The organism is Kitasatospora sp. NPDC004614 (assembly GCF_042873675.1).
Classification (GTDB): Bacteria; Actinomycetota; Actinomycetes; order Streptomycetales; family Streptomycetaceae; genus Kitasatospora.
The window spans coordinates 55,122-138,757 of the sequence record NZ_JBIALR010000008.1 but is presented as its reverse complement, the minus strand read 5'-3'; the positions used below and the strand labels follow the sequence as shown (position 1 = coordinate 138,757).

Sequence of the window (83,636 nt, the reverse complement as noted above, 5' to 3'; positions counted from 1 at the left end):
GGGGCCCAGCCGGAGGCGGTGGGTCTGTCCCCGCCGGTGCCCGTTGCCGGGCCGCTGCGGGTGTCCGTCGGCGCTTCCGGTTCCGTGCCGGATCGGGTCGGCCGGGTGCCCGGGTGGCCTGTGGGTGGTGAGCGGCGGCTTCGCCGGGAGGGGCGGTGGTTGCCCGGTGCGGCGCGGCATCCGATCGTGAACGCCCTGCCGCTTGCGTTCGTCGGCGGCCCGGTGCCCAACGGCCGGTGGCCGGTTGCCCGTGGCACGCCGCCGGTGGCCGGGCCTGTGTCGGTCGCGTTCCCTCGGCCCGTGCCGAAGCCGTGGCGCCCGTCCGACCGCTGCTCCGCTACTTCGCCGCCTTCGCCGGGACGCCCAGCAGGGCGTGGGCGGCGGAGGTGGCGTGGGCGGTGGCCTGGGGGCGGGTGGTGGCGGGGAGGCCGATGGCGAGGGGGATGGCGAGGCCGTCGAGGAGGGCGCGGAGCTGGGTGGCGCGAGCGGGAGCGGGGGTGTCGGCGACGGGTGTGAGGACGCCGGTCGTGAGGCCCTCGGTGATGAGTGCGGTGAGGTCGTTCTGCCAGGGGGTCTCGATGTCGGGCTGGCCCTGGCGGAGTTCCGCGGTGCCGGGGGAGCGGCTCCACACCTCGATCCACAGGATCCAGCGGGGGTCGCCGGGGCCTTCGGGCAGGTAGAGGTCGATGTAGCGGGCGAGCCGTTCGAGTACCGGCAGGTCGTGGCGGGCGAGTTCGCGGGTGCGGCGTTCGCCGAGCTGGGCCTCGCTCCAGCGGAGGGTTTCCAGCAGGAGCTGGTCCTTGCTGCCGAAGTAGTAGAGCAGGTGTCCGGCGCTCATGCCGAGCTGCTGGCCGAGGCCGGCCATGGTGAGGCGGGCGAGGCCGTGTTCGGCGATGGCGGCGCGGGCGGCCGCGTACACCTCTTCCCGCGGGCGGGCCGGGCGGCGGGTGCGTGGCGGGGCCATCCGCTCTCCTCGTTGCTGGCTGTCCGGCGTCCAGTTTCCCGTACGGCGCGGGGCGGGGGTGTGGCCGGGGGTCACCAGCCGCTGTGTTCGCGTCCTTCGGCGGTCTCCTGCCGGCCGTGGTCGAGGCCGGCCCGGTAGGCCTTGCGGAGGACGGCGATGGCCTGTTCGCGGTCCAGTCCGGGGGCGAGGCGCAGCAGTTCGTCGGTGAGTTCGTCGAGCGTGGGGGGTGTCATGCCTCCATGACACCCCTGCGGGGCCGGGCCCGCCCCTCCTGCCGACGAAGGGGTGGGCCGGGCCGGGAGGTCAGCCGATGGTGGCGGCGTACGAGGTCTCCGCGCCGAAGCCCCAGGCGGGGGTGGCGTCCCACGGGTTGAGTTCGACGTCGTCGGTGGCGTACGCGTACCCGGCGCCGCGGGTGAACGCGGTGCTGAGGGCGGTCTTCATGGCGGTGGCGTTGGGCGTGGCGTGGATCAGGTGCCAGTAGGAGGTGCCGTCGGGGTCGAACCCGGCGCCGGGGTAGTAGCCGGCGGTCAGGTTGAAGACGTTCCCGCCCAGGTAGTGGTTGATGTAGTTGTCGTAGGTGCCTTCGAAGGTGACGAAGGTGTCGGCGGTGCGCTTGCCGGGCTCCAGGAAGCAGTCCTGGACGGCGGTGCCGGGGTTGTTCACCACCAGTTCCTGCACGGTCGGGTCGATCGAGTGGACGAGCGCCTGGACCTGGTGGCGCAGGTCGAGGTAGAAGTCGCGTTCGACGTTGTTGACGCCGCAGTTGCGGCTGCTGGTGTCGAAGAAGATGCCGTCGACGTGCAGCTTGCCGTCCGGGGTGACCAGGTAGTTGCGGACGTCCTTGAGCACGGCGTCCCGGTCGCGCCCGGTGGCTTCGGTGTGCACGTAGCCGATCACCTTGGTGTGCTCGCCGGTGGCGGTGGTCTTGGCGCGCAGCGCGTCGGCGCGGGCCTGCCAGTCGGCGGCGAACGGGGCTTCGCCGCTGCCCGGGTTGAGGATGACGACGGACGGCGCGGGCGTGGTGGCCTGGACGTTCAGCAACATCGGGTAGTCCGGGAAGCTGTAGGCCGGGATGCCGATCTCCAGGCCGCGGGTCGAGGTGGTGGTGGCGGCCGGGGTGGTGCTGGCGCCGGCCTGCGGTGCGGCGGTGGCGCCGACGGCGAGCAGCGAGCCGAGGAGCAGGGCGGTGAGCCCCTTCGCGCGAATGCGCATGCGTGGATCCCCCAATGCTGGGCGGGCGCCCCCCTGGCGCCGCACGGGCATGCTAACCAGCGACGCGCGTTCCGAGGACGGATATCGGAGATCGTTCGCAGGAGTTCACCGGCGACCGGACGGCCGGTCGGTGACGGAGCGTCGGCTCCACCACTGACCGGCCGTTCGATGCGTGAGGCGGCGTCAGGCCTTCGGCTGCTGCTGGGTGATGCAGTGGATGCCGCCGCCGTTGGCGAAGATCTCGCGGGCGTCGACCAGTTCGACGGTCCGGCCGGGGTACGCCTTCTCCAGGATGGCCTTGGCCTGCTCGTCGCGCGGGTCGTCGAAGGCGCACAGGACGACGACGCCGTTGGCCACATAGTGGTTGATGTAGGAGTAGTCGACGGGCTCGCCGTCCTCGTCGAACAGGACGGTGGGGGCCGGGAGTTCGATGACCTCCAGGCTGCGGCCCCGGGCGTCGGTGGCGGAGTGGAGGATCCCGGCGAGCTCCTGGCAGACCGCGTGGTCGGGGTGCGCCGGGTTGGGCTGGGAGTGCACGACGACGGTGCCGGGGCGGACGAACGAGGCGACGATGTCGATGTGGCCGCGGGTGCCGAACTCGTCGTAGTCGCGGGTCAGTCCGCGCGGCAGCCAGATCGCCTTGGTGGTGCCGAGGTGCGCGTGCAGTTCGGCCTCGACCTGCTCGCGGGTCCAGTCGGCGTTGCGGCCCTCGCCGAGCTGGACGGTGTCGGTGACCAGGACGGTGCCCTCGCCGTCGACGTGGATGCCGCCGCCCTCATTGATCAGACGGGAGGCGAAGCGCCGCACGCCGGCCAGCTCGGTGATGTGTTCGGCGATGTGCTGGTCGTTGTCCCAGCGGGCCCAGGACTGGGCGCCCCAGCCGTTGAACACCCAGTCGGCTGCTGCCAGTTGGCCTTCGCCGTCGATCAGGAAGGACGGGCCGATGTCGCGCATCCAGGCGTCGTCCAGCGGGCGCTCGACGATCTCCACGTCGGGGGAGAGATAGGGGCGGGCAGCCTCGGTCTCGCCGGTGTTGACGACCAGGGTGACCGGCTCGTGGCGGACGATCGTGTTGGCGACCTCGGCCCAGGCGCGGCGGGCCGCGTCCAGCTGCTCCGCTCCGTCGAAGGTCGGGTTCGGGGTCGGGAAGGCCATCCAGGTGCGCTCGTGCGGGTGCCATTCGGCGGGCATCCGGAAGCCGAGCGAGGCGGGGGTGGGGGAGGTCATGAGGAATCAAGTCCTAGGAAAGTGAGGGGAGTTCACAGGAAGTACAGGCGGCTGAGGGAGACCGAGTCGGCGGGCGCGGAGCGCAGCGGCTCGCCGTCCAGCGAGACCAGGCCGGTCGCCGAGACGTCGACCTGTCCGAGCCGGCCGTTGCGCAGCATCGAGCGCGGGCCGATGCCCCGGGTGCCGCGCACTCCCACCCGCCGCCTGCGGGTGGGCAGTTGGTCGCCCGCGACGTCCAAGTAGGCGGAATCGGCGGCGGCTTGGGCGACGAACGCCACCGAGAGGTCCGCGGCGGTGGCGCCGTGCGCGCCGAACTGCGGCCCCAGCACCAGGGGTTCGCACCGGTCGGTGGAGGCGTTCGGGTCGCCGACCACGCCGTACGCGGGGAAACCGGCCTTCAGCACCAGCTGCGGCTTGGCGCCGAAGTGGTCCGGCCGCCACAGCACGATGTCGGCCAGCTTGTCGACCTCGATCGAGCCGACCTCGTGGGAGAGGCCGTGGGCGATGGCCGGGTTGATGGTCAGCTTGGCGATGTAGCGCAGCACCCGCTCGTTGTCGTCGCCGCCCTCGGCGGTGCCGTACGAGCCGGTGCCGTCCAGCGGGCCGAGTTCGGCCTTCATCTTGCCGGCCATCGCGAAGGTGCGGCGCACCGTCTCGCCGGCCCGGCCCATGCCCTGGGCGTCGGAGGAGGTGATGCCGATGACCCCGAGGTCGTGCAGCACGTCCTCGGCGCCCATCGTGCCGGCCCGGATCCGGTCGCGGGCCATCGCGGCGTCGCCCGGCAGGTCGGGCTTGAGGTCGTGGGCGGAGACGATCATGTCGTAGTGCTCGCCCAGCGCGTCCCGGCCGAACGGCAGGGTCGGGTTGGTGGAGGAGCCGATCACGTTCGGCACGCCCGCCATCTTCAGCACGTTCGGCACGTGGCCGCCGCCGCAGCCCTCGATGTGGAAGGCGTGGATGGTGCGGCCCTCCAGCACCGCGAGGGTGTCCTCCACCGACAGGCATTCGTTCAACCCGTCGGTGTGCAGGGCCACTTGGACGTCGTACTCCTCGGCGACCCGCAGCGCGGTGTCCAGCGCCCGGGTGTGCGCGCCCATGTCCTCGTGCACCTTGAAGCCGGACGCGCCGCCCTCGGCGAGCGCCTCCACCAGCGGAGCCGGGTCGGAGGACGAACCGCGGCCCAGGAAGCCGATGTTGACCGGCCAGGCGTCGAAGGAGTTGAACGCGTGCCGCAGCGCCCACGGCGAGTTGACGCCGACGCCCCAGACCGGGCCGAACTCCTGGCCGATGATGGTGGTCACGCCGGAGGCCAGCGAGGCCTCCATGATCCGCGGCGACAGCAGGTGGACGTGGGTGTCGATGGCGCCCGCGGTGGCGATCAGGCCCTCGCCGGAGACGATCGTGGTGCCTGTGCCGACCACCACCTCCACGCCGTCCAGGGTGTCGGGGTTGCCGGCCCGGCCGATCGCCGAGATCCGGCCGCCCCGGATGCCGATCGAGGTCTTCCGGATGCCCTGCACCGCGTCGATCACCAGCACGTTGGAGATCACCACGTCGCAGGTCTCGCGGACCGCGGCCGGCTTCAGGTGCAGCCCGTCGCGGGCGGTCTTGCCGAATCCGGCGAGGAACTCGTCGCCCGGGGCCTGCGAGTCCGACTCGACCCGGACGATCAGCCCCGAGTCGCCGAGCCGGACCCGGTCGCCGGCCCGCGGGCCGTGCACCGAGATGTAGTCGTGCGGGGTGATAGCACTCATGCGTGGTGATCCTTCCTGGTGCGGCGGGCGTTGGCGGTCACTGCGCGGGCTCCGTGTCGTCGAACTCGGTCAGGTAGCCGGTCGCCCGGGCCTTGGCCAGCGCCGCGTCCTTCGCGCCCGGCGCGTCCAGCGGCCCGTCCACCAGCCCGGCGAATCCGATCGCCACCCGCTCGCCGCCGATCGGCACCAGGCCGACCTCGACGGTGCTGCCCGGGTCGAAGCGCACCGAGGAACCGGCCGGCACCGCCAGGTGCATCCCGTACGCGGCGGCGCGGTCGAAGGCCAGGCGCGGGTTGGACTCGAAGAAGTGGAAGTGCGAGGTCACCGAGATCGGCACCGAGGCGGTGTTGTGCACCGGCAGCAGCAGCGCCTCCTCCACCGGGTCGTAGCCCGCGCCGGCGCCCGGCAGCGCCGCGCCCGGCGCCCCGTCGCCCAGCGAACCCGCGCCGCGGAACGGGTCGTTGACCACGGCCAGGCGCGTCCCGTCCTCGAACACCGCCTCCACCTGGACGACCGTCACCACGTCCGGCACGCCCGGCAGCACGTCGGCGGCGCTCAGCACGGTGCGGCCGGCCTCGATCGCCTCGGCCAGGCGGCGGCCGTCGCGGGCCGCCTCGCAGACGGTGTCGGCGATCAGCGCCGTCGCCTCCGGCACGTTCAATCGCACGCCGCGCGCCCGTCGGGCGCGGGCCAACTCGGCCGCGGTGAAGATCAGCAGCCGGTCCCGTTCGGTGGGAGTCAGTCGCACGGTGCCTCGCTCGTCGAGGGTGGACGGAGGGTGGTCGGTGAAGAGTTTAGAACGACGTTCAAACGCGTCGGGCCCCATTGAACCCGCGGCTGCCCGCCATGTCCAGCGTCCGGCCGCGGGCCCGGGACGCCCCGCAGGCGCACGGGAGGGGTGTGGGAGAAGTGGGGAGGAGCTGTGCGGAAGTGGTCGGCAAGGATCGGAATCGATGATCGGGGCGTGCGAGGATCGCGCCGGGGACGAGCTGACGCACCAGCCCGGAGATCGCCGACCGGCGCACCGACAATGCCGCGCCCACCCAGCTGTGGGGCTGCACCAACGGCGCCAACCAGGGCCGGCGGATCTCCTGGCGTCGAACGGGCACGCGGGTGAACCGGGGCACCGGCCCGGGCGAGCGCCCCCGGCTCACCCGCGTGCCCGCGCACGCCCTTGCGCACCGTTCACCACGGGCGTAGAGGCGGATCACTGTTGCAAACGCCGCCGAGTGGGCATGAGGATGACCAGAAGTGGCCGCCGGGCCGGTGGGGGACCGGAGCGGCCGTCCGGAACGAGGGCGGGGGCTGAAGAAGTTGATGGACGGTCAGGCAAGGTTCCCGCGGCAGCGCTCGGCCTCGCGCCGGGAGCAGACGGACCGGCAGGGGCCCGCACAGATTCAGTCACAGCCGGCGGCGAAGCCGCAGTCGCAGGGTCCGGCCCCGGTGCACCAGCCGGAGTGTGCCCTGCACCGCCGGCTGCACGCCTCCCTGGAGGCGGCGGACCTGCCCGCCGTCAGCACCGTCCGGCGCCGGCTGCGGGCCGCGCTCGACCACTGGGGTGTGCCGGAACTTGCCGACACCGCCGAGCTGCTGACCTCCGAACTGGTCACCAACGCGCTGGTGCACACCGGCAAGGGCGCCGAGTTCGACGCCCAGTTCACCGCCGAACAGCGCCTGCGGGTCGAGGTGCACGACCGCACCAGCCACCTCCCCGGCCGCCGCCACCCGAACGAGGACGCCACCTCCGGGCGCGGTCTGCTGCTGGTGGAGGCGCTCGCCGACGACTGGGGAGTGCAGTTGCGCGGGGACGGAAAAGTCACCTGGTTCGAGCTGTCCGTGCTCTGAGCGGGCCCGCCCCGAACCGGTGGGGGGAATTCCGGACCGGCCACCCGGGTGGGCCGTTCGGGTGAGGATTCTCCGGCGGGATCGTGTGCGATCAGTACCGCGCAGGTCACCGGCATTGCCGCCTTGCCGAACATACGAGAGGGTAGTGAGAATGTGTGCCAGTAGGCACACGCAACCATCGCGGTCCGGCCGGCCCAGCAGGGGACACGGAAACCAGCGGCCGCCAGGCAAGGCACCGGCAGGAGAAGCATGGCCACCGAGCCCGAGGCGCCTGGGCCCGCCCGCCGCACCCCGCCCGCCCAGGCCACCCGGAACAGCACTCCCGCGAACCCGCTGCGCACCGCCGCCGGCCGCGCCGTGCCGTCCACCGCCCGGGGCCTGCCCACCCGCACCGGGGACTCCACCCCCGAGTGGCTCGAACCGGCGATGGCCGCCAACGGCATCGGCTCCTTCGACTGGGACATCCGGCGCGACACCCTGGTCGGCGACCGGCGCGCCTGCACCATCCTGGGCCTGGCCGGCCAGCAGTTCGACCGCAGCTCCGGCGCCTTCCTCGCCCTGCTGCACCCCGAGGACGCCCCCGTGGTGCGCCGCCGGGTCGAACGGGCCGTCGCCGAACTCGGCCAGTGCGGCGCCTACTACCGCACCGTCTTCCCCGACGGCGAACTGCACGCCGTGCGCTTCCGCGGCCGGGTCCTCGCCGACGCCTTCGGCCGCCCCTCCCGGATGGTCGGCTTCGTCTGGGACGCCACCGTCGAACTCCACAAACGCGAACGCGCCGACGAACTCGCCGTGCTGCGCGAGGAACGCTCCCGGTTCATCAAGGAAGCCGCCCGCGCCCTCTCCGAAGCCGTCACCGTCCGCGACGTCGCCCGGGTCTTCACCGAACTTCCGCTGCCCGGCCTCGGCCCCGACGGACTCGCCCTCGCCTCGCTCGAAGGCGGCCGGATCGCCGTGCTCGGCTCCAGCGGCTACCGCAGCACCCTCGACGACCGGTTCGACCGCATCCCGCTCGCGCCCACCCACCCCGCCGCCGAGGCGGTCCGGCAGCGCGCCCCGATCTTCGTCTCCAGCCGCGAGGAGTACCGCGAGCGCTACCCCGAGGCCTGGGACTGGGCCGAGAGCAGCGGACGCTCCTCCTGGGCGTTCCTCCCGCTGGTCGCCAGCGGCCGCCCCACCGGCGTCTGCGTGGTCTCCTTCGACGACGACCGCGAACTCGACCCCGACGAACGCACCCTGCTCTCCACCCTCGGCGGACTGGTCGCCCAGTCCCTCGCCCGGGCCCGCCTGCACGACGCCGAACACGAACTCGCCGCCGGCCTCCAGCGCGTCATGCTGCCCCGCACCGTCCCCGCCGTCCCCGGCGTCACCACCGCCGTCCGCTACCTCGCGGCCGGCTCCGGCCTCCAGATCGGCGGCGACTGGTACGACGTCGTCCCGCTGCCCGGAGGCCACGTCGGCCTGGTCATCGGCGACGTCCAGGGCCACGACGTGCACGCCGCCGGCATCATGGGCCAACTCCGCATCGCGCTGCGCGCCTACGCGGCCGAAGGGCACCCGCCGGCCGCCGTGATGGCCCGGGCGTCGCGCTTCCTGGCGGACCTCGACACCGATCACTTCGCGACCTGCACCTACGCCGAGGTCAACGTCGACTACGGCGTGGTCTACGCCGTCCGGGCCGGCCACCTCGACCCCGTGGTGCGCCGCGCCGACGGCAGCACCCACCCCGTTCCGGTGGCGGGCGGGCTGCCGCTCGGCGTCGCGCCCGACGAGGAGTACCGGGTGACCCGGTTCAGCCTCGACCCCGGGGAGACCGTGCTGCTGTTCACCGACGGCCTGGTCGAAGCCCGCGACATGGACCTCGACACCGGGTTCGCCCGTCTCTGCGACACCGTCTCCGAACACCTCGCCCCGATCGACGAATCCCCGCGCGAACCACTGGAGGAACTCGCCGACCGGATCGCCTCGCAGGCCGCCGACACCAGCGAACGCGAGGACGACATCGCGCTGTTGCTGCTGCGCTGGGACGGGCCCGCGGGCGGCCGCGCCGCGCAGCAGTTGCGGCGCAGGATCGGGCAGGCGGACCTGGCGCGGATCTCCGAACTCCGGGCGGAGCTGCGGGACGCGTTGCGGCGCTGGCGGGTGCCCGAACTCATCGACACCGCCGAGCTGTTGTCGTCCGAGCTCGTGACGAACGCGATTAGGCACACGGACCGGGACGCGATGTTCACCGCGCGGCTCTACCAGGAGGACGGGCGGGCGCGGCTGCGGGTCGAGGTCGAGGACGAGAGCGATCTCTGGCCGACACGCCGCACGCCCGGCGAACAGGCGTCGTCCGGGCGTGGGTTGATGCTGGTCGAGGGCTTGGCCGATGCGTGGGGGGTTGAGCCTCGCGGCTCGGGCAAGCGGATGTGGTTCGAGGTGAGCAGTTAGAGGATCGGGGTGCGAATCCAGGGGCTCGGGGAACGGCGAGGCCGAGCTGCGGGTGGTCGGGGGCAGCGAGTGGTCGGGACTGCTTCGGGTTAGAGCGGGGACCAGAAACGGCGGAACCTTTCAGCGCCCTGTTGATCGCCAGCAGACTCGGCCCCGCCGTTCCCCGAGCCCCTGTCGGGGCTCCCATCGTTCTCCTCAGCCGAACTGCTGCTCCAGGTCCTTGAGCTTCTGTTCGAGCGAAGCGAGTCTCGTGGTGTCCTCTTCCGGGATGAGGTCGATGCTGCGGTGGGCGGGGGTGGCGGGGAGGCCGGCGGGGGCTATGGCGGGCTCCGTCGGGGTGGGGGTGGTGGGGGCGGGTTCGAGTTGGCGGGTGTGGCGGGTGCGCCAACTGGTGCCGGGCTGGCGGCCGATGGCGCGGATCTCGGCGCGTTCCCGGCGGGAGGCCATCCTGCGGCGTTCCCGGTTCTCCGCCGAGGTGCGCTTGTCGTCGCGGACCTCCTCGACGGCCTCGTCCAGGGTGCGGACGCCTTCGAGGAGCATCAGCGACCACGCGGCGTAGGTTTCGCGCGGGGCGCGCAGCCAGCGGACCACGCGGATTTGTGGGAGCGGTCGCGGGACCAGCCCCTGCTCGCGCAGGGCGGCGACCCGGGTCTGCTTGAGGGCGCGGTCGAACAGGACGGCGGCCGACAGCGACATGCCGGCGAAGAACTGGGGTGCGCCGTCGTGGCCGAAGCCGCGGGGGGCGTGCACCCAGTTGAACCAGGCGGAGGCCGCGGCGAACAGCCACACCAGGAGGCGGGAGCCGAGTGCCGCATCGCCGTGGCTGGCCTCCCGGACGGCGAGGACGGAGCAGAACATGGCGGCCCCGTCGAGGCCGAACGGGACCAGGTACTCCCAGCCGCCGGAGAGGCCGAGGTTCTGGACGCCGAAGCCGACCAGTCCGTGGAAGGAGAGCGCGGCGGCGACCGCGGCGCAGCAGAAAAGCAGTAAGTAGGAGGCGCCCCCGTAGAGGGATTCGGTGCGGCGGCGGCGTTCCTCGGCGCGTTCCCAGGAGTCCGAATTGCCGGTGTTGGTGGCTGCGGCCGAGCGGCTGCGGGCGAAGGCCAGCAGGGCGACGGCGCCCACGAGGGCGGCTGCGCCGGCGACGACCCAGCCCAGCGGTATGTCCGACAGTCTCATGAGCTGATCAAGCCTCGCTTTCCGCGTCGTGATTGAGGGGAACCATCATGGCGGAGATATGCGGGGAATCATGACCGGATCGCGAGCAAAACACCAATTGGGGGGAATTTCGGAATCAGATCAAAATATTGTCGGAGCTATTTGCTGCGGGGGCAGCTGAAACAGGGTTCGGCCGGCCGGACCGTGTAGAACAGGCAGCAGCCGACCCTGGTCCTGGTGCGGTGTCCGCCCTCCTCGCGGAAGCCGGGCGGGCCGACGAACGGGGCCGAGGAGGCGTCGGCGGTCAGCAGGGCGGTCAGTTCGGCCACGGCCCGGGGCTCCTCGCCGAGCAGGGTGGCGAGGTACCAGAGGCCGTCCACCACGTCGTCGGTGGCGAGCGCCCAGAGGGTGCGCGGGCCGCGTCGCACGCGGGGGCGGAAAGCGTGGAGCACCGGCGCGAGATGGTCGGCGAGCGCGGTGCGCAGTGCGGCGTCGAGGGCCGGGCGGTCCGGGACGACCAGGGCGTTCGGACGGTCGGCCGCCGGGTCGTCCGGCAGGCAGTGGAAGGCGGTCGGGCGGGCGGTGAGTTCGCCGGTGGCGCGGTTGATCGAGACGCGTTCGACCGGGAGCACCGGGACGCGGCGCTCCAGGAACCACGGCAGGGTGAAGGCGAGGGCGGCCGGCCAGGCGTAGCGGTGCAGGCTGAAGCCGGCGGTGACGTCCGGGCGGGTGGGGGTGCCGTACAGCTCGAGGCCGAGGCGTTCGTCGAAGGCGATCGTCGCATCGAGGGCGGCCGGGTCGGTGGCGAGGGCGGCGGCGGTGGTCCAGCCGGCGCCGGTGCGCGGGGCGGCCGGGTGGATCCGCAGGCCCGGGAAGACCTTGGTGAGGCGCCGCCAACTCCCGTGTAATACCTGGGAGTCGGCGGCGGTCGGTGCGGGGAACTGCTCGACCTGGTGCGCGGTCACGCGGGCTCCCTGGGTGGTACCCCGGGAGCGGGGCCCGGGCACGGCGCGGTGGACCTGTCCGGGCCACTGCTCGCCCCGGACAGGTAAGGCTCACCTTAGCTGATGCCGTGCCGCGGGTCGTGCACAGTGCCGTCTTCCGGTTCCGTCGCCCTCGCCGGCGCCCGGCCCAGCCGCCGCGCCAGCCACACCGGCACCCCGCCGAGCGCCTGGACCAGCCGGGACGCCTCGGCGCGCAGCCGCTCCGCCTCGGCCGGTTCCGACACCTCCGCCAGCGAGGCCAGGGCCGGCGCCACCCCCACCGTGAACCCGAGTTGTTCACGCAGCTTCAGTGCCGCCCCGAAACCCTCCCGGGCCCGCTCCGGATCGCCCGCTGCCGCTGCCAGCCCCGCCAGGTGGCACCAGGTCGAGGAGCGCAGCAGGTCGTCGCCGCGCTCCCTGGCCCCCTCGTGCGCCCGGGTGTACGCACTGTGCGCCGCCGCCGGATCGTGCAGCAGGTTCTCCGCGACCAGCCCGCGCCGGAAGTCCAGCAGTGGCCGGCCCGGTGCCTTCGGCGGCAGCAGCGCCGAGGTGCGGCCCAGCGCGGCCTGTGCCTCGTCCAGCCGGTCCCGGCGGCTCAACACGCTGGCCACGTACGCCAGGTAGCCGCGTGCGCAGGAGGCCGCCGCGCGGTGCTCGCTGCCGGCGACCGAGGCTTCCGCCTGGCGCAGGGCGTCCTCCGCGCGCTCCCAGTGGTCCGCGGTGAACAGGCACTGCTCGATCAGCAGTTCGGCCCGCTGGAGCGCCGCCGTCGGATCCCGGCCGGCCTGCGGGCGGAGCAGGTCCGCCGCCTCCTGCCAGCAGCCCCGCGACCGTAGCCGCCAGACGACGTCCGCCATGCCCCCCGGGGCAGTCCCGTGCACCGACAACGCCACCTCCTTGTGCGCGCCATGCAGCGACCAGCCGGCCCTCCCCAATCCCCAAGGGCCCGCGTCGTGGCGGCAATTCAACACGCGTAGGAGCTTGTGCACCAGATCACGAGCGCGAGGAAATCCGGAAGACGCGCTTCCGGGTAACGGTGGCGTGACGGCGTGTCAGGACGTCCAGCCGGTCTCCATCAGCGCCTCGGCCGCGCCGTTCGAAGGCTGCGGGATGCCCGCCGCGTCCAGCGTGAAGAGGGCCACCAGCAGCTGTTCGCCGCGCACCAAGGCCTGCCGGGAGTAGCCGGAGACGGTGAACATCGCCGCCGCGACCTGCTCACTGTGCAGGGTCTCCAGCCACAGGCACTCCACCGCCTTGACGTCGGCCGGCTCCGTCCAGGTGTCCACCCGGGCCACCATCCGGCCGCCCAGCAGACTGGTCGAGTCGCGCTCCTGGCTGGTGGTCAGCTCCAGGTCGTCGAAGCCCAGCCACTGCAAGTAGCGGGCCGCCGTCAGCACCGCGTCCTGCGGGGTGCGCACCGGCTGCGGGCGGAACGGCGGGCGCAGCGCCCGGGCCGGGCCCGAACCGGCCGCGAGCGGGTCCGGCGGGGAGAGCGGCGGCACCGCCGTGGTGTACGGGCGGGCCGCCTCGACCGGACGGGTCGCCCGCGGGCCCGCGCTCTGCAGCTTCGGCGCCCGGTCCACCGGCATCCGCACCGTCGCCCCGCAGTCGCAGGTGAACTCCGGCTGCGGCCACTGGTCGTTGCGCCCGCAGTGCGGGCAGCGCATGCTCACCCAGGAGTCCTCCCAGGAGCGGAACCGCACCTGCACCGGCACCCCGCCGCGCAGCAGCGGCACCCGCAGCTGTGCGCCGCACGGGCAGGGCAGGCTCGGCGGCTCGTAGCGGTGCTCGCGACGGCAGGCCGGGCAGCGCAGTTGGCTGGCCCCCGACGGCGAACCGGGGGAGAACCGGGCCGGATCTGCGGCGTCCTCGGGCAGCGGCATGGTGGGCACCGTCCGTCTGGGTCGAGCTGGCAGGGATGCCATCCATCCTCGCCGATCGGGCTCCGGCCCGGTGCGGAATGAGGTAATCCTGCACCGCAGTTGAGGCGGGGGAAAGGTGCGGATGTGCTGACGAACCGTCAACTGATGTGCCATCGAGCCAGATCCGCCGGGGTGTCCAGGTCGTCGGGGGCGGCCACGCCGGTGCAGTCCACCAGCGCGACCGGATGGGAGGACAGCAGGGCGCGGGCGCCCGCATCGCCGGTCGAAGTGGCCAGCAGCTCGGGAAAGTGCGCCGCGCCGATCAGGACCGGGTGCGCCCGGCGCCCGTGGTAGGCGCACGCCGCCAGATCCGTGCGCCGGGCGTGCGACGCCAGCAGCCTGCGCACCGCCTCCGCCGTGACGCCCGGGGTGTCCACCAGCAGCACCAGCACCGCACTCGCCCCGGCCGGCAGCGCGGCCAGGCCCGCGCGCAGAGAAGAGGAAAGCCCGGTGGGCCAGGCGGGATTGTCGACCAGCACGCAGTCGCCGGTGTCGACCCGCGACCGGACCTCCGCCGCCGACGCGCCCAGCACCGCCACGGTTTCGTCGCACCCGCCGTCCCGCGCCGCCAGCAGCGCGTGCTCCAGCAGCGTGCGCCCCCGGTAGCGCAGCAGCGCCTTGGGCCGCCCGCCCAGACGGGACCCGCCGCCCGCCGCCAGCACCAGGGCCGGCACCCGCAATTCCGTCATACCGCCAGTCTGCGCCCCCGCCCCCCGGCCTCGGCGAATCCTTCGTGCGGACAGGTTTTGCCCGGATTGTGAGGTGTGTCATGCTGCGGCGTGGTCGCCTTGACCCGTGCTTGACCGGCTGGTCTTCTGGTGGGCCGTCAGACTCGCCCACCCGCAGAGGAATACCGTGCGATCCCGCCGCCCCGTCATAGCCGCCGCCCTGTTGCTCGGATCGCTCGCCCTCGGCGCGTGCACCAGTGCCAACAAGGCATCGACAACCGGCAGTTCGAAGCCCCAGTCGGCCAAGTCCGCCTCCAAGGGCACCAACCCGCTGCAGAACCCGGACGGCACCAAGCCCGGCCTGGCGCCCGTCACCAGCGACGAGGACCGCAAGGCGGGGCGGGATCTGATCGGAAAGGTCAAGACCGCCGACGCGGGTCCGAAGACCGGCTACGACCGCGACCAGTTCGGCCCGCCGTGGACGGACAACGTGGACGGCGTCCCGATGGGCCACAACGGCTGCGCCACCCGCGACGACATGCTGGCCCGGGACGGGCAGAAGGTGGAGCACAAGGACGGCTCCGAGTGCGTCGTCACCGGAATGACGATCTGGGACCCGTACACCGGCAAGACGGTGGACTGGAACAAGCAGCAGGCGTCGAAGATACAGATAGACCACGTGATGCCGCTGTCCTACGACTGGCAGCAGGGCGCCTCGCAGTGGGAGAAGCCCAAGCGGGTGCAGATCGCCAACGACCCGCTGAACCTGATCCCGGCGGACGGCTCGCAGAACGCCTCCAAGGGCGACTCCGGCCCGGCCACTTGGCTGCCCGCCAACACCGAGGTGCACTGCTCGTACGCGATCCGCTGGGCGCAGGTCTCGCTGAAGTACCAGCTGCCGGTGACGCCCGCCGACAAGAAGACCATGCTGTCGTTGTGCGGCGGCTGACGCGGCAGTTGTTGACCGGCGTGGAATGACCCGAGGCCGTTCGCGTCCCCCCCCCGGGGGGCGCGGCGTCGGGCCACGGCTCGCTGGTCGGAGGAACGGAACTGGACGTGGTCATGGGAGACACGTTGGGTGGCGTGCCTGAGAACCCGATGAGGCCCGACTACGAGCGGGCTGCAATCTCCGCGCAGCCCACGGTTCGTCAGCTCGCGGCGGCAGTCGGCTGCGGGAGCCGGCTGCCGAGCCAGGTGAGGGCCGGGGGGATCTCCCGGGTCCAGGTGTGGAAGTTGTGGCCGCCGGTGTCCAGGGTGATGGTGGACAGCTGGGTCGGGGCCTTGAACGCGCCGATCATCTGCTGCGTCGCCGGGTAGTTCTCCTCGTTGCGGCTGGTGGCGAGCAGCAGCGAGACCGGCGGTGCGGGCTTGTTCTGGAGCCGCCACAGCAGGTCGTTGTCCTGCTTGACCTCGGCGCTGCCGCCGAACAGGTCGCCGGTGGTCGGGTCGTTGTGGACCTCGTAGTAGCCGGACAGTGCGATCGCCGCCCGGTACGAATCCGGCTTGCGCATCGCGAACTTGACGGCGCAGTAGCCGCCGGTGGAGTCGCCGATCACCGCGCGAGCCTCGGGCCGGTCGTCGATCCGGTAGGCGGCGGACATCGCCTTCGGCAGGTCCTCGGTGAAGAAGGTCTCCGCCTGCGGGCCATTGGGGACATCCATGCACTCGGTGTCGCGGTTGGCGACCAGGGTCGGCCGCATCATCACCAGCACCGTCGGCGGCATCTCCTTGGCCTCGATCGCCTTCAGCGTGGACGCCGGGTACTGGAGCAGCGAGATCAGCTTCTCCGCCGTGCCCGGGTAGCCGGACAGCGCGAGCAGCATCGGGAACTTCGTCCCCGCGTAGGCCGGCTGGAAGTACTGCGGCGGCAGGTACACGTACGCCGGGGTACCGGTCAGCCCGGAGTGCTCGCCGCGGATCTCCACCTTCTGGATCACGCCGGAGCGGTCCTGCGCGGAGCCCTGCGAGGAGTACATCTTCTGCTCGCCGGTCACCGAGACGGCCTTGCCGCCCGGCTCGTGGTTCACCACCGTGCCCGGGCTGCCGTCCAGACCGAGCAGGTCGCTCCAGGTCGAGTAGAAGCCGAAGTACGAGTTGGCGACCAGCCCCATCGCGGCCAGCACCACGATCTGCGTCCCGAAGAACGCCCCCAGCCGCCCGAGCCACGCCCGCCAGCTCCGGCCGCCCAGCCGGGGCCAGAGCCACATGGTGGCGGCGAAGGCGGCGATCGCCAGCAGGCTGGCGATGATCTGGATCGGGACTCCGGTCAGGCTCGGCACCCGATGATCGTAAGGTACGGCTTCATCTGGCTCACAGCCGCCTCCCAGCACCTTCCCGGGTTTGCCAAGCCGTCCCCAAGGGCAAGCCAATTCCTCGGCCTGTCGGATCTCCCGGTTAGCCTCCGGTGCCTGTGAGAACTCCTGAGGAACTGCACCTGGTCGACTGGCCGTCGCTGCACCACGCGTTCGGGGAGGGCACCGACGTCCCCGGCTGGATTCGGGCGCTGTACGACGAGGACGGGGTGGTGGTCGACGAGGCGCTGGACGAGCTGTTCGGACGGGCGCTGCACCAGGGCACGGTGTATCCGGCGAGCGTGGCGGCGGTGCCGTACCTGGCGCACGCCGCCGTGCACGCCGTCCACCGGCGCGACAGCATGCTGGCGTTCCTGGCCAACGCCGGGAGGGCCGACGCGGATCGGTGGTTCGACGACGGGACGCTGGACGGCATCACGGTCTCCGGCGAACTCCCCGGCCTGCTGCACCTGTTGCGGGACGAGGACCCCGAGGTGCGCCGCCGGCTCGTCCGGGTGGCGCGCTGGGCGGCGGGGGACGAACTGCCGCTCGCCCTGGACGCGTTGACGGCCTGCCACCGCGACGACCCGTCCGCCCGGGTGCGGGCCGAGGCGCTGGCCGTCCTCGGCCGGCTGGACCCGGATCCGGCCGGGCGGCTGCGCGCCGCGCTCACCGATTCCGAGCCCGCCGTCCGGGCGATGGCCGCGCTCGGCCTGCTGGAGAGCGGCGAGGTGCCGTACCCGGCCGAGCTGGTGGATGTGCTCGCCGCGGACGGCGGGAGTCCCGTGTTGGCCGTGCCGTGGGCGGAGTTCTTCCACGGCGTCGGCAGCACCGACGATCGGGCGGCCGCGGTGCTGGATTCGGACGCCGAGGCCTGCCGTACCGTCGCCGCCGCCTGGATCGCCGCCGGCGACCACGATGGGCGCGGCAGCCGCCTGGCCGTGCGGCTCTCCGACACCTGGCGGGACCGGGAGGCGGACACCGTCGCGCTGCTCGCCCGCGCCCTGCCGCACCAGCGCGAGTGGCACCCGCACATGCAGGCCCTGCGGGACCTCGCCCGGTGGGTCGACCGCTGCCCCGACCCGGGCCCGGCCGCCGAGGCCGCGCTGCCGTACGTCACCCATCCGGACCGGCGGATCGCCACGGCCGCGCAACTCGTGCTGGGCCGGGCCGGCGACACCCGGCTGCTCACCGCCGTCCCCGAGCCCGACCGGGACGCGCTGGCCGCGCTGGCCGCCCGCACCGACGACCTCCAGCTCCGGCGCAGGGTGCTCACGCCCTATCTGTGCGGAGGCTGCGACCGGCCGCACAGCGGGGCCCGTGAACTCCTGGCGGCGCTCACCCCCGCGGATGCCGGCCCGCTGCTGCCCGAGCTGACCCGGCTGCTGCGTGACTGCCCGAGCGGGCAACTGGTGCGGGTGCTTGGCGGGACGGGCCTGGCGGACCCCGAATTGATCGGCCTGCTGGAGGAGTTGGCCGCCACCGCGAGCCAGGACCCGGTGCTGCACGCCGCGGTCGCGGCCGTCCGGCTCGGCGCGGACCCGGCACCCGCGCTGCGTCTGCTCGCCGAGGACCTCGGCCGCCACGGCCACGCCATGTCGGAGATCGCCCTGCTCGGACCGCTTGCGAGCCCGCTGCTGCCACTGGTCGAGCCCTACCTGACGTACCAGCACGAGTGGTCCCGGGCCCGTGCGGCCGAGGCGCTGTGGTCGATCACCGGCGACGCGGCCCGGGCCGTTCCGGTGCTGACCGAGCTGCTCCAGCCGCTCCCGGTGGGGGCGTTCGCGGTGGCGGCGCTGCGGCGGATGGGTGCGGCGCTCAGCGACGAGCAGCGGGCGACGGTCGAGGAATGGGCGCGCGCCGACCGCCGCGTGCTGGGGCCGTTCGATTCGTGGGAGCACCAGGACGACCGGCTGCGCGAGGATGCCCGGCTGCTGCTCGCTCAGCAGGAATGATGCCTTGTCAGGGCGTTCGGCTAAGGTCCGGCGTTCGTGAGATCACCTGAGGAACTGCACCTGACCGACTGGGCATCGCTGGAGCACTCGTACGGGAGCGGCACCGACGTCCCCGACTGGATTCGCGGGCTGTACGACGAGGACCGGGCGGTGGTCGATCGGGTGCTCGGCGAGCTGTTCGGGCGGGCCCTGCATCAGGGGACGGTCTCCTCGGCGGGGGCCGCCGCCGTCCCGTACCTGGCGCACGCCGCCGTGCACGCCGTCCACCGGCGGGACGACATGCTGGCGTTCATCGCGACCACCGGCGGGGCCGAAGAGGAGTACGAGGGCGAGGCGGACGAGAGCGGGTTCGAGGACAAGGTGACGGGGCGGACCCTGGCGGCCGAGGAACTCCCGGGCCTGCTCCACCTGTTGCGCGACGACCCCGACCCCGAGGTGCGCCGCCGGCTCGTCCGGGTGGCGCGCTGGGCGGCGGCGGGGGAGTGTCTGCCGCTCGCGGTGGCCGCGCTGACCGCGTTTCAGCGCGAGGACCCGGCGCCCGCCGTGCGGGCCGAGGCGCTGACGGTGCTGCGCTTCCTCGACGCCGACCCGGCCGGGCGGTTGCGGGCGGCGCTGGCCGACCCCGAGCCGGCCGTCCGGGCCACCGCCGCGCTCGGGCTGCTGGAGGCGGCCGAACTTCCGTACCCGGCCGAGCTGTTGGACGTCCTGGTCGCGGACGGCGGCGACCCGGCGTTCCGGGTGGTCTCGGGCGAGTGGTTCCCCGGCGTCGGCAACACCGACGACCGGCTGCGGTACCTGCTCGACGAGGACGCGGAGGCGACCCGGGCCGTCGCCGCCGCCTGGATCGCCGCCGGCGACCACGACGGACGCGGGGCCCGCCGCGCGCTGCGACTGGCCGAACGCTGGCGCGGATACGAGGAGGAGGCCGCCGCGCTGCTGGCCGCCGCGCTGCCCCACCAGCACGAGTGGTACTGGCGGATGAAAGTCCTGGACGGCCTGGCCGATCTCGTCGCCCGCTGCGCCGACCCCGCCGCCGTCGCCGAGGCGGTGCTGCCGCACACCACCGACCCCGACTGGCGGATCCACCGGCCCGCCCAACTCGCCCTCGGCCGGGCCGGTGACACCCGCCTGCTCACCACCGTCCCCCAGCCCGAAGCGGCCGCACTCGACGCGCTCGCCGCCCCCACCGACGACCTCGACCTGCGACGCCGGGCCCTCGCCCCGAAGCCCTGCGGCGGGTGCGGCAGCATGCACGGCAGCGCCGACGAACTCCTCGACACCCTCACCCCCGACAGCGCCGCCCCACTGCTGCCCGAACTGACCGCACTGCTGGGCGCCCGCCCGACCGTGAAACTCGTCCGCTTCCTCGGTGGCACCGGCCTCACCGACCCCGAACTCCTCAACCTGCTGGGCGAGTTGGTGACCAGGGGCGACCGGAACCTGGCCCCCGCGGCCGCCGTCGCCGCCGCCCGGCTCGGCGCCGACCCCGAACCCGCGCTGCACCTGCTCACCGAACGCACCGACTGCCTGGCCGACATCGCCCTGCTCGGCCCGCTCGGCGCGCCGCTGCTGCCACTGGTGGAACGCTGCCTGACGGAGGGCCACCCGCGGCAGCAAGTGGAAGCCGCCGAGGCGCACTGGCGAATCACCGGCGACCCCGACCGGACCCTCCCCGTCCTGCTCGCCGCACTGTCCCGCCGCGCGCCGGCCGTCCACGCCCTCACCGTGCTGCGCCGGATCGGCCGGCCGCTGCCGCCCGAGCACCGGGCCCTGGTCGAGGGGTGGTTGGCCACGGACCGGCGCGTACCGGTCGGGAAGGACCACTTCTGGAACATGCGCGAGGAGGACCAACTCCGCGCGGAGGCCCGGCTGCTGCTCGCCCACCGGCCGTGAAATGGCGACGGCCCGCCGCACCCATGGGGAAGATGCGGCGGGCCGTCCGTTCATTGTGCGACGAGGTGTCAGCCCAGGCTGGTGAAGAGGGAGTTCAGCAGGGTGCCGGAGTTGTCGTCGTTCTCCAGGGCGAAGGCGAACATGCCGGCCAGGCCCTTGGACTTGGCGTAGGCCGCGCGGGCCTGGATGGCCTTCGGGTCGTCACCGGTCCAGAAGTTGGTGCCGTCGTAGACCCAGGTGGACTCGGTGATCGGGTCCCAGTGGGTGTTCTGGGCGGTCAGGGTGAGCTCGCGCCAGCTGGCGAGGCCGGCTTCCTGGCTGCCGGGCTTGGCGGGGGTGGCGCCGGTGGCCTTCTGGTAGAGGCCGTAGTTGTTGCCGGCCTGGACGCCGGTCCAGCCGCGGAAGTAGAACGGGACGCCGAGGACGATCTTGTTGGCGGGGAAGCCGCCGCTGATGCCGTACTCGGGGAGGCCGGTGGTGTAGGCGGCCAGCGCGGTGTCCACGTTGTACTTGGCGGTGCCGGGGGCGATCGGCAGGGTCGGGTCGGCGGGGCTGTCGTGCAGCGGGTCCTGGAGGTTGGTGGGGCCGGTGGCGTCCCAGGAGCCGTGCATGTCGTAGGTCATGATGTCGGCGTAGTCGAGGTACGCGCCGATCTTGTCGGTCTCGATGGACGAGATCTTGTCCTGTCCGGACGGCAGGGCCGCGGTGAGCAGGAACTTCTTGCCGAGGCTGGCGCCGTAGGTGTCCAGCTGGCTGCGGAACTCGGCGAGCAGCGCGGTGAAGTTCTGCTTGTCGGCGGCGGAGTAGTGGTTGCCGGTGTGGCCGCCGGCCGAGCCGGGGTACTCCCAGTCGATGTCGATGCCGTCGAAGATGCCCGCGGCGCTGGCGGCGCCGCCGGAGGCGTCACCGGCCACGCCGGTCGGCAGGTTGCCCTTGAGGAACATGTCGATGCAGGACGAGACCAGCTTCTTGCGCGAGGCGTCGGTGGCCGCCGCGTCGGAGAAGTACTTGGAGTAGGTCCAGCCGCCGAGCGACAGGGTGACCCGCAGGTTCGGGTTCTTCGCCTTGAGCTGGCGCAGCTGGTTGAAGTTGCCCTTCAGCGGCTGCTGCCAGTCGTCGCCGGAGCCGTCGACGGAGATGGCACCGCTGTAGTCCATCTGGTAGTCGGCGTACGCGTCGGCCGCGCCGTCGCCCGCGTTCGGGTTGTCCTCGTGGCTGGCGTCGGAGGCCTTGACCGCCTCGAAGCAGTTGAGGTTGGTCGGGTGGATGTTCTCGAACGCGTAGGAGATGACGTCCAGCTTGCCGGCCGCGCCGGAGGTGTCGACGTTCTTCGGGTAGTAGGCGGCGTCGTACACCGACCACTGGTCGAAGTAGGCGGACTTGACCGGCTTGGCGGTGGCGGGCGCGGCGGCGGTGGAGGTGGTCACCGCGGCGGACTGCTGGGAGGCGTGGCCGGCCTTGTCGTACGCCTGGACGGTGAAGGTGTACGAGGTGTTCGGCAGCAGCGAGGAGATCGCGATGGAGGTGCCCATCGAGGTGCCGACCAGCTGGCCCTTCGACCAGACCTTGTAGCCGACGTAGTTGTCGGTGGAGTCGGTCGAGGCGTTCCACTTCAGCACCACGGCGTTGGCGGTGGTGCTGCTGACCGTCACTCCGCCCGGGACGGTGATCTTGCCGTCGCCGGCGGGGCCGTTGCCGGTGCCGGAGCTGGAACTCGCGGACGGCGAGGGCGAGGTGGAGGTGGACGGGCTGGGGGAGGCGCTCTGCGAGGGGCTGGCCGAGGCCGAGGCGCTGGCGCTCGCGGAGGTCGACGGGCTCGGGGAGCCGCCGCCGTCGGGGCCGGTCAGGCTGAGGTCGTCGGCCTGGTAGGCGCCGGCGCCGTACCAGCCGTGGGTGAACACCGTCACCGAGGTGGTGGTCGCGCCGGTGGTGAAGGTGGTGCTCAGCTGGGTCCAGTTGGCCGCGGCCGGAGTCCAGGTGGAGGCGTTGACGCCGGTGCCGGTGGCGCCGAGGTACACGTAGTTGCCCTTGAGCCAGCCCGCCAGGGTGTACTTGGTGTTCGGCTGGACGGTGACGGTCTGCTGGCACTGGCCGGTGTCGCCGGCGGTGGCGTTGGCGTTCAGTGCGTAGGTCCCGCCGTGTGCGCCGGTGTTGACCACCGAGGCGCTGGTACAGGTCCAGCCGCTCGGGCTGCCGGTCTCGAAGTCGCCGTTGGCGAGCAGGTTGACGGCGGCGGCCGAGGCGCTGCCCATGGAGAGCGCGAGCGCGGTGGAGCCGACCGTCATGGCGGCGGCCACCACGAGGGCGCCGGCGCGGCGACGGGAGGGGGCCCGGCGCGTCGACCCGGGTGCGGGCGTGGCCCGTTCAAGCATGGAGGAACCTCCGGAGTCAGTGGGGTTTGTCCGGTAGGTGCGGTGGCCCGACGGGCCCAGGTGGGAGCCTGTGCGCTTTGGGGTGAGCGCGTCACCTAGATTGGACTGGACCAATCGTCCGGGTCAAGGATTTCGGCTCACGAACCGTCAGGAAGCTTTCCGATCGGTTCGGTTGGGGAGGGCCGGGCGGGACCGGGGATCGCGCCGTTGTGCGCCTCTGGCTTTCAGTTGCATATGACTTGCAATTACGAGCTGATCAAAGGAAGGATGATGCGGCTCGCCACCCTCCCGGAAGGACCTCCCCAATGCCCGCGCCCACGCGCCTGCGCGACCGGCTCACCCGCGAGGAGTGGATCCGGCTGGCCGGAATGGCCGCGTTCGTCCTCGCCCTGCACGTGGTCGGCTGGTTCACCCTGCTGGCGGTCATCGCGCCCAAGCACTACGACGTCGGCGGCCAGGTGTTCGGCGCCGGCATGGGCCTGACGGCGTACACCCTGGGCATGCGGCACGCCTTCGACGCCGACCACATCGCCGCCATCGACAACACCACCCGCAAGCTGATGGGCCAGGGCAAGCGCCCGCTCTCGGTGGGCTTCTGGTTCTCGCTCGGGCACTCCTCGATCGTGTTCGGCCTGTGCGCCCTGCTGGCGTTCGGCATCCGCTCGCTGGCCGGGCAGGTCGAGTCCGACGAGTCGGCGCTGCACAAGGCGACCGGCCTGATCGGCGTCACCGTCTCCGGCACGTTCCTGGTGCTGATCGGCCTGATCAACCTGGGCGCCTTCAACGGCATCCTGAAGGTGTTCCGGCGGATGCGGCAGGGCGACTTCGACGAGGCCGAGCTGGAGCGCCAGCTCGACAAGCGCGGTTTCCTGAACCGGATCCTCGGCAAGGTCACCCGGGCGGTCACCAAGCCCTGGCACATGTACCCGGTGGGCCTGCTGTTCGGCCTCGGCTTCGACACCGCCACCGAGGTGTCGCTGCTGGTGCTGGCCGGCGGCGCGGCCGCGTTCTCGCTGCCCTGGTACGCGCTGCTGGTGCTGCCGATCCTGTTCGCGGCGGGCATGAGCCTGCTGGACACCATCGACGGCTCGTTCATGAACTTCGCCTACGAGTGGGCGTTCTCCAAGCCGGTCCGCAAGATCTACTACAACCTCACCGTCACCGGCCTGTCGGTGCTGGTGGCGCTGGTGATCGGCGTGGTCGAGCTGGTCGGCCTGCTGGCCGAGAAGCTGGACATCACCAGCGGCCCGATCGGCTGGATCGGCTCGCTCGACCTCAACCTGGTCGGCTACGTGATCGTCGGCCTGTTCGTGCTCACCTGGGGCGCCGCGATGGCGTTCTGGAAGTTCGGCAAGGTCGAGCAGAAGTGGTCGGCGGGGCTGCGCGAGCAGTCCTGACCGACGCGTCGTCAGCGAACAAGGGGCACCCGGCGGGTGCCCCTTTCGCATGTGCGGGGGCCGGGGTGTACCCGCTCGGCGGCGAGAAGTTCACGTCAAGGCCCTTGTCGGGTCAACTTCTACGCGCGTATCTTTCTGGCTGGATCTACGCGAGTTGCCGTTCGGGGCCCGCCCGGCAGGGCCGGAGAGGCCCCGGCAGTCAGCCTCCTGACGAACCCTCAATGCCACCCGGCGCCCGAGTGACGGCGACCGGGCCATGGTCCTGCCACGAAGGAGCCCCGCCAAGGTGCCCAGCCCCACCCCCGCCCGCCGCTCCCGCCGCACGCTGCTGCGCGTCACCGCGCCGGCCGCGGTCGCCGCGTCCCTGGTCCTCGTCCCGCTGCCGGGCGCGTTCGCCGCGCCGTCCACCGGTGCGGTGATCGCCGAGGTGTACGGCGGCGGCGGCAACTCCGGTGCGACGCTGAAGAACGACTTCATCGAGCTCGGCAACCCGACCGGCGCCGCCTTCGGCCTGTCCGGCTACAGCGTGCAGTACCTGCCCGGCAGCCCCGGCGCCACCACCCAGTGGGGCGTCACCCCGCTGAACGGCTCGGTCCCGGCCGGCGGCCGCTACCTGATCTCCGAGGCGCCCGGCGCCGGCGGCACCGCCGACCTCCCGGCCGCCGACGCCGGCGGCAGCCTGAACATGTCCGCCACCTCCGGCACCGTCGCGCTGGTCAACGGCACCGCGCCGCTGAGCTGCAAGACCGCCGCCGACTGCGCCGCCGACACCCGGATCGTCGACCTGGTCGGCTTCGGCTCCGCCGTGGTCCGCGAGGGCGGTGGCCCGGCCACGGGCGCGTCCAACAGCGCCTCGGTGGCCCGCGGTTCGTCACTCGCCGACACCGACGACAACGCCAAGGACCTCACCGCCGGCGACCCGACCCCGGTCAACTCCAAGGGCCAGACCACCGGCGGCGGCACCACCCCCGGCGGCGGCGGTGGCACGCCCGTCCCCGGCGACGTGCGGATCCACGACATCCAGGGCACCACCCGGATATCGCCGCTGAACACCAAGACCGTCACCAACGTCCCCGGCATCGTCACCGGCGTGCGCGGCTACGGCACCAAGGGCTTCTGGATCCAGGACCCCAACCCGGACAACAACCCCGCCACCAGCGAGGCCGTCTTCGTCTTCACCGGCTCCGCCGCCCCGACCGTCAAGGTCGGCGACTCGGTGCTGGTCACCGCCAAGGTGAGCGAGTACTACCCGAACAGCGCGGGCGGCTCGCAGTCCGTCACCGAGCTGACCGGCCCGAAGGTCGCCGTGCTGTCCTCCGGCAACGCCGTGCCCGCCCCCGTGGTGCTGGACGCCGCCAAGATCCCGGCGGCGTACGCCCCGGACGCCGCCGGCGGCTCGATCGACAACCTGCCGCTGGACCCGTCGAAGTACGCCCTCGACCTGTACGAGTCGCTGGAGGGCATGAACGTCGAGGTCCGCGACGTGCCGGTGGTGCAGGCCACGGACAAGTACCACGAGCTCTGGGTGGACGCTTCGTCGGCCGACCCGCGCACCAACCGCGGCGGCGTGGTCTACCTCGGCTACGACAAGCCGAACAACGGCCGGATCATGATCCAGTCGCTGCCGCCGCTGACCGAGCAGCCCTTCCCGGTCGCCAACGTCGGTGACAAGCTGACCGGTTCCACCGCCGGCCCGCTCGACTACAACCAGTTCGGCGGCTACACCATCGCCGCGAACACCGTCGGCACCGTCCAGGACAACGGCCTGCAGCGCGAGGTCGCCGACCGGGCACTGCCCAGCGAACTCGCCATCGCCACCTACAACGTGGAGAACCTCGCCCCCGGCGACCCCGACGCCAAGTACAGCGAGCTCGCCCAGGCCGTCGTCACCAACCTGCGCTCGCCCGACATCGTCGCCCTGGAGGAGATCCAGGACAACAGCGGCGCCGCCGACGACGGCACCGTGGACGCCTCGGTCACCGTGCAGAAGTTCATCGACGCGGTCAAGGCCGCCGGTGGCCCCGCCTACGACTGGCGCTCCATCGACCCGGTGAACGACAAGGACGGCGGCCAGCCCGGCGGCAACATCCGCCAGGTCTTCCTGTTCAACCCCGACCGGGTCTCCTTCACCGACATCGCCGGCGGCGACTCCACCACCGCCGTCGACGTCACCGGCACCGGCAAGCGCACCTCGCTGACCGCCTCGCCCGGCCGCATCGACCCGAACAACGAGGCCTGGAACAGCAGCCGCAAGCCGCTGGTCGGCCAGTTCAGCTTCCACAACAAGCCGGTCTTCGTGATCGCCAACCACTTCAACAGCAAGGGCGGCGACCAGGGCATCGACAGCCGCTTCCAGGCCCCCACCCGCAGCTCCGAGGTGCAGCGCCAGAAGCAGGCCGAGATCGAGCACGCCTTCATCGCCAAGCTGGAGGCCGCCGACCCGAACGCCCGGATCGTCTCGCTCGGCGACTTCAACGACTACCAGTTCTCGCCCGCGATGCAGACCCTCACCAAGGACGGCGTGCTCCGCGACCTGGTGAACGACCTGCCCGCGAGCGAGCGCTACTCGTACGTCTACCAGGGCAACTCGCAGGTGCTCGACCACATCCTGGTCAGCCCCGCGTTCAAGCAGCAGCACGTCCGCTACGACGTGGTGCACATCAACAGCGAGTTCGCCACGCAGGCCTCCGACCACGACCCGCAGGTGGTCCGCGTCAAGCCGTGACGGCCCTTCGGGAGCCCTCGTTCTGCCTGACTCGGTGGGGCGGGGGCTCCCGCGTTGTTACCGGTGGGTTGACCTCGCGGCCCGGTGGCCGCAGGATCGGGGCTCACTGTCTCTGGGAAGGACCTCGGATGGCCCTCGACGCCGACGTCATCGTGATCGGAGCCGGCCTGGCAGGCCTGGCCGCCACCGCCGAACTCGCCGACGCCGGACGGCGCGTCATCCTGCTCGACCAGGAACCCGCCGGGTCGCTCGGCGGGCAGGCGCACTGGTCCTTCGGCGGACTCTTCCTCGTCGACTCGCCCGAACAGCGCCGGATGCGGATCAAGGACTCCCGCGAACTCGCCTGGCAGGACTGGCTCGGCACCGCCGGCTTCGACCGCCCCGAGGACGCCTGGGCGCGCCGCTGGGCCGAGGCGTACGTCGACTTCGCGGCCGGCGAGAAGCGGGCCTGGCTGCACGCGATGGGCGTCCGGCTGTTCCCGGTGGTCGGCTGGGCCGAACGCGGCGGGCTGCTGGCCACCGGACCGGGCAACTCCGTCCCGCGCTTCCACATCACCTGGGGCACCGGGCCCGGCCTGGTCGAACCGTTCGCCCGCCGGGTCCGCGACGCCGTCCGGGCCGGACGGGTCACGCTGCGCTTCCGGCACCGCGTCACCGGCCTTGCCGCGAGCGGCGGTTCACTCGACACCGTCACCGGCGAGATCCTCGCGCCGTCCGCCGTACCGCGCGGCGAGGCCAGCTCCCGCACCGTCGCCGGGCAGTTCGAACTGCGCGCCCAGGCCGTGATCGTCGCCTCCGGCGGCATCGGCGGCAACCACGACAAGGTCCGCGCCGCCTGGCCCGAACGGCTCGGCACCCCGCCCGCCCGGATGCTCTCCGGCGTCCCCGCGCACGTCGACGGCCTGATGCTCGACGTCGCCGCCGAAGCCGGCGCCGGACTCGTCAACGGCGACCGGATGTGGCACTACACCGAGGGCATCGAGAACTGGAACCCGATCTGGGCCCGGCACGGCATCCGCATCCTGCCCGGCCCGTCCTCGCTCTGGCTCGACGCCACCGGCGCCCGCCTCCCCGTCCCGCTGTTCCCCGGCTTCGACACCCTCGGCACCCTCGACCACATCATGCGCACCGGCCACCAGCACACCTGGTTCGTGCTCACCCAGAAGATCATCGAGAAGGAGTTCGCGCTCTCCGGCTCGGAACAGAACCCGGATCTGACGGGGCGTTCCCTTCGACGGGTGCTCGGGCGGGCGCTGCCTGGCGCGCCCGGGCCGGTCGAGGCCTTCAAGCAGCGGGGCGCGGACTTCGTGGTGGCCTCCACGGTGGACGAGCTGGTGCGCGGCATGAACGAGCGCCAGGATGGCGCCCCTGCGATCGACGCCGACGCGCTGCGCCGCGAGATCGAGGCCCGCGACCGCGAGATCGCCAACCCCTTCGGCAAGGACCTCCAGGTCACCGCGATCCACGGCGCCCGCCGCTACCTCGGCGACAAGCTGATCCGCACCGCCACCCCGCACCGCCTGCTCGACCCCGCCGCCGGACCGCTGATAGCCGTCCGGCTCCACATACTCACCCGCAAGTCCCTCGGCGGCCTGCACACCGACCTCGACTCCCGCGTGCTGCGCTCCGACGGCTCGGTGCTGGACGGCCTCTACGCGGCAGGCGAGGCAGCCGGCTTCGGCGGCGGCGGCATCCACGGCTACCGCTCCCTCGAAGGCACCTTCCTCGGCGGCTGCCTCTTCACCGGCCGCACCGCCGGCCGGGCGGCCGCAGCCGCTACGGCCTGATCCGCGTACTACCGGCCGGTCGCGCCGTCGATCTGCTCCCGCAGAATGTCGGCGTGACCGGCGTGCCGGGCCGTCTCACTCGTCATGTGGGCGACCACCCAACGCACCGACAGCAACTCCTCGCGGACCGGCACCGCCACCGGACGCGACAGGTCGGCGGACGCGCCGATCACCGCGTCACTGGCCTCGATCGCCTCCGCGTACGCGGCCAGCACCTGCTCGGCGCTGGTGTTCGCCGGGACCGCCATGTCGAAGTCCGCGTTCTCGTAAGCCATTTGGCCCGCCACATGGTGCCCGAACCAGTACCGCTCGGCCGCCGTCAGGTGCTGCACCAGACCCAGCAGGTTCGTCCCCGTCCCGACCAGGACGCGGCGCAGCTCCTCCTCCGTCAGCCCCTCGGTCTTCTTGACGACGGACTCCCGGGCGAACCTCAGGAAGGCCAGCGCGGTGTCGAGTTCGCTGCTGTCGTTGAACGGAACGGGGCGGCGCTGGGTCTCGGTCGCAGTCATCCTTCGAACCTATCCGGCCGCCGCGTGGGTCGCACCGGGATTTCCGGGTCGGTCAGCCCTGGCCGGTCAGCTGGGCCAGGACGATCTTGGCCATGGTCTCGGCGCCGAGCGTGGACTCCGGATCGAGAGCCAGCGAACCGAGAACGGCGACCGCCGCAGTGGGGTCGCTGTGCTGGAGCAGCAGGGCCTTGTTGACCAGCAGCATCCCCCGGGTCTCCCCGTCCGGGTCCCCGGCCAGCCCGCGTTCCAGGGCGTCGATCTGCTCGTCCGGGTCGGTCAGCAGGGCGGCCAGCTCCTTCCAGGCCGGCGGGAAATCCGGGAAGCGCTGCACGATGCCCTGGAGCAGCTCACGCTTCTGCGCCGGATCCTCCAGCCACTCCAGCTGCAGGAACGCCTGACTGAAACCGTCGAACAGCTCGCCGCGAAGCTCCCGGCGCAGCGTGTCCAGCGTGGTCTTGCAGGTGAAGAACCCACGCGGCGCGATCCGGTCCACCTCCGCGTACAACTTCTCCGCCCCCACAGCGTCACCCTGCAACAACACCGTGAACGCCGCGTCGTACGACGGATGCGGCCACCCCGGCGCCAGCGCCTGAGCCTGCCCCAACAGCCCGAGCGCCTCCTCGTACTCGCCGCGCTCCCCGGCCTCCCGCCCCCGCTGATGCAACAGCCGCGCCTGCGCCGGTACTTCCTCACCCCCGACGAGCTCCCACCCCACCTCCCCGCTCACCCCGGCCAGGTCGCCCTCGGTGAGCTCCCGCCCCTCCGCGTCCCTGAACACAACCCGTCCGGCCATCGGGCACCCCCACCTGTCGCAGCGAATCCGTCGGGTGAGGCTACCGGGTGCAGGGAGCCGGCGTGGAGGAGAAGTACGCGGGCTCCCTGAGGCTCCATGAGAGTGTCGGAGAAGCCTGCTCTCGACCCGCACTCACGAACCCTCCGGAGCTGCCACAGTGACGAGCAACACCGCACAGCAGGACGCCGCAGTCGCCGACAAGTCCATCCTCGCGAACAGCGCGTACGCTGACGGACGCCACCTGGCCGCCCGTCAGTCCATCTACCGGTGGCAGCAGCCGCAGTACGACCTACCCGGGATCGTCGTCGAAGAGCTGGCCGACACCAGCGGCACGGTCCTCGATGTTGGCTGCGGCAACGGCAAGTTCGTCAGCCGTCTGCACACGGACCGCCCGGATCTCCAGGTCGTCGGGATGGACATCTCATGGGGCATCCTCGCCGATGTCCCGAAGCCGGTCCTGGTGGCCGATGCCCAGGCCCTGCCCTTCGCCGACAACAGCGTCGACGCCGTGCTGGCCCTGCACATGCTGTACCACGTGGGCGACATCCCGGGCGCGGTCGGCGAGTTGGCGCGGGTGCTGCGGCCGGGTGGGGTGCTGATCGCGTCGACCAACAGTGAGAGCGACAAGGCGGAGCTGGACCGGTTGTGGGCGCGGGCGGCCGGGGATGTGCTCGGGGTGGCGGAGGGCCCGGGGCGGGTGTCGTTGAGTGCGCGGTTCTCGTTGGAGCGGGCACCCGGGATTCTCCGCGAGGTGTTCGGGGAGGTGCGAGTACGACGGTTGCCCGGGTTGATCGAACTGACCGATCCGGCACCGGTGGTGGCGCATCTGGCGTCGTACGAGGCATGGGCGGGGCAGTGCGGGGTGCCGTTCCGGGAGACGGTGGCGCGGGCGGCCGAGATCGTGGCGGACGTGATCGAGTCCGAGGGGGCATTCCGGATCGGGTGCCTCGGCGGGGAGCTGGTGTGCCGGTACTGAGTGGGCGGGTGCGGAGAATGGGGAGCGTGAACAGAGCGGAGTTGGACGGGCGGCCGGTGACGGTCGGGGAGTTGCAGGTGCTGGCACTGACGAACTACGGGCACTTCACCACGATGTTGGTGGAGGACGGCCGGGTGCGGGGGCTGGGGTTGCATCTGGCGCGGTTGGAGCGGGACTGTGCGGCGGTGTTCGGGGTGCGGCCGGATCGGGAGTGGGTGCGGGAGTTGGCGCGGCGGCAGGCTCCGGCGCGGGGGGCGGTGGTGGTGCGGGTGACGTTGTTCGATCCGGCGATCGACCTGGGGAGTGTCGGGGGGCCGGCGCATCCCCGGGTGTTGGTGACGGCCCGTTCGGCGGGGAGTGGGGTGCCGGGGGCGACGAGGGTGCGGACGGTGCGGTACCGGCGGGATCTGCCGGAGGTGAAGAGCGTGGCGCTGTTCGGGGCGTTGCGGCAGCGGCGGCTCGCGCAGCAGGCGGGGTTCGACGACGCGCTGTTCGTGGACGAGGCGGGCGGGCTGACGGAGGGCGCGACGTGGAACGTCGGGTTCCTGCGGGGCGGTGAGGTGGTGTGGCCGCAGGGGGAGTACCTGGCGGGTACGGCGATGGCGCTGCTGCGCGAGGCGTGCGGTGGGGAGTTCGCCAGGGTGGGGAAGGAACTGGTGGGCGTGGACGCGGTGTTCGCGACCAATGCGACCACCGGCGTGCGGGCGGTGGCGGCGGTGGACGGCCGGGAGTTCGATGTCGAGGCGGCGGGCCTGGCGCGGTTGCGGGCGGCGTACCTGGAGGTGCCGGGTGACCCGCTGTGAGCTGTGACGACGAGTCATGATCGGGCCGGGCACCTCGCGGCGGAGGTGGCTTTGCCAACACATGGTCTGATCATGTGCTCGGCCAGACCGACACGATGACGCTCGTTCACCGAGCATCCGGATGGCGGCCACCGGCCACTGACAGTCTCCCGCGCATGGATATCCCCAACATGGGCGTGCCCGCCCAGCTGGCCGCTCGCATGAACATGGCCGAGCAGCACGAGTACCTGCGCAGCAAGCTCTCCCGCCGCACCCTGCTGCGCTCCAGCGCGGTGACGGTCGGCGTGCTGGCCGTCGGCGGGGCGCTGGGCTCCGGCACGGCGTTCGCCGACCAGGCCGCGAAGCAGGGCAACGCGACGGACGCGGTGTCCGGTGCGCTGGTCGCCCCGGTCGGTCGTCACCTGCAGTTCGGTGCCGAGGCCGACACCCAGATGCGGGTGTCCTGGCAGGTGCCGGCGCCGGTGAAGAAGCCGTTCCTGCGCTTCGGCCGGCACCCGTGGGAGCTCAGCCACAAGATCGAGGCCGAGGTCCGGGCGCTGCACACCCCCGCGCTGGTCGACGGTGCCACCCCGGTCGACCAGTACTACCTGCACGTGGAGCTGAACCACCTGCAGCCCGGCACCACCTACTACTACGGCGTCGGCCACGAGGGCTTCGACCCGGCGTCGCAGCAGGCGATCTCGACGCTCCAGACCTTCACCACCGCGCCGTCCCGCAACGGCCGGCGGGGCCGCCCGTTCGAGCCGTTCACCTTCACCGCCTTCGGTGACCAGGGCGTCTCCTCGCACGCGGCCGGCAACGACCACGTGATCCTGGCCCAGAAGCCGGTGTTCCACCTGCACGCCGGCGACATCTGCTACGCCGACCCGATGGGCCAGGGCAAGGACAGCGACCGCGTCGCGTTCAACGCGCTGACCTGGGACGCGTTCCTCGCGCAGACCGAGACGGTGGCGGCGAGGATCCCGTGGATGGTCGCCTACGGCAACCACGACATGGAGGCCTGGTACTCGCACAACGGGTACGGCGGCGACGACGCCCGCTTCACCCTGCCGACCAACGGCCCGGACCCGCGCAAGGCGCCCGGCGTCTACGCGTTCAACTACGGCAACGTGGGCGTCATCTCGCTGGACGCCAACGACGTCTCCTACGAGATCCCGGCCAACCTGGGCATCACCGCGGGCCGCCAGACCGAGTGGCTGGAGCGCAAGCTGCGCCAGCTGCGGGCGGACGAGGCGATCGACTTCGTGGTGGTCTTCTTCCACCACTGCGCCTTCTCCACCACCCACCAGCACGCCTCCGACGGCGGCGTCCGGGACGCCTGGGTGCCGCTGTTCGAGAAGTACCGCGTGGACCTGGTCATCAACGGCCACAACCACGTGTACGAGCGCACCGACGCGATCCTCGGCAACAAGGTCAACAAGGCGGTGCCGAGCGGCGCCGGCATCGACCCGGCCAAGGACGGCGTGGTGTACGTGACCGCCGGTGCGGCCGGCCGCAGCCTGTACTCGTTCGACGCCCCCGACACCTACGAGGGCCACGAGAACCACCAGGACGAGGTGGTCACCTACCACTTCGACAAGGGCAGCGTGAAGGTCGCGGAGACCGTGCAGTGGTCGCGGGTCCGCTACACCGGCTACTCGTTCATCAAGGTGGACGTCACCCCGGCGCACCGTGGTGCGACCAGCACCATGAAGGTCACCGCGCTCGCCGAGAACGGCACCCAGATCGACCACTACTCGATCACCCGCCGCGCGGGCCGCAGCGAGCACGGTCACTGACGCCCACGTGCGGCGCCCCCGGCCCCGGTGCTGTCGGGTCCGGGGGCGCCGCCGTCTAGGGTTGTTCGGTGAGTACCGCCCGTTCGATCATGTTGTTCGCCGTGGCCGCGCTGCTGGAGATCGGCGGCTGCTGGCTGGTCTGGCAGTCCGTTCGCGAGTCCCGCCCGTGGTGGCTGGCCGGCCTCGGCGTCCTCGCGCTCGGCCTGTACGGCTTCACCGCCGCCCTCCAGCCCGACGCCAACTTCGGCCGGGTGCTGGCCGCGTACGGTGGGGTCTTCGTGGCGGGCTCCCTGCTGTGGGGCGTCGTCGTGGACGGCTTCCGCCCCACCCGCTGGGACGTGTTCGGCGCGCTGATCTGCCTGGCCGGCGTCGGCGTGATCATGTACGGACCGCGTCGCTGAGCGGGCCTCAGGCCGCGACCCACCGCCAGCCGTTCTTGTCCTCGCACCGGATGGTGCGCCCCGAGGCGTCCGTACCCGACACCCCGTGGTCCGAAGCCCGGCAGTACTGGCCCGCCTTGTAACAGTTCCCCGCGTTCGACAACGGGTGGCACCCCGCCGCCTCCTGCGTGTGCGTCGGCTCCGCCGGCGGCTTGGCGGTGGTGGTCTTCGGCGCGGGCTGCGGCGGCTGGGTGGCCGGCGGGGTCGGCGTCTCGGCGCTCGGGCTCGGCGTGGCGCTCGGCGTCGGGCTCGGTGTCGGCGTGGGCGACGGCGTCTCGGACGCGCTGGGCGATGGCGCGCTGCTGCTGACGGCGGCGGGTGTGGACGGCGCGGCGGGCGCCGTGTCGGCGGGCTCGCAGGCGGTGGCGAACAGTGCGGCGGCCAGCAGCGCACCGGCCGCGGAGGCCCGGCGCAGGCGGAGGGAGAAGGACAAGACGGCTCATCTCGGAAGGGCGGCTCAGGACGGGACGCCATCCTTCCGAGTGTGTGCGAGCCGTGTAGTTCGAGTGATGGGTTCGTTATCGATCGGCAACCGGAGCGCGGTGCGGCAACGTACCTTCGACGCAGGCCCGGACGTGCCGGCTCGGGTCCTCGCGCAGCTGCCGGATCACCGCGAAGGCCTCCGAAGTGCCGATCAGCGCAAGTGACTTGACGGCCTGGGCGCGTACCCGCTGGTCGCCGTCCCGGGTGGCGGCTTCGAGGCGCTTCAGCCGCTCCGGTCCGTCCGGGAGCCGGGGTTCGAGCCAGGTTCGGGAGATCGGTTCGCGGATCCAGGGGATCCGACGCTCGACCAGGGCGGGGTCGGTCTCGGCGATCCGCCGGATGCCGTGGGTGGCGAGTCGCCGGATCTTCCGGTTGGTCGTGGTGTTGACCAACTCGACCAGCACGTCGAACAGTTCGGGGTCGCCGCGCTCGGCCAGCGGGCGGACCAGCTCGGTTCGGACCACGCCGTTCAGCAGGAGGGTGACGACCAGGTCGGTGGCGCGTCGGTCGGTGCAGCGGGCCAGGGCGTTCATGACCAGCGTGCGGTTGCCGTGGAGCGGGTTGCGGGCCTCGGCGAGGAGCAGGTCCACGGCCGGGTCGGGGCCGAGCTGTGTCAGGGCCGTGATCAGCATCGGCTGTGCCCACTTCGCGCGGCGGAAGGCGTCGACGAGGGCGGGCACCGCCTCGGTCGCGCCGAGTCGGGTGAGGGCCACCACGACGTCGTGGACGACCCCGTTGGTGCGGCCGATGGCGGCGATCAACTCGGGGACGGCCTCGGTGAGTTCGAGCCGGTGGGCGACATGCGCGGCCCGGTCGGGTGCGGCGGTCGGGTCGCGCAGCACGGCGAGGGCGGCGCGACGGCGGGCCTCGGTGCCGCCGATCGCCTCGATCGCCTCGTCGGCGGCGCGCTGCAGCACACTGCTCCGGTGGCCGAGGGCGGCCGTCAGCACGGGCAGGGCGGACGCGTCGCCGTGGCGGCCCAGGGCGCGGACGGCGCCGAGGTGTGACGGGTCGGCGGTGACGAGGGCGATCAGCCGGCGGTTGATCTCCTGCGGCCGGCGGGGCGTCGGTTCGTCCTCGGCGAGCCCCAGGACCGGGCGCAGCCGCTGTAGGTCGTACTCGGTGACGGCTGCGCGGGCGGCGGGGTCGTCGAGGCGGCGCAGGACCCGGGCCGCGCTGTCGCGCAGCAGCTCGTCGGGGTAGGTGACCAGGCGCAGGGCGAGCGGCAGTTGGGCGGTGGTCATGCAGCTGGCGGCGACTTGGATCAGGGTGAGCCGTCCGTTGTGTGCCTGGGCCGGGTCCAGCCGGTCGGCGGCGGCGAGCAGCGGTTCGACCGCTTCCGCGGGACGGATCCGATCGCACATCACCCTGGCGTAATGGGCGGTCTCGGGGTCGGCGGATTCCAGGTCGGCGATCAGCTGCCGGATGCCGACGGCATCGGGGGCGCCGTGCCGGACCAGGTCGGCTTCGGCCCGCTGCCAGGCCCAGTATTCGGCCATCGCGGCTCTCGGCCCCGGTACGGTGCGCCGGCAGTCGCGGATCAGGGCGCCCCGCGCAAGGGACTTGGCGGAGAGGCGGAGGCGCGCGGTCGCCTCGGCCCGGACGCCCTCGGCGGCGTCGATCAGCCGGGTGTCGATCCCGGCCTCGACCAGCTGCGGGCGCCGCCACCCGCCGTGTTCCGCCAGGCCGTGCACGTAGACGGCGGCGACGGTGATCGGGTCGGCGGTGCGGGCGGCGACGGCGGTGGCGAGCTGTTCGATGCCGTCCAGTGCCAGGGTCGGGGTGCCGTCGAACATGACGGTGCGGCCGCGGAGTTGACGGTGGGTGAAGGCCCGGACGGCCGAGGTTCGCATGCCGCGCATTGTGGGCGACCGGGTGCCCGCGCCGCCAGCCTCCCTGCTGGGAGCTGCCGGTGCGGGTTCGAACTACTGTGCTAGGTTCGCCTGGTTTCGACAGCGGATGATCACGAGGGTGGGGCATGGCGGAGCAGCCGGTGCAGCGGATCACGAGCCAGTGGGTGTGGGGGATGTCGGCGGTGGGGGCGCTGGTCCTGCTGGGCACGGTGGCCTGGGGCTCCGGGTTGATGCCGTCGGCGGTCGGGCCGGGGGGTGCCGAGCCGGCTGCCTGCAGGCCGCCCACCGCGAGTGACGACCCGGGCTATCCGGCGACCTGCGCCGCGCTGAACCGCCCCGATCTGCCGCAGCTGCTGGACCTGCCGGGTGAGCACGTCTCGATCGCACAGCCCGCGAGCTTCCTGCTGACCGCCCCCAGGTCGGCGGCGGAGGTGCAGATCGGCAGTGTCAAGGTCGCCCTGTCGGTGCATCCCACCCGGCAGTACGACGCGGACAGCGCCCTCCTCGACGTGGTCGCCGGCCTGGACCACGTCGCCGGCCGGCCCACGATGCACTACTCGGACCCGACGATCGCCTTCCGGCTCGGCCCCGGCACGGCCGCCCCTGCCGAGCGGTCCAGCGGCCGGGCCGAACACCTGTCGGTCGCCCAGAACGCGGACGGCAGCGGCGGTTCCCTCGAACTGGTCATCTGGGACGTCCAGGGCGGCGAGGTGAACGGCCTGCGGCTGAACACGCTGGCCGAGAAGCTGATACCCACCCTGGACGGCTGGCCCTCGCCCCCGCTCGCCGCCGAGCCGGGCAAGTCGCCCCGGCCGTCCCCGTCCCAGACCCCGGTCCGGCCGTTCGGCGGGCGCTGAGCCGGGCGCCGAGCCGGGCGCGCTGAGCCGGGCGCCGAGCCGGGCGCGCTGAGCCGGGCGCCGAGCCGGGACCGGATACCCCACCGTCCGGTACGACGCGGCGGGCAGGCCGACCGGCGTCAGCCCGCTCGGCGACCCGGTGGCCGGTCGGCCGGCCATGGGCCACTCGGAGCCCACGTCCTGGATCAGCTTCGACTCCGCGGGCAAGGCCAAGTCCGGTGGCGGCCCCGGCGGCAGGACCGAGACCCTCCTGGCGGCCCGGAACGCGGACGGCTCCGGCGGCTGCGTCGAGTTGGCCGTGTGGCGCGACGACGGTGGCCCGGTGAACCGCGAGATGCTGCTCCGCCTCGCCGAGAAGATCTGCCCACCCTGGACGGCTGGGGCCCGGCCGGAGCGGCGAGCGGCCCCGGCCGTCGGCTGACGCGCCGCTACTGGCGGTAGGTGGCCAGGAAGCGCCCGATCCGGTTGATGGCCGTCTCCAGGTCGTCGGCGCGGGGGAGGGTGACGAAGCGGAAGTGGTCGGGGCGGGGCCAGTTGAAGCCGGTGCCCTGGACGATGTGGATCTTCTCGCGGAGCAGCAGGTCGAGGACGAAGCGCTCGTCGTCGACGATCTTGTGGACGGCGGGGTCGAGCTTGGCGAAGGCGTAGAGCGCGCCGCGCGGCTTGACGCAGGAGACGCCGGGGATCTCGTTCAGCGCCCGCCAGGTGACGTCGCGCTGTTCGGTGAGGCGGCCGTTCGGCAGGACCAGGTCGTTGATGGACTGCCGGCCGCCGAGCGCGGCCTGGACGGCGTACTGGGCGGGCACGTTGGGGCACAGGCGCATGCCGGCCAGCATGGTGAGGCCTTCGAGGTAGTCCTTGGCGCGCTGCTTGGGGCCGGAGACGACCAGCCAGCCGCTGCGGAAGCCGGCCACCCGGTAGGACTTGGAGAGGCCGTTGAAGGTGAGGGTGAGGACGTCGTCGGCAAGGGCGGCCAGGCAGTGGTGCTCGACGCCGTCGTAGAGGATCTTGTCGTAGATCTCGTCGGCGAAGACCATCAGGTTGTGACGGCGTGCCAGGTCGAGCAGGCCTTCGAGGAGTTCCTTCGGGTAGACCGCGCCGGTCGGGTTGTTCGGGTTGATCACCACGATGGCCTTGGTGCGGTCGGTGATCTTCGAGGCGATGTCGTCCAGGTCCGGGTACCAGTCGGACTCCTCGTCGCACAGGTAGTGCACCGCCTTGCCGCCGGCGAAGGTCACCACGGCCGTCCAGAGCGGGTAGTCCGGCATTGGGACGAGCACCTCGTCGCCGGTGTCCACCAGGGCCTGCACGCTCATCTGGATCAGCTCGGAGACGCCGTTGCCGAGGTACACGTCGTCCACGCCGACGTTCGGGACGCCGCGCTGCTGGTAGTACTGCACGACGGCGCGGCGGGCCGGCAGGATGCCGCGGGAGTCGCTGTAGCCGTGCGCGTTGGCGAGGTTGCGGACGATGTCCTGGACGATCTCCTCGGGCGCCTCGAAGCCGAACGGCGCCGGGTTGCCGGTGTTCAGGCGCAGGACGCTGTGGCCGGCCTCCTCCAGGGCGTTGGCGGTGTCGACGACCGGGCCGCGGATCTCGTAGCACACGTCTTTCAGCTTGCTGGACTGGCGAAACTCCATCAGCGGCCTCCCGACCCGTCACCGAGCCCCTGCGGCCGGCTTGCTTCGTTCTACCAAGTGAGCACTTGGAAAGTCCAACTTCTTGGCTATGCTGACGACATGCCACGCCGAAGCTACGACCAGTACTGCGCCGTCGCCCGCGCCCTGGACGCGGTCGGGGAGCGCTGGAGCCTCCTGATCGTCCGTGAACTCCTCGGCGGACCGCGCCGCTACACCGACCTGCACGCCGACCTGCCGGGCGTCTCCACCGACATCCTGGCGACCCGCCTCAAGCAGCTGGAGGCCGAAGGACTGGTCGAGCGCCGCCGCCTGGAGCGCCCCGCCAACGCCACCGTCTACGAACTCACCGACCGCGGCATCGAACTGCGCCCCGTCATCGAGGCGCTCGCCCACTGGGGCACCCCCGAACTCGGCGAGCCGCGCCCGACCGACGCCTTCCGCGGACACTGGTACGCCGCCAAATGAGTTGAGCCGTACCACAGTTGGGTAAAATCACGTCGTCCGGGCACGACCGGTCGCCCGGCGGCGAACGGGGGGTTCCGCTGTGCTGCGTCCAATCGCGATGCTTGTCGATGTCTACCGCTGGTCACGCCGCCGGTTCGGGCGCCGGCGCCCGGCGTACGACCACACCGAGGCCCACCGCGCCGCCGTCGGCCGGGACGTCGCGGCGGCCCAGCACCACCGCTCCGCCAACCACACCTGGACCGGCGGCGGACCGGCCCAATAGCCCGGTGCTGTCGGCGAGTTGTGCTTGGCTGGCGGCCATGGACGACTCCTCGCGCATGTGGATCACCGCCGTACCCCCGTTCGGGCCGGACGAGATCGGGGTGCTGCTCTCGCTGGACGGCGAGTCCGCCGACCCCGGTGAACAGGCCGCCTTCCGCCTGCTGGACCGCGGCCACGAGGGCGAGGAGGGCGTCTTCTACCTGCTGCCCTTCGACCTCTCCGCCCGCTACACCCGCACCGGCGACCGGCTGGCCGTCACGCTGGTCGCCCAGCGGGCCGTGCTCGACGAGGAACTCGCCGCACCAGAGCGACAGTTGGACGAGGGCGGCTGGGTGATGCTGCTGCGCCGCGAACTCGTTACCGACTTTGAGCCGGCCGAGCAGGACGGCGAGAAGCAGGCCGTCCTGCTGATCGACCACCTCGGGCCGGTGCATACCCTGGACGAACTGCTCGCCGGGTTCGAGGCCGGGGATTCGGGGATCGCGGTGCTCAACGCCCAGTAGGAGGAGGGGACATGCCGGAGACCGACCGTTCGCGCGCGCTGGGCGGGCTGGTGGCGGGGGCGCTCGGGGCGGTCCTGGGGGTGGCCCTGATCCTGCTGGCCTGGGGCGTCATGGCGCTGCTCGGCGACAGCGAGTTCCCGTCCGGCCTACAGGGTGCGGCGCTCATTCCGGCGGGCGGCCCCATGCGCTCGCTGTGGGACCGCCGGCCCGTGAACCGGCGGCCCGCCGTGCTGGTCGCGCTGCTCCTGCTCCTGCTGGTCGTCATGTTCGTGACCGCCCTCGGTGACCTCTATGTCGAGGATCCGGACGAGCAGTCGGGCCTCGCTCAACTGCTGTTCGGCTACGTCCCGGGGGTGTTGCTGTTCGGCACGGTCTTCGGCGCCCTGTGCGGCGAGTCCGTCGACGAGCCGGGCCCCCACTGGCTGCGCTTCACCGGCCGCGGGGGCCGCTTCCATCTCGCCGTGTACGGCGGCCTGTTCGCGCTGCTGATGCTGACCGTGGTCGCGATCGGGGCGTCCGGCTGACACCGGTTCCGCGGCCGGGGGACACGCCCGATTAGGGTGCTATCGCGGAGTCTTGGGCCTTTTGCCCGGTATGGTCGGCGGGCGTCCGATCGTCCCCCCTGGGAGCATCCGCCATGCCGCAGCCCCAACCGGTCCTCGCCAATCTGACCGGGGCCGCCGTGTTCCTGGTGCTCGGCATCGAGGACGGTGGCGAGCAGGCCGTCCGCGACCTGCTGCCCGACCTCGGCGGGCTGACCCGCTCGGTCGGCAGCCGCGCCCCGCACGACGGGCTGGCCCTGGTCGTCGGCATCGGATCGGACGCCTGGGACCGGCTGTTCGCCGGCCCCCGCCCCGCCGGGCTGCACCCCTTCGAGGAGTTGGCCGGCTCCCGGCACCTCGCCCCCGCCACCCCCGGCGACCTGCTGCTGCACGTCCGCGCCGAACGCATGGACCTGTGCTTCGAACTCGCCACCAGGATCACCGGCCGGCTCGGCGCCGCGGTGAGCGTCCTCGACGAGACGCACGGCTTCCGGTACTTCGACTGCCGCGACCTGATCGGCTTCGTCGACGGCACGGAGAACCCGGTCGGCCAGGACGCCACCGACGCCGTGCTGATCGGCGAGGAGGACCCGGCGTTCGCCGGCGGCTCCTACGTCATCGTGCAGAAGTACCTGCACGACATGGCCGGTTGGAACGCGCTCAGCACCGAACGGCAGGAGCTGATCATCGGGCGCACCAAGCTCGACAACGTCGAACTGGACGATGCGGCCAAGCCCGCGGACTCGCACGTCGCGCTGAACACCGTCACCGGGCCGGACGGCGAGGGGCTCGACATCTGGCGGCTGAACATGCCGTTCGGCTCGTTCACCGAGGGCGGCGAGTGCGGCACCTACTTCATCGGCTACGCCCGCGACCCGTGGGTGACCGAGGAGATGCTCCGCAACATGTTCCTCGGCCGCGGGCCCGCCACCCACGACCGGCTGCTGGACTTCTCGACTCCCGTCACCGGGACGCTCTTCCACGTCCCGAGCAAGGACTTCCTGAGCGACCCGCCGCCCGCGCCCGGCACCCCCGACGCGGCCCGGGCACGCACCGACGCACCGTCCGCACCGCAGCCACCGGAACCGTCCGCACCTTCGGCGGCCCGGGACGGCAGTCTCCACATCGGCAGCCTGAAGAGGAGTCTCTCCCCGTGAACAACCTGCACCGCGAGCTGGCGCCCGTCTCCGCCGCCGCCTGGGCCGAAATCGAGGAGGAGGCCCGGCGCACCTTCACCCTGCACCTGGCCGGCCGCCGGGTGATCGACCTGCTCGGCCCCGACGGGCCGGAACTCGCCGCGATCGGCACCGGCCACCTCGCCGACATCGCCGCCCCGTCCTACAACGTCCAGGCCCGGGCCCGGGAATGCCGGGCACTGGTCGAACTGCGCGTCCCGTTCACCGTCACCCGGGCCGCCGTGGACGACGTCGAACGCGGCTCCAAGGACTCCGACTGGGACCCGGTCAAGGACGCCGCCCGCACCATCGCCCTCGCCGAGGACCGCGCCGTCTTCGACGGCTGGTCCGCCGCCGGCATCACCGGCATCCGGGACGGCTCCAGCAACCACCCCGTCGCCCTGCCCGCCGACGTCCGCGAGTACCCCAACGCCGTCAGCCGCGGCCTCACCGCGCTGCGCCTGGCCGGCGTCGGCGGCCCCTACTCGCTGTTGCTCGGCGCCGACATCTTCACCGCCGTCAACGAGACCTCCGACCATGGCTATCCCGTCCACAACCACCTCGCCCGGCTGCTCGACGGCGACATCATCTGGGCCCCAGCCGTCGAGGGCGCCATCCTGCTCTCCGCCCGCGGCGGCGACTTCGAACTCCACCTCGGCGAGGACCTGTCGATCGGCTACCTCTCGCACGACGACAGCACCGTCCACCTCTACCTGCAGGAGTCGCTCACCTTCCAACTGCACACCCCCGAGGCCTCGGTGTCCCTCACCTCCGACTGATCAAGTGGCTTTAGTGGAGCGGGAGTTGGCGTTGGGAGGGGCGGAATCAGGCCAATGGTGAAGGGAGGCTTCCGGGTGCCGGGCGGGGGCGCCACGATGTGAGGCATCGCAAGGGCGTTCGGTGATGAGGGGAGCACGCCGTGTCCGATCCTTCCGTTCCCAAGTGTCCGTTTCTCGACCCCACTGCGGCCTCGCCGCACGCGGAGGCCGCCGAACTGCGGGTGCAGGGCCCGGCGGTGCTGGTCGAGCTGCCGGGCCGGGTCCGCGCCTGGTCGGTGACCAGGCACAGCGTGATCCAGGCACTGACCACCGACCCGCGGGTGTCGCGGGACTTCCGCCGCCACTGGCCGGGGGTGGCGGACGTGCCGGAAGGCTGGGTGCTGGGGTCGGTGGCGTTCCAGGACAGCCTGGTGAACCGGTACGGCGAGGAGCACCGCCGGGCCAGGGGCCGGATCGCCCCGAGCTTCATGCCGCGCCGGGTCAAACTGATGCGCCCCCAGGTGCAGGCGATGGCCGACCAGCTGGTGGCGGCACTCGGCGCGCTCGCGCCGGGTGAGCGCGCCGACCTGCGGTCCGCGCTGGCGAGGCCGCTGACCATGACGGTGATCTGCGACCTGTTCGGCGTGCCCGAGGAGCGGCGCGAGAGGCTGGGCGCGCTGATCGACCGCGCGCTGGACTCCTCCATGGCCGAGGACGCCGCGCTCGCCGTGCAGAACGAACTCTACGAGCGCCTCGGCGAGTTGGCCGCCCACAAGCGGGCCAACCCGGGCGCGGACCTGACCAGCGACCTGCTGCTCTCCGACCGGCCGGGCGAACAGCCGCTGGCGGAACACGAGTTGGTCGGTACGCTGTTCACGATGATCGCCGCCGGCTTCGAGACGGCCGTCAACCTGATCTCCAGCGCCGCGCTGGAACTGCTCACCCACCCCGAGCAACTGGCCCGGCTGCGGGCGGGCACGATCGACTGGACGGACGTGATCGAGGAGACGCTGCGGGTGGAAGGCCCCGTCATGTACGTCCCGCTGCGGTACGCGCTGGAGGACATCGACCTCGGCGAGGGCGTGCTGATCGCCAAGGGCGACCCGATCATGGTCGGCTTCGCCGCCGCGGGCCGCGACCCGCAGGAACACCCGGACCGCCCCGACGAGTTCGACCCCACCCGCGCGGACAAGAGCCACCTGGCGTTCGGCCACGGCCCGCACTTCTGCGTCGGCGCACCGCTGGCCCGGCTGGAGGCGGAGGTGGCACTGAGCACCCTGTTCGAGCGACTGCCCGAGCTGGCCCTGGCCGAACCCGGGCAGCGGCCCGCCCGCCTCCCGTCGCTGGTCGTCAACGGCCCGGAGGCCGTGGAGGTGGTGCCCCGGCCCCGCAGCGCCCCGGTTACGCCTGGGTAGGGTGGGGCGGGGCAGGAGCGAAAATCCAGGAGGCGGTGTGCGGCAGTACCGGGCGATGGTGGCGGTCGGGGACTCGTTCACCGAGGGGATGTGCGACGACGTCCTGCCGGACGGGGAGTTCCTGGGCTGGGCGGACCGGGTCGCGGGCGTGCTGGCGGCCGAGCAGGACGGCTTCCGGTATGCGAACCTCGCCGTGCGGGGCAAGCTGATCGGCCAGATCCGGGACGAGCAGGTGGGCCTGGCGGCCGCGACCGACGCCGACCTGGTGACGCTGGCGGGCGGGCTGAACGACGTACTGCGGCCCGGGTGCGACGTCGCCGAGGTGGAACGGCGGCTCGGCGAGTGCACGGCCGAACTGGTCGCCGAGGGCCGCACCGTGGTGCTGTTCACCTCGACCGACCCGACCCGGCGGATGGTCGGCAGCGCGCGACTGCTGCCGGCGATCCTGCGGATGAAGGCGTTCGTCGAACGGACGGTGCGGGAGTACCCGGGCCGGGCGGTGCTGGTCGACCTGTTCTCGGCGCCCGCGTTCGACGACCGCCGGCTGTGGGCGGAGGACCGGCTGCACCTGTCGCCGGAGGGCCACCGCCGGGTCGCGCTGGCGGTGCTGGAGGCGCTCGGCCGCCCGTCCGAGGAGGACTGGCGGGCGCCGCTCGCCGAGCTCGACACCCGCACCCGGGGCCAGAAGGTCCGCGAGGACGCCCGCTGGCTGCGCACCCACGTCGGCCCGTGGATCGGCCGGCGGCTGCGCGGCCGCTCCTCCGGCGACGGGCGGCCCGCCAAGCGGCCCGAGCTGCTGCCCTACCAGGCGTAAGGCGTCAGGAGAGCCGGATCGTGAGCCCGACGGTGCCGGTCCGGCCGCGGCGCAGCAGGCTGCCGAGGTGGGTGAGCCAGAAGAGCACGTGGTACTTGCGGGCGAGCAGCTTCCGGTAGCGCTCGGTGGTGGCCGCGTCGGCGATCGTCGCGGTGGCCGGCACGCTCTCGCCGCTGGGGTTGCCGCGCAGGTCGCACGCGCCGACCAGGACGTCGGCGCGCCGCCGGATCCGCTTGACCTTCCACGATTCGGCGGCGGTCCACACCCCGAGGGTGTCGCCGTCGCGCACCATCCACACCGCGGTCGGCACGGCGCTGCCGTCCTTGCGGTAACTGGTGACCAGCAGGTACTTCCCGGCGGCGAGCCGGTCCAATTCGGTGTCGGCCATGGCCGCGAGTGTACGGCCGGCGGCCGGTGCGGTCAGGAGGTGCGGACCGGATCGGCGTCCGGCCGGGGCCCGGCGGGCGCGTCCGCGGCGCGGCGGGCACGGGACGGGACGGTGGCCCGCCACAGCCGGCCGGCCGACCACAGGCCCGCCGCCAGCAGCAGCCCGTTGCGGGCCACGATCACCACGGTGGGCCGCCAGCCGCCGGCCATCGCCGCCTCGAAGAACAGCGGGTAGTCGACGGTGGTCAGACCCACCACCGGGATCAGCAGCAGCGCCACCGGCCGCTGGCAGGTGCCCCGCACGGACAGGCAGACCGCGGCCAGCCCGACCAGCCAGATCAGGTACTGCGGGGAGATCACCCGGCTGGTCAGGGTGAACAGCAGCACCGCGCTGAGCGCCGCGTCGTACGGGGTGGCGGCCGTCCAGCGGCGGGCGCGCAGCCGCCACAGCAGCAGCCAGCCGAACGCGGCGGCGGTCAGCAGCAGGGACAGCTGGGACGCCCGGTGCACGTACGGGCCGAGGAACTCCATCGAGCCGTAGTGGTGCTCGACCCGGCCGGGCCAGCCGAACAGCCGGGCCACCTGGAAGGCCGTGCCGCCCAGCGACTCGATCTCCACGCCGCGGGCGCGCTGCGCGTGCAGGAAGTCGAAGGCGTGGTCGAACAGCGCGGCCAGCACCAGCAGCAGGGCGAGCGCGGCGACCACCATCGACGTCCACGCCTGCCGGGTGGTGCGGCCGCGCGGGGTGCCGAGCACCGTCAGCGCCGGCCACACCTTGACCATCGCGCCGATCCCGGCCAGCGCCCCGCCCAGCCGCGGCCGGGCCGGAAGCAGCAGCAGCGCGAGCACCGCCAGCGCCGTCACCGCCAGGTCGTAGCGGCCGTACGGCAGGCCGAGCAGCAGCGGCAGCGTCAGCGTCCACATCCACGCGCCCGACGTCGAACGGCCGGGCCGCCCCAGCGAGACCCGCAGCAGCGCCCACAGGGTCAGTGCATCGGCGATCAGCATCAGCAGCCAGAACGCCTGAAGGTACGTCAGGAACGGCAGCAGGTCGGGCGCGAGCATCGACAGCGCCGCGCCCGGCGGGTACTGCCAGGTGACGTCGTTCACCGGGAAGGTGCCGGTGCGCAGCACCTGGGACCAGCCCTGGTACAGCCACTCCACCTCGACGGCGTTCTCGGGCCGGCCCGAGCGGATCACGCCGATCATCAGCATCCGGCTGGCGATCCAGTACACGGCCAGCGCGACGACCTCGCGCGGCCAGGTCGCGGGGCGGGTCCAGCGGATCGGCCGGGCGGGGACCTGCGCCACCGTGTCCTCCAGTGCGGTCGTACTGCGGTCGTACTACAGGGGCGAGCCTTCGTGCGAACTTTCTCATATCAGACAAATCGGGCACGCCTTGATGGGCGCCGGTGCGTGTCCGCCGACGTCCCCGGAACGCGCCACGCCCCCTGCCGCCACCCGGCCGACGGATATCCGTCGGCCGGACCTGCCAGAATGCACGGGCGAGAAAGCGAAACCACCAGAAAGGGTGACCGGCATCGTGACCATGCCCGTCGAACGCAAGATCGCCGAGGAACTGGGCGTCCGCGAGAACCAGGTGCAGGCCGCCGTCGGCCTGCTCGACGGCGGAGCGACCGTCCCCTTCATCGCGCGCTACCGCAAGGAAGCCACCGGCGCCCTCGACGACACCCAGCTGCGCACCCTCGAGGAGCGGCTGCGCTACCTGCGCGAACTGGAGGAGCGCCGGACCGCCGTCCTGGAGTCCATCGACTCCCAGGGCAAGCTCGACGACAAGCTGCGCGCCCAGATCCTCGCCGCCGACTCCAAGGCCCGCCTCGAGGACATCTACCTCCCGTACAAGCCCAAGCGGCGCACCAAGGCGCAGATCGCCCGCGAGGCCGGCCTCGAACCGCTCGCCGACACGCTGCTCGCCGACCCGACCCAGGACCCGGCCGCGCTCGCCGCCACGTTCCTGGGCGAGCAGGTCGCCGACGCCGCCGCCGCGCTGGACGGCGCCCGCGCGATCCTCGTCGAACGCTTCGGCGAGGACGCCGACCTGGTCGGCTCGCTGCGCACCCGGATGTGGACCCGCGGCCGGCTGGTCGCCAAGGTCCGCGACGGCAAGGAGCAGGACGGCGCCAAGTTCGCCGACTACTTCGACTTCGCCGAGCCGTACACCAAGCTGCCCTCGCACCGGATCCTCGCCATGCTGCGCGGCGAGAAGGAAGAGGTCCTCGACCTCGAACTCTCCCCGTACGACGGCGCCGAAGAGGCCGACCTCCCCGGCGCGAGCGACTACGAACAGCGGATCTCCGCCCGGTTCGGCATCGCCGACCGCGGCCGGCCCGCCGACAAGTGGCTCACCGACACCGTCCGCTGGGCCTGGCGCACCCGCATCCTGGTCCGCCTCGGCATCGACCAGCGCACCCGGCTGCGCGCCGAGGCCGAGGACGAGGCGGTGCGCGTCTTCGCCGCCAACCTGCGCGACCTGCTGCTCGCCGCCCCCGCCGGCACCCGCGCCACCATGGGCCTCGACCCCGGCTTCCGCACCGGCGTCAAGGTCGCCGTGGTCGACGCCACCGGCAAGGTCGTCGCGTACGAGACGATCTACCCGCACCAGCCCGCCAACAAGTGGGACGCGGCGCTGGGCGTGCTCGCCCGGCTCGCCGCGGAACACAACGTCGACCTGGTGGCGATCGGCAACGGCACCGCCTCCCGGGAGACCGACCGGCTCGCCGCCGACCTGATCAAGCGCCACCCCGAGCTCGGGCTCACCAAGGTGATGGTCAGCGAGGCCGGCGCGTCCGTGTACTCCGCCTCCGCGTTCGCCGCCCAGGAACTGCCCGAGCTGGACGTCTCCATCCGCGGCGCCGTCTCCATCGCCCGCCGCCTGCAGGACCCGCTGGCCGAACTCGTCAAGATCGACCCCAAGTCGATCGGCGTCGGCCAGTACCAGCACGACCTGAGCGAACTCAAGCTCTCCCGCTCGCTGGACGCCGTCGTCGAGGACTGCGTCAACGCCGTCGGCGTCGACGTCAACACCGCCTCCGCGCCGCTGCTCACCCGGGTCTCCGGCATCACCGGCACCCTGGCCGACAACATCGTCGCCCACCGCGACGCGAACGGGCCGTTCCGGACCCGGCGCGCGCTCAAGGACGTCGCACGGCTCGGCCCGAAGGCGTTCGAACAGTGCGCGGGCTTCCTGCGCATCCCCGACGGCGACGACCCGCTCGACGCGTCCGCGGTGCACCCCGAGGCCTACCCCGTGGTGCGACGGATCCTCGCCGCGACCGGCGGCGAACTGGGCGCCCTGATCGGCAACGGCGCCGTGCTGCGTTCGCTGCGGCCCGGCGACTTCGCCGACGACAAGTTCGGCGTGCCGACCGTCACCGACATCCTCGGCGAACTCGACAAGCCCGGGCGCGACCCGCGGCCCGCGTTCCAGACCGCCAGCTTCAAGGACGGCGTCGAGAAGATCTCCGACCTGGAGATCGGCATGATCCTGGAGGGCGTCGTCACCAACGTCGCCGCGTTCGGCGCCTTCGTCGACATCGGCGTCCACCAGGACGGCCTGGTGCACGTCTCCGCGCTCTCCAAGAACTTCGTCAAGGACCCGCGCGAGGTCGTCAAGCCCGGCGACATCGTCCGCGCCAAGGTCACCGCCGTCGACGTCCAGCGCAAGCGCATCGGCCTCACCCTGCGCCTCGACGACGATACCCGTCCTGCCGCAGCCCCCCGCGAGAGCGCACCCCGCCGCGACTCCCGCCCCCCGCGCCAGGACCGCCGCCAGAACGACCGCACCCCGCCGCCGCCCGCCAACTCGGCGATGGCCGACGCCCTCCGCCGCGCGGGCCTGGGCAAGTAGCAGGCCTCCGCACGACGGCCGGTCCCATGGCAGGGGTCCGGCCGTCTTGTGCTGCCCGCAGCGTAAGATTCCCCATACAAGTGGGTGTGTAAGTTGGACAAACAGCGACCCGCGGTCTGGCTGAGGAGGCAACGGTGAGCGCTCAACCGCACGACTACACCGGTGCGAGCCCCGGGATCCCTCGCACGCCGGACGGCATCGCGGCCGCGCTCTCGCCGAGCAGGCGCATGCAGTTCCGCGTCGAGCTCGGCCGGACCGCTACTGGTGAGGCGTTCGAACGTCTGCTGGAGGTCTGGTGGTGTCGAGCCACCCTGGACAGGCGTGGTGGGCGTGAGGCCCGAACCGCCGCCGCCCGCGCGGGTACACTCCCGCTGGGCTCCTGGGATTCGCTCCGGAGCCGGAGGGCGAACCGGGAGGGGTAGGGGTGGACGAGGAGTTCGACGCCGCCGACGTGTGGCCCGTCGAGCCCTCGTTGGAGGTCGAAGAGCTGCTGGTTGCCGCGCCGGACTCGCTGTACCACGCCCTGCTGGCCGTGCAGTTGCGTCTCATGCGAGATCCGTGGGACGGGGCCAGTGCGCCGATCGGCGACGATCCCTGCACTCGTGACATTCCGCTCGACGGTCACGCCGCCCTCGTCGAGTACGAGATCGTCACCGGCCCCCATCGCCATGTGGTGCTCACCGCCGTTCAGTGGTGGCACACGGACTTCCAGGACGGAAGTCCGTTCTGACTCACCCGCCGGTGCGGGATTCCGTTGCCAGGGCCACGAGTTCGGGCCACCAGGGCTCGCGGTGGTGGGCGAGGAGGTGTTGGGCCTCTTCGGGGGTGGTGAGGCGGACTTCGAGGACCTGTTCGCCGTCGGCGGGGTTGGTGGGGGCGGAGTCGACGAGGACTTCGGCCCAGCCCCAGAGCCAGGCCTTGACGGGGTGGGGTTGCCAGGGGCGGTAGGGGGTGGGGCCCTCGGAGACGGCGAGGTGGTGGCCGATCCAGGTCGGGGGGCCAGTGAGGCGGGCGCCGGCCTCTTCGCGGAGTTCGCGGGCCAGGCAGGACTCGATGCTCTCGGCGGCCTCGCGGGTGCCGCCGGGCAGGAACCAGTGGCCGCGGACGTCGCGGCAGAGGACCACGCGGCCCCCGGTGAAACCCACCAGGTGGATGTTGGTGACCAGTTCGTCCGGTGGCAGCTCGGTGGTGAACTGCACGTCCATGCCGCCCCACTCCCAGCGCTGCGGCGCGTGGAGGGCCGGGAACCTGGCCGCGACGGCGGCTCTGTCGTCTGTTCTGGGCGTTGTGTCCGTCATCGATCGATCGTAGTCCTGAGTGGGCGGAACCGGACCCGGGCGGTCAACAAATCGGACGGAACGTCACCCTCCAGTGTCCTTGCGTCAATTCACCGCACCGGGGCGTCACCCGACGGTGGCCTCCCGGTCGTTCCGGCGGGTCAGTTCGCGGCAAGATCCGCTCGCCGCGACCACTCCAGCGGGCCGTGCCACAGCAGCAGCAGGCCGGAAGACAGCAGGAGCAGCGCTTCGAGGGCGGCAGGCAGCGAGCCGGCGGGCAGGAACGGCCAGGCCCAGACTCGTGGGACGCCGGCCCGGATCCCCAACGAGGCGCAGGCGAACGGGAACACGGACACCACCAGGCCCGCCGTGAGCACCCCCGCGCACCAGCGGACGATCAGCGCCAGGCCCAGGTAGCCGGCGAAGTCCCGCGCCACCATCACCCCCGTCGCGGAGTGGAACCCGGCGGCGCCGGCCACCGCCGTCGCCGTGAGCGCCGCGGCCACGTCCAGCAGCGGGATGCGGCGCACCGCCGTCCGTTCGGCGGCCGCGTCGGCCCGGCCGTGGCCGTACAGGAAGAGGCAGACCGGGGCCAGCGGGAACAGGAAGGCCATCGGCAGTGGGAAGGAGATCCCGCCCACCACGATCGGGACGGGCACCACGAGCGACCGGGCCTGCGAGCCGAGCAGTACCGTCAGCGCGGTGCCGGCCAGTACCGCCGGGAGGGCGCGGACGCGCAGCCACCAGAGCACGGCTAACCCCGTCCCGGTGGGTCGGCGAGGTAGTGGGCCGGGTCCAGGTCCGGCGTCCGGTCGCAGGACGTCAGGGTCTCCGCATTCCGTTGGAACCAGGCGAGTTGGGCGTCGGCCGGGGACGCGAGGAGTTGGCGGACCAGTGGGGCCTCGTCCTGGCGGAGCCTGCCGCCCGCGCTGGCCGTCAGCCAGGCGTCGACCGGTCCGACGGCTCGGGAACCCGGCCAACTGCCGGTGCAGTCCGGCACGGTGTGGGTGACGGCGGAGTGGGCGACCGCGTTGATCACCTCGTCCCGCGAGGGGGTCGCGGAGAGCAGGGTCAGCCGGCCGGAGTCCTGCACGCCCGCGGCGGCGAGGTGCGCGTGCGCCTGGTCCGCCCAGGTGCGGATGTCGGCCTCGGACTTGCGTTGCTCCGGCCACAGGCAGAGTTGCGGACGTCCGGAGTCGCAGCGCAGCAGGCTCTCGTCCCGGGCCACCGACGCCCGGGTCCCGAGCGGCATCGCGACCAGCGACCCGGCGGTCAGCGCGGCCGCGACCGCGAGGGCCGAGACCGCCCGCAGCGGCCGGGCCGCACCGGCGAGCCGGAGCAGGGCGCCGGCGATCAGGCCGACGGCGACCAGGCAGGTCGCGGCGAGCGCCCGGTACGACACCTGCTGGTCGAGCGCGCAGCACTCGGCGAGGTTGTGACCGTTCAACTGCCGTACCCAGAGCGTGTTCAGCGAGGCCGGGTAGGCCATCCACACGAAGCTCGTCACGGTGACCAGCGGCACCGCGAGCAGCGTCGGCAGTGCGTGGCCGGCGGCGTACCCGAGGGCGGTGTGGGCCGCCACGACGAGCAGTTCGGTGCCCAGGATCGACAGCGTCGGACCGCCCGGCGACCCGGCGGCCTCCGGTGCCAGCAGCGCGAGCGGCAGCAGCACGGCGATCAGGCCCATCGCGAGGACCGGCAGCATCCGCCAGCCGGCGATCGCCGCCGCCGACCTGACGGGCGCTCCGCCCAGCACCCGGGAGGCCTTCACCCGGGCGCCCTCCCAGGCGGCGCACGCGGCGCAGGCCGGGGCGGTGAAGCCCAGCAGGAACGAGCTCTGGGCCGTGACCGACTCCCAATAGCCCTGCACCACCCAGGCGTTGAGGTTGCCGGCGTACGCCACCACCCAGATCAGCAGCGCCGGCGCGACCCGGAGCGCGATCGAGGTACGCAGGAGAGTGGACCAGCGCATCAGGCCTCCTCGACGACGAGTCGGGCGTACGCGGCCTCGGCCCGGCGCTCCTCGGACACCGCGGCCGGCGCCCGGTCGAGGAACTCGCCGATGGAGCCCTGGTACCGGACCTGCCCCTGGTCGAGGACGACCACGCTGCGGTAACTCGCGGCCAGGTCCTCGGTCTGGTGGGTCGACACGATGAAGCTGACGGTGTCCTGGAGTTCGGCGAGCAGCCTGCGGAAGGCCGCGCGCTGCGCCGGGTCGAGACCAGCGGTGGGCTCGTCGAGCAGCACCACCTCCGCGTCGTGCACCAGCGCCTGGGCGATGCCGAGGCGGCGGAGCTGGCCGCCGGAGAGTTCGGTGCTGCGGCGGTCGGCGAGCTGGGTCAGCCGGACCTTGGCGAGGGCGGCGGCCGAGGCGTCCCAGGCGGCGGCGCGGCTCATGCCCTTGAGCCAGCCGCCGTACGCGACCTGCTCGCGGACCTTGAGCCCGGCCACCGGGCGGACCTGCTGCGGGAGCCAGCCGACCTTGCGCCGGTACGCCCGGACGGAGGTGGTGCTGTCACCGAGCCGGACTTCACCGGCCTTCGGTTTCAGCGCCGTGGCGGCGATTCCCAGCAGCGTCGACTTCCCGGCGCCGTTGGGCCCGAGCAGCACCGTCGCCCCGGGTTCGAAGGAGATGCTCAACCACTCGATGACCGGCAGGCCGCGGCGATAACCGAAGGTGCAGTTCGACAGCTTGATCGGCATGGCACTCCCTCACTCCGATGCGGTGGTCAACTCGTGGGCTGCCGCGCGGACTTCGGGATCGGGGTGGGCCCGCAGCGCGGCCAGGGTGGCGGGCCAGGGGTCGGACCAGCCGCTGCGGGCCCCGAGCCGGTCGGTCAGTGCGGCGGCCAGCAGGCCGGGGACGGTCTCGCCGGTGGTGGCGAGGGCGTGGATGTCGGCGGCGGCCGCGGCCAGCGCGTCCGGCATCGGCGGGGGGCCGCCGGCGACGGTCTCGGCCAGGCTCTCGGCGAGGCGGGCGGCCAGTACGGGGCGGTCGGCGAGGGCGTCTGCCAGGCGGGCGAGGTCCGTGCCGAACTCCGGTCGGCCGGGGACGGCGAGCCGCGACATCAGCGTCGCCCGGATCGCCAACAGGCTCTCGTGGCCGCGCAGTTGCTCGGCATGGGCGAGCAGCGCCGGTCGCCGGTGCGGCTCCCGGGGCTGGTCGGTGAGGACGGCGATCCGCTGCCGGGCGGGCAGGTCGCGGCCCGGCAGCCGCACGTTCTCGGCGGCCAGCAGCCCGGCCAGCGCCCGGTGGACGAGACTGCCCTCGGCGGTGCCGCCGGTCGGGTGGGCGATGGTGGAGACGGCCAGAGCGCGCAGCGCCAGCGCGGCCGGGCGCCAGAGCTGGCGGTCCTCGAGGTCGGTGACCAGTCCGGGCAGCACGTCGGCGATGCCCGGCGCGTAGCGGGCCCACTGCGGCAGTGCGGAGATCGCGGTCCGGGCCGCCGTCAGGCCGTCGGTCGAGTCGGTGCGGGCGGCCACCGCCGCCACCAGCCGCGCGTAGCGCGGGCGGTGACGGTCAGCCAGCAGGTGCGGGGCGGCGGCCAGCACGGCCTCGCGGACCTGCGGCTGCGGGTCGGCGGCGGCCTCGGCGAGCAGCGTCCAGGCAGGGTCGGCGTCCAGCAGTCGGGTGCTCCAACTCGCGGCGGCGGCGCGGACGTCCGGGTGCTGGCCGGGGGCGTGGAAGGCCGCGGCGACCAGCTCGGCGGCCTGCGCGGTCGGCAGGAAGCGGGCGGCGAGCCGGACCACCTCCTTGCGCGCCGTGACCTTGGTTCCGGTGGTGCGGGTGGCGAGCCCGGTCAGCAGCTCCAACAGCCGGTCCGGGTCGGTGTGTTGGGCGGCCCGCCCGGCGGCGTACAGCGCGACTCGGGCCCGGTCGTCGCCGGCGTGCTCCAGCAGCAGGGGGAGGGCGGCCGCCGGGTCGTCCGTCCAGGGCAGCGCGGCGAGCGCCGCCTCGGCGAGCAGCGCGTCCGGGCCGGCGAGGTGGTGGTGGATCAGCAGGGCGCCGTGCACCGGCAGGTCGGCGGCCCGGCGGATCGCCCGGGCCCGGTCGTCGCGCGGGCGGTCGGGGTCGGCGGCGGCCGCCGCGAGCAGTCCGGCGGCCCGCGCCACCTGCCGGGGCAGCCAGCGGCCCGCGTGCCGGGTCGGTGGCAGCGGCCGCTGCTGGCCGGCGCGCAGGAACCGGCCGGTGGGCGGCCGTTCGGCGAGCAGGGTGGTGTCGAGCAGGTCGGTGCGGACGGTGGCCAGGTGGCGGCCGACGGGCTCGAAGAACGCCGCCGACGGGTCGAGTTCGAGCGCCGCCAGCACCTTGGCGGTGCGGCCCCGGCGCGGGGCGAGCCACGCCCGCAGCAACTCGGGGAACGCCCGGGTGTGTTCGTCCGTCAGGGCGTGGCGCAGCCGTTCGTCGAGCTCCGGGAGCAGTTCGGCGCGCGGGCCGAGCGCCTGGATCAGGGCGAGCAGCAGGCCGGGCCGGTCCTTGCCGTCCAGCGCGGGGCGCAGCGCGTCGAGCACCTGCTTCTCCTGGCCGCGGCGCAGTCGGCCGGCCAGCGGGGGGAGGGTCAACGTGCCGGTGCGGGCGGTGAGTTGCTCGACGGTGGTGAGGGCCCGGGCGAGCAGCTCGGGGTGCTCGCCGGTGGAGTGGGCGGCGAGCACGCCGAGCGCCACGCGGGACAGCGCCTGCCGGGTGTTCGGCGAGCAGTCGCGGGCGGCGAGCGTCGTGTCGGCGAGCTCGGTGAGGGCGTCGGCGTGGGCGTCCGTGAAGCGGCGGGCGGGGAAGGCGGCGAGTGCGAACAGGGCGCGCTGCCGGACCAGGTCCTGCTCGTTGCGGAGCCGGCGCAGCAGTTCGGCCAGCAGCCGGTCGGGCGCGGTCGGGCGGGGGTCGTCGGTGGCGACGGCGATCAGGCGCTGCCAGGCCTCGATGCGCCCGCCCGGGTCGGGCCGCCGGGTGGCGGGCAGCAGGGCGTCCCACGCCTCGTCGGGCGGCAACAAAGGCTTCAGGTACTGGAGTTGGTGTTCCGTCCGGCCGCGGGCGAGTTCGGCGGCGTGCAGCCGGCGGGCCTCCGCGTACCGGCGTTCGCGGGGCAGCAGCCGCAGTGTCGACGGCATCAACTGGTTGGCGGCAGACGGGAGTTCACCGGATACGGCGTCCAGGAAGGCGGCGCGGCGGGAGGGTGGCAGAGCACGCATCAGGGTGACGAACCGGTCGGGCTGGGCCAGTTGGCGGCGGCCCAGCGCGGGCAGCGACGGCGGGTCGGCGCGGGCGATCCGGGCCAGCGTGGTGCGACTCGGCAGCGGCTCCCAGACGTTCGGTGCACGGTCGGGGTCGGCCAGCACGGCGGTGGCCCGTTCGGCGTCCACCCGCACCAGCGGGCCGAACGCGGCCACCAGTCCCGGATCGAGCCGGGGCGGACGGTGGCGCTCCAGCAGGTCGAGCACACGCGCGGGGCGCAGCGGCAGCACGTCCAGCAGCGGACGGGTGAGCTCCGGCCAGCCGGCGGTGCCCCGGGCGGTGAACTCCCGCTCCAGATGGTCCAGCACCAGGTCCGGGTGCCGGGCCGCCAGCCTCGACCAGGAGCCCACCGCCGTTGCCAGGCCCGGCAGTTCGGCGGCCACCAGCTCCGGCGGGCAGAGCGGCAGCAGCGCCGCGGCCTCCTCCGCGCCCCACCGCTCCCGCGCCAGCGGCAGCAGCCGGGCGACGAGAGCCTCGTGGCGGCCGCGGGTGAGCTGCCGGCGCAAGGCGTGCCGGACCACCGACGAGCCGTCGGCGTACGCGGCCAGCACCGCCTCGTCCGACACCGGCAGGGTGCGCAGCGCGCCGATCGCCCGGCCGCGAACCTCCGCATCCGGGTCGGTGAGCCAACCGCCGAGCAGATCGATCCGCCCCGCCAGCACGGCGGCGAAAGCGGCCAGCCGTCGCAAGTGCCAGTCACCGGCCGCGAGTTCGGCGATCAGCCGGTCGACATCGGCGGACGGCGCGGCGCGCACAGTGCGGGCGAACAGCGCGGTGCGCTCCGGGTGGGGCAGCGGATCCATGGCGGCCAGTAGCGGCGCGGCATCGAGCGAAGGCATGCGGATCATTGTCGCCGGATCCGGCGGCCGGGCCGACTGCTTTTCCGGGGACGGGACTTGGACGGGGGAGGGGGAGTCTCGTCCGGTACGCAAACGTTGGTGATGCGCCGGGCGGCGACCAGGGGCTTGTCGGCGTCGGCGGGCGGTGCGTTCCGCGCGGTGTGGCGTCGAGCGGAGGGGTGCGGATCGTTCTCCCCGGACCTGGTGGCCGGGCCGACTGCTGTGCCCGGTGCGGGGGTTGGGCTCGATCCGGCTCCGACAGCGAGGGCGGTGGGTCGGGCTGCGGGGCGCCGCGGCGAAACGCGGCCGGCGCCGGGAGGGGGAGTCCCCTCCGGCGCCCGGGCGGTGGGGGTGGGTCAGGCGGCGGTGACGAGGTTCTTGTTGGTTTCCTGGGCGGTGACCAGCTGCTTGCCGGCGTCGCGGGCGGCGTCCAGGGCCTGGGTGTGGTACTCGGCGGCCAGGCCGCGGAGGCTTTCCATGGCGGGGTTGACGGCGGCCATGGTGAGTTCGCGGCGGACCACGGTGAGGTCGGCGCCCCAGACGTCGCGCAGGATGCGCTCCAGGTAGGGGGTGGAGTGGTCCCAGCCCTCGCGGGGGGTGCCGGGGGCGAAGCCGCCGCCGGCGGAGGTGACGAGCAGGACGGGCTTGTCCTTGAGCAGCTGGGCGGTCGGGCCGGCGCCGGCGATCACCACGTCGAGCCAGGTCTTGAAGTGCTGCGAGACGCCCCAGTTGTACAGCGGGACGGCGATGATCGCGGCGTCCGCGGCGCGCAGTTCGTCGGCGAGCTGGTTGCCGAGTTCGGCGGCGGCGCGCTGCTCGTCGGTGTGCTGTTCGGCGGGGGTGAAGGCGGCGATGGCGGCGTGGGTCCAGGCGTCGGCGGGCAGCGGGTCGGTGCCCAGGTGGCGGTGGGTGACGGTGCTCTCCGGGTGGGCGGCGGTCCACTCGGCGTGGGCGGTGTCGGCCAGTTCGGAGCTGCTCGAGGTGGCGGGCATGATGCTGGCGTCCAGGCGGAACAGGTGCATGACAGTTCTCCTCGGATTCCGGCCCGCCGGGGAGGCGGCCGTGGGCAGGCAGGGCAGGGGGCGGCGCCCTGGGGTGGCGCTCCCGTCGAAGCGGACTTTACCCCGCTTCGATGAACCGGACTTTACCCCGTTTCTCTCGGAAGGTAAATTGGCAGCCATGGACGTCCCCTTCGGCAAACCCCCCGTCGAGCGCGCGGACGCGGCCCGCAACCGCGAGGCGCTGCTGTGCACGGCCCGCGAGATGATCGCCGAGCTCGGCACCGAGAAGGTCACCATGGACGGGCTCGCCGAACGGGCCGGCCTGGGCAAGGGCACCGTGTTCCGCCGCTTCGGCACCCGGGCCGGCATCTTCCGCGCCCTGCTGGACGCCGAGGAACGGTGCTTCCAGAACGAGGTGCTGACTGGCGCGCCGCCGCTCGGCCCCGGCGCCGACCCGATCGACCGGCTGATCGCCTACGGCCGTGAGCGGACGGTGTTCCTGCTGGCGCGGCATGACATCGCGCGCGCCGCGATCGAACGCAAGGGCGCCGTTCCGGCCGGCGGGCCGGTGTTCACCCAGCCGCATATCCGGATGCTGATCGGGCAGGCGGGGCTCGGCCTGTCCGACCTGGACACCCTCGCCTTCCAGCTCACCAGCGCCCTCGAAGGCCCACCGCTGCTGTTCCTGGCGATGGACCCGGCCGATGCCGAGCAGCGCGCCGAGAGCTGCCAGGGCGACCTCCCCACGCTGCTCGCCGACGGCTGGCAGGCGTTGATCGAACGGCTCGCCCGGCGCTGAGACGTCACGGTCGCCAGGAAACGTTTTTCGGCGGTCGGCGGTCGGCGGTCGGCGGTCGGCGGTCGGCGGTCGGCGGTCGGCGGTCGGCGGGCGCGTTGGAAGCGCGTCGGAAACGCGAACGGGGACGGCCGCCGTCCGTCCCCGTCAGTACTGCCGAGCGAGCGTCAGGAGCCCGTCACCCAGATCATCTTGCGGCCGGTCTCCGCGGGGGCGGTCGGCGTCGCCGAGTCGATCCGGTTCAGCGTGTAGCCGAGCTTGCGCGGCACGGCGGCGCTCGCGGTGTTCGACTCGTCGCAGTGGATCTCCGCGCGGGTGATGCCCGGCAGGGCGAGCGCGGCTTCGGTGAGCGCGCGGGCGGCGGCGGTGGCCAGGCCGCGGCCGGTGTGCTCGCGGTGCACCCAGTAGCCGATCTCCAGCGCGCCCGGGCCGAGCCGGCCGTGCAGGCCGAAGCCGCCGATCACGAGGGCGGGTTCGGCGTCCAGGCCGAGCAGGTACATGAAGTCGGTGCCCTCGTCCCAGACCTGCTCGCCGCGCACCGAGAGCTGCTCGCTCTCGGGCAGCGTCGGCGCGTTGGCGGCCCACGGCATGTAGGGGCGCAGGTGGTCGAGGTTGGCGATCACCGCGGCGTTCAGCGCGGCGGCGTCGGCCAGTCGGCGGCGGCGCAGGTGGGCGCCGCCGCCGATCGGCAGCAGCTCGGGCGGGCGGCCCGCGGTCAGCGGGTGTGCGGTGTGCTCGGAGGCACCGGTGTCAGGAGCGTCGGTGGAATGACTCATGATCGCGAGTATGGGTCATCCGCAACCGCTCCGACCAGCGATATTCCGTACCAACACGGCTTGTTCACGGCCCGGGCCGGGGCGGGGTCGCGCACGCCCGGAGCGCCGACCACGCCCGCACGCTGCCCGCCGTCAGAGCCGGACCAGCACCTCGTCCAGCGGCTTGCGCTCCAGGTCCGGCACCCGGGCGTCGTCCGCCGGGTAGCCGACCGGGATCACGTACGCGGCGCGCTCCTCCTGCGGACGGTCGCAGATCTCGTTCAGGAAGCGCATCGGGCTCGGCGTGTGCGTCAGCGTCGCCAGGCCCGCCTGGTGCAGCGAGGCCAGCAGCAGGCCGACGGCGATGCCCACGCTCTCCTTCGTGTAGTACGGGCGCGGCGAGTTGGGGCCCTTGTGCACCTCGAACACCACGATCACCGCGGGCGCGTCCTCCAGGAACGGCTTGCGCCAGTCGGTGCCGATCGGGGCCAGCGCCGTCAGCCACTCCTCGGACGCCCGGTGCGCGTAGAACTCCCGCTCCTCCGCCTCGGCGGCCTCCCGCAGCCGCTGCTTGCGCTCCGGATCGGTCACCACCACGAACCGCCACGGCTGCACGTGCGCGCCGCTGGGCGCCGTCGCCGCCGTGCGGATCGCCCACTCCAGCACGCCCTCGGGCAGCGGGCGGGTCGAATAGTCGCGGACGGTGCGGCGCTGCGCCATCACCTCGTGGAAGTCCCGGCAGCGGTCCGCCGCCTGCTCGGCAGGCACACTCATCGGACGCAGGGGCACCGTCGGGAAGGACGGCGCTTCGGTGGTGGATGCACTGTCAACCATGGGCGACAGCACAGCACATGACAGGTGCCCAGCGGAAGGCTCGACCTTGCCATTACTTGCCAGGCCGTGCCGGACCTGCCGGTCAGGTCGTGCCGGGCCGTGCCAGACCCGCCGGTCAGGTCGTGCCGGGCCGTGCCAGGGTTGCCACGACCTGTCGGTCAGGCCTCGGTGACCCGGCCGTCCGCGACCACCAGCCGCCGGTTCACCTTCACCGTGTCCAGCATTCGGCGGTCGTGGGTGACCAGCAGCAGCGTGCCGGTGTAGGAGGCCAGCGCCGACTCCAACTGCTCGATGGCGGGCAGGTCCAGGTGGTTCGTCGGCTCGTCCAGCACCAGCAGGTTCACCCCGCGGGCCTGCAGCAGCGCCAGCGCCGCCCTGGTCCGCTCGCCCGGCGACAGCGTCGCGGCCGGGCGCATCACGTGCACCGCCTTCAGGCCGAACTTGGCCAGCAGGGTGCGGACGTCCTCCGGGTTCAGGTCCGGCACGGCGGCGGAGAACGCCTCCAGCAGCGGACGCCCGGCGTCGCCGCCGAACAGGTGGCCGCGGGCCTGCTCGACCTCGCCGATCTGCACGCCCGAACCGAGCGCCGCACTGCCCGAGTCCAGCTCCAGCCGGCCCAGCAGCGCCGCCAGCAGCGTCGACTTGCCCGCGCCGTTCGCGCCGGTGATCGCCACCCGGTCCGCCCAGTCGATCTGCAGATCCACCGGGCCGAACACGAAATCGCCGCGCTTGACCGACGCCTGCCGGAGCGTCGCCACCACCGAACCGGAACGCGGCGCGGCGGCGATCTCCATCCGCAGCTCCCACTCCTTGCGGGGCTCCTCCACCACGTCCAGCCGCTCGATCATCCGCTGGGTCTGGCGGGCCTTCGCGGCCTGCTTCTCGCTGGACTCGGCGCGCTGCGCACGGGCCTTCTTGTCGTTGTCGCCGCCCTTGCGCCGGGCGTTGCGGACGCCGTTGTCCATCCAGTTGCGCTGCATCTGCGCGCGCGCCTCCAGACCGGCCTTGGTGTCCGCGTACTCCTCGTACTGCTCGCGGGCGTGCCGGCGGGAGATCGCCCGCTCCTCCAGGTAGGACTCGTAGCCGCCGCCGTACAGGTTCACCTGGTGCTGGTGCAGATCCAGCTCGAGCACCCGGGTCACGGTGCGGGCCAGGAACTCGCGGTCGTGGCTGATCAGTACGGTGCCCGCGCGCAGGCCCTTGACGAACGACTCCAGGCGCTCCAGGCCGTCCAGGTCCAGGTCGTTGGTCGGCTCGTCCAGCAGGAACACGTCGTAGCGGGACAGCAGCAACGAGGCCAGGCCCGCGCGGGCCGCCTGGCCGCCGGACAGCGCCGTCATCGGCAGGTCCAGCGAAACCTTCAGACCCAGCTGGTCGGCGACCTCCTCGGCGCGTTCGTCCAGGTCCGCGCCGCCCAGGTCGAGCCAGCGGTCCAGGCTCACCGCGTACGCGTCGTCCGCGCCCGGACGGCCCTCCACCAGACCCTCGGTCGCCTCGTCCAGCGCGGCCTGCGCCGCCGCGACGCCCGTCCGGCGGGCCAGGAAGTCGCGCACCGACTCGCCCTCCCGCCGCTCCGGCTCCTGTGGCAGGTGCCCGACATTCGCCGTCGGCGGGCTCAGCTTCAGGCTGCCGCCCTCCGGCGCGTCCAGCCCGGCCAGCAGCCGCAACAGCGTGGACTTGCCCGCGCCGTTCACCCCGACCAGCCCGATCACGTCCCCGGGGGCGACGACCAGGTCCAGCCCGGCAAACAGCGTGCGCTCACCGTGGCCGGCGGCGAGGTCCTTGACGACGAGAGTGGCAGTCATGATGAATCGATTTTAGACGGAGAGCGAAGCGCTCCCGGCCGGGCCGGATGTGGGGCGTACGACACCGGGAGTTAATTCCGTTGCATCCGGCGGCGGGGGTTCCGTACGCTCGGAGGCGTCACATTCCCGCATGTCTGGAGAAGGCCGTTGCTTGTCTGAGGTCATGAGACACCGCGCCACGCCACACCTGTGTTGTTTCCGGGTTTCTTGGTGTGCGGACGCGAGTGCGACCTCGGCTGGGCAGCGATCCATGGCTCCCGTGCGGGTTCTTGCTTTCCCGTGACGGCCCTTCTCGCAGCCGCGTCCTCGGTGTCTCCCCGTGTTGTCCCCTTTTCCACGGCAACTGACGGAGGCCCTCCATGGCGCAACCCACCACCTCGATCCTCTGCACCGACCTCGGCTTCGAATGGCCCGACGGCCGCCCTGTGCTGAGCGGTTTCCATCTCGCGGTCGGCCCCGGCCGCACCGGGCTGGTCGGCCTGAACGGCGCCGGCAAGTCCACCCTGCTGCGGCTGATCGCGGGCGAGCTCAGCCCGGCCTCCGGCACCGTCCGGATCGCCGGTGAACTCGCCTACCTGCCACAGGACCTGACGGTCGCGTCCGACCAGCGGGTGGACGAGACGCTCGGCATCCGGGCCAAGCGCGAGGCCCTGCACGCCATCGAGTCGGGAGACGTCGACGAGCGGCACTTCACCGCCGTCGGCGACGACTGGGACGTCGAGGAGCGCGCCCGCGCCACCCTCGACCGGCTCGGCCTGACGGGGCTGCATCTCGACCGCACCACCGGCGAACTCTCCGGTGGCCAGGCCGTTCTGCTGCACCTGGCGGCCCTGCTGCTGCGCCGCCCCGACGTGCTGCTGCTCGACGAGCCCACCAACAACCTGGACGCCCAGGCCCGGGCCCGGCTGTACGACGCGGTGTCGGCGTTCCCGGGCGTGCTGCTGCTGGTCAGCCACGACCGGGAGCTGCTGGAGCGGGTCGACCAGATCGCCGACCTGCGGGACGGCGAAGTCACCTGGTACGGCGGCAACTTCAGCGCCTACCAGGAGACCCTGGCGGCCGAGCAGGAGACCGCCGAGCGCCTGGTCCGCAACGCCGAGGCCGATGTGAAGCGGCAGAAGCGGGATCTGGTCGAGGCCAGTCAGCGGCTCGCCAAGTCCGCGGCCTACGGCAAGGCCCGCTCGGTGCGGCGCAACGACCCCAAGGCCCTGGCCGACAAGCTCCAGGGCAAGGGGGAGGAGACCGCCGGCCGGCTGCGCGGCATGCACACCGAACGCCTCAACGAGGCCAAGGAGCGGCTCGCCACCGCGGAGGAGGCGGTCCGGGACGACGCGGAGATCCGCATCGACCTGCCCCGCACCGCCGTCCCCGCCGGGCGCAGCGTGCTGCTGCTCGAACGGGTGCGGCTGGCCTACGGCGGCGCGGTCGACCTGGAGCTGCGCGGCCCCGAGCGGGTCGCCCTGATCGGCCGCAACGGCTCCGGCAAGACCACGCTGCTGCGCACCGTCGCGGGCGAACTCGCCCCCACCGAGGGCATGATCACCACGCCGGTGCCGATGCGGTACCTGCCGCAGCGCCTCGACGTGCTGGACGACGAAGCCACCGTCTTCCGGAACGTGAAGGCGCACGCCCCGGCCGCCACCGACAACGACATCCGGGCCAGGCTCGCCCGGTTCCTGTTCCGCGGCGCCCGGGCCGATCAGCCGGCCGGCACGCTCTCCGGCGGAGAGCGCTTCCGGGCGACGCTGGCGGCGCTGCTGCTGGCCGACCCGCCGCCGCAGCTGCTGCTGCTCGACGAGCCGACCAACAACCTGGATCTGGCCAGCGTCCGCCAGCTCACCCAGGCCCTCGCGGGCTACCGGGGCGCGCTGGTCGTCGCCAGCCACGACTATCCGTTCCTGCGGGAGATCGGCATCACCCGCTGGCTGGAGTGGGACGGGGGTGAGCTCCACGCGGTGGATCCGCGCTGAGCCGCTTCCTGCGGCGTCAGGCCTTGGTGACGGTCACGTCGTCGCACCAGCCGTAGCCGCTGCCGGTGCGCGCGTAGCAGTAGATGCGCGCGGTGGTGGCGGTCGGGCCGGTGGTGAAGACGGCCGAGCCCTGGCTCCAGCCCGTCGCGGTGAACGCCGCCCGGTTGCTGGAGCCGGCGGTGTCGTACTCCTTGGCGCCCAGCGACAGTTCGGTGCCGGCCGCCGACACCCGGCCCCAACCGGTCAGCCGGTAGCTGGTGAGAGGTGGACGGCCGCGTTCTGGCTGCTCGCCGGGTCGCCGGCCACCACCGGGCGGGCGGTGCCGGTACCGTAGCCCGCCAGGATGATCGGCGCGCCGGCCGTTCCGGAGCCCTGCGGCTGAAGGGTGCCGGTGCAGGTCGCGCCGCGCTTGAGCAGCAACTGGTCACCGGGCTGGAAGAGGTGCGCATTGGCGGAGGCGAGGCTGTTCCACGGGGCGGCCTGGCTGCCCGAGCCGTCGTTGGCGGCCGAACAGTCCAGGTACCACGCGGTGCCGGTGGCGGCGTCCGCGGTGGCTGCCGGCAGCGCGGGGGTCAGGAGGGTGGCGGCGGCCAGTGCCAGCGGCAGGGCACGCCGGAGGGAACGGTGCAGGAGCATCGTTGGGACTCCCGAGAATGGAGGGTGGGATGGGGCGCCCGTTCCGGCACCGTAGGTTGACCATGTGATCGAGTCAATACATTCAGACCTTTCGATCGAATGGCGATCGAATGATAAAAATTGATCGGGTAGTTGTCGTCGCACCGGTCGCGGCAACTGCCATCGCGGCCCGCCCGGGCCGCGGCCCGAACCAGGAGGGGACGCCATGACCGTCACGGCAGACGAACGCCGGACGCGGATCCTGCAGGTCGTGCGCGACCTCGGCACCGTCCGGGTGGTCGACCTGGCCGCCCGCCTCGGCATCCCCGCGGTCACCGTCCGCCGGGACGTCGCCGCCCTCGCCGACGCGGGCGAACTCGCCCGCTCGCACGGCTCCGTCGCCCTCCCCGACAGCGGCCCGAACGCCCGCCCCGGCCACCACGACCGGGTCATCGGCATGCTCGTGCCCACCGTCGGCTCCTACTTCGACGAAGTGATCGCCGGCGCCCGCGCCGCCGCCGCCACCGCCGGCGCCCGACTCGTCCTCGGCATCGCCGCCTACGAGGCCCGCGACGACCGCGCCCAGGTCGAGCGCCTGCTCGAATCCGGCGTCGACGGCCTGCTGCTCACCCCCAACTGGCAGCCCGGAGACCCGCCGCACCACCCCGGCGACCACCACTGGCTCGCCGAACTCCCCGTCCCCGCCGTCCTGGTGGAACGAAAGGCCGACCCCGGCAGCGCCGCCGCCGAACTCGACGCGGTCGGCTCCGACCACCGCCACGGCGTCCTGCTCGCCCTGCGCCACCTCGCCACCCTCGGCCACGACACCGTGCTGCTCGCCGCCCGCGCCGACACCTGGACGGCCCACCAGGTCCGCACCGGCTACGCCGAAGCCGGCCCGCTGCTCGGCCTGCGCACCCGCCCCGTCATCGACATGCACCGCCCCGGCACCCCCGCCGGCGTCCCCGACCCCGAATGGGTCGCCCAGCAGATCGCCGAAGCCGTCGCCGACGGCGTCCGCGCCGTCCTCGTCCACAACGACCAGGACGCCATCCAACTCCCGCCCCTGCTGCGGATCCGCGGCCTGCGCGTCCCCGAGGACGTCGCGCTGATCTCCTACGACGACGTCTTCGCCGCCCTCGCCGCACCCCCGCTCACCGCCGTCGCCCCGCCCAAGAAGTCCGTCGGCGCCACCGCCCTCGAAATCCTGCTCCGCCGCCTCGACGGCGGAGCCGGCCTGCCCGCGTACCACGTCGAACTGCTCCCCACCCTGAAGGTCCGCACCTCCTGCGGGGGCGAGGGCGGGGCCTAACGCGCTGCGGCGGGCAGGCCGAAGAGGGGGAGGCAGGGCGTGAGGCCGTCGATCGTGACGGGTGTGGTGCGGCCGGCCTCCCAGTCGGCGCGGGTCAGCCGGTACCGGTGGGACGTCACCCGGCGGCCGCGCACCACGACGTGCTCGACGCCGTCAGGCCGGTAGCCGTGCTTGCGGGAGACGGCGGACGAGGCGGGGTTGTCCGCGAACGCGGCCGAGACCGCCTCGTCGGCGCCCAGGCCCGCGAAGGCCACGTGCAGGACGGCCGCGCGCATCTCGGTGCCGATGCCCTGCCCCTGGTGCCGCGCGCCCAGCCACGATCCGGTGCTCACCTGCCGCAGCACGCCGAAGTTCCGTGCGGCGACGGTCTGCAGGCCCACCACCTGCCCGTCCGCGAGCACGGTGAGGTTGAGCGCCCAGTCGTCCGGCGCCCACGAGCCGAGCCGCCGCCAGTGGTGCTGCACCACCGAGCGGGCGCGCTCGGTGGGCGGCAGGTCCGTCCACGGGACCGTGAAGGGCATGCGGTCGGGTTCGTGGATGCCGTCCGCCGCGAGTGCCGCCAGTGCGGCCAACTCCGCGTCCCCGGGCAGCCGGAGTTCCAGCCGGGGCGTCCTCAGACGCAGGCCCAGTACGGGCCAGTGATCGATCAGCATGCGGCATTGTGCTGTGCGCCGGCGGCCCTGGGCATGTGGTTTTCGGGCCCGGGGGTGTGGGTGTGACCTGCTTGGATGACGGTATGACTGTTGAACGCGTCGCTGCGTCGCTGCCCGGGATCGCCGAACTCCAGGACCACTGCCGGACCTTGGCGGTGCTGGACGCGATCCTGCTGCCCGTCTGGCACGACCGGTACTTCAGCTACGACGCGCGGTGGGGCGCGGCGGCCGGTGAGGAGATGGCCTCGATGCGGGACGGCAGCGGCGACGAGTACTCGATCGTGTTCGGCCCCGCTGGCGCGTACGTGCGCGGGTTCGCGCACGAGACGGAGATGAGCCCGTACCGCGACGAGGACCACGAGGTGTGGCCCGGCGTGTTGGACGAGGTACCCGCCGCGTTCGCCGCGCAGGTCGCCGAACCGGCGTTCAGCGACGAGAACGGCACCCCCGCAGTGACTGCCTGCCTGTGGCGCGAGACCGCCGACGGGGCGTGGAAGCACGGCACGATCGACTTCCCGGCCGGGCCCGATCCCGACGGCGCGGACGGCCTGTTCGCACTGCTGACGGACCGCCGGCCCGAGGCGTACCACGCGCACGCCGAGGACTACCTGGAGGAGGAGATCGACCTGGCGGCCGTCCGCGCCGTCTTCGCCGGCGAGCCGCTGACGGACGACCTGGTGGCCGCCCTCAACCCCGAACTGGCCCTGGCGGACCTGGCGGACGACCTGGCCGAGATCGGTGCCTGGGGCTCGTCGCAGCCGCCGCGGTAGGGAAGACTGCGGGGATGCCAGCTCCCGGCCCGCGCGCCACCGTCGAAGAGATCCACGCCCACCTGGTGGAGCAGACCAACCTTGCGCTGCGCCGGATCGTGATCTACGGGGGCGAGAGCGTCCTTCGGATGATGATCGACCACCTGCTGTTCGTCGAGCGCAGGCCCGAGGAACTCACCCGGCAGCAGCGGGAATGGGAGACCCGGGGCGTCTGGACGTGCCGAGGCGTTGTCGGCGCGTTCCGGGAGGTGCTCCCCGGGCAGGAGGAGCAATATGCGGCCTCCTCGGTGTACGCCGAATTCGCGCACCGCTGCGGCTGGTTGGAGCCGGACCGGGTGCTCACGGAGGACGAGTACGCGACGCTGGCGGGCCGGGCCCGCGCATGGGCGCGGGAGGACCGGACCTGGCCGGAGGTGACGGCGGAGTTCGGGCCGCCGTCGGTGCAGTTCGGCGGGACCAACCCGCTGTACGGCAAGACGCTCGGCTACCTCGGCGCGGATCCCCGGCTGCCGATGGTGTCCTTCCACCTGGGCAACGGCGAGGCAGGGCAGTGGCCCCCGCCGTACGAACAGCCGCTGCTGCTGGCGGTGCGCTTCGGCGAGGGGCCGTTCCTGGAGTCGTTCACCTTCACGCCGGAGGGCGAACGGCGGCGGGCGGTGCCCGAGTCGGACGAGTTCTAGTTGAGCTGCTGGCTGGCGAACAGCTCCAGGTGGCCGCACTGCGGGCAGCGGTAGGCGTCGATCTGGAAGCGGGTGCGGCCCATTCGCTTGGCTCCGCCGAACAGGCCGCGTTCCAGTGGGCCCGCGATCCAGCGGGCGTCGCCGCGGCTGTGCTCGCCGGTGTCCTCGATGAAGCCCTGGTCGAGTCCGGGATTCCCGCAGTGGGTGCACTTCAAGTCCTTTGTCACGGCGGGATTTTAGGCCCGGCTCGAGGGCTAAATTCGGGTGACCCTGCCCCATGGCAACGGTGACACTGACGCCGTGACTGTTTCCGCACTGCCTCACCTGCTTCGGCCGCGTGCGCTGAGGCCCGGAGATCTCGTCGTCATCGCCGCGCTGTCCGGTCCGCTGCCCGCCGCCCACGAACCCAACGTCGAGCGGACGGTGGCGGTGTTCGAGCGGATGGGATTCCGCGTGCGCCGGGCTCCGCTGCTCGAAGTGGGCCGCCGTCGCTGGTGGAGCGCGGCCACGCCGGCGGAGATCGCCGGGGAGCTTAACGGTCTGCTGCGCGATCCCGAGGTGCGCGCGATCGTCGCGAGCGACGGCGGTCAGACGGCGCTCGGCTACCTCGACCTGATCGACGTCGAGGCGATCCGGGCCGACCCGAAGCCGGTCCTCGGCTACAGCGACATCTCACTCCTGCACCTGGTGCTCCACGCGCGCACCGGTCTGGTCGGGTTCCACGCCGACATGGCCGTCCCCGGCTTCGGTGGCTGCTGGCCGTCCGCGTCCGTGGCGCGCCAGGCGGAACTCGAGGAGCTCTACTTCGACCTACTGACCGGGACCGGGGCGATCGGTGCGCTGCCCGCGAGCCCGTCCTGGGAGTGCTGGCGGCCGGGTCGTGCCGAAGGCCGACTGATCGGCGGGGTGATCAACCGCATCGTGCTGGCGCAGGCAACGCCGTTCGCGCTGCCACTCGAACAGTACGACGGGGCGGTGCTGTTCTGGGAGGAGTTCGGCGGCCTGGCCTCGTACGTGTGGAGCTACCTGCAGGTGATGCGGCACAGCGGCATCCTGGACCGGATCTCCGGCATGGTCGTGGGCGTCCCGCGCGAGATCGGCGGACTCGAGCCCGGCGCGTCCCCGACCCTGCGTGAGATCGTCCTCGACGTCCTCGGCGACCGCGACATCCCGGTCCTGGGCAACGTCGACTTCGGCCACGCCGGTCCGAACCTGCCGATGCCGGTGGGCATTCGCGTCGGCCTCGACGCGGAGCGGCGGACGCTGTCGCTGCTCGAACCGGCGGTGGGGGCGCCTACGCTCAGCGCTGACCGATCGTGAAGGCGGCACCCGGCGCGGCGTACTCGACCGGGCCCGGGTAGCGGGGACGCGGCGTGGGTGAGTGCGCGATCGTGGCACTCGGTCAGCGGGCCGGGCGGCGGCGGTGGGCCCGTTGGCGGCAGGTGGGTCCGCAGTAGCGCGGCGGGCGGCCGGTGGGGCGGGGCGTGAGTGCGGTGCCGCACTCCTCGCAGCGGGCGTTCAGCGCGTCACGAAAGGGCGGATGTTCCGTGACGGGCGTGGACGGCCGCAGGCCGTCCAGGGCGAGCCGGACGAGAGCGAGGCCGGCCTGGCGGTCGCGGCGCGCGGTGAGCATCGCGGTGCACCCGACGGCGAACGAGGCGACGCCCTCGGGGTCGAGGTCGGGACGGGCGCCGCCCGCCCGCTGGGCGGCGTGGAGCAGGGCGGTCAGCACCTGGCGGAACCGCTGCACGGCCGCCGTGAGCACCGGGCGCGGCCAGCTCGGGTCGGCGGTCACCAGGTCGCAGACCGGTCCGCGCCGCTGGGACGTCTCGACGACCTCCAGTAGGAACCCGAAGAACGCCTCGGTGGGCGGGAGTTGGGACAGCCGCCACTCCCCGGAGGCGATCAGGTCGCTCAGGTGCTGGGCGTGCACCGCCTCCAGGAGAGCCTGCTTGCTCGGGAAATGCCGGTACACGGTGCCCGCGCCGACACCGGCCAGGCGGGCGATGTCGCCGAGCGGGACGTCGAGCCCGTGCTCGGCGAACGCCTCCCCGGCGGCGGACAGCACCTTCGCCCGATTGCGGCGGGCGTCGGCCCGGTCGCCGCCGTCGATCACTGCGGTCATGTCACGAAACCCCTTGTGCCCTCGGAGCCAACCGGGTTGGAGTGTCTCAGATAGCTCGGGCCGAGCACACCCATCCGCAACCGGGCCCGGGCGAGAGGGAGGACCGCATGACCACCGAAACCGTTCGGGGCGTCGTTGCCGTGACCGGCGCCACCGGGAAGCAGGGCGGCGCGACCGCCCGCCGCCTGCTGGCCGCCGGCCGGCCCGTGCGCGCGCTGGTACGGGACCGCACCGCACCCGCCGCCGTGGCGCTCGCGGACGCCGGGGCCGAACTGGCCGTCGCGGACTTCGACGATCCGGCCGGCCTCGAACCGGCGCTGGCCGGCGCCACCGCACTGTTCGCCGTGCCGCCGGTCGCCTACGGACCGTCAGACAGCGACGACGAACTGGAGTTCACCCGCGGCCGGGCCCTCGCCGACGCGGCAGCCGCCACCGGCATCCGCCAAGCGGTGTTCACCGGCGTCGCCTCGACCTCCGGCGCGGCGTTCGCCGCACCCGGGAAGCGGCGCATCGAGGAGTACCTGCACGAGCGGATCCCGCTGGTGACCGTCCTGCGGCCGGTCCGTTTCATGACCAACTACCTCGGCATGAACGGCCTCGCCCTCGACGGCATCGTCAACGGCGTCCACCGGCACCTCTTCACGCCGAACCAGCCCCTCCAAATCATCGCCCTGGAAGACATCGCCGAATTCGCGGCCCTGGCCTTCGAGCAGCCGGACCGTTTCGCCGGACGCACCCTGGAACTCGCCGGCGACGCCCCCACACCGGTCGAAGCCGCCGCCGCGATCACCGCCGCGACCGGAATCGCCGTGCGCTACGAGCAACTCACCCACGACGAAGCGACCGCACTGAACCCCGGCTTCGCCGAGGTCCGCCGGCAGTGGGACGCCGGACACCGCTGGCACGCCGACATCGAGGCCCTGCGGGTCATCCACCCCGGACTGCGCACATTCACGGACTGGCTCACCGAGACCGGCGCCGCCGCACTTCGCACCCAGCTGCTCGGCGCCCCGTAGCGGCAGACGTGGCAACGCGGGCGGCCCGGGTGACGTTGACCGAAACTCGTCGACTTCCCCTATACGGCGGGGTTCGTGGGCAGGAGTCGGGCGAGCCAGTCAGTGCGGGTTCGGCGGGCTGTGGCCGAGATGTGTGCCTGCGGGTACAGGGCGTCGAATCCGTGGAAGCCGCCTGCCCAGACGTGGAGTTCGGCCTGGCCGCCGGCCGCCCAGATGCGGGTGGCGTAGTCGGTGTCCTCGTCGCGGAAGACTTCGGCGGAGCCGGTGTCGATGTAGGTGGTCGGCAGGCCCGCGAGGTCGTCGGCCAGGGCGGGTGAGACGTATGCGGGTACCTCGTCGTCGGTGAGGTCGCCGAGGAGGCAGCGCCATCCGAATCCGTTCATCTCGCGGGTCCAGACGCCGGGCCCGTTCGAGTACTGGAGGCTGGAGGCGGTGGTGTTGCGGTGGTCGAGCATGGGGCCGATCAGGACTTGGGCGGCGATCGTCGGGGTGCCGAGGTCGCGGGCCAGCAGGGTGACGCCGGCGGCGAGGCCGCCGCCCGCGCTGGCGCCTGCGACGATGATCCGGGCGGGGTCGATGCCCAGTTCTTCGGAGTGTTCGGCGATCCAGAGCAGTCCCTGGTAGCAGTCGTCGACCGGGATGGTACCGGTGGACTCGGGCGCGAGCCGGTAGTCGACGGAGACCACGACGGCGCCGAACTCGTCGAGCCACTCCAGCGGGATGTCGATCTGTGAGAAGCGGTCGCCCATGACCATCCCGCCGCCGTGCATCCAGTAGACGCAGGGTGCGGCGGTGGCGGGATCGGTGTTCGCGGGGCTGAAGACGGACAAGGGGATCGGGGTGCCGTCCGGACTCGCAGCGGTGACCTCGCGCCGGTCGATCGCGCGACCTTCCAGGAGGGGTTCGACGGGCATCGAGGAGAAGGGGCGTACCTGCGCCAGCACTTCCGGGCTGAGCTGGGACATCAGCGGCGTGTCGGCCAGGAGTTCATGCAGTTCGGGGTCGAGGGAGGGGCGTGCCGTGGTCATGGTCGTTGCCTTTCATGGGTGGTGGCGGACGGTCGGGCGAGGACGGAGGTCGCCTCGGCGGGACCGAGGCGGCAGAGGCTGGGGTGCGGGGTGTTCGGCGGGTCAGAAGGCGGCCTTGCCGCGGACCGGCACGTAGTCGGTGTACTCGGACTCCTTGGCCAGCAGTCCGCCGATCTGCGCCACGATGGCCTGGGCGGCCTCGCCGGCGAAGATCCGCTGGTGGTCCTCCTCGCTGGTCCAGCCCTCGGTGACGTGGACGACGTCGGGGGCGGACGCGGAACGGGAGACGAGGTAGACCACGCAGTACTCACTCGCGCCGGGGCTGCCCTCGTGCAGGCCGGTCAGCAGCAGGTCGACGAGCCGGTCGCCCATTCCGGGCCTGGCGGTCAGCGTGGCGTTGAAACCGTACGTGGCAATCATGGAGGCCTTTTTCTGCGTTGATGGAGTGCGGTGATTCCATTCAATCGCCGTGACCTGCGTAAACGTTAGAACGATGCTCGCTGGTACTTGCACGATCCTCGTGAGTGCGGGAATTTCAGCACAGCACAGTGCTGCAATGGACACATGCACCTCGAAGAGCTCCGCACCCTGCTGGCCCGGCATGCCCGGCCCGACTGGACCACCGCCATCGACGGCGTCCTCATCTCCAAGGTCGACCGGCCGGATCCGCCGGCGCCCTCGATGTCCGGCACGGTGCTCGCAGTCATCGCCCAGGGCGCCAAACGCCTCGCGCTGGGCGACCGGGTCTACGCGTACGGCGCCGGGCAGTACCTGGTCGCATCCGTCGACCTGCCCGTCACCGGACAGTTCACCCAGGCCGCCCCCGAGCAGCCGGCCCTCGGCTTCGGCCTCACGCTGGAACCGTCCGCCGTCGCCGAACTGCTACTGCAAGCCGGTCCCGGCGACATCCCCCGCCCCGCCGGAGGCACTCCGTCGGGGATCGTCGTCAGCGACGCCCCGCCCGCGTTGCTCGACGCGGTGGTCCGGCTACTGCGCCTGCTCGACGAGCCCAGCGACCGCGCCGTACTGGCCCCGCTGGTCAAACGCGAGATCCTGTGGCGCCTGATCACCGGCGAGCAGGGCGCGACGGTGCGCCAGCTCGGCCTCGCCGATAGCGGCCTCAGCCATGTCGCCCGGGCCGTGCGCTGGATCCGCGAGCACTACGCCGAGCCCTTCCGGGTCGCGGACGTGGCACGGCTGTCCGGGATGAGCGTCTCCGCGTTCTACCGCAACTTCCAGGCGGTGACCGCGATGAGCCCCATCCAGTTCCAGAAACAGATCCGGCTCCAGGAGGCCCGGCTGCTGCTCGCCACCCACCCGGGCGACGTCACCGGAGTCGGCCACCGCGTCGGCTACGACAACCCGTCGCAGTTCAGCCGCGAGTACCGCCGCCAGTTCGGCGCACCCCCGAGCCGGGACGCGGCCCGCCTGCGAAGCACTGCAGGCGTCCTTCCTTGAGCGGCCGGACCATGAGGGAGGATCGTGCAAGACGAAGCGACAATAGTTCTACTATTCCAGCAGGTCAGAGCGATTCAATGGGATCACCGGTTCTTCCGTGGGGCAGGAAAATGCCTGTCCATCCGCGGATCCCATTACATCGCAAGGATCACCGCATGAAGACAGTTCTGATCACTGGTGCCTCATCCGGATACGGACGGGAGACCGCCCTGTACTTCCACTCGCAGGGGTGGAACGTCATCGCCACGATGCGGACGCCGCGTGCGGGCGTCCTGCCCGAGTCGGACCGGCTCCGCGTCGTCGAGCTCGACGTGACCAAGCCCCAGAGCATCACCGCCGCGTTCGAGGCGGCCGGGCCCATCGACGTCCTGGTCAACAACGCGGGCGTCCCGTCGATCAGCGTGTTCGAGGGCACCCCCATGGCCCGAGTGCGGGAAGTCTTCGAAACCAACACGTTCGGCGTGATGGCGACGACGCAGGCGGTGCTGTCCCAGTTCCGCGAGCGCGGCTCCGGCGTGGTGGTCAACGTGACCTCCAGCGTGGTGCTGGGCCACATGCCGCTCTCGGCCGTCTACAAGGCAAGCAAGATGGCCATCGAGGGGTTCACCGCATCCCTCGCGCTCGAGCTCGCGCCCTTCGGTGTGCAGGCCAAGACGGTCGAGCCGGGCGCCTGCCTGACGACGAACTTCGCGGCCAACGCGACGAAGGGCGCCTCGCTGGACGAGCTGGTCCCGGCGCCCTACGCACCATGGGCGAAGAAGGCCATGGGCGACTTCACGGGCCAGGACCTGTTCACCAAGGAGAGCGACGTCGCCGAGACAGTGTGGCGAGCCGTGCACGACACGACCGGCCAGCTGCGATTCCCCGCCGGTTCCGATGCGGTCTCGCTCTCCCAGGCGAAGTGATCAGTCGGCAGGCAAGGTCGCGCCGCACTGACACCAGGAGCCGGCCCCGCGCCCACGCACCGGGTCGGCTCGCCGTCGGGCGCTCACCCCGATGAACGGAAGATCTTGCGGGCGAGCGCGTGGCGGCCTTCCTGCAGGTTGGCTCCCGTCCACCGAGGCGACCGGACCGCCGCCCCACGCTTGCGCGAGCGGGACCGACGCCTGGTCCGCGCCGGTCCAGGGACTGAGCGGGGGACCGCCGGGCCGGGCTGTCCAGGGGAGCCGGTGTGCGACTCAGTCACCCACGAAGCACAGGTAGCTGCCCGGCGTTGCCGCGCACGCCTCCAGCAGCCCGTCAAGGTCGAGGAGGGCGGCCCGCTGCCGCTCGTCGGCGCAGCCGCGGAGCAGGACGGTGACCTCCTGGCGAGCGACTTCGGCCTCCTGCTCGTTGAACAGGGTGTCCCCGTACGGGTCGACCCGGCCCAACTTGCCGGACCCGTGGCGGACGAGCGCACTCAGCGCATCCGCGAGCGCGTCGCCGTGTTCGTAGGACCCGCGGAGCAACGTAGCCCGGGACGGACCCTTGCGCGGTCTCTCCGAGTGCAGTTCGAGCTCGATTCCCATGACTCTCCAGTGATCGCCGTGTGCGTCCGCCAGTAGATCACCTGTCGTGTGCGCGGGATTGCGGCAGGACGCGCCAGGCCGCTTCCAGCGGCAGCACATGGCCGGTCATCGATCGGATGTCGTGCTCGAGGGTGGCGCGGGAGCGCAGGGTCGGGAGGTGGTGGGTGCTGTAGTGCTGGTGGGCGGCGGAGTTGGACCAGAGGGTTGTGACCAGGTGGCGGTGCGCATCGAGTCGGGTGACGGTTCCGGCCAGCATGCCCCCGGCTGCGGCCATGCCCGGGGCCCACACGGTGCGTTGGACTTCGAGGAAGTGGTTCTCGCGGCCGGGCAGCAGCCGGCAGTCGGCGACCCGTAGGAGAGTGGCGCGTTCGAGGGCGTGCGGGAGGTCGGCGGCGTCTCCTGCCATTTCGAGGACGGTCTCGCCGGTGGCGACGTCGATCTCGGTGTAGGTGGTGTTCTGCTGGTTGCCGGCGACGACGGCGTCGTGTCGCTCGTGCATGAACGATCGGTAGGCCTCGGCGTCTGTCCACAGCCCCAGTAGGTGGGCTCGGCCGGTGGCCGGGTCCCAGCCGCCCAGCTGGCCGACCAGGCCCGGCTGGTCGCTGATCGTCGACCAGGCGGCCTGCGCGGTGAAGAACTGCTCGCGCGCAGCCGCCGGCACCGTGCAACCGATCCACTTGCCCCACATACGCATCCTTCCTCCCCGCCGGACTGGCACAAAAACTGATCGGGCGCGGACCACGGTCGGCGTCAATCAGCCTATCGGTGCGGGTAGTTCGGGCCAGCGGCGTACGTCGCCACGCGCGAGCTCGGCGTCAGGCCGTGAGGTGGGACGTCAAGTAGCCCTGGCCGTCGGCGAGTTGCGGGGCGAAGGAGGCGGCGGTGGGGTGCCAGGGGGCTTCGTACTCCCAGGAGATCCAGGTGTCGGCGGGGAGTTGGGCCAGGCAGGCGGGGAGGGGGAGGACACCCGTGCCGAGGGGGAGAGGGGTGAGATCTTCGGCGGAGGCGACGTCCTTGACCTGGACGTAGCCGAGACGGGGGGCGAGCAGGCGGTAGGAGTCGGCGGGGGTCTCGCCGGAGAGCCAGGTGTGCATGACGTCCCAGAGGGCGCCGACGGCGGGGTGCGGGGTGGCGGCGAGAAGGGCGGCGAGGGCGGCGCCGGAGCGGTGGGAGTCGTGCGTCTCGACCAGGATGGCGACGCCCAAGTCGACTGCGGTGTCGGCGAGTTCGAGCAGGCGGTGGGCGGCGGTGCGGGTGCCTTCGGTGGCGTCGGCGCCGCCGCGCGGGAAGACGCGGACGTACGGGGCGCCCAGGTCGGCCGCGAGGTGCAGGTGGGCGAGCAGGTCGGCGAGGACGGGGGCGTCCGGGCCGGGCTCGGCGATGCCGACGTACGAGGCGACGGTGAGTGGGGTGACGGCTGCGGCGGTGAACTGGCGGGCGGCGGCGCGACGTTCGGCGGAGTTCAGGCCGGTGTGGACGGGTTCGCCCGGGGCGGCGCGGAGTTCGAGGCCGTCGTAGCCGTGGTCGGCGGCGAGAGCGAGGACGGCGGGGAGGGGGTGGGCGGGGAGGCCGAGAGTGGAAAAGGCGAGGGGCATGGGTTCCTCGGGGTGGGTGGTCGCTGTTTTCGGGCGGGGGAGGGGTGGCGCGGAGAAGCGTCAGGAGGCAGGCGGGAGCGGGCAGTTGGTGGTCGTCCCGTCCGGCCAGGTGATGGTGATGACGTCATCGGCGAGGGCGAAGGCGAGGGCCGTGAGCGCGGGCAGGGAGCCGGCGGCGGCCGTGAGGCGGGCCGCGGTGGCGAAGAGGCCGGTGGTGATGGTGCCGTGCAGGTGGGGGGTGGCGGCGGTGGGGCCGAAGGCGGTGCCGTCGGGGGTGGGGGTGGTGGTGGCGGTGGTCCAGCCGTGGAGGGCGAGGAGTTCGGTGTGGAGGTGGTCGTCGGCGGTGATCTGCGCGTGGCGCCCGGTAACGCGGGAACGGGCGCCGGTGACCGCCCAGCCGCCCTCGCGGACGGCCGTGCCGGCCGTCGCGCCGCGTACGACGTGCACCCGGACTTCGTCGGCGCCGTGGGCGAGGGTGAGTGAGGTGACGGTGATGCCGGGCAGTTCAGCGCCGCGGTGCCGGGGCCGGTGCGAGGACGCGGCCCAACCGCAGGCGCCCAGGCGGCCCGCGCCGAGGGGGGTGATGGGGCCGCGTTCGCTCGGCTCGCCGTCGAGCAGCAGCGCGAAGTGGTTGTCGCCGGCGGTGCCCGGTCCGGTGCGGGTGGAGTGGGCGAGGCGGGAGTAGAGGGGGTTGTCGGCGACGGGCTCGTCCGCGGGCTGGTCGTCGCTGCCGTGGTTGTGCAGGCGGACGAGGCCGTCGGCGGCGGTGGACTGGATCAGCCAGCCGGGGGCGGGCAGGGGGGTGACGGCGTCGGCGGTTTCGGCGGGGGAGGGGGTTTCGGGGGCGGTCCAGACGGGGTGGTCGGGCGGGAGCAGCAGGCCGAGGAAGCCGCCGGAGGCCCAGTAGGGGGAGGCGGGGCCGGAGTAGGGCTGGACGATCGGCGGGTAGGGGCCGTGCCAGCCGAGGGTGAGCAGGCCGTGGTCGTCGAGGGCGTCGCGGTCGAGGAAGTAGCGGAGGGCGCCGGAGGCGAGCCGGCGGGTGGTGCCGGGGTCGAGGGGGGTGGTGCCGAGCAGGGCGCCGGCCCAGAGCGGGGCGGCGGCGGCGAACCGGTAGCTGAGTGAGCGTCCCTGGTGGATGGGTGCGCCGTTGCGGTCGAACAGCCGGGAGTAGTCGGCGAGGTAGGCGTGCAGGCGGCTCCCGTAGCGGGCGGTGAGTGCGGGGTCGGCGGCGAGGTGGGCGTGCAGGGCGGGGTAGAGGTGCAGGGCCCAGCCGTTGTAGTGGTCGATGGCGCGGGGGCGGCCGTCGGTGTACCAGCCGTCGCCGAGGTACCAGCGGTCGATGCGTTCGAGGCCGCGGTCGATGGCGGCGTTGGCGGCGTCGGTGTCGATGCCGGTTTCGGCGAGGAAGCCGCCGACGGTGAACGGGAACAGCCACCAGTTGTTGTCGACGGGCTGGTGGTGCAGGGCCTGGGCGAGCCAGGCGCCGGCGCGTTCCTGGACGGCGGGGTCGAGGCGGTCCCAGAGCCAGCGGCGGGTGAGGCGCAGGCCGATGGCGACGGAGGCGGCTTCCACCATGGGCTGGCCGCGGTCGGTGATGGCGCCCCAGGAGGTGAGGTCGCCGTCGCTGAGGTTTCGTTCGGTGGTGGGGGTGCGGGTGCCGGCGGCGAGGCCTTCGGCGTAGCGCTCCAGCAGGTTGGTGGGGTCGGCGCCGCCGGCGCCGGCGACTCGGATCGCGGCGAGCAGGAAGGTGCGGGCGTAGCCTTCCAGGCCGTCCGAGCGGGGGCCGGACCAGCTGGGGCGGGTGCCGGGGAGGTTGATCAGGGCGTTGGCCGGCCCGGCGTAGGGGCGGACGGCGGCCAGCAGGTGGTCGGCGGCGCCTTCCCAGTGGGCCCTGGTCCAGCCGGTGTGCGGGCTGAGCGCGCGGTCTTCCGGCGGGAGGGGGAGCGGGTGCGGCATGGCGGCCTCGGTTCCTGTGTGGGCACGGCTGGGCACTGGGGCTACCGGCCGACCCTAGGAAGAGGCGATCACCCCGTCAAGAATCGATGATCGAATGATCCCCTTGATCCGATTGTGACCTCCGAGAAAACGCCGAAAACTCAAGGTGAACGGCGCTTGAAGGGTCAAGAGTGATTGATCAAGCCCGATCATTTGATCCCACTCTCTTGACGTCTGATCGGAGACCGTCCCAAGATAGCGATCAACCCGGCCCGACCTGCTCAAATCGGGTGATCGGGTACCTACCCGGCGTTTCAAGGACCCCCACAGGAGCCGTGCCATGTCCTCTCCCGCTCTCCACCGCCGCAGAGCTCTCCGTCTCGCCGCCGCCGCCACCGCCACCGTCCTGGGCGTGACCCTGCTCGCCGCGTGCGGCAGCGACGGCGACAAGTCGGCGTCGGCCTCCGACGCGGGCAGCGACGGCAAGCCGGTCTCGATCACCTTCTGGGGCTGGGCCAAGGGCACCAAGGACGTGGTGCAGGCCTTCAACGCCTCCCACCCGAACATCCAGGTCACCTTCGAGGAGATCCCGTCCGGCAACGCCGGCGGCTACGCCAAGATCTCCAACGCGGTGAAGGCCGGCAACGCCCCCGACGTGTTCAACGTCGAGTACCCGCAGCTGCCGGACTTCGTCAGCCAGGGCGCGGTGCAGGACATCAGCAAGCTGGTCTCCGCCGACCTGAAGGGCAAGTACCTGCCGCAGTCGATGGAGCTGACCACGCTGGGCGGCTCCACCTGGGCGCTGCCGCTGGACGCCTCCCCGCAGGCGCTGTACTACCGCAAGGACCTCTTCGAGAAGGCCGGGGTCGCCGTCCCGAAGACCTGGGACGAGTTCAAGGACGCCGCGGCGAAGCTGAAGGCCGCCGACGCCAACACCCGCATCGCCACCTTCTTCCCGGACGACCCGAGCACCTTCGAGGCGATGGTCTGGCAGGCCGGCGCCAAGTGGTTCGGCACCAGCGGAGACAGCTGGAAGGTCGACATGGCCGGCTCCGACACCAAGAAGGTCGCCGACTACTGGCAGGGCATGATCACCGATGACCTGATCCGCGTCCAGCCCTCGTTCAGCCAGCAGTGGACGGCTTCGCTGCAGAAGGGCGAGACCGCCGCGTACCTCGGCGCCGCGTGGGGCGGCGGCGTGCTGAAGTCCACCCTCGGCACCGACCCGGCCGCCAACGGCAAGTGGGCCGTCGCCCCGATGCCGAGCTGGGACGGCCAGCCCGCCTCCGGCATGCTCGGCGGCACCACCTTCGCGGTCTCCAAGGACAGCAAGAAGGCCAAGGCCGCGGTCGAGTTCGCCACCTGGGCGACCACCACCCCCGAGGGCATCCAGGCCCGCATCGCCTCCGGCTCCTCCTCCGCCTACCCGGCCGACCCGGCGCTGATCCCGGTCGCCAAGGCCGCGTTCAAGACCGAGTTCTACGGTGGCCAGGACATCTACGCGATCTACCAGGACGCCGCGAAGTCCATCAAGCCGAACTGGGCCTGGGGCCCGTCCATGGGCGCCACCAACAGCTCGATGAAGGACGCCTTCGGCAAGCTCGGCCAGGGCACCATCGTGCCGTCCGCCGTCGACGCCGCCCAGCAGGCCACCCTCGCCGAGCTGAAGAACCGCGGTCTGAAGGTGGCCGGCTGATGTCCGGCAGCACTCCCGTCCCGGGCGGCGGCACCTCCGCCGCCGCCCGGGGCGGTGCCGCGGTCGCCCCGGGCACGTCCGTCCGGGGCGGTTCCGCCGGATCGCGAGGCCCCCGGAAGCGCCGGGCGCCGCTCGCCGCCCCGGCGGTGCTCCTCGCCCCGTTCATGGTGCTGTTCACCGCGTGCACGCTGATCCCGATCGGCTACGCGGTCTACCTCAGCCTGTTCAGCGAGCGCCGCTCCGGCCTCGGCTTCGGCGGCACCACCAAGCAGGTGTTCACCGGCCTCGGCAACTACACCCGGGCGCTCGGCGACGCCGCGTTCCGCGACGGCTTCTGGAACACCGCCCAGTACTGCCTGCTGTACATCCCGCTGATGCTCGGCCTGTCGCTGGCCGTCGCGCTCCTGCTGGACTCCACGCTGGCCCGCGCCAAGCGGTTCTTCCAGCTCGCGCTGTTCATGCCGCACGCCGTCCCCGGCATCATCGCCGCCCTGGTGTGGACGTACCTGTACACCCCCGGCATCAGCCCGGTGATCGACGCGCTCAGCTCGGCCGGCACCCAGGTCGACGTGTTCGGCCACCCGCTGCCCGCGATCGTCAACATCGCGATCTGGGAGTGGACCGGCTACAACATGGTGATCTTCTACGCCGCGCTGCAGGCCATCCCGCGCGAGGTGCTGGAGGCCGCCGTGGTCGACGGCGCCGGGCCGCTGCGCACCGCGTTCAGCGTGAAGATCCCGCTGATCCGCGCGTCCGTGGTGATGGTCGGACTGTTCACCGTGATCGGCTCGCTCCAGCTGTTCACCGAACCGGTGATCCTGCACGACGTCGCCCCCGGCGTGGTCTCCACCTGGACCCCCAACATGTACGCCTACTCCGCCGCGTTCGAACGCAACGACTACGGCCTGGCCGCCGCGTCCTCGGTGATCCTCGCCCTGGTCGCCGCCGCACTGTCCTTCGTGGTCACCCGCTTCACCCGCGGCCGCGACGAGAAGCGGACGTCGCAGGCGGCCTCGAAGCGGACGGAGACCGCCCGATGAGCAGCACCCTCACCCCCGTCCGCCCCGCCGCCGACACCGGTTCCGCCGCCGGGAAGCCGCGCCGCCCCTGGACGATGTCGAAGACCGCCGTCAACGGGGCGCTGGTCCTCGCCACCCTGTACACCCTGCTGCCGCTCGGCTGGCTGCTCACCGCCTCCGCGAAGAACACCGCCGACCTGATCGGCGGCCGCTCGCTCGGCGCGGGCAACTTCCACCTCGGCCAGAACCTGCAGGACCTGGCCACCCAGGGCGACGGCATCTACTTCCGCTGGTACCTCAACTCCCTGCTGTACGCCGGGATCGGGGCCCTGCTGTGCGCGCTGATCTGCGTCGGCGCCGGCTACGCGTTCCACGTCTACAGCTTCCGCGGCAAGGAGAAGCTGTTCGGCGTGGTGCTGCTCGGCGTGCTGGTGCCCACCACCGCGCTCGCCCTGCCGATGTACCTGCTGGCCTCCCAGCTGCACATCGTCAACACCTACTGGGCGGTGCTGCTGCCCTCCCTGGTCAACCCGTTCGGGGTGTACCTGGCCCGGGTGTTCTGCGCCGGCTACCTGCCCGGCGAGACCCTGGAGGCCGCCCGGATGGACGGCGCGAGCGAACTGCGGATCTTCTGGTCGATCGGCCTGAAGATGGTCATGCCCGGCTTCGTCACCATCTTCCTGTTCCAGTTCACCGCTATCTGGAACAACTTCTTCCTGCCGCTGGTGATGCTCTCCGACAACCGGCTCTTCCCGGTCAGCCTCGGCCTGTACACCTGGAACGCCCAGACCCACGCCTTCCCCGAGTACTACCCGCTGGTGGTCACCGGCTCGCTGCTCGCCGTCCTGCCGCTGGTCATCGCCTTCGTGGCGCTCCAGCGCCACTGGAAGGCCGGAATGACCGCCGGCAGCGTCAAGTAACCACCTCCTTTTCCACTGCGCCTTCTGGGGAGCCCCGCCATGCCCAACTCCGCGCCCGCCGAGGCACCGAACTCCGCCGCCACCGTCCGGACCCGCCCGCGCGCCCTGCTCGCCATGCACGGCGACCTCGCCGCCCGGCTGATCGCCCCCGACACCATGGCCCGGATGGTCGAACTCGCCGACCTTGACCCGGAGTTGGTCATCGACGACTTCTCCTCCCCCGAGGGCGCGGCCGCCCTCGCCTCCGCCGAAGTCATCATCAGCAGCTGGGGCTGCCCGCCGCTCACGGACTCCGTCCTGGCCGCCGCCCCCAAGCTCCGCGCCGTCCTGCACGCGGCCGGCTCGGTCAAGCACCACATCACCGACGCCTGCTGGGACCGCGGCCTCGGCATCACCTCCGCCGCCTGGGCCAACGCCCTCCCGGTCGCCGAATTCACCGTCGCCGCCGTCCTGTTCAGCAACAAGCCGGTGCTCCGCCTCGCCGCCGACTACCGCTCCCGGCGGGCCCCCCACGACTGGCAGGCCGCATACGCCGGCGTCGGCAACTACCGGCGCACCGTCGGCATCGTCGGTGCCTCCCGGATCGGGCGGCGAGTGCTGGAACTCCTCGCCCCCTACGAGTTCGAGCTGCTTCTGCACGACCCGTACGTGACCTCCGACCAGGCCGCCGCCCTCGGCGCCGAGCTGGTCTCCATGGACGAACTGTGCATCCGCTCCGACGTGTTGAGCGTGCACGCGCCCGAACTCCCCGAGACCAGGCACCTGCTGGACGCCCGCCGCCTCGCCTTGATGCCCGACGGCGCCACCCTGATCAACACCTCCCGCGGCTCCCTGATCGACCAGGACGCCCTCACCATCGAGCTCATCACCGGCCGCATCGACGCCATCCTCGACGTCACCGTCCCCGAGACCCTCCCCGCCGACTCCCCCCTCTACGACCTCCCCAACGTCCTCCTCACCCCCCACATCGCCGGCTCCCTCGGCGGCGAACTCCACCGCATGGCCGCCGCCGCAGCCGACGAACTCGCCCGCTACGTCGACGGCCTGCCGTTCGCCCACCCGGTGACGCGCGAGGAGATCGGCCGCACCGCGTAGCACGTCGGGAGCGCCCGGAGGCGCCCGTCGGCCGGATCGCGAACCTGTGCCAGTTATCGGCAGGTGCCACGGTCCCGTCGACGGGCGCCTCTGCTTTCGGGAGCCCCGCGCCGCTGGGGATCTCAGGGTGTAGCCAGCACCACCCTCAAGACGGATACCTGCATGATCGAGCGTCAGGGCGGGGCCGGGCAGGATCGTGCCCGTGAACACCACTTCGAACCGCAAGCGCCGTATCAGCGCTGTCGCAATCCTGGGTCTCGCCGCATCAGTGGCCGCGACCGGCACCGGACTCGCCGCCACGACCCCGCCGTCCACCGCGCACGCGACCGCCGCCACGGCTGCCGCCGCGCCCACGCGGTCCTTCCAAGGCACGCTCCCCGCGCCGACCGGCCCCTATGCGGCCGGCGAGGACGTCATCCACCTCACCGACGCGAGCCGTCCCGACCCGTGGGTGCCGTCATCCGGCCCCCGCCAGCTGACCGTCACGATGGTCTACCCGGCCGTCCCCGGGACCGGGACTCCCGCCCCTTACATGACCCTCGGCGAGGCAGCCGGAATCGTCCAGCGCCGGAAGCTGCCGGCGAGCTCCGGCGTCACCCCGGAGAGCCTCTCCAGCGTCACCACCAACGCCTTCGACGGCGCGCGGCCGCAGATGGGCAAGTATCCGCTGGTGGTCCTCTCACCCGCGTTCGAGAACCCGCGCATGACGCTCACCTCGCTCGCGACCGACCTGGCCAGTCACGGCTACGTCGTCGCGCTCGTCGGCCACACCCACGAGGACAGCGGCGAGACGCT

The 83,636-nt window shown here is 72.6% G+C and carries 77 protein-coding genes and 1 pseudogene (1 of these 78 only partly in view); 38 read left to right on the top strand and 40 right to left on the bottom strand.

Annotation, left to right across the window (positions count from 1 at the left end; all coding sequences use genetic code 11):
* Positions 1-337: 337 nt before the first annotated feature.
* The 6 genes from ACFYST_RS19115 to ureA form a co-directional block, all read right to left on the bottom strand.
* Complete coding sequence (locus ACFYST_RS19115) at positions 338-964, bottom strand: TetR/AcrR family transcriptional regulator (RefSeq protein WP_387863805.1); 627 nt, start codon at positions 962-964, stop codon at positions 338-340.
* Between the two features lie 71 nt (positions 965-1,035).
* Complete coding sequence (locus ACFYST_RS19110) at positions 1,036-1,197, bottom strand: hypothetical protein (protein ID WP_387645642.1); 162 nt, start codon at positions 1,195-1,197, stop codon at positions 1,036-1,038.
* Positions 1,198-1,267: 70 nt separating this feature from the next.
* The gene (locus tag ACFYST_RS19105; protein ID WP_387863803.1) at positions 1,268-2,179 is read right to left on the bottom strand and encodes a spherulation-specific family 4 protein; all 912 of its coding nucleotides are present in this window, start codon (positions 2,177-2,179) and stop codon (positions 1,268-1,270) included.
* Positions 2,180-2,362: 183 nt separating this feature from the next.
* Positions 2,363-3,406 (bottom strand): agmatine/peptidylarginine deiminase, encoded by a 1,044-nt coding sequence (locus ACFYST_RS19100; RefSeq protein ID WP_387863800.1) that lies wholly within the window; start codon positions 3,404-3,406, stop codon positions 2,363-2,365.
* 32 nt (positions 3,407-3,438) lie between these two features.
* A complete protein-coding gene (locus tag ACFYST_RS19095) occupies positions 3,439-5,160 on the bottom strand; it encodes an urease subunit alpha (protein ID WP_387645634.1) in 1,722 nt (573 codons plus the stop codon).
* Positions 5,161-5,197: 37 nt separating this feature from the next.
* Positions 5,198-5,908 (bottom strand): urease subunit gamma, encoded by a 711-nt coding sequence (gene ureA / locus ACFYST_RS19090; RefSeq protein ID WP_387863798.1) that lies wholly within the window; start codon positions 5,906-5,908, stop codon positions 5,198-5,200.
* A 695-nt stretch (positions 5,909-6,603) separates the two neighbouring features.
* On the opposite strand from ureA, the gene ACFYST_RS19085 reads away from it, so the two are divergent.
* A complete protein-coding gene (locus tag ACFYST_RS19085; RefSeq protein ID WP_387645630.1) occupies positions 6,604-7,005 on the top strand; it encodes an ATP-binding protein in 402 nt (133 codons plus the stop codon).
* Positions 7,006-7,254: 249 nt separating this feature from the next.
* Complete coding sequence (locus ACFYST_RS19080) at positions 7,255-9,438, top strand: SpoIIE family protein phosphatase (protein WP_387863795.1); 2,184 nt, start codon at positions 7,255-7,257, stop codon at positions 9,436-9,438.
* Positions 9,439-9,633: 195 nt separating this feature from the next.
* Here the strand turns inward: ACFYST_RS19080 and ACFYST_RS19075 are convergent, their stop codons facing one another.
* From ACFYST_RS19075 to ACFYST_RS19055, 5 genes are all read right to left on the bottom strand, one after another.
* Positions 9,634-10,617: a DUF2637 domain-containing protein gene (locus tag ACFYST_RS19075; RefSeq protein WP_387863793.1), complete on the bottom strand. Its 984-nt coding sequence runs from the start codon at positions 10,615-10,617 to the stop codon at positions 9,634-9,636.
* 137 nt (positions 10,618-10,754) lie between these two features.
* A complete protein-coding gene (locus ACFYST_RS19070) occupies positions 10,755-11,561 on the bottom strand; it encodes an iron-sulfur protein (protein WP_387863790.1) in 807 nt (268 codons plus the stop codon).
* 95 nt (positions 11,562-11,656) lie between these two features.
* The gene (locus tag ACFYST_RS19065; protein WP_387863788.1) at positions 11,657-12,436 is read right to left on the bottom strand and encodes a hypothetical protein; all 780 of its coding nucleotides are present in this window, start codon (positions 12,434-12,436) and stop codon (positions 11,657-11,659) included.
* A gap of 195 nt (positions 12,437-12,631) precedes the next feature.
* Positions 12,632-13,462, bottom strand: a complete 831-nt coding sequence (locus ACFYST_RS19060; protein WP_387863786.1) for a hypothetical protein — start codon at positions 13,460-13,462, stop codon at positions 12,632-12,634.
* A 137-nt stretch (positions 13,463-13,599) separates the two neighbouring features.
* A complete protein-coding gene (locus ACFYST_RS19055; RefSeq protein ID WP_387645615.1) occupies positions 13,600-14,190 on the bottom strand; it encodes an NTP transferase domain-containing protein in 591 nt (196 codons plus the stop codon).
* A 166-nt stretch (positions 14,191-14,356) separates the two neighbouring features.
* Here ACFYST_RS19055 and ACFYST_RS19050 point away from each other — a divergent pair, with 166 nt between their 5' ends.
* Positions 14,357-15,118 carry an HNH endonuclease family protein gene (locus ACFYST_RS19050; RefSeq protein WP_387863783.1) on the top strand — a complete coding sequence of 254 codons (762 nt, stop codon included), beginning with the start codon at positions 14,357-14,359 and terminating at the stop codon, positions 15,116-15,118.
* 199 nt (positions 15,119-15,317) lie between these two features.
* On the opposite strand, the gene ACFYST_RS19045 is transcribed toward ACFYST_RS19050, so the two are convergent.
* Complete coding sequence (locus ACFYST_RS19045) at positions 15,318-16,448, bottom strand: alpha/beta hydrolase (protein ID WP_387863781.1); 1,131 nt, start codon at positions 16,446-16,448, stop codon at positions 15,318-15,320.
* Positions 16,449-16,579: 131 nt separating this feature from the next.
* On the opposite strand from ACFYST_RS19045, the gene ACFYST_RS19040 reads away from it, so the two are divergent.
* Positions 16,580-18,415 (top strand): HEAT repeat domain-containing protein, encoded by a 1,836-nt coding sequence (locus ACFYST_RS19040; protein ID WP_387863779.1) that lies wholly within the window; start codon positions 16,580-16,582, stop codon positions 18,413-18,415.
* A gap of 36 nt (positions 18,416-18,451) precedes the next feature.
* On the top strand, positions 18,452-20,308 hold the full coding sequence (locus ACFYST_RS19035; RefSeq protein ID WP_387863777.1) for a hypothetical protein: 1,857 nt from the start codon (positions 18,452-18,454) through the stop codon (positions 20,306-20,308).
* A 68-nt stretch (positions 20,309-20,376) separates the two neighbouring features.
* Here ACFYST_RS19035 and ACFYST_RS19030 read toward each other — a convergent pair whose 3' ends face one another.
* Positions 20,377-22,680 (bottom strand): glycosyl hydrolase family 18 protein, encoded by a 2,304-nt coding sequence (locus tag ACFYST_RS19030; protein WP_387863774.1) that lies wholly within the window; start codon positions 22,678-22,680, stop codon positions 20,377-20,379.
* Positions 22,681-22,985: 305 nt separating this feature from the next.
* Here ACFYST_RS19030 and ACFYST_RS19025 point away from each other — a divergent pair, with 305 nt between their 5' ends.
* The 3 genes from ACFYST_RS19025 (at position 22,986) to ACFYST_RS19015 (ending at position 28,589) form a co-directional block, all read left to right on the top strand.
* Positions 22,986-24,077 (top strand): HoxN/HupN/NixA family nickel/cobalt transporter, encoded by a 1,092-nt coding sequence (locus ACFYST_RS19025; protein ID WP_387645602.1) that lies wholly within the window; start codon positions 22,986-22,988, stop codon positions 24,075-24,077.
* 286 nt (positions 24,078-24,363) lie between these two features.
* Positions 24,364-26,802, top strand: coding sequence for an endonuclease/exonuclease/phosphatase family protein (locus ACFYST_RS19020; protein ID WP_387863772.1), 2,439 nt, complete (start codon positions 24,364-24,366; stop codon positions 26,800-26,802).
* Between the two features lie 128 nt (positions 26,803-26,930).
* Complete coding sequence (locus ACFYST_RS19015) at positions 26,931-28,589, top strand: FAD-binding dehydrogenase (RefSeq protein WP_387863770.1); 1,659 nt, start codon at positions 26,931-26,933, stop codon at positions 28,587-28,589.
* Between the two features lie 8 nt (positions 28,590-28,597).
* Here ACFYST_RS19015 and ACFYST_RS19010 read toward each other — a convergent pair whose 3' ends face one another.
* Together ACFYST_RS19010 and ACFYST_RS19005 are read right to left on the bottom strand one after the other, a co-directional pair.
* A complete protein-coding gene (locus tag ACFYST_RS19010) occupies positions 28,598-29,098 on the bottom strand; it encodes a DinB family protein (RefSeq protein ID WP_387863767.1) in 501 nt (166 codons plus the stop codon).
* 52 nt (positions 29,099-29,150) lie between these two features.
* Complete coding sequence (locus ACFYST_RS19005) at positions 29,151-29,891, bottom strand: hypothetical protein (RefSeq protein ID WP_387863765.1); 741 nt, start codon at positions 29,889-29,891, stop codon at positions 29,151-29,153.
* 157 nt (positions 29,892-30,048) lie between these two features.
* On the opposite strand from ACFYST_RS19005, the gene ACFYST_RS19000 reads away from it, so the two are divergent.
* From ACFYST_RS19000 to ACFYST_RS18985, 4 genes are all read left to right on the top strand, one after another.
* Entirely contained in the window at positions 30,049-30,867 is an 819-nt protein-coding gene (locus ACFYST_RS19000) for a class I SAM-dependent methyltransferase (RefSeq protein WP_387645589.1), read from the top strand.
* 26 nt (positions 30,868-30,893) lie between these two features.
* Complete coding sequence (locus ACFYST_RS18995; protein ID WP_387863763.1) at positions 30,894-31,670, top strand: aminotransferase class IV; 777 nt, start codon at positions 30,894-30,896, stop codon at positions 31,668-31,670.
* A 155-nt stretch (positions 31,671-31,825) separates the two neighbouring features.
* Positions 31,826-33,448, top strand: a complete 1,623-nt coding sequence (locus tag ACFYST_RS18990; protein ID WP_387863761.1) for a purple acid phosphatase family protein — start codon at positions 31,826-31,828, stop codon at positions 33,446-33,448.
* 68 nt (positions 33,449-33,516) lie between these two features.
* Positions 33,517-33,849 carry a YnfA family protein gene (locus ACFYST_RS18985; RefSeq protein WP_387645581.1) on the top strand — a complete coding sequence of 111 codons (333 nt, stop codon included), beginning with the start codon at positions 33,517-33,519 and terminating at the stop codon, positions 33,847-33,849.
* A gap of 7 nt (positions 33,850-33,856) precedes the next feature.
* Here the strand turns inward: ACFYST_RS18985 and ACFYST_RS18980 are convergent, their stop codons facing one another.
* Entirely contained in the window at positions 33,857-34,321 is a 465-nt protein-coding gene (locus tag ACFYST_RS18980; RefSeq protein WP_387645579.1) for a hypothetical protein, read from the bottom strand.
* Between the two features lie 85 nt (positions 34,322-34,406).
* The gene (locus ACFYST_RS18975) at positions 34,407-36,224 is read right to left on the bottom strand and encodes a HEAT repeat domain-containing protein (RefSeq protein WP_387863758.1); all 1,818 of its coding nucleotides are present in this window, start codon (positions 36,222-36,224) and stop codon (positions 34,407-34,409) included.
* A gap of 125 nt (positions 36,225-36,349) precedes the next feature.
* On the opposite strand from ACFYST_RS18975, the gene ACFYST_RS18970 reads away from it, so the two are divergent.
* Positions 36,350-37,081, top strand: coding sequence for a DUF6215 domain-containing protein (locus ACFYST_RS18970; protein WP_387863755.1), 732 nt, complete (start codon positions 36,350-36,352; stop codon positions 37,079-37,081).
* 157 nt (positions 37,082-37,238) lie between these two features.
* Positions 37,239-37,502: a hypothetical protein gene (locus ACFYST_RS18965; RefSeq protein ID WP_387863754.1), complete on the top strand. Its 264-nt coding sequence runs from the start codon at positions 37,239-37,241 to the stop codon at positions 37,500-37,502.
* 7 nt (positions 37,503-37,509) lie between these two features.
* Here the strand turns inward: ACFYST_RS18965 and ACFYST_RS18960 are convergent, their stop codons facing one another.
* The gene (locus tag ACFYST_RS18960; RefSeq protein WP_387863751.1) at positions 37,510-38,721 is read right to left on the bottom strand and encodes a pyridoxal phosphate-dependent aminotransferase; all 1,212 of its coding nucleotides are present in this window, start codon (positions 38,719-38,721) and stop codon (positions 37,510-37,512) included.
* 99 nt (positions 38,722-38,820) lie between these two features.
* On the opposite strand from ACFYST_RS18960, the pseudogene ACFYST_RS18955 reads away from it, so the two are divergent.
* The 8 genes and pseudogenes from ACFYST_RS18955 to ACFYST_RS18920 all read left to right on the top strand — a co-directional run.
* A pseudogene (locus ACFYST_RS18955) lies at positions 38,821-39,177 on the top strand (winged helix-turn-helix transcriptional regulator); the annotation flags it as partial.
* Positions 39,178-39,283: 106 nt separating this feature from the next.
* Positions 39,284-39,448, top strand: a complete 165-nt coding sequence (locus ACFYST_RS18950) for a hypothetical protein (protein WP_387863748.1) — start codon at positions 39,284-39,286, stop codon at positions 39,446-39,448.
* A gap of 37 nt (positions 39,449-39,485) precedes the next feature.
* On the top strand, positions 39,486-39,950 hold the full coding sequence (locus tag ACFYST_RS18945) for a hypothetical protein (RefSeq protein WP_387863745.1): 465 nt from the start codon (positions 39,486-39,488) through the stop codon (positions 39,948-39,950).
* 11 nt (positions 39,951-39,961) lie between these two features.
* Positions 39,962-40,474, top strand: coding sequence for a hypothetical protein (locus ACFYST_RS18940; RefSeq protein WP_387863742.1), 513 nt, complete (start codon positions 39,962-39,964; stop codon positions 40,472-40,474).
* 113 nt (positions 40,475-40,587) lie between these two features.
* The gene (locus ACFYST_RS18935) at positions 40,588-41,649 is read left to right on the top strand and encodes a Dyp-type peroxidase (RefSeq protein WP_387863740.1); all 1,062 of its coding nucleotides are present in this window, start codon (positions 40,588-40,590) and stop codon (positions 41,647-41,649) included.
* On the top strand, positions 41,646-42,446 hold the full coding sequence (locus tag ACFYST_RS18930; protein WP_387645560.1) for a family 1 encapsulin nanocompartment shell protein: 801 nt from the start codon (positions 41,646-41,648) through the stop codon (positions 42,444-42,446). Before ACFYST_RS18935 ends, ACFYST_RS18930 begins: the two co-directional genes overlap by 4 nt.
* Positions 42,447-42,586: 140 nt before the next feature.
* Complete coding sequence (locus ACFYST_RS18925) at positions 42,587-43,840, top strand: cytochrome P450 (RefSeq protein ID WP_387863738.1); 1,254 nt, start codon at positions 42,587-42,589, stop codon at positions 43,838-43,840.
* A 37-nt stretch (positions 43,841-43,877) separates the two neighbouring features.
* Positions 43,878-44,654, top strand: coding sequence for an SGNH/GDSL hydrolase family protein (locus tag ACFYST_RS18920; protein WP_387863736.1), 777 nt, complete (start codon positions 43,878-43,880; stop codon positions 44,652-44,654).
* Between the two features lie 4 nt (positions 44,655-44,658).
* On the opposite strand, the gene ACFYST_RS18915 is transcribed toward ACFYST_RS18920, so the two are convergent.
* Complete coding sequence (locus ACFYST_RS18915; RefSeq protein WP_387863733.1) at positions 44,659-45,042, bottom strand: PPOX class F420-dependent oxidoreductase; 384 nt, start codon at positions 45,040-45,042, stop codon at positions 44,659-44,661.
* 32 nt (positions 45,043-45,074) lie between these two features.
* On the bottom strand, positions 45,075-46,352 hold the full coding sequence (locus ACFYST_RS18910; RefSeq protein WP_387645550.1) for a glycosyltransferase 87 family protein: 1,278 nt from the start codon (positions 46,350-46,352) through the stop codon (positions 45,075-45,077).
* 238 nt (positions 46,353-46,590) lie between these two features.
* On the opposite strand from ACFYST_RS18910, the gene ACFYST_RS18905 reads away from it, so the two are divergent.
* A complete protein-coding gene (locus ACFYST_RS18905; RefSeq protein WP_387863965.1) occupies positions 46,591-48,909 on the top strand; it encodes a Tex family protein in 2,319 nt (772 codons plus the stop codon).
* A gap of 424 nt (positions 48,910-49,333) precedes the next feature.
* Positions 49,334-49,639 (top strand): hypothetical protein, encoded by a 306-nt coding sequence (locus ACFYST_RS18900; RefSeq protein WP_387863732.1) that lies wholly within the window; start codon positions 49,334-49,336, stop codon positions 49,637-49,639.
* Position 49,640: 1 nt separating this feature from the next.
* Here ACFYST_RS18900 and ACFYST_RS18895 read toward each other — a convergent pair whose 3' ends face one another.
* The 6 genes from ACFYST_RS18895 to ACFYST_RS18870 form a co-directional block, all read right to left on the bottom strand.
* Positions 49,641-50,207 carry an NUDIX domain-containing protein gene (locus ACFYST_RS18895; RefSeq protein WP_387863730.1) on the bottom strand — a complete coding sequence of 189 codons (567 nt, stop codon included), beginning with the start codon at positions 50,205-50,207 and terminating at the stop codon, positions 49,641-49,643.
* A gap of 140 nt (positions 50,208-50,347) precedes the next feature.
* Positions 50,348-50,938 (bottom strand): hypothetical protein, encoded by a 591-nt coding sequence (locus tag ACFYST_RS18890; protein ID WP_387863727.1) that lies wholly within the window; start codon positions 50,936-50,938, stop codon positions 50,348-50,350.
* Between the two features lie 2 nt (positions 50,939-50,940).
* Entirely contained in the window at positions 50,941-52,158 is a 1,218-nt protein-coding gene (locus ACFYST_RS18885; protein WP_387863726.1) for a hypothetical protein, read from the bottom strand.
* Entirely contained in the window at positions 52,158-52,889 is a 732-nt protein-coding gene (locus ACFYST_RS18880; RefSeq protein WP_387863723.1) for an ATP-binding cassette domain-containing protein, read from the bottom strand. Before ACFYST_RS18880 ends, ACFYST_RS18885 begins: the two co-directional genes overlap by 1 nt.
* A 9-nt stretch (positions 52,890-52,898) precedes the next feature.
* A complete protein-coding gene (locus tag ACFYST_RS18875; RefSeq protein WP_387863720.1) occupies positions 52,899-56,255 on the bottom strand; it encodes a hypothetical protein in 3,357 nt (1,118 codons plus the stop codon).
* Positions 56,256-56,611: 356 nt separating this feature from the next.
* Positions 56,612-57,277, bottom strand: coding sequence for an FMN-dependent NADH-azoreductase (locus ACFYST_RS18870; RefSeq protein WP_387863717.1), 666 nt, complete (start codon positions 57,275-57,277; stop codon positions 56,612-56,614).
* Positions 57,278-57,434: 157 nt separating this feature from the next.
* Here ACFYST_RS18870 and ACFYST_RS18865 point away from each other — a divergent pair, with 157 nt between their 5' ends.
* Complete coding sequence (locus tag ACFYST_RS18865) at positions 57,435-58,055, top strand: TetR/AcrR family transcriptional regulator (RefSeq protein WP_387863716.1); 621 nt, start codon at positions 57,435-57,437, stop codon at positions 58,053-58,055.
* Positions 58,056-58,219: 164 nt separating this feature from the next.
* On the opposite strand, the gene ACFYST_RS18860 is transcribed toward ACFYST_RS18865, so the two are convergent.
* The 3 genes from ACFYST_RS18860 to ACFYST_RS18850 form a co-directional block, all read right to left on the bottom strand.
* Positions 58,220-58,828 (bottom strand): GNAT family N-acetyltransferase, encoded by a 609-nt coding sequence (locus tag ACFYST_RS18860; protein WP_387863714.1) that lies wholly within the window; start codon positions 58,826-58,828, stop codon positions 58,220-58,222.
* Between the two features lie 132 nt (positions 58,829-58,960).
* Entirely contained in the window at positions 58,961-59,641 is a 681-nt protein-coding gene (locus ACFYST_RS18855; protein ID WP_387645523.1) for a nitroreductase family protein, read from the bottom strand.
* 158 nt (positions 59,642-59,799) lie between these two features.
* Positions 59,800-61,446 carry an ABC-F family ATP-binding cassette domain-containing protein gene (locus ACFYST_RS18850; RefSeq protein WP_387863711.1) on the bottom strand — a complete coding sequence of 549 codons (1,647 nt, stop codon included), beginning with the start codon at positions 61,444-61,446 and terminating at the stop codon, positions 59,800-59,802.
* Positions 61,447-61,805: 359 nt separating this feature from the next.
* Between ACFYST_RS18850 and ACFYST_RS18845 the strand changes: the two genes are divergently transcribed.
* Entirely contained in the window at positions 61,806-63,416 is a 1,611-nt protein-coding gene (locus tag ACFYST_RS18845) for an ABC-F family ATP-binding cassette domain-containing protein (protein WP_387863709.1), read from the top strand.
* Positions 63,417-63,432: 16 nt separating this feature from the next.
* Here ACFYST_RS18845 and ACFYST_RS18840 read toward each other — a convergent pair whose 3' ends face one another.
* A complete protein-coding gene (locus ACFYST_RS18840) occupies positions 63,433-63,645 on the bottom strand; it encodes a hypothetical protein (protein WP_387645518.1) in 213 nt (70 codons plus the stop codon).
* A gap of 14 nt (positions 63,646-63,659) precedes the next feature.
* Complete coding sequence (locus tag ACFYST_RS18835; protein ID WP_387863702.1) at positions 63,660-64,052, bottom strand: hypothetical protein; 393 nt, start codon at positions 64,050-64,052, stop codon at positions 63,660-63,662.
* Between the two features lie 205 nt (positions 64,053-64,257).
* Here ACFYST_RS18835 and ACFYST_RS18830 point away from each other — a divergent pair, with 205 nt between their 5' ends.
* Positions 64,258-65,343 (top strand): substrate-binding domain-containing protein, encoded by a 1,086-nt coding sequence (locus tag ACFYST_RS18830; protein ID WP_387863699.1) that lies wholly within the window; start codon positions 64,258-64,260, stop codon positions 65,341-65,343.
* Here the strand turns inward: ACFYST_RS18830 and ACFYST_RS18825 are convergent.
* Positions 65,340-65,996, bottom strand: coding sequence for a GNAT family N-acetyltransferase (locus ACFYST_RS18825; RefSeq protein WP_387645511.1), 657 nt, complete (start codon positions 65,994-65,996; stop codon positions 65,340-65,342). The two genes, ACFYST_RS18830 and ACFYST_RS18825, sit on opposite strands and share 4 nt — an antisense overlap.
* Positions 65,997-66,079: 83 nt before the next feature.
* Between ACFYST_RS18825 and ACFYST_RS18820 the strand changes: the two genes are divergently transcribed.
* Positions 66,080-66,766 carry a hypothetical protein gene (locus ACFYST_RS18820; RefSeq protein ID WP_387863697.1) on the top strand — a complete coding sequence of 229 codons (687 nt, stop codon included), beginning with the start codon at positions 66,080-66,082 and terminating at the stop codon, positions 66,764-66,766.
* 14 nt (positions 66,767-66,780) lie between these two features.
* A complete protein-coding gene (locus tag ACFYST_RS18815; RefSeq protein WP_387863694.1) occupies positions 66,781-67,446 on the top strand; it encodes a hypothetical protein in 666 nt (221 codons plus the stop codon).
* On the opposite strand, the gene ACFYST_RS18810 is transcribed toward ACFYST_RS18815, so the two are convergent.
* Positions 67,443-67,673, bottom strand: a complete 231-nt coding sequence (locus tag ACFYST_RS18810) for a hypothetical protein (protein WP_387645502.1) — start codon at positions 67,671-67,673, stop codon at positions 67,443-67,445. The genes ACFYST_RS18815 and ACFYST_RS18810 overlap by 4 nt on opposite strands.
* 73 nt (positions 67,674-67,746) lie before the next feature.
* Here ACFYST_RS18810 and ACFYST_RS18805 point away from each other — a divergent pair, with 73 nt between their 5' ends.
* Positions 67,747-68,766 (top strand): LD-carboxypeptidase, encoded by a 1,020-nt coding sequence (locus ACFYST_RS18805; RefSeq protein ID WP_387863691.1) that lies wholly within the window; start codon positions 67,747-67,749, stop codon positions 68,764-68,766.
* 82 nt (positions 68,767-68,848) lie between these two features.
* Here the strand turns inward: ACFYST_RS18805 and ACFYST_RS18800 are convergent, their stop codons facing one another.
* Entirely contained in the window at positions 68,849-69,571 is a 723-nt protein-coding gene (locus ACFYST_RS18800; protein WP_387863690.1) for a TetR/AcrR family transcriptional regulator, read from the bottom strand.
* 107 nt (positions 69,572-69,678) lie between these two features.
* On the opposite strand from ACFYST_RS18800, the gene ACFYST_RS18795 reads away from it, so the two are divergent.
* Positions 69,679-70,587, top strand: coding sequence for an NmrA family NAD(P)-binding protein (locus ACFYST_RS18795; protein ID WP_387863688.1), 909 nt, complete (start codon positions 69,679-69,681; stop codon positions 70,585-70,587).
* 59 nt (positions 70,588-70,646) lie between these two features.
* Here ACFYST_RS18795 and ACFYST_RS18790 read toward each other — a convergent pair whose 3' ends face one another.
* Entirely contained in the window at positions 70,647-71,615 is a 969-nt protein-coding gene (locus ACFYST_RS18790; protein ID WP_387863686.1) for an alpha/beta hydrolase, read from the bottom strand.
* A 102-nt stretch (positions 71,616-71,717) separates the two neighbouring features.
* Complete coding sequence (locus ACFYST_RS18785) at positions 71,718-72,035, bottom strand: putative quinol monooxygenase (RefSeq protein WP_387645488.1); 318 nt, start codon at positions 72,033-72,035, stop codon at positions 71,718-71,720.
* A gap of 144 nt (positions 72,036-72,179) precedes the next feature.
* On the opposite strand from ACFYST_RS18785, the gene ACFYST_RS18780 reads away from it, so the two are divergent.
* Positions 72,180-73,073 carry an AraC family transcriptional regulator N-terminal domain-containing protein gene (locus ACFYST_RS18780; RefSeq protein ID WP_387863684.1) on the top strand — a complete coding sequence of 298 codons (894 nt, stop codon included), beginning with the start codon at positions 72,180-72,182 and terminating at the stop codon, positions 73,071-73,073.
* 155 nt (positions 73,074-73,228) lie between these two features.
* Positions 73,229-73,978 carry an SDR family oxidoreductase gene (locus ACFYST_RS18775; RefSeq protein WP_387863683.1) on the top strand — a complete coding sequence of 250 codons (750 nt, stop codon included), beginning with the start codon at positions 73,229-73,231 and terminating at the stop codon, positions 73,976-73,978.
* 273 nt (positions 73,979-74,251) lie between these two features.
* Here the strand turns inward: ACFYST_RS18775 and ACFYST_RS18770 are convergent, their stop codons facing one another.
* From ACFYST_RS18770 to ACFYST_RS18755, 4 genes are all read right to left on the bottom strand, one after another.
* A complete protein-coding gene (locus tag ACFYST_RS18770) occupies positions 74,252-74,581 on the bottom strand; it encodes a hypothetical protein (RefSeq protein ID WP_387645479.1) in 330 nt (109 codons plus the stop codon).
* Positions 74,582-74,618: 37 nt separating this feature from the next.
* Complete coding sequence (locus ACFYST_RS18765; protein ID WP_387863681.1) at positions 74,619-75,275, bottom strand: DUF4937 domain-containing protein; 657 nt, start codon at positions 75,273-75,275, stop codon at positions 74,619-74,621.
* Between the two features lie 121 nt (positions 75,276-75,396).
* Complete coding sequence (locus ACFYST_RS18760; protein ID WP_387863679.1) at positions 75,397-76,176, bottom strand: sugar phosphate isomerase/epimerase family protein; 780 nt, start codon at positions 76,174-76,176, stop codon at positions 75,397-75,399.
* Positions 76,177-76,236: 60 nt separating this feature from the next.
* A complete protein-coding gene (locus tag ACFYST_RS18755) occupies positions 76,237-78,132 on the bottom strand; it encodes a DUF2264 domain-containing protein (protein ID WP_387863677.1) in 1,896 nt (631 codons plus the stop codon).
* Positions 78,133-78,451: 319 nt separating this feature from the next.
* Between ACFYST_RS18755 and ACFYST_RS18750 the strand changes: the two genes are divergently transcribed.
* The 5 genes from ACFYST_RS18750 to ACFYST_RS18730 all read left to right on the top strand — a co-directional run.
* Positions 78,452-79,807, top strand: coding sequence for an ABC transporter substrate-binding protein (locus ACFYST_RS18750; protein ID WP_387863674.1), 1,356 nt, complete (start codon positions 78,452-78,454; stop codon positions 79,805-79,807).
* A gap of 164 nt (positions 79,808-79,971) precedes the next feature.
* The gene (locus tag ACFYST_RS18745; protein WP_387863962.1) at positions 79,972-80,847 is read left to right on the top strand and encodes a carbohydrate ABC transporter permease; all 876 of its coding nucleotides are present in this window, start codon (positions 79,972-79,974) and stop codon (positions 80,845-80,847) included.
* Positions 80,848-80,921: 74 nt separating this feature from the next.
* Positions 80,922-81,746: a carbohydrate ABC transporter permease gene (locus ACFYST_RS18740; RefSeq protein WP_387645975.1), complete on the top strand. Its 825-nt coding sequence runs from the start codon at positions 80,922-80,924 to the stop codon at positions 81,744-81,746.
* Positions 81,747-81,785: 39 nt separating this feature from the next.
* A complete protein-coding gene (locus ACFYST_RS18735) occupies positions 81,786-82,841 on the top strand; it encodes a hydroxyacid dehydrogenase (RefSeq protein WP_387863672.1) in 1,056 nt (351 codons plus the stop codon).
* A 202-nt stretch (positions 82,842-83,043) separates the two neighbouring features.
* Positions 83,044-83,636: the 5' portion of an alpha/beta hydrolase family protein gene (locus ACFYST_RS18730; RefSeq protein ID WP_387863669.1), read on the top strand. The gene runs 589 nt beyond the window's last position; the window shows 593 of its 1,182 coding nt (coding positions 1-593); its start codon is at positions 83,044-83,046; its stop codon lies off the right edge, out of view.

Coding starts and splice junctions, on each gene's coding strand:
- ACFYST_RS19115 (WP_387863805.1), bottom strand. CDS start 964: ATGGCCCCGCCACGCACCCGCCGCCCGGCCCGCCCGCGGGAAGAGGTG.
- ACFYST_RS19110 (WP_387645642.1), bottom strand. CDS start 1,197: ATGACACCCCCCACGCTCGACGAACTCACCGACGAACTGCTGCGCCTC.
- ACFYST_RS19105 (WP_387863803.1), bottom strand. CDS start 2,179: ATGCGCATTCGCGCGAAGGGGCTCACCGCCCTGCTCCTCGGCTCGCTG.
- ACFYST_RS19100 (WP_387863800.1), bottom strand. CDS start 3,406: ATGACCTCCCCCACCCCCGCCTCGCTCGGCTTCCGGATGCCCGCCGAA.
- ACFYST_RS19095 (WP_387645634.1), bottom strand. CDS start 5,160: ATGAGTGCTATCACCCCGCACGACTACATCTCGGTGCACGGCCCGCGG.
- ACFYST_RS19080 (WP_387863795.1), top strand. CDS start 7,255: ATGGCCACCGAGCCCGAGGCGCCTGGGCCCGCCCGCCGCACCCCGCCC.
- ACFYST_RS19075 (WP_387863793.1), bottom strand. CDS start 10,617: ATGAGACTGTCGGACATACCGCTGGGCTGGGTCGTCGCCGGCGCAGCC.
- ACFYST_RS19065 (WP_387863788.1), bottom strand. CDS start 12,436: ATGGCGGACGTCGTCTGGCGGCTACGGTCGCGGGGCTGCTGGCAGGAG.
- ACFYST_RS19060 (WP_387863786.1), bottom strand. CDS start 13,462: ATGCCGCTGCCCGAGGACGCCGCAGATCCGGCCCGGTTCTCCCCCGGT.
- ACFYST_RS19055 (WP_387645615.1), bottom strand. CDS start 14,190: ATGACGGAATTGCGGGTGCCGGCCCTGGTGCTGGCGGCGGGCGGCGGG.
- ACFYST_RS19030 (WP_387863774.1), bottom strand. CDS start 22,680: ATGCTTGAACGGGCCACGCCCGCACCCGGGTCGACGCGCCGGGCCCCC.
- ACFYST_RS19025 (WP_387645602.1), top strand. CDS start 22,986: ATGCCCGCGCCCACGCGCCTGCGCGACCGGCTCACCCGCGAGGAGTGG.
- ACFYST_RS19015 (WP_387863770.1), top strand. CDS start 26,931: ATGGCCCTCGACGCCGACGTCATCGTGATCGGAGCCGGCCTGGCAGGC.
- ACFYST_RS19010 (WP_387863767.1), bottom strand. CDS start 29,098: ATGACTGCGACCGAGACCCAGCGCCGCCCCGTTCCGTTCAACGACAGC.
- ACFYST_RS19005 (WP_387863765.1), bottom strand. CDS start 29,891: ATGGCCGGACGGGTTGTGTTCAGGGACGCGGAGGGGCGGGAGCTCACC.
- ACFYST_RS18990 (WP_387863761.1), top strand. CDS start 31,826: ATGGATATCCCCAACATGGGCGTGCCCGCCCAGCTGGCCGCTCGCATG.
- ACFYST_RS18975 (WP_387863758.1), bottom strand. CDS start 36,224: ATGCGAACCTCGGCCGTCCGGGCCTTCACCCACCGTCAACTCCGCGGC.
- ACFYST_RS18970 (WP_387863755.1), top strand. CDS start 36,350: ATGGCGGAGCAGCCGGTGCAGCGGATCACGAGCCAGTGGGTGTGGGGG.
- ACFYST_RS18965 (WP_387863754.1), top strand. CDS start 37,239: ATGGGCCACTCGGAGCCCACGTCCTGGATCAGCTTCGACTCCGCGGGC.
- ACFYST_RS18960 (WP_387863751.1), bottom strand. CDS start 38,721: ATGGAGTTTCGCCAGTCCAGCAAGCTGAAAGACGTGTGCTACGAGATC.
- ACFYST_RS18950 (WP_387863748.1), top strand. CDS start 39,284: ATGCTTGTCGATGTCTACCGCTGGTCACGCCGCCGGTTCGGGCGCCGG.
- ACFYST_RS18945 (WP_387863745.1), top strand. CDS start 39,486: ATGGACGACTCCTCGCGCATGTGGATCACCGCCGTACCCCCGTTCGGG.
- ACFYST_RS18940 (WP_387863742.1), top strand. CDS start 39,962: ATGCCGGAGACCGACCGTTCGCGCGCGCTGGGCGGGCTGGTGGCGGGG.
- ACFYST_RS18935 (WP_387863740.1), top strand. CDS start 40,588: ATGCCGCAGCCCCAACCGGTCCTCGCCAATCTGACCGGGGCCGCCGTG.
- ACFYST_RS18915 (WP_387863733.1), bottom strand. CDS start 45,042: ATGGCCGACACCGAATTGGACCGGCTCGCCGCCGGGAAGTACCTGCTG.
- ACFYST_RS18905 (WP_387863965.1), top strand. CDS start 46,591: ATGCCCGTCGAACGCAAGATCGCCGAGGAACTGGGCGTCCGCGAGAAC.
- ACFYST_RS18895 (WP_387863730.1), bottom strand. CDS start 50,207: ATGACGGACACAACGCCCAGAACAGACGACAGAGCCGCCGTCGCGGCC.
- ACFYST_RS18885 (WP_387863726.1), bottom strand. CDS start 52,158: ATGCGCTGGTCCACTCTCCTGCGTACCTCGATCGCGCTCCGGGTCGCG.
- ACFYST_RS18880 (WP_387863723.1), bottom strand. CDS start 52,889: ATGCCGATCAAGCTGTCGAACTGCACCTTCGGTTATCGCCGCGGCCTG.
- ACFYST_RS18875 (WP_387863720.1), bottom strand. CDS start 56,255: ATGCCTTCGCTCGATGCCGCGCCGCTACTGGCCGCCATGGATCCGCTG.
- ACFYST_RS18870 (WP_387863717.1), bottom strand. CDS start 57,277: ATGCACCTGTTCCGCCTGGACGCCAGCATCATGCCCGCCACCTCGAGC.
- ACFYST_RS18865 (WP_387863716.1), top strand. CDS start 57,435: ATGGACGTCCCCTTCGGCAAACCCCCCGTCGAGCGCGCGGACGCGGCC.
- ACFYST_RS18860 (WP_387863714.1), bottom strand. CDS start 58,828: ATGAGTCATTCCACCGACGCTCCTGACACCGGTGCCTCCGAGCACACC.
- ACFYST_RS18855 (WP_387645523.1), bottom strand. CDS start 59,641: ATGGTTGACAGTGCATCCACCACCGAAGCGCCGTCCTTCCCGACGGTG.
- ACFYST_RS18850 (WP_387863711.1), bottom strand. CDS start 61,446: ATGACTGCCACTCTCGTCGTCAAGGACCTCGCCGCCGGCCACGGTGAG.
- ACFYST_RS18845 (WP_387863709.1), top strand. CDS start 61,806: ATGGCGCAACCCACCACCTCGATCCTCTGCACCGACCTCGGCTTCGAA.
- ACFYST_RS18835 (WP_387863702.1), bottom strand. CDS start 64,052: ATGCTCCTGCACCGTTCCCTCCGGCGTGCCCTGCCGCTGGCACTGGCC.
- ACFYST_RS18830 (WP_387863699.1), top strand. CDS start 64,258: ATGACCGTCACGGCAGACGAACGCCGGACGCGGATCCTGCAGGTCGTG.
- ACFYST_RS18825 (WP_387645511.1), bottom strand. CDS start 65,996: ATGCTGATCGATCACTGGCCCGTACTGGGCCTGCGTCTGAGGACGCCC.
- ACFYST_RS18820 (WP_387863697.1), top strand. CDS start 66,080: ATGACTGTTGAACGCGTCGCTGCGTCGCTGCCCGGGATCGCCGAACTC.
- ACFYST_RS18815 (WP_387863694.1), top strand. CDS start 66,781: ATGCCAGCTCCCGGCCCGCGCGCCACCGTCGAAGAGATCCACGCCCAC.
- ACFYST_RS18800 (WP_387863690.1), bottom strand. CDS start 69,571: ATGACCGCAGTGATCGACGGCGGCGACCGGGCCGACGCCCGCCGCAAT.
- ACFYST_RS18795 (WP_387863688.1), top strand. CDS start 69,679: ATGACCACCGAAACCGTTCGGGGCGTCGTTGCCGTGACCGGCGCCACC.
- ACFYST_RS18790 (WP_387863686.1), bottom strand. CDS start 71,615: ATGACCACGGCACGCCCCTCCCTCGACCCCGAACTGCATGAACTCCTG.
- ACFYST_RS18785 (WP_387645488.1), bottom strand. CDS start 72,035: ATGATTGCCACGTACGGTTTCAACGCCACGCTGACCGCCAGGCCCGGA.
- ACFYST_RS18780 (WP_387863684.1), top strand. CDS start 72,180: ATGCACCTCGAAGAGCTCCGCACCCTGCTGGCCCGGCATGCCCGGCCC.
- ACFYST_RS18775 (WP_387863683.1), top strand. CDS start 73,229: ATGAAGACAGTTCTGATCACTGGTGCCTCATCCGGATACGGACGGGAG.
- ACFYST_RS18770 (WP_387645479.1), bottom strand. CDS start 74,581: ATGGGAATCGAGCTCGAACTGCACTCGGAGAGACCGCGCAAGGGTCCG.
- ACFYST_RS18765 (WP_387863681.1), bottom strand. CDS start 75,275: ATGCGTATGTGGGGCAAGTGGATCGGTTGCACGGTGCCGGCGGCTGCG.
- ACFYST_RS18760 (WP_387863679.1), bottom strand. CDS start 76,176: ATGCCCCTCGCCTTTTCCACTCTCGGCCTCCCCGCCCACCCCCTCCCC.
- ACFYST_RS18755 (WP_387863677.1), bottom strand. CDS start 78,132: ATGCCGCACCCGCTCCCCCTCCCGCCGGAAGACCGCGCGCTCAGCCCG.
- ACFYST_RS18750 (WP_387863674.1), top strand. CDS start 78,452: ATGTCCTCTCCCGCTCTCCACCGCCGCAGAGCTCTCCGTCTCGCCGCC.
- ACFYST_RS18745 (WP_387863962.1), top strand. CDS start 79,972: ATGGTGCTGTTCACCGCGTGCACGCTGATCCCGATCGGCTACGCGGTC.
- ACFYST_RS18740 (WP_387645975.1), top strand. CDS start 80,922: ATGTCGAAGACCGCCGTCAACGGGGCGCTGGTCCTCGCCACCCTGTAC.
- ACFYST_RS18735 (WP_387863672.1), top strand. CDS start 81,786: ATGCCCAACTCCGCGCCCGCCGAGGCACCGAACTCCGCCGCCACCGTC.